At 72.7% G+C, this 115,343-nt stretch carries 91 protein-coding genes and 5 pseudogenes (2 of these 96 running past the window's edge); 48 read left to right on the top strand and 48 right to left on the bottom strand.

The features are described from left to right. The 4 genes from V2W30_RS31645 to V2W30_RS31630 all read left to right on the top strand — a co-directional run. A protein-coding gene (locus V2W30_RS31645) for a ferredoxin reductase (RefSeq protein WP_338701915.1) crosses the window boundary here: on the top strand, positions 1-592 show its 3' portion. Its footprint begins 146 nt before the window's first position; only the last 592 of its 738 coding nucleotides appear in the window; its start codon lies beyond the left edge, outside the window; the stop codon is at positions 590-592. 54 nt (positions 593-646) lie between these two features. Then, positions 647-934 carry a DUF6510 family protein gene (locus tag V2W30_RS31640; protein WP_338701914.1) on the top strand — a complete coding sequence of 96 codons (288 nt, stop codon included), beginning with the start codon at positions 647-649 and terminating at the stop codon, positions 932-934. A 136-nt stretch (positions 935-1,070) separates the two neighbouring features. Continuing rightward, positions 1,071-1,472 (top strand): BlaI/MecI/CopY family transcriptional regulator, encoded by a 402-nt coding sequence (locus V2W30_RS31635; RefSeq protein WP_338701912.1) that lies wholly within the window; start codon positions 1,071-1,073, stop codon positions 1,470-1,472. 4 nt (positions 1,473-1,476) lie between these two features. Next, positions 1,477-2,415 (top strand): M56 family metallopeptidase, encoded by a 939-nt coding sequence (locus tag V2W30_RS31630; protein WP_338701910.1) that lies wholly within the window; start codon positions 1,477-1,479, stop codon positions 2,413-2,415. Positions 2,416-2,467: 52 nt separating this feature from the next. Here V2W30_RS31630 and V2W30_RS31625 read toward each other — a convergent pair whose 3' ends face one another. Next, positions 2,468-2,923: a tellurite resistance TerB family protein gene (locus tag V2W30_RS31625; protein ID WP_338701908.1), complete on the bottom strand. Its 456-nt coding sequence runs from the start codon at positions 2,921-2,923 to the stop codon at positions 2,468-2,470. A 360-nt stretch (positions 2,924-3,283) separates the two neighbouring features. Between V2W30_RS31625 and V2W30_RS31620 the strand changes: the two genes are divergently transcribed. Further along, positions 3,284-4,273 carry a sporulation protein gene (locus tag V2W30_RS31620; protein WP_338701906.1) on the top strand — a complete coding sequence of 330 codons (990 nt, stop codon included), beginning with the start codon at positions 3,284-3,286 and terminating at the stop codon, positions 4,271-4,273. A 1-nt stretch (position 4,274) separates the two neighbouring features. Then, the gene (locus V2W30_RS31615) at positions 4,275-4,511 is read left to right on the top strand and encodes a twin-arginine translocase TatA/TatE family subunit (RefSeq protein ID WP_338701904.1); all 237 of its coding nucleotides are present in this window, start codon (positions 4,275-4,277) and stop codon (positions 4,509-4,511) included. Positions 4,512-4,813: 302 nt separating this feature from the next. Here V2W30_RS31615 and V2W30_RS31610 read toward each other — a convergent pair whose 3' ends face one another. The 4 genes from V2W30_RS31610 to V2W30_RS31595 all read right to left on the bottom strand — a co-directional run bounded on the left by V2W30_RS31610 (position 4,814) and on the right by V2W30_RS31595 (position 7,921). Continuing rightward, positions 4,814-5,464, bottom strand: a complete 651-nt coding sequence (locus V2W30_RS31610; protein WP_338701902.1) for a class I SAM-dependent methyltransferase — start codon at positions 5,462-5,464, stop codon at positions 4,814-4,816. A 194-nt stretch (positions 5,465-5,658) separates the two neighbouring features. Beyond that, entirely contained in the window at positions 5,659-5,850 is a 192-nt protein-coding gene (locus V2W30_RS31605; RefSeq protein ID WP_338701900.1) for a hypothetical protein, read from the bottom strand. 65 nt (positions 5,851-5,915) lie between these two features. Further along, complete coding sequence (locus V2W30_RS31600; RefSeq protein WP_338701898.1) at positions 5,916-6,968, bottom strand: glycosyltransferase family 2 protein; 1,053 nt, start codon at positions 6,966-6,968, stop codon at positions 5,916-5,918. A 197-nt stretch (positions 6,969-7,165) separates the two neighbouring features. Then, positions 7,166-7,921, bottom strand: coding sequence for a response regulator transcription factor (locus V2W30_RS31595; protein ID WP_338701896.1), 756 nt, complete (start codon positions 7,919-7,921; stop codon positions 7,166-7,168). A gap of 234 nt (positions 7,922-8,155) precedes the next feature. Between V2W30_RS31595 and V2W30_RS31590 the strand changes: the two genes are divergently transcribed. Both V2W30_RS31590 and V2W30_RS31585 read left to right on the top strand, forming a co-directional pair. Then, positions 8,156-8,596: a DUF6325 family protein gene (locus V2W30_RS31590; RefSeq protein WP_338701894.1), complete on the top strand. Its 441-nt coding sequence runs from the start codon at positions 8,156-8,158 to the stop codon at positions 8,594-8,596. Between the two features lie 92 nt (positions 8,597-8,688). After that, complete coding sequence (locus V2W30_RS31585; protein WP_338701892.1) at positions 8,689-9,030, top strand: SHOCT domain-containing protein; 342 nt, start codon at positions 8,689-8,691, stop codon at positions 9,028-9,030. 20 nt (positions 9,031-9,050) lie between these two features. Here V2W30_RS31585 and V2W30_RS31580 read toward each other — a convergent pair whose 3' ends face one another. From V2W30_RS31580 to V2W30_RS31560, 5 genes are all read right to left on the bottom strand, one after another. Beyond that, positions 9,051-10,766, bottom strand: a complete 1,716-nt coding sequence (locus V2W30_RS31580) for an aldehyde dehydrogenase family protein (RefSeq protein ID WP_338701890.1) — start codon at positions 10,764-10,766, stop codon at positions 9,051-9,053. Positions 10,767-10,834: 68 nt separating this feature from the next. After that, entirely contained in the window at positions 10,835-12,133 is a 1,299-nt protein-coding gene (locus tag V2W30_RS31575) for an MFS transporter (protein ID WP_338701887.1), read from the bottom strand. Then, positions 12,130-13,062: a TauD/TfdA dioxygenase family protein gene (locus tag V2W30_RS31570; protein WP_338701885.1), complete on the bottom strand. Its 933-nt coding sequence runs from the start codon at positions 13,060-13,062 to the stop codon at positions 12,130-12,132. Before V2W30_RS31570 ends, V2W30_RS31575 begins: the two co-directional genes overlap by 4 nt. Positions 13,063-13,261: 199 nt before the next feature. Continuing rightward, positions 13,262-13,804 carry a TetR/AcrR family transcriptional regulator gene (locus V2W30_RS31565; RefSeq protein ID WP_338701883.1) on the bottom strand — a complete coding sequence of 181 codons (543 nt, stop codon included), beginning with the start codon at positions 13,802-13,804 and terminating at the stop codon, positions 13,262-13,264. 103 nt (positions 13,805-13,907) lie between these two features. Beyond that, on the bottom strand, positions 13,908-15,434 hold the full coding sequence (locus V2W30_RS31560) for a class I adenylate-forming enzyme family protein (RefSeq protein WP_338701881.1): 1,527 nt from the start codon (positions 15,432-15,434) through the stop codon (positions 13,908-13,910). Positions 15,435-15,509: 75 nt separating this feature from the next. Between V2W30_RS31560 and V2W30_RS31555 the strand changes: the two genes are divergently transcribed. Together V2W30_RS31555 and V2W30_RS31550 are read left to right on the top strand one after the other, a co-directional pair. Continuing rightward, positions 15,510-16,118 carry a TetR/AcrR family transcriptional regulator gene (locus V2W30_RS31555; RefSeq protein ID WP_338701879.1) on the top strand — a complete coding sequence of 203 codons (609 nt, stop codon included), beginning with the start codon at positions 15,510-15,512 and terminating at the stop codon, positions 16,116-16,118. A 17-nt stretch (positions 16,119-16,135) separates the two neighbouring features. Continuing rightward, positions 16,136-17,773 carry an acyl-CoA dehydrogenase family protein gene (locus V2W30_RS31550; RefSeq protein ID WP_338701878.1) on the top strand — a complete coding sequence of 546 codons (1,638 nt, stop codon included), beginning with the start codon at positions 16,136-16,138 and terminating at the stop codon, positions 17,771-17,773. A gap of 18 nt (positions 17,774-17,791) precedes the next feature. Here V2W30_RS31550 and V2W30_RS31545 read toward each other — a convergent pair whose 3' ends face one another. Together V2W30_RS31545 and V2W30_RS31540 are read right to left on the bottom strand one after the other, a co-directional pair. Next, positions 17,792-18,811: a DUF389 domain-containing protein gene (locus V2W30_RS31545; RefSeq protein WP_338701876.1), complete on the bottom strand. Its 1,020-nt coding sequence runs from the start codon at positions 18,809-18,811 to the stop codon at positions 17,792-17,794. A 43-nt stretch (positions 18,812-18,854) separates the two neighbouring features. After that, positions 18,855-20,756, bottom strand: coding sequence for an alkyl/aryl-sulfatase (locus V2W30_RS31540; protein WP_338701874.1), 1,902 nt, complete (start codon positions 20,754-20,756; stop codon positions 18,855-18,857). A 177-nt stretch (positions 20,757-20,933) separates the two neighbouring features. Here V2W30_RS31540 and V2W30_RS31535 point away from each other — a divergent pair, with 177 nt between their 5' ends. The 4 genes and pseudogenes from V2W30_RS31535 to V2W30_RS31520 all read left to right on the top strand — a co-directional run bounded on the left by V2W30_RS31535 (position 20,934) and on the right by V2W30_RS31520 (position 24,154). Then, positions 20,934-21,338 (top strand): SHOCT domain-containing protein, encoded by a 405-nt coding sequence (locus V2W30_RS31535; RefSeq protein ID WP_338701872.1) that lies wholly within the window; start codon positions 20,934-20,936, stop codon positions 21,336-21,338. 128 nt (positions 21,339-21,466) lie between these two features. Next, positions 21,467-21,979, top strand: coding sequence for a DUF6069 family protein (locus tag V2W30_RS31530; RefSeq protein WP_338701871.1), 513 nt, complete (start codon positions 21,467-21,469; stop codon positions 21,977-21,979). Further along, positions 21,960-22,850, top strand: coding sequence for a YhjD/YihY/BrkB family envelope integrity protein (locus V2W30_RS31525; protein ID WP_338701869.1), 891 nt, complete (start codon positions 21,960-21,962; stop codon positions 22,848-22,850). Before V2W30_RS31530 ends, V2W30_RS31525 begins: the two co-directional genes overlap by 20 nt. Before the next feature lie 216 nt (positions 22,851-23,066). Continuing rightward, positions 23,067-24,154, top strand: a pseudogene (locus tag V2W30_RS31520) (hypothetical protein). A gap of 48 nt (positions 24,155-24,202) precedes the next feature. Here the strand turns inward: V2W30_RS31520 and V2W30_RS31515 are convergent. Further along, entirely contained in the window at positions 24,203-25,057 is an 855-nt protein-coding gene (locus V2W30_RS31515; protein WP_338703838.1) for an EamA family transporter, read from the bottom strand. Between the two features lie 74 nt (positions 25,058-25,131). On the opposite strand from V2W30_RS31515, the gene V2W30_RS31510 reads away from it, so the two are divergent. After that, positions 25,132-26,025: a LysR family transcriptional regulator gene (locus tag V2W30_RS31510; RefSeq protein ID WP_338701866.1), complete on the top strand. Its 894-nt coding sequence runs from the start codon at positions 25,132-25,134 to the stop codon at positions 26,023-26,025. A gap of 11 nt (positions 26,026-26,036) precedes the next feature. Here the strand turns inward: V2W30_RS31510 and V2W30_RS31505 are convergent, their stop codons facing one another. The 4 genes from V2W30_RS31505 to crcB (V2W30_RS31490) are packed head-to-tail and all read right to left on the bottom strand — an operon-like array spanning position 26,037 to position 27,594. Continuing rightward, positions 26,037-26,324, bottom strand: a complete 288-nt coding sequence (locus V2W30_RS31505) for a DUF190 domain-containing protein (RefSeq protein WP_338701864.1) — start codon at positions 26,322-26,324, stop codon at positions 26,037-26,039. 45 nt (positions 26,325-26,369) lie between these two features. Further along, positions 26,370-26,744, bottom strand: a complete 375-nt coding sequence (crcB, locus tag V2W30_RS31500; protein ID WP_338701862.1) for a fluoride efflux transporter CrcB — start codon at positions 26,742-26,744, stop codon at positions 26,370-26,372. Next, on the bottom strand, positions 26,741-27,115 hold the full coding sequence (locus V2W30_RS31495; protein ID WP_338701860.1) for a DUF190 domain-containing protein: 375 nt from the start codon (positions 27,113-27,115) through the stop codon (positions 26,741-26,743). Before V2W30_RS31495 ends, crcB (V2W30_RS31500) begins: the two co-directional genes overlap by 4 nt. After that, complete coding sequence (crcB, locus tag V2W30_RS31490) at positions 27,112-27,594, bottom strand: fluoride efflux transporter CrcB (RefSeq protein ID WP_338703837.1); 483 nt, start codon at positions 27,592-27,594, stop codon at positions 27,112-27,114. Before crcB (V2W30_RS31490) ends, V2W30_RS31495 begins: the two co-directional genes overlap by 4 nt. 197 nt (positions 27,595-27,791) lie before the next feature. Here crcB (V2W30_RS31490) and V2W30_RS31485 point away from each other — a divergent pair, with 197 nt between their 5' ends. After that, the gene (locus tag V2W30_RS31485; RefSeq protein ID WP_338701858.1) at positions 27,792-29,090 is read left to right on the top strand and encodes an ArsB/NhaD family transporter; all 1,299 of its coding nucleotides are present in this window, start codon (positions 27,792-27,794) and stop codon (positions 29,088-29,090) included. Positions 29,091-29,209: 119 nt separating this feature from the next. Next, positions 29,210-29,677 carry a CBS domain-containing protein gene (locus V2W30_RS31480; RefSeq protein WP_338701856.1) on the top strand — a complete coding sequence of 156 codons (468 nt, stop codon included), beginning with the start codon at positions 29,210-29,212 and terminating at the stop codon, positions 29,675-29,677. Between the two features lie 19 nt (positions 29,678-29,696). Here V2W30_RS31480 and V2W30_RS31475 read toward each other — a convergent pair whose 3' ends face one another. Continuing rightward, positions 29,697-31,247: a hypothetical protein gene (locus V2W30_RS31475; RefSeq protein WP_338701855.1), complete on the bottom strand. Its 1,551-nt coding sequence runs from the start codon at positions 31,245-31,247 to the stop codon at positions 29,697-29,699. 478 nt (positions 31,248-31,725) lie between these two features. Here V2W30_RS31475 and V2W30_RS31470 point away from each other — a divergent pair, with 478 nt between their 5' ends. From V2W30_RS31470 to V2W30_RS31455, 4 genes are all read left to right on the top strand, one after another. Then, on the top strand, positions 31,726-34,779 hold the full coding sequence (locus V2W30_RS31470; protein WP_338701854.1) for a glycoside hydrolase family 3 protein: 3,054 nt from the start codon (positions 31,726-31,728) through the stop codon (positions 34,777-34,779). A 109-nt stretch (positions 34,780-34,888) separates the two neighbouring features. After that, complete coding sequence (locus V2W30_RS31465; protein WP_338703836.1) at positions 34,889-35,680, top strand: polysaccharide deacetylase family protein; 792 nt, start codon at positions 34,889-34,891, stop codon at positions 35,678-35,680. A gap of 83 nt (positions 35,681-35,763) precedes the next feature. Then, positions 35,764-36,198, top strand: coding sequence for an SRPBCC family protein (locus V2W30_RS31460; RefSeq protein ID WP_338701853.1), 435 nt, complete (start codon positions 35,764-35,766; stop codon positions 36,196-36,198). A 141-nt stretch (positions 36,199-36,339) separates the two neighbouring features. After that, complete coding sequence (locus tag V2W30_RS31455) at positions 36,340-37,368, top strand: saccharopine dehydrogenase NADP-binding domain-containing protein (protein ID WP_338701851.1); 1,029 nt, start codon at positions 36,340-36,342, stop codon at positions 37,366-37,368. Here the strand turns inward: V2W30_RS31455 and V2W30_RS31450 are convergent. The 6 genes from V2W30_RS31450 to V2W30_RS31425 all read right to left on the bottom strand — a co-directional run bounded on the left by V2W30_RS31450 (position 37,332) and on the right by V2W30_RS31425 (position 45,562). Continuing rightward, entirely contained in the window at positions 37,332-38,339 is a 1,008-nt protein-coding gene (locus tag V2W30_RS31450; RefSeq protein ID WP_338701849.1) for a glycoside hydrolase family 6 protein, read from the bottom strand. The two genes, V2W30_RS31455 and V2W30_RS31450, sit on opposite strands and share 37 nt — an antisense overlap. Positions 38,340-38,866: 527 nt before the next feature. After that, entirely contained in the window at positions 38,867-40,015 is a 1,149-nt protein-coding gene (locus V2W30_RS31445; RefSeq protein WP_338701847.1) for an XdhC/CoxI family protein, read from the bottom strand. Between the two features lie 43 nt (positions 40,016-40,058). Next, positions 40,059-41,516, bottom strand: coding sequence for an NCS2 family permease (locus V2W30_RS31440; protein WP_338701845.1), 1,458 nt, complete (start codon positions 41,514-41,516; stop codon positions 40,059-40,061). A 146-nt stretch (positions 41,517-41,662) separates the two neighbouring features. Beyond that, a complete protein-coding gene (locus tag V2W30_RS31435) occupies positions 41,663-44,062 on the bottom strand; it encodes a xanthine dehydrogenase family protein molybdopterin-binding subunit (RefSeq protein ID WP_338701843.1) in 2,400 nt (799 codons plus the stop codon). A 4-nt stretch (positions 44,063-44,066) separates the two neighbouring features. Further along, the gene (locus V2W30_RS31430) at positions 44,067-44,663 is read right to left on the bottom strand and encodes a (2Fe-2S)-binding protein (RefSeq protein ID WP_338701841.1); all 597 of its coding nucleotides are present in this window, start codon (positions 44,661-44,663) and stop codon (positions 44,067-44,069) included. After that, positions 44,663-45,562 carry a xanthine dehydrogenase family protein subunit M gene (locus V2W30_RS31425; protein ID WP_338701839.1) on the bottom strand — a complete coding sequence of 300 codons (900 nt, stop codon included), beginning with the start codon at positions 45,560-45,562 and terminating at the stop codon, positions 44,663-44,665. The genes V2W30_RS31430 and V2W30_RS31425 overlap by 1 nt, the downstream gene beginning before the upstream one ends. A gap of 307 nt (positions 45,563-45,869) precedes the next feature. Between V2W30_RS31425 and V2W30_RS31420 the strand changes: the two are divergent. Together V2W30_RS31420 and V2W30_RS31415 are read left to right on the top strand one after the other, a co-directional pair. Then, a pseudogene (locus V2W30_RS31420) lies at positions 45,870-47,545 on the top strand (PucR family transcriptional regulator). A gap of 153 nt (positions 47,546-47,698) precedes the next feature. Then, the gene (locus tag V2W30_RS31415) at positions 47,699-48,460 is read left to right on the top strand and encodes a hypothetical protein (RefSeq protein WP_338701837.1); all 762 of its coding nucleotides are present in this window, start codon (positions 47,699-47,701) and stop codon (positions 48,458-48,460) included. A 97-nt stretch (positions 48,461-48,557) separates the two neighbouring features. On the opposite strand, the gene V2W30_RS31410 is transcribed toward V2W30_RS31415, so the two are convergent. Further along, the gene (locus V2W30_RS31410; RefSeq protein WP_425244618.1) at positions 48,558-49,130 is read right to left on the bottom strand and encodes a GntR family transcriptional regulator; all 573 of its coding nucleotides are present in this window, start codon (positions 49,128-49,130) and stop codon (positions 48,558-48,560) included. Between the two features lie 323 nt (positions 49,131-49,453). Here V2W30_RS31410 and V2W30_RS31405 point away from each other — a divergent pair, with 323 nt between their 5' ends. Together V2W30_RS31405 and V2W30_RS31400 are read left to right on the top strand one after the other, a co-directional pair. Then, positions 49,454-50,308 carry a (2Fe-2S)-binding protein gene (locus V2W30_RS31405; RefSeq protein WP_338701835.1) on the top strand — a complete coding sequence of 285 codons (855 nt, stop codon included), beginning with the start codon at positions 49,454-49,456 and terminating at the stop codon, positions 50,306-50,308. Positions 50,309-50,548: 240 nt separating this feature from the next. Beyond that, positions 50,549-51,622 (top strand): DUF2637 domain-containing protein, encoded by a 1,074-nt coding sequence (locus tag V2W30_RS31400; protein ID WP_338701833.1) that lies wholly within the window; start codon positions 50,549-50,551, stop codon positions 51,620-51,622. A 47-nt stretch (positions 51,623-51,669) separates the two neighbouring features. Here the strand turns inward: V2W30_RS31400 and V2W30_RS31395 are convergent, their stop codons facing one another. Further along, positions 51,670-52,176 carry an ATP-binding protein gene (locus V2W30_RS31395; protein WP_338701831.1) on the bottom strand — a complete coding sequence of 169 codons (507 nt, stop codon included), beginning with the start codon at positions 52,174-52,176 and terminating at the stop codon, positions 51,670-51,672. A gap of 175 nt (positions 52,177-52,351) precedes the next feature. Between V2W30_RS31395 and V2W30_RS31390 the strand changes: the two genes are divergently transcribed. Beyond that, complete coding sequence (locus V2W30_RS31390) at positions 52,352-55,465, top strand: alpha-mannosidase (RefSeq protein WP_338701829.1); 3,114 nt, start codon at positions 52,352-52,354, stop codon at positions 55,463-55,465. Between the two features lie 20 nt (positions 55,466-55,485). On the opposite strand, the gene V2W30_RS31385 is transcribed toward V2W30_RS31390, so the two are convergent. The 4 genes from V2W30_RS31385 to V2W30_RS31375 form a co-directional block, all read right to left on the bottom strand. Next, positions 55,486-57,231 (bottom strand): pyruvate dehydrogenase, encoded by a 1,746-nt coding sequence (locus V2W30_RS31385; RefSeq protein WP_338701827.1) that lies wholly within the window; start codon positions 57,229-57,231, stop codon positions 55,486-55,488. Positions 57,232-57,367: 136 nt separating this feature from the next. After that, a complete protein-coding gene (locus tag V2W30_RS41700; protein WP_425244711.1) occupies positions 57,368-58,132 on the bottom strand; it encodes a protein phosphatase 2C domain-containing protein in 765 nt (254 codons plus the stop codon). Then, on the bottom strand, positions 58,129-58,443 hold the full coding sequence (locus V2W30_RS41695; RefSeq protein WP_425244617.1) for a hypothetical protein: 315 nt from the start codon (positions 58,441-58,443) through the stop codon (positions 58,129-58,131). Before V2W30_RS41695 ends, V2W30_RS41700 begins: the two co-directional genes overlap by 4 nt. 347 nt (positions 58,444-58,790) lie before the next feature. Beyond that, positions 58,791-62,588 carry a S8 family peptidase gene (locus V2W30_RS31375; RefSeq protein WP_338701826.1) on the bottom strand — a complete coding sequence of 1,266 codons (3,798 nt, stop codon included), beginning with the start codon at positions 62,586-62,588 and terminating at the stop codon, positions 58,791-58,793. A 206-nt stretch (positions 62,589-62,794) separates the two neighbouring features. Between V2W30_RS31375 and V2W30_RS31370 the strand changes: the two genes are divergently transcribed. The 5 genes from V2W30_RS31370 to V2W30_RS31350 all read left to right on the top strand — a co-directional run bounded on the left by V2W30_RS31370 (position 62,795) and on the right by V2W30_RS31350 (position 66,957). After that, positions 62,795-63,775 carry a helix-turn-helix domain-containing protein gene (locus V2W30_RS31370; protein ID WP_338701825.1) on the top strand — a complete coding sequence of 327 codons (981 nt, stop codon included), beginning with the start codon at positions 62,795-62,797 and terminating at the stop codon, positions 63,773-63,775. A 59-nt stretch (positions 63,776-63,834) separates the two neighbouring features. Further along, positions 63,835-64,317 carry a DUF456 domain-containing protein gene (locus V2W30_RS31365; RefSeq protein WP_338701823.1) on the top strand — a complete coding sequence of 161 codons (483 nt, stop codon included), beginning with the start codon at positions 63,835-63,837 and terminating at the stop codon, positions 64,315-64,317. A gap of 170 nt (positions 64,318-64,487) precedes the next feature. Next, complete coding sequence (locus tag V2W30_RS31360) at positions 64,488-65,171, top strand: DedA family protein (protein WP_338701821.1); 684 nt, start codon at positions 64,488-64,490, stop codon at positions 65,169-65,171. A 47-nt stretch (positions 65,172-65,218) separates the two neighbouring features. Next, on the top strand, positions 65,219-66,322 hold the full coding sequence (locus tag V2W30_RS31355; RefSeq protein WP_338701819.1) for a sensor histidine kinase: 1,104 nt from the start codon (positions 65,219-65,221) through the stop codon (positions 66,320-66,322). Then, a complete protein-coding gene (locus V2W30_RS31350; protein WP_338701817.1) occupies positions 66,313-66,957 on the top strand; it encodes a response regulator transcription factor in 645 nt (214 codons plus the stop codon). The genes V2W30_RS31355 and V2W30_RS31350 overlap by 10 nt, the downstream gene beginning before the upstream one ends. 168 nt (positions 66,958-67,125) lie before the next feature. Here the strand turns inward: V2W30_RS31350 and V2W30_RS31345 are convergent, their stop codons facing one another. The 7 genes and pseudogenes from V2W30_RS31345 to V2W30_RS31315 form a co-directional block, all read right to left on the bottom strand. Continuing rightward, positions 67,126-67,623: a methylated-DNA--[protein]-cysteine S-methyltransferase gene (locus V2W30_RS31345; RefSeq protein ID WP_338701815.1), complete on the bottom strand. Its 498-nt coding sequence runs from the start codon at positions 67,621-67,623 to the stop codon at positions 67,126-67,128. Beyond that, positions 67,613-69,023, bottom strand: a pseudogene (locus V2W30_RS31340) (DNA-3-methyladenine glycosylase 2 family protein). The gene V2W30_RS31345 and the pseudogene V2W30_RS31340 overlap by 11 nt, the downstream one beginning before the upstream one ends. A gap of 217 nt (positions 69,024-69,240) precedes the next feature. Then, a complete protein-coding gene (gene rsgA, locus V2W30_RS31335; RefSeq protein WP_338701813.1) occupies positions 69,241-70,359 on the bottom strand; it encodes a ribosome small subunit-dependent GTPase A in 1,119 nt (372 codons plus the stop codon). A gap of 232 nt (positions 70,360-70,591) precedes the next feature. Further along, positions 70,592-71,416, bottom strand: a complete 825-nt coding sequence (locus tag V2W30_RS31330; protein ID WP_338701811.1) for an alpha/beta hydrolase — start codon at positions 71,414-71,416, stop codon at positions 70,592-70,594. A gap of 74 nt (positions 71,417-71,490) precedes the next feature. Beyond that, positions 71,491-72,557 (bottom strand): annotated as a pseudogene (locus tag V2W30_RS31325) (PucR family transcriptional regulator). Between the two features lie 136 nt (positions 72,558-72,693). Further along, positions 72,694-77,486, bottom strand: a pseudogene (locus V2W30_RS31320) (DNA repair ATPase). Positions 77,487-77,615: 129 nt separating this feature from the next. Continuing rightward, positions 77,616-79,664 (bottom strand): flotillin family protein, encoded by a 2,049-nt coding sequence (locus V2W30_RS31315; RefSeq protein WP_338701809.1) that lies wholly within the window; start codon positions 79,662-79,664, stop codon positions 77,616-77,618. Positions 79,665-80,254: 590 nt separating this feature from the next. On the opposite strand from V2W30_RS31315, the gene V2W30_RS31310 reads away from it, so the two are divergent. Then, positions 80,255-81,433: an alanine--tRNA ligase-related protein gene (locus V2W30_RS31310; RefSeq protein ID WP_338701808.1), complete on the top strand. Its 1,179-nt coding sequence runs from the start codon at positions 80,255-80,257 to the stop codon at positions 81,431-81,433. A gap of 20 nt (positions 81,434-81,453) precedes the next feature. On the opposite strand, the gene V2W30_RS31305 is transcribed toward V2W30_RS31310, so the two are convergent. Next, complete coding sequence (locus V2W30_RS31305; protein WP_338701807.1) at positions 81,454-81,903, bottom strand: Lrp/AsnC family transcriptional regulator; 450 nt, start codon at positions 81,901-81,903, stop codon at positions 81,454-81,456. 160 nt (positions 81,904-82,063) lie between these two features. Here V2W30_RS31305 and V2W30_RS31300 point away from each other — a divergent pair, with 160 nt between their 5' ends. Beyond that, entirely contained in the window at positions 82,064-83,122 is a 1,059-nt protein-coding gene (locus V2W30_RS31300) for an asparaginase (RefSeq protein WP_338701805.1), read from the top strand. A gap of 2 nt (positions 83,123-83,124) precedes the next feature. Here V2W30_RS31300 and V2W30_RS31295 read toward each other — a convergent pair whose 3' ends face one another. From V2W30_RS31295 to V2W30_RS31270, 6 genes are all read right to left on the bottom strand, one after another. Then, the gene (locus tag V2W30_RS31295) at positions 83,125-84,456 is read right to left on the bottom strand and encodes a radical SAM protein (protein WP_338701803.1); all 1,332 of its coding nucleotides are present in this window, start codon (positions 84,454-84,456) and stop codon (positions 83,125-83,127) included. A 61-nt stretch (positions 84,457-84,517) separates the two neighbouring features. Then, positions 84,518-85,210, bottom strand: a complete 693-nt coding sequence (locus V2W30_RS31290; RefSeq protein ID WP_338701801.1) for a pyridoxamine 5'-phosphate oxidase family protein — start codon at positions 85,208-85,210, stop codon at positions 84,518-84,520. Positions 85,211-85,353: 143 nt separating this feature from the next. Then, the gene (locus V2W30_RS31285) at positions 85,354-87,357 is read right to left on the bottom strand and encodes a beta-galactosidase (protein ID WP_338701799.1); all 2,004 of its coding nucleotides are present in this window, start codon (positions 87,355-87,357) and stop codon (positions 85,354-85,356) included. Between the two features lie 181 nt (positions 87,358-87,538). Then, on the bottom strand, positions 87,539-88,666 hold the full coding sequence (locus V2W30_RS31280; RefSeq protein ID WP_338701797.1) for a glycoside hydrolase family 53 protein: 1,128 nt from the start codon (positions 88,664-88,666) through the stop codon (positions 87,539-87,541). 132 nt (positions 88,667-88,798) lie between these two features. Continuing rightward, complete coding sequence (locus tag V2W30_RS31275) at positions 88,799-89,962, bottom strand: arabinogalactan endo-1,4-beta-galactosidase (RefSeq protein ID WP_338701795.1); 1,164 nt, start codon at positions 89,960-89,962, stop codon at positions 88,799-88,801. A gap of 86 nt (positions 89,963-90,048) precedes the next feature. After that, positions 90,049-92,052 carry a beta-galactosidase gene (locus tag V2W30_RS31270; RefSeq protein ID WP_338701793.1) on the bottom strand — a complete coding sequence of 668 codons (2,004 nt, stop codon included), beginning with the start codon at positions 92,050-92,052 and terminating at the stop codon, positions 90,049-90,051. Between the two features lie 286 nt (positions 92,053-92,338). On the opposite strand from V2W30_RS31270, the gene V2W30_RS31265 reads away from it, so the two are divergent. The 9 genes from V2W30_RS31265 (at position 92,339) to V2W30_RS31225 (ending at position 105,189) form a co-directional block, all read left to right on the top strand. Further along, on the top strand, positions 92,339-93,673 hold the full coding sequence (locus V2W30_RS31265) for an ABC transporter substrate-binding protein (RefSeq protein WP_338701791.1): 1,335 nt from the start codon (positions 92,339-92,341) through the stop codon (positions 93,671-93,673). Beyond that, the gene (locus tag V2W30_RS31260) at positions 93,670-94,668 is read left to right on the top strand and encodes a sugar ABC transporter permease (RefSeq protein WP_338701789.1); all 999 of its coding nucleotides are present in this window, start codon (positions 93,670-93,672) and stop codon (positions 94,666-94,668) included. The genes V2W30_RS31265 and V2W30_RS31260 overlap by 4 nt, the downstream gene beginning before the upstream one ends. Further along, positions 94,665-95,531 carry a carbohydrate ABC transporter permease gene (locus V2W30_RS31255; RefSeq protein WP_338701787.1) on the top strand — a complete coding sequence of 289 codons (867 nt, stop codon included), beginning with the start codon at positions 94,665-94,667 and terminating at the stop codon, positions 95,529-95,531. Before V2W30_RS31260 ends, V2W30_RS31255 begins: the two co-directional genes overlap by 4 nt. A 108-nt stretch (positions 95,532-95,639) precedes the next feature. Then, complete coding sequence (locus tag V2W30_RS31250) at positions 95,640-96,677, top strand: LacI family DNA-binding transcriptional regulator (protein ID WP_338701786.1); 1,038 nt, start codon at positions 95,640-95,642, stop codon at positions 96,675-96,677. Positions 96,678-96,849: 172 nt separating this feature from the next. After that, positions 96,850-98,100, top strand: a complete 1,251-nt coding sequence (locus V2W30_RS31245; RefSeq protein WP_338701784.1) for a D-arabinono-1,4-lactone oxidase — start codon at positions 96,850-96,852, stop codon at positions 98,098-98,100. Positions 98,101-98,423: 323 nt separating this feature from the next. Further along, entirely contained in the window at positions 98,424-99,623 is a 1,200-nt protein-coding gene (locus tag V2W30_RS31240) for an ROK family transcriptional regulator (protein WP_338701783.1), read from the top strand. Positions 99,624-99,692: 69 nt separating this feature from the next. Further along, positions 99,693-102,551 carry a glycoside hydrolase family 2 TIM barrel-domain containing protein gene (locus V2W30_RS31235; protein WP_338701781.1) on the top strand — a complete coding sequence of 953 codons (2,859 nt, stop codon included), beginning with the start codon at positions 99,693-99,695 and terminating at the stop codon, positions 102,549-102,551. A gap of 122 nt (positions 102,552-102,673) precedes the next feature. Beyond that, complete coding sequence (locus V2W30_RS31230; protein WP_338701779.1) at positions 102,674-103,045, top strand: VOC family protein; 372 nt, start codon at positions 102,674-102,676, stop codon at positions 103,043-103,045. 89 nt (positions 103,046-103,134) lie between these two features. Beyond that, positions 103,135-105,189, top strand: a complete 2,055-nt coding sequence (locus tag V2W30_RS31225; protein WP_338703835.1) for an NAD(+) synthase — start codon at positions 103,135-103,137, stop codon at positions 105,187-105,189. A 22-nt stretch (positions 105,190-105,211) separates the two neighbouring features. Here V2W30_RS31225 and V2W30_RS31220 read toward each other — a convergent pair whose 3' ends face one another. Continuing rightward, positions 105,212-106,195 (bottom strand): GlxA family transcriptional regulator, encoded by a 984-nt coding sequence (locus V2W30_RS31220; protein WP_338701777.1) that lies wholly within the window; start codon positions 106,193-106,195, stop codon positions 105,212-105,214. A gap of 69 nt (positions 106,196-106,264) precedes the next feature. Between V2W30_RS31220 and V2W30_RS31215 the strand changes: the two genes are divergently transcribed. From V2W30_RS31215 to V2W30_RS31205, 3 genes are all read left to right on the top strand, one after another. After that, entirely contained in the window at positions 106,265-107,227 is a 963-nt protein-coding gene (locus tag V2W30_RS31215; protein ID WP_338701776.1) for an NADP-dependent oxidoreductase, read from the top strand. Positions 107,228-107,374: 147 nt separating this feature from the next. Then, the gene (locus V2W30_RS31210) at positions 107,375-108,751 is read left to right on the top strand and encodes a hypothetical protein (RefSeq protein WP_338701775.1); all 1,377 of its coding nucleotides are present in this window, start codon (positions 107,375-107,377) and stop codon (positions 108,749-108,751) included. A gap of 27 nt (positions 108,752-108,778) precedes the next feature. Further along, a complete protein-coding gene (locus tag V2W30_RS31205) occupies positions 108,779-109,516 on the top strand; it encodes a hypothetical protein (RefSeq protein ID WP_338701773.1) in 738 nt (245 codons plus the stop codon). A gap of 43 nt (positions 109,517-109,559) precedes the next feature. Here the strand turns inward: V2W30_RS31205 and V2W30_RS31200 are convergent, their stop codons facing one another. Continuing rightward, positions 109,560-109,979: an NUDIX hydrolase gene (locus V2W30_RS31200; protein ID WP_425244710.1), complete on the bottom strand. Its 420-nt coding sequence runs from the start codon at positions 109,977-109,979 to the stop codon at positions 109,560-109,562. A 186-nt stretch (positions 109,980-110,165) separates the two neighbouring features. Here V2W30_RS31200 and V2W30_RS31195 point away from each other — a divergent pair, with 186 nt between their 5' ends. Next, positions 110,166-111,080 (top strand): SAM-dependent methyltransferase, encoded by a 915-nt coding sequence (locus tag V2W30_RS31195; protein WP_338701769.1) that lies wholly within the window; start codon positions 110,166-110,168, stop codon positions 111,078-111,080. A gap of 66 nt (positions 111,081-111,146) precedes the next feature. Here V2W30_RS31195 and V2W30_RS31190 read toward each other — a convergent pair whose 3' ends face one another. Then, positions 111,147-111,869 (bottom strand): LUD domain-containing protein, encoded by a 723-nt coding sequence (locus V2W30_RS31190; RefSeq protein ID WP_338701767.1) that lies wholly within the window; start codon positions 111,867-111,869, stop codon positions 111,147-111,149. Positions 111,870-112,031: 162 nt separating this feature from the next. On the opposite strand from V2W30_RS31190, the gene sigJ reads away from it, so the two are divergent. Beyond that, on the top strand, positions 112,032-113,006 hold the full coding sequence (gene sigJ / locus V2W30_RS31185; protein WP_338701765.1) for an RNA polymerase sigma factor SigJ: 975 nt from the start codon (positions 112,032-112,034) through the stop codon (positions 113,004-113,006). Between the two features lie 20 nt (positions 113,007-113,026). Here the strand turns inward: sigJ and V2W30_RS31180 are convergent, their stop codons facing one another. Beyond that, positions 113,027-114,088 carry a rhamnogalacturonan acetylesterase gene (locus tag V2W30_RS31180; protein ID WP_338701763.1) on the bottom strand — a complete coding sequence of 354 codons (1,062 nt, stop codon included), beginning with the start codon at positions 114,086-114,088 and terminating at the stop codon, positions 113,027-113,029. A gap of 254 nt (positions 114,089-114,342) precedes the next feature. Between V2W30_RS31180 and V2W30_RS31175 the strand changes: the two genes are divergently transcribed. Beyond that, positions 114,343-115,343 carry the 5' portion of a rhamnogalacturonan lyase B N-terminal domain-containing protein gene (locus tag V2W30_RS31175; protein ID WP_338701762.1) on the top strand. It continues 664 nt past the right edge of the window, so only the first 1,001 of its 1,665 coding nucleotides appear in the window; the start codon lies at positions 114,343-114,345; the stop codon falls past the right edge of the window.

Below are 115,343 nucleotides of genomic sequence, written 5' to 3'. Positions count from 1 at the left end.
CGACGTGCGGCTGACCGCCGACGACGGCTACCAGGCCGTCCGCAGCTACTCCCTGGCGGCGCCCGCCGACGGCGACACCGTCGAACTGGGCGTCCAGAGCGCGCCCGACGGCGAGGTGTCCCCTTATCTGAACGACGTCCTGCCCCTCGATGCCGAGGTCGAGGTCAAGGGGCCGCTGGGCGGATGGTTCGTGTGGACGCCTCAGGACCGGGGTCCGCTGCTTCTCGTCGCCGGCGGTTGCGGCATCGTCCCTCTCATGGCGATGCTCCGCGCGCGGCGCGCGGCCGGTCCCGACGGCGACCCGTGCGCGCTGCTCTGTTCCGTCCGTGGCCCGGACAACCTCTGGTACGCGAAGGAGCTCGCCGACCCGGTCGGCGGTGAGGACATCCGCGTCCTCTACACGCGCCGGGCACCCGCAGGTGCGGGCCGTCCGGCGCACCGCATCACACCGGACGACCTCAACGGTCTGCCCGCGTCACCGGACACTCGCTGCTACGTCTGCGGCCCGACCGGCTTCGTCGAGCGCGCCGCCGACCTCCTCCAGTCCCTCGGGCACCCGCCGGACACCATCCGGACCGAACGGTTCGGCTGACCCTGACCAGCCGTGCGGCCTCCCCTCTCCACCCGCGACACGAGGGAAACCACCATGAACCAGCGACCTCCACTCCACCTCGACGGCAACTGCCTGGCGGGGCCGCTCTCCCAGGTCTTCGCGCTCGACCCCACCACGGCGCGCTGGTGGTGCCCGGAGTGCCGCACCCCGTCCTCGGTCGGTGAACTGCACGTCTACGGCCCCGAACCCGGCCTCACCGGCCGCTGCCCCGGCTGCGCGCAGCTCGCCCTCCGCGTCGTCACCCAGCCCGGCCACCTCTGGCTCCAACTCGGCACCGGCCAGGGCGCCTTCAGGTTCGTACTGCCCCCGTCCTCGTCGTAGCGGCGCAGTTCCACTCGCGTTCCCGGAACGGGAACCCGCCCGTCCTCCGCACGAGCCGATAGGGGCCCGGCACCGGTGTACGCGTGACCTCCTGGGCCCGAGCGGCGATGATGGCAGACCCACTACCGCACCGAGCATGAGGAGCACCGTGCCGGATCCACGCCATCGATCCCATCGACGCGCCCAGGGCGAGCTGGAGGCACAGGTCCTGGCCGTGCTGCGGACCGCGGACGCCCCGCGGACCGCCGGCTGGGTGCGTGACCGGCTCGGCGGCGATCTCGCCCACACCACGGTGCTCACGATCCTGGGCCGGCTGCACTCCAAGGACGCGGTCTCCCGCGGCCGGGAGGGTCGCTCGTTCGTGTGGACAGCCATCTCCGACGAAGCCGGTCTCGCCGCTCTGAAGATGCGCAGGGTGCTGGACGCCGAGCCGGACCGGGAGGCCGTGCTGGCCAGTTTCGTCACGTCCTTGTCCGTGGGTGACGAGCAGGTGATGCGCGACCTGCTGCGCCGTGCCGACGAGGAAGCGGCCGACTGACACCGTGGGGATCTTCGTCTTTCTGCCGCTGGTCCTGCCGCTCACGGCCTGGCCGGTGGCACGGCTCGCCGCCCACCGCCTCCCTCCGCGTACCGCGACCCGGCTCCTGACGGCGGTCGCCGCCGTGATGGCCACGTGCAGCACGGTGTGCCTGGCGTTGCTGATGGTGGTCGGCACCGCCCAACTCCCGGGCAATCCACTCCCCGACAGCTGGTCGGACCCCGAGGTGCGGGCCGCCGTGCCGCAGGACGAGATCGCGGGCGCGGTGGCCATCCCCGCCCTGCTGTCCGTCGTGGTCGCCTGCGCGCGCACGCTGTGGCGGCACGCCGCACTGCGGCGGCGCGCCCACCGGGCGCTCGCCGGCCTGCCGGGCACCGAGGCCGTGGTCCTGCCGGATGCGCGGCCGTACGCGTACGCCCTGCCGGCCTCGCGCACCGGGCGCGGCCGGATCGTCGTCAGTACGGCGCTGCTCGGGCACCTGCGGCCCGCCGAGCGGCGGGCCGTGTTCGCCCATGAGCGGGCCCATCTGGCGGCCCGGCACCACCGTCATCTGCTGACCGTCCGACTCGCGGCCCGCGCCAACCCCTTTCTGCGGCCGCTGAGTTCAGCCGTGGCGTACACCGCCGAACGGTGGGCCGACGAGGAGGCCGCCGAACGCGTCGGTGACCGCACGGTGGTCGCACGGGCCATCGGCAAGGTGGCGTTGTCCGGTGGCTCGGTGCGCGAGCCGGTGTTCGCCGCGCTGGCCGCGCCGGGTCCCGTGCCCCGCAGGGTCGCGGCCCTGCTCGCCCCGCCTCTTCGGGCGCCCGGCCGGTCCATGGCGTTCACCGGGGTGGGGCTCGCCGCGTGGACCGCCGCGGCCGGTGCGGTGACCTCCGCCGCCGCCTCCGCGAACTCGGCGCTGACGCTGGCGGCCGTGCTCCACGCGGCGACGCCGGTGTGACGCGGAAGGGGCCGGGCGGGCGCGGGCCCGCCCGGTCCTCGCACGGCGGCGTCTACAGGTCGAACTCGTGCGGCGGCAGGCCGAGCATCTGGCACGCCTCCCGTACGACGCCCCGCTCGGTCGCGTCGAAGTCGCCGTCGGCGCCGCCGATGACGATGCCGATCTGGACGACGGCGCGCGCCTCGGCTTCCTTCTTCTTCGCCTTGGCGATCTCCTGCAACACGCTGACCTTGCCGAAGTCGAAGTCGGCGACCAGCTTGTCCAGGTTGTCGTCGAAGCGGCGCTGAAGGTCGTCCGCGGGGAAGTTCTGCAACACCTCGTTGGAGGCGATCAGCTGGGCGACGCGGCGCCGCTCGGACGGGTCGATGGTGCCGTCGGCGGCGGCGACCAGGGCGCACATCGCCATGGAGGCGTCCCGGAAGGCGCCGGACTTGAGGTCGTTCTTCTTCGCCACGAGCTGCGTCTGCATCGTCGACGCGGATTCCTTGATGCGGTCCCACAGGGCCACGAGTGTTCCTCCGGTTGAGGGTGTGGTGCCGGGCTTCTTTTGTTCTACAGCAGTGTAGAAACTGGCGGGGGCGGGGAAAAGTTCCGCCCTTCCTGGGAGCGCGGGGCGGTACGGGCGTCGTCGAGCCGGGCGTCGGTCCGCACCCGGGTCGCGGCCGGTGGCCCCGAGGGTGTCCGCCTGGACGCTTCGGACGACGCCTTTCGGACTTTCCCGCCGTGCGACACCGTTCCGGCGTCGCGGCGGCGCGACCGCGGCCTATGCTCTACGCGGCTGTAGAACGCGGGCGCCTCCCCTGGGCGTTCCCCGGTGCCCGCACAGCTTTCCTCACCCTCGTACGCACATAAGGGAGTGAACGCCTCGATGGTGTTCAAACGACTGCTCGGCTCACTCGGCGTGGGCGGGCCCACCGTCGACACCGTCCTCGCCCCGGGGGCCACCGCCCCCGGCTCCACCCTCTCCGGCCAGGTCCATCTCAAGGGCGGCAGCGGCGACTTCGACATCGACCACATCACCCTGGAGCTCGTCGCCCGCGTCGAGGCCGAGCACGAGAGCGGGGAGAGCCAGGGGGTCGTGACCTTCGAACGGTTCGTCGTCGGCGGCGGCTTCCGGCTCGTCGCCGGCGCGGAGCACAGCGTGCCGTTCGCGGTCACGCTGCCCTGGGAGACCCCGATCACCGAGCTGTACGGGCAGGGCCTCGGCATCGTCCTCGGTGTGCGCACCGAACTCGCGGTCGCCGGGGCCAAGGACAAGGGCGATCTGGACCCGCTCGCCGTCGGCCCGCTGCCCGTCCAGGAGGCGATCCTCGAAGCCTTCGGACAGCTCGGCTTCGGCTTCGGGTCCGCCGACCTGGAGTACGGCCGCATCGGCGGCACCGGACAGCGGCTCCCCTTCTACCAGGAGATCGAGCTGACCCCGTCCCCGCGGTACGCCCACGCGGTCAACGAGATCGAGCTGACCTTCCTCGCCACCCCGGGCGACATGGAAGTGGTCCTGGAGGCCGACAAGCGCGGCGGTCTCTTCTCCGGCGGGCACGACGCGCTCACCCGCTTCGCCGTCGGCCACGACGCCGTCCAGCACCAGGACTGGAACACGCTGGTCGACGGCTGGGTGCGCCAACTGGTCGAGCACCGCTCGTCGTACGTCGGCCACTCCTCGTACGAAGCAGGCCACGGTGGCCACCCTCACCACGACGGCGGGCACCACCGCTCCGGCCCCGGTGTGGGCACGGCCGTCGCGGTCGGTGCGGCCGGGCTCGCCGTCGGTGTCGTCGGCGGCATGGTCGCCGCCGAAGTCGTCGACGAGGTGGGCGACTTCTTCGAGGGCGACGAGGACGAGGGCGGCGAGGACTGACATGTTCGGCATCAGTGAGATAGGCGTCGTCCTCCTCGTCATCGCCCTGCTTCTCTGCGCGAAGAAGCTGCCGGGACTGGTCCGCGGCGCGGGCAAGTCGGCACGCATCCTCAAGGCCGAGGCGAGGGCTCTCAAGGACGAGGACCACCGGGGCGGCGAGGCCGCCGGTCCGCCCCGGGTCATCCCCGGCGAGACCGTCCCTCCGCGCGACACCGGGCAGGGGGCGCGTCCCTCGTAAGGCGGACCGTCCCCGGGGCGGGACGCCGCCCCGGTCATGCCCCGGCGGGCCGGGCCCGTTCCGAGGAGGGGACCGTGGTGCGCACCGCCGGCGGTGACGTCGTACGGCTCCGGGCCGTGCCGCCCGCCGTCTCCGCCGGTGTGCGCCGCGTCGGGGCCTACGACAGCGCGGGGCACCAGGTCGCCGAACCAGGCGCGGGCCGCTGTGCCCCCACGTCGCGAACCGGCTCGACCGCGCTCGGCATCGCCTGCGCTCGGTCACAGCCGTGCGCCGCGGACACTCGCGCGTCCCGCCGTCGGGTCCTAGGCAGACCGCCGGGCCAGCAGGAGGGAGTCCTCGGCCTCGACCGGGCCGGTCTCGCGGTGCAGGGTGCGGGTGCGCTGCTCGACCACGACGGGCTCGAAGTCGTCCGGCAGGCCCGGGAGGAGTTCCGCGGCGAGGAACATCGCCTTGCGGTGGCTCTCGGCGAGCTGGGTGAACTCGTGGGACGGCGCGTGGCCGACGACCAGGAGCAGGCCGCCGGGGGCGACGGCTCCGGCGAGGCGGCGGGTCACCTCGACCATGCCGCCGTCGGGGGCGTGCAGGTAGTGGCTGGTGACCAGGTCGTACGCGCGGTCGCCCGCGTCGAAGGTCCGGGCGTCGACCCGCCACCAGTCGACGCGGTCGGCGAGGCCGGCCTGCTCGGCGTGGCGGGCGGCGCGGGCCAGGCCCTCGGCCGAGAAGTCGGCTCCGGTGACGCGCCAGCCCTGCCGGGCCAGCCAGACGACGTCGCCGCCCTCGCCGCAGCCGACGTCGAGCGCGCTGCCGGGGGTGAGGTCACCGGCGGCGGCGACGAGCTGCGGGTTGGGCTCGCCGCTCCAGAAGCGCTCCTGACCCGCGTACCGCTCGTCCCAGCCCGCCGGCTCGAACATCGCGGCGGCGGCCTGCTCGTCGTGGTCGTGGTGTCCTGACACCGAATGCCTCCCGTTGCTCGTACAGATACACGGCTGCGCGGATATCCAGCGCATGTGCAGCGGATACACCGACGCACGGATACGTGGGCCTGTGGATACGCGTGCGGCTCCCCGGCGCTGTGACGGGGTGCTCCGTCGATACTGCGCCGGTCCGCGGCCATCGGCACAAAAAGTTGCCGTAACGGCAAAGGGCGTCAGCGCGGGCCGGGGCCCCTGTCCTTCCCCTGCACCACCGGGACGAGGCTGCGTACCGCGAGGCCCGCGGCGATCAGGGTGAGGCAGCCGACGACGAGGCCGAGGATCGCGAGGGGGTTCGCTCCGGTGGCCGCGAGGACGCCGGTTCCGCCGCCGCCGAGTATCGCGGCGTCCGTGGGCTTTCCGTACATGGGGATCAACTCCTGTGGGTGAGGGGTGAGGGGTGATGGGTGTGGGGTGGAGGTGGTCGGGGGCGTCAGGTCGCCACCCAGTGGGCCTCTCGGCGCAGCAGCAGGTCGATGAGGGAGCGGACGAAGACGGCCTGCCGGAACGCGTCGTAGAGGAGTTCCGGGAGCAGGGGCAGCGCGAGGAGTGCGGCGCGCCAGCCGAGGCGGCGCACGGTCAGGGTGCGTTCGACGACGAAGAGCAGGGTGATCGCGGTCCAGAACAGGGACAGGCCGCCCCAGCCGACGATGGCCAGGTTCAGGACGGCGAACGTCGCGAACAGGGCGAGGGCGAGCGTGCCCGCGCCGAGCAGCAGCTGCTGGCGGAAGTAGGGGGCCGTGACCGGGGTCCAGCCGTAGTCGCGCAGGTTCTCCAGGGCGCCGCGCTGCCAGCGCAGGCGCTGGTGCCAGAGCTTGCGCACGGAGGGCATGACCTCGGTGGTCAGCCAGCAGCCGTCCGGGGAGACCGTGCGGTGGCCGAGCGTCTTGACGGCCTTGGTCATCTCGTCGTCCTCGGTGAGGGAGGCCAGCGAGTAGTGGCCCTCACCGCCGCCGATGGTGCCGGCGAGCCGTGCCTCGCGGACCTCGCGCAGGACGGAGGCGCGGAAGAGGGTGCCGGTGCCGGTGAGCACGACGGCCTCGTTCTTCTTGCGGCGTATCTCCAGGGCGTAGCGCTGGTACTCCATGCGCTGGAGCATCCCGAGCAGGCCGCCGCCCTTCTCGCCGTAGAAGATGCCGCCGACGGCGCCGACCGTCTCGTCCTCCAGGGCTTCGACGGCGCAGCGCACGAAGTCGGGGTTGAGGACGGTGTCGGCGTCCTGCACGAGGACCTGGGCGTCGTCGTCGAGCTCGGCGAGGAGCGGTACGAGCGCCTGGTTGAGGGCGCCGGCCTTCTTGTCCTCGTTGTCGACGGGCAGGAAGACCTCGGCGCCGCAGTACTGGGCGATGCGGGCGGTCCGGTCGTGGCAGTTGTCGGCCACGACGATGATGCGGTCGGGGCGCACGGTCTGGCGGTACAGGCCGGCGAGGGTGGCGACGATGCGGTCTTGTTCGTCGTGTGCGGGGATGAGCGCTACGAGTGTCATGGACGAGCTGTCCCTTGCTCTGTCGCTGTCGTGTGGCTGCCGCGGCCGGTGCCCGGTGCGACATCCATGACTCTGGGACGGCTCGGTGGCCCGATCGTCGTGCCCGGGTTGCGCGACGGTTGCCGGGCGGGGCGACGGGCGGGAGGGGACCTTCGGCCCGGGTCCTGGGGCACGGGCCCGGCACGGGGCGCCGGGCCCTACGACCTGGCGGCGCCCGGCGGCCGGTAGCGGTAGCCGATGCCGCGTACGGTCTCGATCGGGGCCTCGGCGCCGGTGGCCTGCTCGATGTGGCGGCGCAGTCGCAGCACCGTGTACTTGACCTTGGAGGGGCTGCCCTCGGGCCGGGTCCGCCAGGCCATGCGCAGCAGCTGGTCGCTGCCGAGCACCTGGCCCGCGTTGTAGGCGAGCGCGAACAGCAGGTCGAATTCCAGCGAGGACAGGGGCAGGAACGCGCTGTCCACGGAGGCCTCGCGGGCCGCCACGTCGAGCCGCAGGTAGCCGTCCTCCAGGAGCCGGTCGACCGGTTCGACGGGCCGGGCCCGGCGCAGCCGCGCGGTGATCAGCTCCCGGGCAAGGGGCATGGGCATGTCCAGCCAGAGCAGGTCGTCGGCGCCGGCCCGCAGGGCCCGCAGCGCCTCCTTCTCCCGGTACGCGCGGTCGACGGCCATGACCCGAAGGTCCTCGCTGATCTCCCGGACGCGTTGCAGCACCTCCCACGGTCCGGGATCGGTGATGCGCAGACCGAGCAGCATCAGGTCGGGCCGGTAGTGGTACAGGTCCCGCAGCGCGTCCCGTCCGCTGTGCACGAGGTGGAACGTGAACCGGGTGTCCTGGAGCTCTCGCACCATGGCCACGGGCGCGTCCGGTGGTGTCGCGACGAGCAGCAGCGGCAGCGCCCGCGACGGGGCGGTGCCGGGTCCGGTGCGCAGGGGCGTGTGGGGAGAGGTCCGCAACGGTGCTCCAGGTTGTTTCGCGTCGACCGGTGGTGCGGCGGTCCGCCGCCCGCACAGCCTGCGAAGACGAGCGGGGGCAACTCCCTCACCCGCCCCCGACACGCGGCGGGGCCACACATCTGCCGTAACGGGACCGTGAGGGCCCCGTTCGCCGGAGCGGGAAAAGGAACCTATGCTCCGGTTTATCCGAACTTGTACATCTTGCGCTTGTGCACCCTGGGAGGTGGCCGCTCCATGGCCAGTGGGCTGAATGCCGACACCGTCGGACCGGTGGACGTCGCCGTGGTCGCCTTCGACGGCAACCACTTCAACGGCGAGATCGTGCCCGCGCTGCGGGCGCTGCAACAGGACGGCACGGTCCGCATCCTCGACCTGACCTTCGTCAGGAAGTCGGCCGAGGGCTCGGTCGACGTCGTCGAGATCGCCGACGCCGAAGTGGCCGAGGAGTTCGGTCAGTTCGCCGACTCCCGGTTCGACCTGCTCAGCGACGAGGACCTCCAGAACGTCGCCGAGGGCCTCACGCCCGAGTCGTCGGCCGTGGTCCTGGTCTGGGAGAACACCTGGGCCGCCCGGCTCGGCGCCGCCGTGCGGGACTCGAAGGGCGAGATCCTGCTGCTCGAACGCATCCCGAGGGACGTCGTCGTCGAGGCCGTCGGCGCGCTCGACGCCGACTGAGACGACCCCGAGGTCCCGCCCCACGAGCGGCGGCACACCCGAAGAGCAGAGAACGTGAAGCACGTACGGACACACACGTAAGGAGAAGGCCAGTGTTGCCACGACGTATGGGACGGCCCGGTCTGCTGGGCACGATGGCGCGCACCGCCGTGATCACCGGCACCGCGACCGCGGTCTCCGGCCGCGTGCAGCGCCGCGGCGCGCAGCGCGAGATGGAGCGGGAGGCGAACGCCCAGGCCCAGCAGCAGGCGCTGGTGGACCAGGCGGCCGCCCAGGCCGCGGCGCAGAACGCCTACGCGCAGCAGCCGCCGCCCTCGGCCCCGGCCGCCACGGACCGGGTCGCGCAGCTGACGGCGCTCGCCGACCTCAAGGCGCAGGGCCTTTTGTCGGACGCGGAGTTCGCCACGGAGAAGGCCCGCATCCTCAACTCATGAGCGACAGCGGCCGCTCCCGTTCAGCCGCGCAGTGCCGACGCGAAGATGCCCGGCAGCCTCGTCACCCTCGGGTCCGTCGTGTAGGCGGTCAGGCGCCGCATCGTCGTCAGGCCCGTACGGTTGGTGACGTAGTACGGCGGGCGCGGTGACAGGGACGGCGAACCGGTGAGCAGGCCGCGCGGCGCGGGGGCGAACGGCGCGCGCAGCACCGTCTTCTCCACGTCCTCCAGCATGAAAGCGTTGTGCACGAAGCCGACGCCGCTGCCGATGTCCTGGCGGGTGTGGCCGGGGAACGCGCCCCACGGCGTGTAGCCGAGCAGGAAGCCGAACGCGGACCAGCAGTTGACGCCCAGCGTGCCGTAGCGCAGTTCGGCGACGGCCTCGTCGACGGCGGCGCGGTGGGCGCGCTCGGTGCGCGGGTGGACGAGCAGCGTGGCGCCGAGCGTGCCGGGGAGCCGGTCGTTGGCGAACTCCGTCGCCGTACGCAGGAATTGAGGGGCGTCCGCACCCGGCAGGCGGACGACGCCGAGGGCGCTGGCGAACACCTCGTCGGTGAGCATGACGTCGTCGAGGCCCTCGATGTCGGGGACCAGGACCCGGCAGGAGTCGTCGGCGCCGAGCGCTTCGGCCGCGGGGTGGGCGGCGGTGACCTTGCCGACGCGGTCGGCGGCGCCCGGGTAGTAGTCGGCGCGCGGCGGCAGTTCGCGCAGCACGCGGCGGATCTCGGCGAGCAGGCGCTCGGTGCCGTCCCAGTCCGCCGGCACCAACAGGACCTGTGTGGCGACGCAGTTGTGGCCGGAGTTGTTGAGCTTGCTGGTGACGATGTGCTCGGCCTGGAAGCGGAAGTCGGCGGCGCTCCACGGGCCCGGCGTCACGATGCACGGGCTGACGCCGCCCAGTTCGCTGGTGAACGGCTTCTCGTTGACGGGGGTGTTGGCCCGTCGGCGTTCCTCGGCGCGCTCGCCGGTGCCCCAGACGATCGCGTCGTGGGTGCGGTCGCTGCCGGTGACGTGGATGGTGTCGACGCCGTCGTGGGTGGTGAGGTACGCGCCCTCGGGGGCGCCGCCGTCGACGAAGCGGACCCAGCCGCGCTCCACGAACTCGGCGAAGACCTTCTCGAAGTGCGGGCGCAGATAAGCGTTGACGGGGTTCATCTTGGCGAGGACGACCTCGCCGTCCACGTACAGCTTGTGCACGATGTCGAGCGGGGTGATCGCGGCGACGTTGCCCGCGCCGAGCACCAGGGCGACGGACGGGTCGCCGGGGCGGCCGCGGTACTCCCCCGCCGCGCGGGCGAGGACCTGCTCGCGGGTGGTGCCGGGCAGCGTCCACACCTGCGCCGTGAAGCCGTTGAGCAGCAGCCGGTCGGAGGCGGTGGCGGGGAAGACGTCGACGACGGTGCGGCCCTCGCGGGAGCGGACGGCCCCGGCGTCCAGCGGATCGCGCCCGGCCGCGATGCGGCGCAGTACGTGCAGGTAGGCGCCGATGGTCTGGGCGAGCGCCCAGGGTGCGGTGATCCAGTCCTCGGCGGCCCACTGCGAGGTCTCCGGGTAGCCCTTGGCGGTGGCCGCGTCGGCGACCATCGCGGGGGCGCCCTCCGCGATCCGGGGCATCATCCGTTCCAGGAGGGCGATCCGCTCGGGCAGGGCTGTCCCGCTCCACGCCTCGGCGTGCTCGCGCAGCTCGTGGACGGCCTGGTCGAGCGGGGCGGTGTCGAGTACTGCTGGGGCGCTCACGGGTCAACTCCTAGAGGACATACAGGTGGTGGGGGGCGGCGGGGCGGCAGGGTCAGTGTGACACCCTGTCAGTTCGCTGGTGCGAGGAGGGCCTTGTCGCGGTCCGGGTCGATCAGCGCGAAGGCGGTGACGGCGCCGATCGCGATGAGGACACCCGAGACCAGCACCGCGTGCCGGTAGCCGGCGTCGCCCTGCGCGTCGACGAGCGCGCCGACCACGGCGGGCGCGAGCAGCCCGGCGGCCGTGACGATGGCGTTCATCAGGCCGAGGGAGCCGCCGCTGCGGGACGGCGGGGCGATCTCGGCGACCGTGGTCGCGGCGATCGTGGCGTACGAGCCGCCGAAGCCGAAGCCGAGCGCGATCAGGACGGTCTGCGCGACGGTGGAGTCGGCGAGCGGGACCGCCAGGCAGCAGACGGCGCCGATCGTGAGCGTCCACGCCCCGACCCGGCCGCGCGCCCGCTTGCTGCTGACGCCACGCCGCATCAGCCGTCCGGTGAGCCCGGCCTGTCCGAACAGGACGGCCGCGCCGACCGCCCAGGGCGCGACGACGACGGTGCCCGCGGTCGCGGCCGAGTAGTCCAGGGCGTTGCGCAGGTAGGACGGGAGCCAGACCAGCATCAGGGCCACGGTCCAGTAGCTGGTGAAGTAGGCGATCGTGGTGCCGATCCAGGTGCGGCTGGCGAAGATCCGGCGGTACGGGACCGTCGGCGCCTCGTCGCCCTCGGCCGCCGCGGCGCCGGTCACCGCCTTGCCGCGCGGGCTGTCGGCGCCGTACAGCGCCCAGAAGCCGGCCCATACGGCACCGATGGCGGCGACCACCCACAGGGCCGCGCGCCAGCCGTGGTGCTGGATCACCCAGGTCAGGCCCGGCGAGGAGATGATCACGCCGAGGGTGATGCCGACCGTGATCAGCGCGCCCGGCAGGTTGCGCCGGTCGTTCGGGAACCAGGACAGGGTGGCCTGCTGGGCGACGGGGAAGGCGGGTCCCTCCGCCGCGCCCAGGAACACGCGGGACGCGACGAGCACCGCGAGCCCGCCGCCGATCGCCGCGGGGACCTGCGCCACGGACCACAGGACGGCCATGACCAGGATCAGGAGCTTGGGCGAGACCCGGTCGGCCAGCATGCCGACGACGATCGCGGCGACGGAGAACAGCAGGAAGAACGCGCTGTTGGCGAGCCCGAACTCGGTCGCGCTCAGATGCAGGTCGGCGCGGATCTCGTCCGCCGCGAGCCCGAGCACGGACTTGTCGGCGAAGTTGATCATCATGAAGACCACGAGCAGCAGGGTCACCGTCCAGGCCCGGCGGTCGCCGCCGCCGGGGACGCCGACTCTGCCCGGCGCCAACGCCGGTGAGGCGGTCACAGCCGGACCCCGGCGATGGCGATGCGCTCCATGACCCGGCGGGCCGGGAAGTAGTCGTTGACCGCGTAGTGCTGGACGGCGATGTTGTCCCAGATGGCGATCGAGTCCGGCTCCCAGCGGAAGCGGATCTGGAACTCGGGGATGCGCGCCTGGAGCACGAGGATGTCGAGCAGTTCGCGGCTCTCCTCGTCGGACAGGCCCTTGATGAAGCGGGTGAAGGGCTCGTTGACGTAGAGCGTCCTGCGGCCGCTGCGCGGGTGGCGGACGACGACGGGGTGCTCGACCTGCGGCCACAGCGCGCGGAAGGCGGCCTTCTGCTCGTCGTTCATGAGCGCGCCCCAGCTGGCCTCCCAGTCGTGGACCGCGCTGAGGTGCTCGATCCGCTCCTTGAGGTCCTCGGGGAGGTTGTCGTACGCGGCGCCCATGTCGGCCCACATCGTGTCGCCGCCCGCGGCCGGGACCTCGACGGCGCGCAGGACGGCGCCGAGCGACGGGTTGGCCATGAAGGAGTGGTCGCTGTGCCAGATGTTCTTGTTGCCGGCGGCCTTGGCGTCCTTGGCCAGGCGCGAGAGTCCGACGGTCTCCGTCTTCGGGAAGAACGGGTTCGGCTCGGGCGGGCCCCAGACCGCCGAGAGGGCGAGGTGGTGCTCGGCACCGAAGCCGTGCTGCCCGCGGAAGAAGATCACCTTCCACTCCAGGAGCGCCTGGCGCAGCTCCTCGGCGAGCTCGTCGGTGATCGGCCGCGTGAGGTCGATGCCGCCGAGGACGGCGCCGAAGTGCGGGGTCAGCGGTGAGACCTCGAACTGCCGGTACGTGACCTGCTGGGCACCCGGCGCGAGACGTTCGAGGACGCGGCTCCCGTAGTGCATCAGGGGCTTGTCCAGAATCGGCTTCGGGTTCTCGACGGGATGGGTCGCGACGTCGTGCATGGGCGGTCCTCCAGGCTGCGAACGCTTATTACGTAACCGCGAGTATCGATATTGGACGGCGCCGGGGCAAGGGGTTCGGGCCGGTGGATTTCAGGAGTGTTTCCGGACCTTCGGCATGCTCGCGCGCGGGCATGCCGAAGCGGCGCACGGGCTCAAATGACCTCGTGCGCAAGGGATGTGACAGTCTGTCAGCGAGGCGTCACGGGGTGGCGGCGACCGCCCGCCCGATCAGCTCCACGACCGAGTCGACCAGCGCCGCGTCGGGCGCCTGCTGCTCGCCCACCATCCGGAAGACGAGCGAGGCGGCCACGAGCGTCGCGGCGGCCGGCACGTCCACGTCGGCCCGGACGTCGCCGCGCGCGATCCCGCGCTCGAGCAGGTGCCGGGTCTCGCTCATCACCCGTGCCGTGTACGCGCGGTACGCGCCGGGCTCCGCGCCCGCCTCGGCGGCGGAGCCGATCACCCCGGCGAGCAGCCGGTCGACGCCGGGCTGCCGGTACGCCTCCATGCGCGCGGTGAGGACCGCCCGCAGTTCGGCCCGGAAGTCGCCCATGTCGGGCACGGTCAGCGGGCCGATCCGGGACTCGGCGGCGGCGAGGACGAGGTCTTGTTTGGTGGGCCAGCGCCGGTACATGGCCGGCTTGCTGACCCCCGCGCGGGCGGCGACGGCGTCCATCGTGAGGGCGCTCATGCCGCTCTCGGCGACCAGTTCCACGACGGCGTCGAGCACGGCCCGGGTCACGTGCTCCTGCCGCGGCCGCCCCGGCCCCTGCGCTCCCGCTGCTGCTCCCCGACCATGCGGCCGACCCTACGCGGGCGCCGGCCCGCCCCGGCCACCGGCCCGCTCACCCACCGGCCAGCTCGTCCCGCAGCACATGCTTGGTGATCTTTCCGGAGGGCGTACGGGGCAACTCCCGCCGCAGCACCAGTTCGCGCGGGATCTTGTAGCGGGCGATCCGCGTCTCCAGCCACGCGCGCACCCCGGCGAGGTCCGGCTCGACGCCCTGGCGCGGCACGACGAAGGCCACGACGGTCTCGCCCCACTGCGGGTGCGGGCGGCCGACGACCGCGACGTCGAGGACGTCCGGGTGTGCGCGCAGGGCGCCCTCGACCTCCTGCGACGCGACGTTCTCGCCACCGGTGATGATCACGTCCTTCATCCGGTCCACCAGGGTGACGAAGCCGTCCTCGTCGACCCGGCCCAGGTCGCCGCTGCGGTACCAGTCCCCCGCGAACACCTCGGCGGTGGCTGCCTCGTCGTCGAGGTAGCCGACCATCCGGGTGTCCGAGCGCAGCCAGATCTCGCCGGTCTCCCCCGGTGCCGCGTCGCCGCCGTCCGGCCGGACGACCCGCAGGTCGACGCCCGGCATGCCGCCGCGCCCGATCGCCCCGGCCTTCTCGACCTGCTCGGCGGGCGAGAGCGTCGCGCCGACCGGGCCCGTCTCGCTCATCCCGTACACCTGGTGGAAGTCGTCCGAGCCGTAGGCCTTCATCAGGCGGCGGGCGGTGTCGGCGTCTAGGGGCCCGGCCCCGTAGATCCAGGAGCGTACGGACGACAGGTCGAAGTCGGCGAAGTCCGGCACCGCCTGGACGGGGGCGATGAGGGCGACGGGCGCGCCGAACACGGCGGTGACGCGCTCCCGCTGAACGGTCTCCAGCATCCGCCGCGGCTCGTACTCGCGCTGGAGGACGACCGTGCCGCCGAGCAGCAGGGTGCCGAGCGTCCAGTTGTTGAGCGGGGAGGCGTGCCAGATCGGCATGCAGATCAGGAAGCGTTCGTCGCGGCGCAGCGGCACCGCGGTCGCGGTGTAGGTGGCGGTGAGCGCGATCCCGCGATGGGTGTGCACGCAGCCCTTGGGCCGGCCGGAGGTGCCCGAGGTGTAGAGGATCTGCGCGATGCCGGTGTCGTCCGGGCTCTCCGGCGCGATCGCCGGGTCCGCGGCCGCCACCAGGGACTCGAAGGAGTCGGCGGGCCGGGTCGCCGGATCGGCGTCGGGGTGGCTGACCAGCCAGCGCGTGTCCGTGCCCGCGGCTGTCGCCCGCGCGCCGATCTCCGCGTCGACGAGCGCCAGCCGGGCTCCGCAGTGCCGCAGTTGGTGCTCCACCTCGGCGGTGGCCAGCTTGTGGTTGACCGGCACCAGGGTGGCGCCCGTGTACCAGGCGCCGAACGCCGCGAGCAGGAACGCCGGGGTGTTGTACGTCATCACGGCGAGCCGGTCGCCGGGTCCCAGGCCCGCCTCCCCGAGCACGGTCGCGGCGCGCCGGGCCGCCGCGGCGAACTCCGCGTAGGTCCAGCGCTGTTCACCGTAGACCACGGCTTCCTTGGGACCGGCCGAGCGAACCGCGTTGTCCAGCAGGGCACTGAGGTGCATCACGTTCTCCTGACGAGCCGGGCCGGGTGTGCGCCGACCGTGGCGGGAAACTCTGAATGATGGTTCACTTCTTTCATGGCCTACCGCAAGACCCCCGCCGAAATTCGTCGGCTCGAAGCCGCCCGGGACCACCTCGTGGCGTGCGCCACCGCCGTCGTCGCCGAAGTGGGCTGGTCCCAGGCGTCCGTGACCGCCGTGGCGGACGCGGCGGGGATGGCGGCCGGTTCGGTGTACCAGCACTTCCCGTCCAAGGCCGCGCTCGCCGTCGAGGTGTTCCGGCGGGCCGCGGGCCGCGAGGTGGAGGTGCTCGGCGAGGTGCTGCACGGCCCGGGAGAACCGGTCGACCGGCTGGCGCGCGGCGTCGAGGTGTTCGCCCGCCGCGCCCTGGAGAACCGGGGCCTCGCCTACGCGCTGCTCGCCGCCCCCGCCGACCCCCGGGTCGGCGCCGAGCGGCTCGACTTCCGGCGCCGCTACCACGCCCTGTTCGCCGAGGTGGTGCACGAGGGCATCGCGGCGGGCCTGCTGCCGAAGCAGAACGGTGAGATCACCGCGGCCGCGCTCACCGGCGCGATCGGCGAGGTGCTCGTCGACCCGCTCGGCACGCACGACGAGGCAGCCACCGGCGAGCTCCTCGCCGAACTCACCGCCATGGCCCTGCGCTGCGCGGGCGCACCGGCCGCATGACTACTGACGGAGGCACCATGTACGCGAACCCCTCGGTGACCCACGAAGTGACCAACCAGGCACCGCCGTTGACGGGTCACGACGTCGCGGACGACGCCGTGCTCCTGGAGGGCGTGCGCCGTGAGGGCGCCGACTGGCACCTGGACGAGCTGCACCGCTTCGGCAGGTACGCCGGCAGCGAGGAGGCCCGCGCGTGGGCCGACCAGGCCAACCGCCACGAGCCCGAACTGCGCACGCACGACCGGTACGGCAACCGCGTCGACGAGGTCGACTTCCACCCCGCGTACCACTCGCTGATGAGCGCCACGGTGGCCGCGGGCGCCGCCGGTTCCGCGTGGGCCGACGACCGGCCGGGTGCCCACGTGGCCCGCGCCGCCACGTTCATGGTGGCCACCATGGTCGAGCAGGGGCACATGTGCCCGGTCTCCATGACGTACGCCGTCGTGCCCGCACTGCGCCGCGCGCCCGAGCTCGCGAAGACGTACGAGCCGCTCCTGACCAGTCGCGTCTACGAGCCCGGCCTGCGCACCCCGACCACGAAGGGCGGGCTGCTCGCGGGGATGGGCATGACGGAGAAGCAGGGCGGCACCGACGTACGCGCCAACACCACCTCGGCCGTCGAACAGACCGACGGCACCTGGCGGTTGCGCGGCCACAAGTGGTTCACCAGCGCCCCGATGAACGACCTGTTCCTGGTCCTCGCGCAGGCCCCCGGCGGACTCTCCTGCTTCCTGGTGCCGCGTGTCCTGCCCGACGGGACGCGCAACACGTTCCGTATCCAGCGCCTCAAGGACAAGCTCGGCAACCGCTCGAACGCCTCCAGCGAGCCCGAGTTCGACGACACCGTCGCCTGGCTCGTGGGCGACGAGGGCAAGGGCGTCCGCACCATCATCGACATGGTGACCATGACCCGGCTCGACTGCGTGCTCGGGTCGGCCGCGCACGTGCGCGAGTCGCTGGCCCAGGCGGCCCACCACACCCGCCACCGGGCGGTGTTCGGCGCCAAGTTGATCGACCAGCCGCTGATGCGCAACGTCCTGGCCGACCTCGCCCTGGAGTCGGAGGCCGCGACGACCCTCGCGCTGCGGCTCGCCGGTGCCGCGGACCGGGCCCACCGCGGCGACGACGGGGAGCGCGCCTTCCTGCGCCTCGCCACCGCCGTCGGCAAGTACTGGGTGTGCAAGCGGCAACCCGCGGCCGTCGCCGAAGCGCTGGAATGCCTCGGCGGCAACGGATATGACGAGGCGTCAGGCATGCCGCGGCTCTACCGCGAGGCCCCGCTGAACGGCATCTGGGAGGGCTCGGGAAACGTCAACGCCCTCGACATGCTGCGCGCGCTGGCCCGCGAACCCGAGTCGCTCCACGCCTTCCGTACGGAGATCGAGGCGGCGGCGGGGGCCGACGCGCGGCTCGACACCGCCTGGCGCGAACTCCAGGGCGAGCTCGTGCTCACCGAGGACGCGCCGCTGCGCGCCCGCCGCGTCATCGAGCGCGCGGCCCTCGTGCTCCAGGGCTCGCTCCTCGTACGGCACGCGCCCGCGGCCGTCGCCGACGCGTTCTGCGCGTCGCGGCTCGCCGGTGACCAGGGGCTCGCCTTCGGGACGCTGCCGCCCGGCACCGACTTCGCGGCGCTGCTCGGGCGGCTGCCCGCCTGAGGGCCCGCCCCCGGCGGGTCAGCTGACCGACGACTTCTTCACCGTGCAGGTGTCCGTGTCCGCGGGGCACCAGTGCGTACGGCCGCCGACGAGGTGGAGTTCGAGGTCGGCGTCGCTCATGCCGGCCCGGTCGAGGGCGGCGCGCAGCGCGGTCGGGGCGGGCTGGGGCGGCAGGCCGAGGACGCCGATGACGACGACGCCGTTGCGGGCCTCGACCGAGGCGATCTGCCACTTGCCGGTCGACGCCCACTTCTCGGCGACGGGACGGGCGTCGGCGGCGAGCGTCCGGTCGCGGGCGACGGTCATGGTGCCGGCGGTGAGCGGGACGGCGATGAGCAGCACGACCGCCGCCACGGCGACGAGCGTGCGCCCGTGGAACCGCCCCACCGCGTAACCGGACTCCTCGGCCGCGCCCCGGACCCCGTAGAACAGGAAGACGATGGTTCCGGTGGCGACGATGGCGGCCACGTTCGTCGCGAAGAGCAGCGCCGACTCGCTCGCGTCGTGGTAGCGGCCGACGGTGAGCAGCAGTCCCGTGACCGCGAGCGGCGGCACCAGCGAGATGGCGATCGCGACGCCGGGCAGCGTGTCGGAGATGTCGGCGCGGACCAGGGCGAACGCGCCGACCGTCCCCGTGGCCAGCGCGGCGAGCAGGTCGATGAGGCGCGGGCTGATCCGGGACGACACCTGGCTGTTGGAGGCGAAGGCGTCCGGCGGGGCGAGCAGCCAGCCGAGCAGCATGCCGATCGCCACCACCGCGAGCGCGCCTCCGAGGACGAGCAGCACGCAGCGCACGACCTGCGAACGGTCCGCGAGGACCAGGGCGAGCGCGCTGCCGAGGATCGGCGTCATGAGCGGCGCGACGATCATCGCGCCGATCACGGTCGCGGTCGAGTCGCCGATCACGCCGGCGCCCGCGATCACCGCGGCCAGCACGAGCAGCACCCAGAACCGGGTGGAGCTGGGGCTGCGCGGCGCGCGCTCGATGAAGAGCGTGTCCGTCATCCGGCGGACGGCGACCGCGTCGACCGTGGGCATCCGGTTCCCCTCTCTCCGGTCTCTCAGCTCTCTCAGCTCTCTCTCAGGGCGTGACGATGGCGAAGTCGGGGTCGGGCGCGTCGAGGTGGCCGAGGAGTTCGATGAGTCTGCCCAGGTCGCCCGTGACGGTGGCGGCCCCGCGCGAGGGCAGGTCGGCCGGGGCCATGGTGCCGAGGAGCACGGCGCGCAGCACCCGTTCGTCGAGGGTGATCTCCACGTCGGGCGCGACACCGGCCGAGCCGCGTCCGGCGACATGGGTCAGGACGCCGTTGCGCAGCCACATCGTGACGGCGTCGCCGGAGGTCAGGTTCCAGCGCACGGTGATGTCCGCGTCCCAGCTCGCCGGGCCGTCGACCCGGACCGCCAGGGAGTCGAGGAGCTGGTCGAGGGTGAGCGCGCCGATGACGTCGCGCGACGCGGCGTTCGTCGGCGTACCGACGTTGCCGTGGCGCAGTTCGAGGGCGCCCATCAGGAAGAAGTTGCGCCAGGTGCCGTTCTCGCTGCCGTAGCCGAGCTGTTCCAGGGCGTCGGCCTGGAGGGCGCGGGCGTCGGCGTTGTCCGGGTCGGCGAACACGACGTGGTTGACGACCGTCGCCACCCAGCGGAAGTCGCCCTCGTCGTACGAGGTGCGGGCGCGGCGCAGCACCTCGTCGGCACCGCCCATGAAGGCGACGTAGCGCCGGGCTGCCTCGACCGGCGGGTGTTCCCACAGATGGGCGGGGTTGCCGTCGAACCAGCCGAGGTAGCGCTGGTAGACCGCCTTGGTGTTGTGGCTGACCGAGCCGTAGTAGCCGTGCGTGTGCCAGGCCCGCCGCAGGGCCGGCGGCAGCTCCACCTGCTCGGCGATCTCCAGCATGGTCAGGCCCTGGTTCATCAGGCGCAGCGTCTGGTCGTGCACGTACGCGTACAGGTCGCGCTGCTCGGACAGGAAGGTCTCGACGCGGGCGCGGCCCCACTGCGGCCAGTGGTGCGAGGCGAAGGCGACCTCGGTGTCGTCGATGAACAGGTCGATGGCCTGGGTGAGATAGCGGGACCACTCGTGCGGGTCACGCACCTCGGCGCCGCGCAGGGTCAGCAGGTTGTGCAGCGTGTGGGTGGCGTTCTCGGCCATGCACAGGGCGCGGTGGTCGGGGAAGTGGATGTTCAGCTCGGCCGGCGCCTCGGTGCCCGGGGTCAGCTGGAACACCATGCGGATGCCGTCGACGGTGGCTTCCTGGCTGGTGTGGCCGATCTCCACGGTCGGCGCGATCAGGCTGACCTCGCCGGTCGACAGGGTCTGGCCGAGGCCCGCGCCGATCTGCCCGCGTTCTCCCCGGGGCAGCGCGGCGCCGTACATGTAGGCGGCCCGTCGGCTCATGGCCGTACCCGCGAGGACGTTCTCGCTGACGGCGTGCTCCAGGAAGCCGCGCGGCGCGTAGACGGGGAGGCCCCCGTCGACCTCCTCCTGGGTCACCACGCCCTTGACGCCGCCGAAGTGGTCGGCGTGGGAGTGGGTGTAGAGGACGCCCGTGACGGCGCGGTCGCCGCGGTGGCGGCGGTAGAGGGCGAGCGCGGCGGCCGCGTTCTCCACGCCGAGCAGCGGGTCGATGACGAAGACGCCGGTGTCGCCCTCGACGAACGTCACGTTCGACAGGTCGAAGCCGCGGACCTGGTAGATGCCCTCGACCACCTCGAACAGGCCGTGCTCGGCGCAGAGCCTGCTCTGCCGCCACAGGCTGGGGTTGGCGGTGTCCGGGCAGCCCTTGTCGAGGAAGCCGTACGCGCCGAGGTCCCAGACCACCCGGCCCTCGGCGTCGCGGATCCGCGGGTCGTCGGCGGTGCCGAGGAAGCCGCGCCGGGCGTCGTCCATGTCCCGGGTGTCGTCGAACGGGTACTGCCGCAGCACCGCCTCGTTCGCCGCGACGATGCGTGAGCCGGCCGGATTCGACTGGATGTCCTCTGTCATGGAACTCCCCTTACGGCGATAGGCGTTGACGCCGGACACAGCGTCACCCCCGCCTGGAGAGGCCGCCATTCGACTGGGCCAGAAGAACCAATTCCCCGAAATGCGGGATCGGATGAGGGGGGAGATACTGCTCAGCATCCGACGGAAACTCCGCGAAACCCGGAAAGAGGAATCACCATGGACGACTATCCCCTTCTCGACCTCTTTCTGACCATGCTGTTCTTCTTCCTCTGGATCATGTGGTTCTTCCTCCTCTTCAGGGTCATCATGGACATCTTCCGTGACGACGACCTCAGCGGATGGGGCAAGGCCGGCTGGATGATCTTCTGCCTCGTCCTCCCCTTCATCGGCGTGCTCGTCTATGTCATCGCCCGCGGGAAGGGAATGGGGCAGCGCGACATCCAGCGTTCCCAGCAGGCCGAGGCGGCCTTCCAGGAATACGTGAGGAAGGCGGCGGCACAGAACCCGTCCGGTACCGGCGGCACGGACGAGTTGGCGCGGCTCGCCGAACTCCACAAGTCGGGCTCGCTCACCGACGAGGAATTCGCGCAGGCCAAGGCGAAGTTCCTCGCCTCCACCTGAGAGCTCTGTCTGAGAGCTCTGTCTGAGAGCTCGGCCGGAGAGATCCGCCTGAGAGATCCGCCTGAGAGTCCGACGCCCGATCGTCCGGTACCTGACCGTACGGAATCCGACACCGGAGGAAAGCTCCCGTGGAATCACCGAACACGCCGTACGGCAGGTCGGGTACTCCCTACAGCCCGCCGCCGCCACGGGCCCCGGAGTACCCGCCCGAGCCGCCCGCGGAACCCCGCGTCGACGCCGGAAGGCTGTGGGCGGGCGGCGTGATGACGGCGGTGGTCGCGGCGCTGACCGCGGTCGTCGCCCTCCTCCTGGTCCGCGGGGTGCTCGGCATCCCGGTGTTCGCGCCGGAGGGCGACGGCGTGATGGGCGACGCGACCACGGGCACCCTGGCGGTGGGGTCCGCGGTCGCCGCGCTCGCCGCGACGGGCCTGCTGCATCTGCTGATCGTGGCGACGCCGCGGCCCGAGCGGTTCTTCTCGTGGATCGTCGGCCTCGCCACGGCGATCCTGGTGCTGCTCCCCTTCACCACGGGAGCCTCCCTGGCCGCGAAGTTCGGCACGGCGGCCGTGTACCTGCTCATCGGCGTCGCGATCGGTTCGCTGCTCTCGTCGGTCGCGCGCAGTGCGGTCCGGCGCGGCTGACCGCGTCGCGGCGTGGCGGCTGCGGCTGCTGCGTATGCGGGTCGTCGCCGAGCGGCGCTTCCCCGTCATCACCGAGCTGATCGAGCGGCTGATCTCCGGTCGGCTGCTCGACTCGGCGACGCGTCTGGCCGCGCAGGCGTTCCTCGCGTCGATCCCGCTGCTCTTCGCCGTGGCCGCGTTCGCACCGCAGAGCGTGCGCCTCCAGCTCCAGGACTCACTGCGGGTGATGTTCGGCCTCACCGGCCGGACCCGCGGCGAGTTCCAGCAGGTCCTCGATCCGTCCGGCGACGGATCCCTGCGCGAGACGACCGGTGTCATCGGCCTGCTGGTGGCGCTGGGCTCCGCGACGAGTTTCAGCCGGGCGATGGCGCGTGTCTGCGAGGCGGCGTGGAAGCTGCCGAAGGCGGGGACCCGGATCGCCGCCTGGCGCTGGGTGATCTGGCTCATCGCCCTGGTCCTCGTGGTCTTCCTCCAGGCCCCCATCCGCGACGGCTTCGGCGCGGGCGCCTTCCTGGGCATGCCTCTCTACTTCCTGCTGAGCACCGGCGTCTGGCTGTGGACCCAGCGCCTGCTCCTCGCGGGCCGGATCGCCTGGCTCCCGCTGCTGCCCGGCGCGGTCCTCGCGGGGGCCGCGACGACCGTCCTCGCGATCGCGTCCGGGATCTACCTGCCCCTCGCGTTCAACCGGGCGCTGAGCGAGTACGGCTCGCTGGGCCTGGTCCTGGCCATGCTGTCCTGGCTGATCCTGCTCTGCGCGGCGATCACCTTCGCGGTGACGATCGGCGCGGTCCTCGCGCAGGAGCCGCCGCTCGACCGGTACCTGAGCCGGAAGCCCCCCGAGCAGGACCGCGTGCCGGTCGGCTCCGCCTGAGGACCCGCCGAGGACCCACCGAGGACCCGCGGAGGACCCGCTGGAGACCCACCCCTGACGCCCGTACGGACCCCAGGCGGAACCGTACGGGTATGCGATCATGCGCCGGTGGTGGCGGCCGCCCTGGGGAGGGGCGAACGCCGTCGCGGCGCAGAACAGCACAGGACGGCACGGCAGGACAGCACACGCGCGCAGCGGGAACAGGGGAAGTCGATCGTGAACTCGGGTGGGGACCAGGGTGGTTCGTCCGTCTCGGACGAGGAGTGGGAGCGATTCGTCCGGGAGTCGGAGGAAGGCGTGCGGGACGCGCCCAAGGAGCCGTCGGCGCGCGCCCGCATGGTGACGCGGCGGCTGCGGGAGGAGGACGCGGCGCCGGAGCCGTGGCGTGCCCACCGGCCGCCGCGCGAGCGGCACACGGTCCGGTACGCGGTCGGTGTCCTCGCCGCGCTCGCCCTCGTGTTCGTCGCGCTCGACCCGGGCCGGGTGACCGGCTGGTTCGGGGGCGGCGACGGAGCGGACGCGCCGCCCCTCGCCGCGGAGACGGTACGCCCGAGCGGGGCGCCGCCCACGGGGACGCCCCACAGCCCACCCTGGACGAGCCGTTCCGCGGTTCGCCCGCCGCGCGCTGGGCCGACGGCACCGCCGGGATCACCGTGCCCGCCGCGCGGGCCACGGGCTGGATGACGCGGGCGCAGGTCGCGCGGGCGCTGGAGCGCAGCCGGGACTTCCTCGCCGCGTCCAGCCTCGACCGGGCGGTGCTGAGCGGCGAGCGGCCCACCGAGGCCATCGCGTACCTCAACCCGCGCCAGCCGGACCTGCGCAGGTTCCTGTCGGCGTCGCTCAGCGCGCCGAACAGGACCGACAACCCGCTGATGCTGTTCAGCCGCTTCGACGGGGACAAGGTCAGGCTCGTCGGCGACGTGATCAAGACCCGCGGCCGGATCACGTACGGCGAGGGCAAGAACGGCGCGCTGAAGGTGACGACCGACGTGACGTACGTGTACCCGGTCACGCCCGCGTCGGGCGGCGACGAGGTCGTGCGCGTCATCGTGCGGCGCGAGGTGGTCCTGAGCTGGGACGACCCGGCGAAGATCGAGACCCGGCGGGGCACGGCCTCGCTCCGGTCGTACAAGGTCGACTCCGCCAACGGCGGCTGCGGCACGTCCACCGGCTTCTTCACCCCGGAGTTCACCCCACAGAATGCGCCGGGCGACGGGCCGACCGTCGACCCGTACGACCGCAGTACGTCGATGGACGAGCGGATGACCGACGGCGCGAAGTGCGGTACGGCGACGCGCTCCTGAAGCACCGTCATCCGTCATCCGTCATCCGTCACCCGTCACCGCAGGACGTCATGATCCGCGTACGGCGACGGCGTTGGCGCTGACGATCACCGCGACGGCCGCCCAGGACGCGGTGTCGAGGCGCTGGCCGAGGACGAGCATGCCGATCACGGCGGCGCAGACCGGGTTGACGCTCATGAAGACGCCGAAGAACCGCGCGGGCACCCGGCGCAGCGCCAGCAGGTCCGCCAGGAACGGCACCGCGGACGACAGCACCCCCGCGGTCAGCGCGCACAGCACGGCGGCGGCGGTCGGCCGGTGCACGGCCAGGACCGCGACACCGACGGGCAGGTAGAGCAGCCCCGAGACGCCGGCCGCCGTGGCGGACCCTTCGAGGCCCGGCAGGCGCGCGCCGACCGTGCGGTTGAGCAGGATGTACGCGGCCCAGCAGCAGGCGGCGACCACGGCGAGGCCGATGCCCGTGTAGTCCGTGCTGGGCCGCGGCCTGGTCAGCACCACGACGGCGCTCGCGGCCGCGAGGGCGCAGACCAGGTCGGCGCGGCGCCGCGACCCGGCGAGGGCGACGGCGAGCGGGCCGAGGAACTCCAGGGTGACCGCGAGGCCGAGGCCGATCCGGTCGATGGCCGTGTAGAGGGTCAGGTTCATCGTGGCGAACACGGTGGCCAGGGCGAGCACGAGACGCCACTGCGCCGCGGTGAAGGCACGCAGTCGTGGCCGCCCGACGCTCAACAGGACGGCGGCCGCGACCCATTGGCGGACCGCGACCACGCCCACGGGCCCGAGCACCGGGAAGGCGAGAGCGGCCACGGACGCGCCCGTCTGGGTGGAGAGCCCGCTCCCCAGCATCAGCGCGACCCCCGTGGTCGTGTCGGTCCGTCCGCGCGCCTGTATCCGTATCCCCATCGCCATGGGGCGACCTTCGGCCCACGCGACGGATACGCAAAATGCATGGGCCGCTCCCTCTATACGCTGGACGCATGCGACGATCCACGGAGCCCGAGCTGGAGCTGCGGCAGTTGCGCTGCCTCGTCACGATCGTCGACTCGGGGAGCTTCACCGACGCCGCGATCGACCTCGGCATCTCGCAGGCCGCGGTCTCACGCACCCTGCTCGGGCTCGAACGGGTCCTCGGGGTGCGGCTGTTGCACCGTACGAGCCGGTCCGTCTCCCCCACCACGGCGGGCGTGCAGGTCATCCAGCGGGCCCGGCATCTGCTCGCCGAGGCCGACGCGCTCGTCCGTGCGGCGACGACCGGGCACACGCGGCTGCGGATCGGGCACGCCTGGGGTTCGCTGGGCCGCCACACGGCGGAGTTCCAGCGCGTGTGGCGCGAGCGGTACCCGGGGGTCGAGCTGCTCCTCGTGCGCCACAACAGCCCAACCGCGGGCCTCGCGGAGGGCATCTGCGACCTGGCCGTCGTGCGCACGTCGGCGGTGGATCCGCGCCGCTACGGCCATGCCGTCGTGGGCCGGGAGCGGCGTTACGTGGCGCTGGCCGCCGACGACCCGTGGGCGCGGCGGCGCAGTGTGCCGCTCGCCGAGATCCGCGAGCGCGTCCTCGCCGTGGACCGCCGCACCGGCACGACGACGGTCGACCTGTGGCCGTCCGGGGAGCGGCCCGCGGTGGAGTACACGGCCGACGTCGACGACTGGCTGGACGCGATCGGCACGGGCCGCTGCGTCGGGGTCACCCCGCACGCCACGGTCACCCAGTACCGCCGCCAGGGCATCGTCTACCGCCCTGTCCGCGACGCGGCGCCGGTGCGGGTCCAGGCGCTGTGGAACCACCACGATCCGCATCCGCGGACGCACGCGGCGGTGGCGCTGCTCGGCGAGGTGTACGGGGTGACGGACCCGCCCGAGGGCACCTGAGGCCGTCGGGCTCAGGGCCCCCGGGTGCGGTCGACGACCTCGACCCGGTCCAGGACCGCGTACCCCGCCGCCGCCGTGAGGACGTCGTCGAGCCCCGCGAGGAAGGACCGTACGCGGCTGTCCTCGTCGACGACGGTCACCGCGCACGCCGAGGAGCGCAGGGCGTGCAGGACCGTGGCGCCGGCGAGGCCCGTGCGGTGGGCGCGGTGCACGATCTCCGCGTACGCCGGCCGGTGGTGCCACAGGGCCGCGGCCGGGAGGTGGACGGTGAGGCGGGTGGCGGCGCGGGAGGGGCGCATGCCCGTTGTCGTAGTCCTCTCGCGGGCCGGCGGCAAGCCCCGCCGTCAGGCCCAGAACGCCTCGGCGAGCGTCGCGCCGAGGAAGGCCGCGCCGAGGCCCGCGGCGATGCTGCCCAGGACGTTGGCCGCCGCGTAGAAGCGAGCCCCGTCCTCGGTCAGCCGCAGCGTCTCGTACGAGAACGTGGAGTACGTCGTCAGGGCCCCGCACAGGCCCGTGCCGAGAAGCAGTTGGACGTGCGACGACGCGGCGCCCGCGGCCACCGCGCCGGTGACCAGGCCGAGGATCAAGGAGCCCGCGACGTTCACGGCGAACGTGCCCCAGGGGAACACCGTGTCGTGCCGCGACTGGACGGTGCGGTCGGTGAGGTAGCGCAGCGGCGCGCCGACCATGGCGCCCGCGATCACCAGGAGCCAGTTCACGCCGGGTCCTCTCCGTCGGCCGGGTCGGCGTCGCGGCCCACGTACCGGATGACCTCGCACTCGTCGAGGATGACGAGGCCCTCGGCGACGAGTTCGTCGAGCTGCGGCAGGAACGCGCGGACCCGGTCCTCGGTGTCGACGACGACGATCGCCACCGGCAGGTCCTCGCTGAGCGAGAGGAGCCTGCTGGTGTGGACGAGGGAGGAGGCGCCGAAGCCCTCGATGCCGCGGAAGACGGACGCCCCGGCGAGCCCCGCCGCGTGCGCGCGGCGCACGATCTCGGCGTACAGGGGCTTGTGGTGCCAGGTGTCGTTCTCCCCGATGAAGACCGTGACGCGCAGGGCGGATCCGGTCAGCCGTCGACTCGTCATCGCTGCCTCCGTGAGATGACGCGGCGGGTGAGACGCGCCGCGGTCCATACCGCCACCAGGGCGGCGCACGCGGTCAGGGCGAGATAGCCGAGCGCGGTGCGCGGGTGGCCGCCGTCGACGAGCTGCCGGATGTCGACGGCGTACGTGGAGAAGGTGGTGAAGCCGCCGAGGACGCCGGTGCCGAAGAACGGGCGGACGAGGCGGTGGGCCGCCCACACGTCGGTGATGACGACCATGAAGACACCGATGACCGCGCAGCCGACCGCGTTCACGGCGAGCGTCGTCCAGGGGAAGGCGCCGGCCGCGGTGGGCCACAGGAGCGACGCCCCGTACCGGGCGGCCGCGCCGGTCCCGCCGCCGAGCGCGACCACCGCGACGACCGGGCCCTGGCCGCGCCACTGCTCCCGGCGCCGCGCGCGCGGTGCGGCGGAGCGCTCGATGCCGGTGTCGGCGTCCGGTTCGACGGGGTCCTCGATCATGGGCTGACGGGCCTTTTCCACGGGTACGTTCTCCTGCTCAGCGCGCCGGGAAGCCTATCCCGGCCCGGTCCGCCCTACCCGCCGAGCCTCGCGTCAAGGACGTGTAAGGTTCCCGGCGGTGTGCCGGGAAGTCTGGTCGGCGAGTGATGACGGGTGGGCGAAACCGCCGCTCGTGGCCGACCCTCGATCGGAGCACCGTGAGCGACTGGCACAGCTGGGCGGCGGTCGCCGTCTTCGTCGGCGCGTACGCCCTCATCATCAGCGAGAAGGTCCACCGGGTGGCCGCCGCGCTCGGCGGCGCGGGCCTGATGCTCGCCCTCGGCGCCACGGACGACAAGGCCGCTTTCTACTCGACCGGCTCCGGCATCGACTGGAACGTCGTCTTCCTGCTCATGGGCATGATGATGATCGTCGGCGTGCTCAAGAAGACCGGCATGTTCGAGTACCTCGCGATCTGGGCCGTGAAGCGGGCCCGCGCACGGCCGTTCCGCGTGATGGTGATGCTCGTCGTCCTCACCGCCGTGGCCTCGGCGCTGCTCGACAACGTCACCACCGTGCTGCTCGTCGCCCCCGTCACGCTCCTGGTCTGCGAGCGGCTCGCGCTGCCCGCCGCGCCGTTCCTGATCGCCGAGGTCTTCGCCGCCAACATCGGTGGCATCGCCACCCTCGTCGGCGATCCCCCGAACATCATCATCGCCAGCCGCGCGGGCCTGACCTTCAACGACTTCCTGGTGCATCTCGCGCCGCTGGCCGTGGTCCTGACGGTCGTCCTCGTGCTGCTGTGCCGGGTCATGTTCCGCGCGTCGTTCGTGTACGACGAGGAGCGCGCCGCCGAGGTGATGGCCCTGGAGGAGCGCGAGGCCATCAAGGATCCGCGCCTCCTCGTACAGGGCCTGGTCGTGCTCGTCCTGGTGGTGGCCGGTTTCGTGCTGCACCCGGTGCTGCACTACGAGCCCAGCGTCGTGGCGCTGCTGGGCTCCGGTCTCCTGGTGGCCGTGTCGAGCGTGGAGACGGGCGAGGTGCTCGGCGAGGTCGAGTGGCCCACGCTCGCGTTCTTCGCCGGCCTCTTCGTGATGATCGGCGGCCTCATCGAGACCGGGGTCGTCGCCGAGGTCTCGCAGGGCCTCGCGCAGTTGATCGGCGGCAGCGAACTCGGCGGTTCCATGGTCCTGTTGGGCGGCAGCGCCGTGCTGTCCGGCATCGTCGACAACATCCCGTACGTGGCGACGATGGCCCCGATCACCGCCGACCTCGTCCAGGACATGGGCGGTTCGGCCGACCGCGTGCTGTGGTGGGCGCTCGCGCTCGGCGCCGACCTCGGCGGCAACGCCACGGCGATCGGCGCGAGCGCCAACGTCGTCGTCCTCGGCATCGCCGAGCGGGGCCGGCAGCCCATCTCCTTCTGGCAGTTCACCAAGTACGGACTCGTGGTCACCGCCGTGACGGTCGCGGTGTCGGCGGCGTACGTGTGGCTGCGGTACTTCGCGCTCGCCTGACCCGCGCCCCGCGCCGAGGGCCGCGTACAGGGAGCGTCAAGGTCCGGCGCGCCGCTGGTCATCGGCCACCGTCCGTACGACGCTGGCGCACACAGGCACCACGGATCCGAGGAGTTGAAGTGCGCGCACGTGACCTCGCGGTCGAGTACGAGACGGTGGGTGTCGCCGACGACGCCACCGACGCCGCCCGGCTGATGGCCGAGCGCCGCCTTCCGGGGCTGCTCGTCCTGGGCGCGGACGGCACCCCCGCGGCGGTCCTGCCCGCGTCGCAGCTGGTGAAGGTGATCGTTCCGGCGTACGTCCTGGAGGATCCGACGCTCGCCGCGGTCGTCGACGAGAAGCACGCCGACCGGCTGTGCCAGGCCCTCAAGGGGCGCACGGTCGGCGACTGCCTCCCGTCGAAACCGGCGCCCCCGCCGGTGGCCGCGCCCGACGACACCGCCCTGGAGGTGGCCGCGCTGATGGCGCAGGTGCGCAGCCCGCTCGTCGCGGTGACCGAGCGCGGCCGGGACGGCGGCCGGCTGCTCGGGGTGATCACCGCGTCGCACCTGCTCCAGGAGCTGCTCGGCGTCGGGGACGCGCCCTGAGCACGTCCGCGCCGACGGGTCAGAGAGTGCCGAGTCCGCCGCTCACCACGTAACTGCACTGCGTGTACGAGTATCCGGGCTGGATGCTGCCGCCCGCGGCCCTGCTGCGGGCCGTGGCCGCCGAACCGCCCGGCTTGTGCAGGAAGTGGTACGTGCCCGCGGGCAGCCGCAGCGTCTTCTTCGGGTAGGACGTGCCGCTCGCCTGGCACGCCTTGCTGCGGCCCGCCGCCTCGCTCCCGTACGTCCGGCACGAGGCGCAGCCGCCGATGGTGATCCGGCCGGTGACGGGTCCGGTGTAGAGGACCTCGACGGGGTCGGGCCCGTCGTTGCTGATGACCAGCCGCATCCGGGAGCCGCCGGGCGACCCCTTGGGCGGCAAGTGCGCGCCCGCGGCGGGGCGTTGCTCGGCGATCTCGGCGGCGATGGCGACCTGCCGGGCGCGGGCGCGGCGGCTGTCGCTCTTGTACGTGCTCGCGAAGTCGGCCAGGGTCTTGCGGGCCTCGGCGAACTTCTTGTCGTCGAACTGGTCCATCCCGCAGGCGTAGGCGCCGTTCTCGACGGCTCCGGCGACGTCGTCGCGCAGATGGCCCGGCGCGGGGTCGGGCAGGGCCTTCGCGGTGTCGCCGATGCTGCGCAACTCGTCGGTGGCGCGGCAGGGTTCGGCGCCCTTGAGGTCGGCGGCGCGGGCGTCGACGGCGGCGCGCACGGCGGGCTCCACCTTCGCGGCCTGCGCCGACTTCGGGAACGTCCGCAGGAGTCGGCCGAGTTCGCCGCCCTCGCCGTCGCCCTGCGCGGTGCCGAGCCTGCCGGTGCCGCAGGTGAGGAGGGACTCGGCCAGGGGCTTGTCGGGCCAGGTCCGCAGGGTGCCGAGGACGTCCGGGTCGATGCTCCTGGGGACGTCGCGCAGGTACTCCAGGGGGGCGACGGCGGCGCAGTGGTCGTCCTCGCGGTACGGGGCGGCGACCGCCTTGTAGTACGCGTCGAGGCTGTCGTGCACGCGGTGCGCGGCCTTCGAGTCCGGGTGGTCCTCGGTGAGCGCCCGGTAGCGGGCCAGGGCCTTGCGGTAGGTGGGGCGGGCCTGGGCGAAGTCCTGGCCGTCGGCCTTCTTCACCAGGTCGTCGGTGGCGGCGAGCCGGTCGAGGAGCATCTCCTCCACGGCGTCGTCGCGCAGCCGGTCGTACCCGACCGCTCCCCCGACCGGCACGACGAGCAGGGCCAGCGCGGCCACGACGGCGACAACGGGCTTGACCGTCACGGCGGTCGCGGGGGCGCGCAGCCCGCGCCGGGCGCCGTCGAGGGCCGCGACGAGCAGCAGGGCGAGGTAGCCGAGGACGGCCCATCCGGGGACGCCGTCGGGGTCGGCGGGCAGGGCCACGACGATCAGGACGACCGTCGCGGCGACGCAGAGCGCGGCGAGCACCCACCGGCGCAGGAACAGGTACCCCAGGCCCAGGCCGCTGAGGTTGAGCAGCCCGGCCGCGACGGCGCGGGCCGGCTCCGCGGGGCCGGGCGGCGGTGCGGCGGGCGCGGGCGGGCCGTACGCGGGGCCCGGCGGCGGGCCGGGAGGCATGGGCGGGACGTGGCCGCCGCCGGGCGGTGGACCGTAGGGCTGCCCCGGCCCGTACGCGGGACCCGGGGCCGGACCGGACGGCGGCATCGGCGGTGGGCCTGCTGGAGGCGTCGAGGGGCGACCTGGCATCGGCGGCCGGTCGGACGGCGGCATCGGCGGTGGCGGGCCGAAGCCGCCGCCTCCTGTCTCGCCCCCTGCCCCACTCCCGTCACCGCGACTGTCGGACGCGTCCCCCGGCCACCTCATAGCGGTCCCCCAACCGTCAGGTGTCACACCCAGGTTGACACGATCCGGGTCGATGCGGGCTGCTGTCAATCGGTCACACCGCGCCAACTCCCTTTACGTTCCGAAGCCTTGACGCCCTCCCCGCACCCCCTTTAACTCAACACTTGAATTAAGACACACCGCGCACACCGCACACACCGCAACGATCACGGCGCACCACCAACACCCGTATCGGGACCATCGGGAGGGAATCTTGCGTCACTCCACACGCACGCCGGGATCGGGCCGAAGACGACGGGCCGCCCTGCTCGCCGTCTCCGCGCTCGCCGCCGGTCTGCTGCCCCTGACCACCGCGGGTCCGGCCGCGGCCGCCGACCCGGCACCCGTCGCCGTCGACCGGTTCGAGGGCGAGGTGCCGTTCGCCTCGCAGCCCGCCGAGGGCCTGTTCACCTGGGGCAGCGACGCCGACGACCCGCCGAAGCTGGAGCTGAGGGAACGCGCGGACGCGCCGGAGGGCGCCAAGGTCCTCGAAGGCGCGTACGACATCAGCGGCTACGGCGGTTTCACGCACGACTACGCCGCCGATCAGCCGGCCCACGACTGGTCGGCGCACCGGGGCATCCGCTTCTGGTGGGACGGCGACGGCTCCGGCCGGAAGATCGCCTTCGAGCTCAAGGACGGCGGCGCGCACGGCGAGGCGTCCGAACTGTGGACCACCTCGTTCACGGACGACTTCACCGGCTGGAAGCAGGTCGAACTGCCGTTCACGCAGTTCGCGTACCGCACCGACTACCAGCCGGTCGGCGGCATCGACCATGTCCTCGGCCTCGACCGGATGTGGGGCTACGCGCTCACGCTGCCCGTCGGCACGAAGAGCCGATTCGCCCTGGACCACGTCGAGTTGTACGGCAAGGCGGACCAGTCGCTGCGCGCACAGGTGGCGACGGACGCGGCCGTGTACCCGGTGAAGGAGGGCGGCTCCGCGCGGGTGAGGCTGTCCGTGACGACCACGGGCAACGTGCCGATCGCCGACGACGTCACCGTCGAGTACGCCACCGAAGGCGGCACGGCGACGAGCGGCAAGGACTACACCCCCGTCACCGGCGAGGTGACCTTCCCGGCGGGCACCGCGTCCGGCGCGGCGAAGTCGGTCACCGTCACGACCTCCCGGGACGGCGACCAGGCGGAGAACGCCGAGACGATCCCGCTGAAGCTCACCGTGACCGGCGCCAAGGCTCCCGCCGAGACCCCGCAGGTCGTCATCGACGCGCACGGGCTGCCGTACCTCGACAAGAAGCTCCCGGTGCGCAAGCGCGTCGCCGACCTGGTCTCCCGCATGTCGCTCGCCGAGAAGGCCGGGCAGATGACGCAGGCCGAGCGGGGTGCCGTCGGCACCGGGGGCGACGTCGCCGCGTACGACCTGGGTTCGCTGCTCTCCGGCGGCGGTTCGACGCCGACGCCCAACACCGCCGAGGCCTGGGCCGCGATGGTCAACGGCTTCCAACTGCGGACGCGGGCGACCCGGTTCCAGATCCCGCTGATCTACGGCGTGGACGCGGTGCACGGCCACAACAACCTGGCCGGCGCGACGGTCATGCCGCACAACATCGGCATCGGCGCGACCCGTGACCCCCGGCTCGCCGAGAAGACCGGCGCCGTCACGGCGTCCGAGGTGCGCGCCACCGGCGTCCCGTGGGACTTCGCCCCCTGCCTGTGCGTGACGCGCGACGAGCGCTGGGGCCGGTCGTACGAGTCGTTCGGCGAGGACCCGGCACTCGTCGAGTCCATGGAGACCATGATCCAGGGCTTCCAGGGCCGCGCGGACGGCGGTGACCTCGACCGCGGCGACAAGGTGCTCGCCACCGCCAAGCACTACGTCGGCGACGGCGGCACCACCTACGGCTCCTCCACCACCGGCACGTACACCATCGACCAGGGCGTCACGACGGTCACCCGGCAGGAGCTCGACGCGGTGCACCTCGCGCCGTTCGGCGAGGCGGTGCGGCGCGGTGTGGGCACGGTCATGCCGTCGTACTCCTCGCTCGACATCGTCGGCGACGACCAGGGCCCCGTGAAGATGCACGCCAACGGAGCCATGATCAATGGGGAGTTGAAGGGAAAGCTCGGCTTCGACGGATTCGTGATCAGCGACTGGGACGGCATCAACCAGATCCCGGGCGACTACGCGAGCGATGTCCGTACGTCCGTCACCGCGGGTGTCGACATGGTCATGGCCCCGTACGCGTACAAGGAGTTCCGCGACGATCTGGTCGCCGAGGTGACGGCGGGACGGGTCACACAGCGGCGCGTCGACGACGCGGTCTCCCGCATCCTCACCCAGAAGTTCCGGCTGGGGCTCTTCGAAAAGCCGTACGCCGACACGTCGAGGATCGACGACATCGGCGGGGCCGCGCACCGCGCGGTGGCCCGGCAGGCGGCGGCCGAGTCGCAGGTGCTGCTCAAGAACGACGGCGGCGTACTGCCCCTGAAGACGTCGCAGAAGGTGTACGTCGCCGGGTCGAACGCCGACGACCTCGGCAACCAGACGGGCGGCTGGACCATCACCTGGCAGGGCCAGTCCGGCACGCACACCGACGGCACGACGATTCTCCAGGCCATGAAGAAGGCGGCCCCGGACGCGACCGTCGCGTACTCGAAGGACGCCTCGGCGCCGACGGCCGGGTACGACGTGGGCGTGGTCGTCGTCGGCGAGACCCCGTACGCGGAGGGCATCGGCGACGTCGGCAACGGCAACGACCTGGAGCTGACGGCCGCCGACCAGGCCGCCGTGGACCGGGTCTGCGGCGCGATGAAGTGCGTGGTCCTCATGGTCTCCGGCCGGCCGCAGCTGATCGGCGACCGGCTCGGGGCCATCGACGGCCTCGTCGCCTCCTGGCTGCCCGGCACCGAGGGCGACGGCGTCGCCGACGTGCTGTACGGGAAGCGGCCGTTCACCGGTCAACTCCCCGTCACCTGGCCGAAGTCGCAGGCCCAGTTGCCGATCAACGTGGGCGACGCGGCGTACGACCCGCAGTTCCCGTACGGCTACGGGCTCACCACGCTGACGAAGACGCCGGGCGGCGGCGCGCACACGCTCACGGCACTCGCGGCGGCGGCGCGCCACGCGCACGACGCCACGGCGGGACGCGCGCTGGTCGGCACGGCGCGGCTGATCGTCCAGGAGAAGGCGGGCGGCACGGTGACCCCGGGGTGGGCGAAGCCGTTCGCGACCGCCGACCACCTCGCCCTGACCGGGGACTACGCGGGGGCGATCGCGCAGCTGATCACGGCCTACAAGGAGGCATGACGCAGCACGCTTGGAAGCGTGCCTGACAGAGAAATAGCAGTTCAGACGGCTATACACCCCGCGTATACGCCGTATGTATAGTGACGGCATGCCTGTCACGCCTGTGAAGATGACGAAAATACGGAGAGGGTTCCGCGCGGTCGCCGTTCTCGCGACCGCCGGAGCCCTCTCCCTCGGCCTGAGCGCCTGTACGCAGTACGACACGACGAAGCCGAGCAGGGCCCGCAAGGTCTCCGCCGCCGACGCCACGTCCGGTGGCGGTGCCCGCACGGCGAGCGCGTTCGGCACGGTCGACTGCCGCAGGGCCAAGTGCGTCGCGCTCACCTTCGACGCGGGCCCGAGCGAGAACAGCCCCCGGCTGCTCGACATCCTGAAGGACAAGAAGGTCCCCGCGACGTTCTTCCTGCTCGGCAAGAACCACATCGCCAAGCACCCGGACCTGGTGAAGCGGATGGCGCGCGAGGGGCACGAGCTCGCCAGTCACACCTGGGACCACAAGATCCTGACCGACGTCGACGACGACACGATCCGGGCCGAGTTCAAGCGCACCGACGACGCGGTGGAGCGGCTGACGGGCAAGCGCCCGACGCTGATGCGTCCGCCGCAGGGCCGCACGAACGACCATGTGAGCGCACTCGCCAAGGAGGAGGGGCTCGCGCAGATCCTGTGGGACGTGACCTGCAAGGACTACGAGACCACGGACTCGGCCCTGATCCAGAAGCGGGCCGTGACGCAGACCCGGCGGGACAGCATCATCCTGCTGCACGACATCTACCGCGGCACGGTCCCGGCCGTCCCCGGCATCATCGACGCCCTCAAGCAGAAGGGCTACGTGTTCGTGACGGTGCCGCAGCTGCTCGCGCCGGGCACGGCGGAGCCGGGCAAGGTCTACAAGCCCTGAGGTCACCGCACCGGCCCCGACAGGTGGGCCCGCGGGCCGTGGCTCCGACGCACGGTTCGAGATCCGGCTCCTAGAATCGCGCCATGACCGCCCACATCCGGATCATCCGTGACACACCGCTTTCCGCGGCCGAGGCCTGGCAACGGCTCACCGAGTGGGAGCGGCACGGCGACGTCGTCCCGCTCACCCGTGTCACCGTGCCCACGCCGCCGCCGACCGCCGTGGGCACGAGGTTCGTGGCCCGCACCGGGATCGGCCGCCGCCTGGGCTTCGACGACACGATGGAGGTCGTGGAGTGGCAGCCGCCGCACCGCTGCCGGATGGAGAAGCGGGGCACCTTCGTCACGGGCTGGGCCGAGTTCGAGGTGCGGGAGCGCGAGGGCGGCGGAGCGCGCGTGGAGTGGCGGGAGGACATCGGGGTGCGCGGGGTGCCCAAGGCCGCCGATCCGCTGCTCGCGGCCGCGGGGCGCCGGATGTTCGGCCGGGCGATGAACGGGCTGCTGCGCCACGGCGGTTGACCCACGGCCCACCACCGACACACAGGGCACGCTTGCGAACAGTCCGCCTGCTGCCGATGTGCCGGACAACTCCCCATCCGCACGCCCGAGTTGTAACTTGTCCCCTTCCGGTCACCCTCCTCGCACGGAAGTGAGCCGCTCATGGCCATAGCCGTCTACGGCGCCACGGGGCACACGGGGCGCCTCGTCACCGCCGAACTCCTCGCCCGGGGCCAGGACGTGATCCTCGCCGGCCGCGACGAACGGGGGCTGCGCGCGCTGGCCGCCGAACTCGCCGCCCCCGACCGGGTCCACGTCCACGTGGCACCCCTCGACGACAGCGAGGCGCTCCGCCGGCTCGCCCGCGGGGCCGACGCGCTGAACCACTGCGCGGGCCCCTTCACGACCACGGGACCGCCGGTCGCCGCCGCGGCCGCCGAGGCCGGGATCCCGTACGTCGACCACGCCATCGAGCCGCACCCCGTCAAGCACCTCTTCGACGCGTTCCAGGGCACGGCCGAGCGGACCGGCGCCGTCCTGATCCCGCAGATGAGCTTCTACGGGGGCTTCGGCGACCTGCTCGCCGCGGCGGCGGCCGCGGGGCTGCCGGACGTGGAGAAGGTGACCGTCGGCTACGCCGTCACCGGCTGGCGGATGACGCGGGGCGCCGTGAGCACCGCCAACCTGCTCATCGGGGAGATCGACCGGATCTCGTACGCGGACGGGGCCCAGCGGATCGGGCCGGTCGAGGTGCGCAACTCCGTCTTCCCGTTCCCGCCGCCGGTCGGGCCGCGCACCACGATCGTGCCGTTCCCGTCCGGCGAGGTCGTCACCGTGCCCCGGCACGTGCCGACCCGCGCCGTCGAAGTGCAGCTCACCGCCTCGACGTTCGAGGAGGAGCAGATCTTCAGCAGTGTCGACGCGAGCCCGCAGGAGCGGGCCCGCACCGAGTTCACCGTGGCGGTGCAGGTCGTACGGGCCGGGGGCGGCGGCCGCAACGCGCACGTGCGCGGGCGGGACATCTGGCGGGCCGCGGCGGTCGCCTCGGTGGAGGCCGTGCTGCGGCTCACCGGCGGTGAAGGGCCGTGCAAGGCCGGGGTGTTCAGCCCGGCCGAGGCGTTCGAGGCGGCGGGATTCCTGCGGACCCTGGCGGATCAGGGCGTGTTCGAGGCGGCACTCCCCGAGCCCTGATCACCCGGGAGGAGCGGCGGTTCGGCGTACCGCACGAGTTCCAGGGCCTGTTGCGGGAACCAGTCCCCGGCCTTCGGGTCGACCGTGCCCCGCTCCGGGTCCTCGGGGCCCGCCGTCCCGCGCAGGCACAGGCCGTCCGACTCCCCCGGCGTCTTGATCCACAGGCGCGCGTCCTGCAAGGGGTCGCCGGTGCGCAGGGTCGGGCGGGCGCCGAGGCCGCGGTCCGGCGGGTTGCACCAGTCCTGCGGGTCGCTGTACTTGCCGGCCGGCGGGACCCACGGGCCGCGGCCGTTGCGGCTGGAGTCCGTGACGAAGTGCGTCATCCGGGAGGCGGGGACGTGGACGTGGGCGTCGATCCATGCCTGCGTCTCGGCGCGCGGCGCGGACTGGTGCGGGCAGTCGGCGGCGTCGCCGCCCGCGTCGACGTGGGCGATGCACGACGAGATCAGCTTGCCGTACCAGGAGTTGGCGTCGTCTGCGTTGTAGTTCGAGGCGTTGGTGTAGAAGCCGGAGGCCCGCTCGACGCCGCCCTTGATCAGGCGCGGCACGATCGAGCCGACGGCGTGCCAGCCGGGGTGGCCGGTGTCGAGGTAGACGCGGGTGCCGGGCAGCGGCTCCAACCGGTCGACGGCGTAGTTGACCTCGGCGTAGCGGGCGGCGGTCTTCGTGCCCGCGGCGTCGTCCTGCCCGCAGTCGGCGGGCAGCAGGGCCAGCGAGTCGGGTTCGAGGATCACCATCGCGTCGCCGCGCCCGATGCCCCGGGCGACGGCGTCGATCCACGCCTGGTACTCGGCGGTGTTCGCGGCGCCGCCCGCCGAGTAGTTGGCGCAGTCGCGGCCGGGCACATTGTAGAGCGCGAACACGGGGACGGCGTCGTCGCGGCCCGCGTCGCGGACGACGTCCCGGGCCAGCTTCTCGACCTCCGCCGGGCTCTGGTCGCCGAACCACACGGCCTGCGGGGTGGCGACCATGGCGGTGATCCCGGCGGCGTCCCGGTACTGCCCGGCCTTGACGAGGCCGACGACCTGGCGCAGAGCGTCCGGGTTGGGGTCGGGGTGTAGAGGCGGGGCCCGCGGGCGCTCGCGGCCGGGGCGTCGTCGGCGACGGCGGCCGGGGCCCCGCCGAACGACACCGCCAGGGCGACGGCCAGCGCCGCTATGCCGGTGGACGCCCGCCGGGCCGTACGGATGCGGGCGCGTGCACGGGTACGCGTACGGGCACGTCTGAGAGGTCCTCGCACAGTTCACTCCTCGGTCCTTGCGGTCACGGGGACTTGCGGAAGACTTGCGGGAGCGCTCCCACGCCGGACGGGAGCGCTCCCACACGAGAGTCGTGCGCGGGACGCCCCGCGTCAAGGGCGGTGCAGGGGGCGGGTGTTGTGGGGTGGGAGGAGGCGGCGGGGCGCGGCGCGGGATGCGCGAGTACGAAAAGGGGGTGAACTGCCGTTCCGAGCCGGCGTGTCGGGCCGGTCAGCCACCCCCGTGCCCCGCGGGAACTCTCAGGCCACCGACCCGATGCGGCGTGCGGCACCCGGCTCGTGGTGGATCGGGGTGTGGGCGCCGGTGAGGGAGACTCCGGTGCCGCCGCGACGGTTCGCCACGATCTCGGAGGCGATGGACAGGGCCACCTCCTCCGGTGTGCGGGCGCCGAGGTCGAGACCGATCGGGGAGCGCAGACGGGCCAGTTCCAGGTCGGTGACGCCGACGTCGCGGAGCCGGTCGTTGCGGTCGAGGTGGGTGCGGCGGGAACCCATGGCTCCCACGTAGGCGACCGGGAGGCGCAGGGCGTGCTGGAGGAGCGGGACGTCGAACTTGGCGTCGTGGGTGAGGACGCAGAGCACCGTGCGGCCGTCGACCTCCGTGCGCTCCAGGTACCTGTGCGGCCATTCGACGACGATGTCGTCGGCCTCGGGGAAGCGGGCCGGCGTCGCGAAGACCGGGCGGGCGTCGCAGACGGTGACGTGGTACCCGAGGAACTTGCCCATGCGGACGAGCGCGGAGGCGAAGTCGATCGCCCCGAACACGATCATCCGGGGCGCGGGTACGGAGGACTCGATCAGGAGCGTGACCGGCGCTCCGCAGCGTGCGCCCTCCTCCCCCGTCTCCAGGGTGGCGGTGCGTCCCGCGTCGAGATACGCCGCCGCTTCCCGCACCACGGTGCGGTCCAGTTCGGGGTGGGCGCCGAACCCGCCCTCGTACGAACCGTCGGCGCGGACGAGGAGCGCGCGGCCGAGGAGTTCGCGGGGCCCGGACACGACGCGGGCGAGGGCCGCCGCCTCCCCCGAGGAGGCGGCGGACAGCGCCGCGGCGAGCACGTCCCGTACGGCCGGGTCGTCGGCGCGTACCGGGGTGACGAGGATGTCGATGACGCCGCCGCAGGTGAGGCCCACGGCGAAGGCGTCGTCGTCGCTGTACCCGAAGCGCTCGAGGACCGGCTGCCCGTCCTCCAGGGCCTGTCGGCACAGTTCGTAGACCGCGCCCTCCACGCAGCCGCCGGAGACCGAGCCGATCGCGGTGCCCTCGCTGTCGACGGCGAGGGCCGCGCCCGGTTGCCGGGGCGCGCTGCCGCCGACGGCCACCACGGTGGCCACGGCGAAGTCGCGTCCCTGCCCGACCCACCGGTGCAGCTCTTCGGCGATGTCCAGCATGTCTCGGTCTCCTTAGCGGTTGCGTACGGGAGGCGGTGCGGCGTCAGTGGACGCCGAGCCAGCCCTCGATCGGGTTGAGGGCGAAGTACACGAGGAAGATCACCGTCAGGCCCCACATGAAGGCCCCGATCTCCCGGGCGCGGCCCTGGGCGATCTTGATGGCGACCCAGGAGATGACGCCCGCGGCGACACCGGTGGTGATCGTGTACGTGAAGGGCATCAGGACCACGGTCAGGAAGACCGGGATCGCGGTGCCCCGGTCCGCCCAGTCGACGTGCCGGGCGTTCATCATCATCATCGCGCCGATGACGACGAGCGCGGCGGACGCGACCTCCTGCGGGACGATCGCGGTGACCGGCGTGAAGAACAGGCAGGCCGCGAAGAACAGGCCGGTGACGGCGGAGGCGAGGCCCGTGCGGGCGCCCTCCCCGACGCCGGTGGCCGACTCGACGAAGACGGTCTGGCCCGAGCCGCCGGCGACGCCGCCGATCGCGCCGCCCGCGCCGTCGATGAACAGCGCCTTGGACAGGCCCGGCATGCGGCCCTTGTCGTCGGCGAGCTTCGCCTCGGTGCCGACGCCGATGATGGTGGCCATCGCGTCGAAGAAGCCGGCGAGCACCAGAGTGAAGACGATCATGCCGACGGTCATCGCGCCGACCTCGCCCCAGCCGCCGAACTCGACGTCGCCGAAGAGCGAGAAGTCGGGGGACGAGACCGCGCTGCCGTGCAGCTCGGGGGCGCCGTTGGCCCACTGCTTCGGGTCGATGACGTCGAGCGCGTTGAGGATCATCGCGACGATCGTGCCGGTGACGATGCCGATCAGGATCGCGCCGGGGGTGTTGCGCGCCTGGAGCATGAAGATCAGGAGGAGCGTGCCCGCGAAGAGCAGGACGGGCCAGCCGGAGAGTTCGCCGGTGGCGCCGAGGGTGAGCGGGGTGGCCTTGCCGACCTGGACGAAGCCGGACTTGTACAGGCCGATCAGGGCGATGAACAGGCCGATGCCCATGGTGATGCCGTGCTTGAGCGCCAGCGGAATCGCGTTCATGATCATCTCGCGCAGCCCGGTGACGACGAGCAGCATGATCACGACGCCGTACATCACGCACATGCCCATGGCCTGCGGCCAGGTCATCTCGGGGGCGACCTGCGAGGAGATCACTCCGGAGACCGAGAGGCCGGCGGCGAGCGCGAGCGGCACCTTGCCGACGAAGCCCATCAGGAGCGTGGTGAGCGCGGCGGCGAAGGCGGTCGCGGTGATCAGGGCCTTCTGGCCCATGGTGTCGCCCGCGGCGTCCTTGCCGGACAGGATCAGGGGGTTGAGCAGGAGGATGTACGCCATGGCCATGAAGGTCGTGACGCCGCCGCGCACCTCGCGCGCGACGGTGGATCCCCGGTCGGATATGTGGAAGTAGCGGTCGAGCCAGGACCTGCCGGCGGGGACACGCGAGCCGGAGCCCGCGTCCTCGGCGGTGGTCTTCGGCTCCACGGACTGCTGGGTCATGGTGCCTCGTTTCCCAAGGTTCACAGGGACACCCGCCAAATGCCTGACGGCATGCGGGATTTGGGATGGCTGCACGACCCGGGGGACGGCCCGAGGCGTAGAGAGGGTCCGGGGTGCCGGCACGGTGTCCGGCACCCCGTGAGGGGCTAGGCGGAAGCCGTGCCCGTCAGGTGCTCGGGCCGGACCGGAGTCCGGTTGAGCTCGAGACCCGTCGCGTTCCTGATCGCCGCGAGGACGGCCGGGGTGGACGACAGGGTCGGGGCCTCGCCGATGCCGCGCAGCCCGTACGGGGCGTGCTCGTCGGCGAGTTCGAGCACGTCGACCGGGATGGTCGGTGTGTCGAGGATCGTGGGGAGCAGGTAGTCCGTGAAGGAGGGGTTCCTGACCTTCGCCGTCTTCGGGTCGACGACGATCTCCTCCATCACCGCGATGCCCATGCCCTGGAGCGTGCCGCCCTGGATCTGGCCGATCACGGAGAGCGGGTTGAGCGCCTTGCCGACGTCCTGGGCGCAGGCCAGTTCGATGACCTTGACCAGGCCGAGCTCGGTGTCGACCTCGACGACGGCGCGGTGCGCGGCGAACGAGTACTGCACGTGGCCGTTGCCCTGGCCGGTGACCAGGTCGAAGGGGACGGTGGGCCGGTGGCGCCACTCCTCCTCGATCTCGACCGCCTCGTCCTCCAGTACGTCGACGAGGTCGGCGAGGACCTCGCCGCCGTCGGTGACGACCTTGCCGCCCTCCAGGAGGAGTTCGGCGGTGGCCCAGGCCGGGTGGTAGGTGCCCAGCTTGCGGCGCCCGATCTCCAGGACCCGCTCGCGGACCAGCTCGCAGGCGTTCTTGACGGCGCCGCCGGTGACGTACGTCTGACGTGACGCGGACGTCGAACCGGCCGAGCCGACCCGGGTGTCGGCGGGGTGGATGGTCACCTGCGCGACGCCCAGCTCGGTGCGGGCGATCTGCGCGTGGACGGTGATGCCGCCCTGGCCGACCTCCGCCATGGCGGTGTGCACGGTGGCGACGGCCTCGCCGTTGATGACCTCCATGCGCACCTTGGCGGTGGAGTAGTCGTCGAAGCCCTCGGAGAAGCCGACGTTCTTGATGCCGACCGCGTAGCCGACGCCGCGGACGACGCCTTCGCCGTGCGTGGTGTTGGACAGGCCGCCGGGCAGGGCGCGGACGTCGGAGCCCTCGCTGGACTCCCACTGGCGCTCGGGCGGCAGCGGCATCGCCTTGACGCGGCGCAGCAGTTCGGCGACCGGGGCCGGCGAGTCGACCGGCTGCCCGGTCGGCATGATCGTGCCCTGCTCCATGGCGTTGAGCTGACGGAACGCGACCCGGTCCATGCCCACCGCGTCGGCGAGCTTGTCCATCTGGGCCTCGTAGGCGAAGCACGCCTGGACCGCGCCGAAGCCGCGCATGGCGCCGCAGGGCGGGTTGTTCGAGTAGAGCGCGATGGCCTCGATGTCGACGTCGTCGATCACGTACGGGCCGACGCTCAGCGACGAGGCGTTGCCGACGACCGCCGGGGACGCCGACGCGTAGGCACCGCCGTCGAGCACGATCCGGCACTTCATGTGCGTGATCTTGCCGTCCTTGGTCGCCCCGTGCTCGTAGTACAGCTTGGCGGGGTGGCGGTGGACGTGGCCGAAGAAGGACTCGAACCGGTTGTAGACGATCTTGACGGGCTTGCCGGTGCGGAGCGCGAGCAGGCAGGCGTGGATCTGCATCGACAGGTCCTCGCGGCCGCCGAACGCGCCGCCGACGCCGGCCAGCGTCATGCGCACCTTGTCCTCGGGCAGGCCGAGGACCGGGGCGATCTGCTTGAGGTCGGAGTGCAGCCACTGGGTGGCGACGTACAGGTCGACGCCGCCGTCCTCGGACGGCACGGCGAGCCCGGACTCGGGGCCGAGGAAGGCCTGGTCCTGCATGCCGAAGGTGTACTCGCCCTTGACGACGAAGTCGGCGCGCCTGGCCGCCGCGTCGGCGTCGCCGCGCACGATGGGCTGGCGGTGCACGATGTTCGGGTGCGGGACGTGGCCGATGTGGTGGTCGTCGCGGTTCTCGTGGACGAGGATCGCGTCCGGCGCGGTGGCGGAGGCCTCGTCGGTGATGACGGGCAGCTCGCGGTACTCGACCTTGATCTTGGCGGCGGCGCGGCGCGCGGTCTCCGGGTGGTCGGCGGCGACCAGCGCGACGGGCTCGCCGTGGTGGCGGACCTTGCCGGTCGCGAGGACGGGGGTGTCCTGGATCTCCAGACCGTAGTTCTTCACGTCGGTCGGCAGGTCGTCGTGGGTGAGGACCGCGTAGACGCCGGGCGTGGCGAGCGCCTCGCCCGTGTCGATGGAGAGGATCTCGGCGTGCGCGACGGGCGAGCGCAGGATCTGGCCCCACAGCATGTCCTCGTGCCACATGTCGGAGGAGTACGCGAACTCGCCGGTGACCTTGAGGGTGCCGTCGGGGCGGAGCGTGGACTCGCCGATGCCGCCCTTGGTCTGCGACCCCTGGGTGACGTTGGCGGGGATACCCGTGGTGCGTGTGTCGGCCATGACGTCAGGCCCCTTCCGGCGCGGACTGGCGGGCCGCGGCCAGCCGTACCGCGTCCATGATCTTCTCGTAGCCGGTGCAGCGGCACAGGTTGCCCGAGAGCGCCTCGCGGATGTCCGCGTCGGACGGGTTCGGGGTGCGCTCCAGCATCTCGTCGGCGGCGACGAGCAGGCCCGGGGTGCAGAAGCCGCACTGGACGGCGCCCGCGTCGATGAACGCCTGCTGGATGGGGGCGAGTTCGGCGCCCTCGCCGGTCTGCGAGTCGGTGCCCTTGGCGGACCAGCCCTGGGCCTCCTGGAGCGATGTGCCGCTCTCTCCGGCCGTGCCGCACGAACCGGCCGCGCAGGACCGCTTGTTGGCGAAGTCGGCGAGGCCCTCGACGGTGACGACCTCGCGGCCCTCGACCTGACCGGCGGCGACCAGACACGAACACACCGGTACGCCGTCGAGGCGGACGGTGCACGAGCCGCACTCGCCCTGCTCGCACGCGTTCTTCGAGCCGGGCAGGCCCATCCGCTCGCGCAGCACGTACAGCAGGGACTCGCCCTCCCACACGTCGTCGGCTTCCTGCTTGCGGCCGTTGACCGTGAAATTGACGCGCATTACGCGACACTCCCCTTCTCGATGGTCTCGCCGCTTCCGCCGCGGTACGACTCCCAGGCCCAGGTGAGCGTGCGGCGGGCCATGATGCCGACCGCGTGACGCCGGTACGAGGCGGTGCCGCGTACGTCGTCGATCGGGTTGCAGGCGGCGGCGCACAGGTCCGCGAACTGCTTGGCGACCGACGGGGTGATGATCTTGCCGTTGTCCCAGAACCCGCCCTCTTCGAGCGCGGCGTTGAGGAACTGCTCGGCCTCCTTGGCGCGGATCGGCGTGGGCGCGGCGGACCCGATGCCGGTGCGCACGGTCCGCGTCCGCGGGTGCACCGCGAGCCCGAAGGCGCACACGGCGATCACCATGGCGTTGCGGGTACCGACCTTCGAGTACTGCTGCGGTCCGTCGGCCTTGTCGATGTGCACGGCGCGGATCAGCTCGTCGGGGGCGAGCGCGTTGCGCTTCACACCGGTGTAGAACGCGTCGATCGGGATGCGCCGCGAGCCGCGTACGGACTCGACCTCGACCTCGCAGTCGGCGGCGAGCAGCGCGGGGTGGGCGTCTCCGGCCGGCGAGGCGGTGCCGAGGTTGCCCCCGACGCCGCCGCGGTTGCGGATCTGCGGCGAGGCCACGGTGTGCGAGGCGAGCGCGAGGCCCGGCAGCTCGGTCCGCAGATTCTCCATGATCGTGGCGTACGGGACGGAGGCGCCGAGCCGGACGGTCTCCTCGCCCACCTCCCACTCGCTCAGCTCGCTGATGCGGTTGAGGTCCAGGAGGTACTCGGGTCGCCGGTGGTCGAAGTTGATCTCGACCATGACGTCGGTGCCACCCGCGATCGGCACAGCGGTGGGGTGCTCGGCCTTGGCGGCGAGCGCCTCCTCCCAGCTGGCGGGACGAAGGAAGTCCATGAGCGGATCTCTTCTCCGTAGATTCGTGGTTCGTGGTTCGTTCGAAGCGATCGAGCCACGCAATGTGCGGATCACGGGGGCTCGTTCATGTGGTGTTCACGTGGAGTGGGGCCAGTACACCGCTCTGTGCTCCACCTGTGTCAGTCACGGAAACCATGAAGGAGTTGGCTGGCCCAGGGGGGTGTCTTGTAGATTCGTATGAACGGAAGGCATCAGAAACCTCACCGTTTTCCCCTGGAAACCGGAGCCACAGGTCTCTGGCCACGTACGACGCACACTTTCGAGACAGATCGGCGGCGACCACGACATGCGGCTGCGCGCATTGCTGGACACGGACGCGCTGGGCCTCAGGCTCCTCGGCGGCGAGGACGAGCTGGACCGCACGGTCCGTGGCGTGATGACGACGGACCTGCGCGATCCGAGCCGCTACATGTCGGGCGGCGAGCTCGTGCTCACCGGTCTGGCCTGGCGGCGGGACGCCTCCGACTCCGAGCCGTTCGTACGGATCCTCTCGACGGCCGGGGCCACCGCGCTCGCGGCCGGTGAGGCGGAGCTGGGCGCCATCCCCGAGGACCTGGTGCAGGCCTGCGCACGGCACCGCCTGCCGCTGTTCGCGGTGAGCGAGTCGGTCGCGTTCGCGACGATCACCGAGCACGTCGTACGCCAGGTCTCGGGCGAGCGGGCCGGTGACCTGGCGGCCGTCGTGGACCGGCACCGGCGCCTGATGACGTCGGGTCCGGCGGGGGGCGGCCCCGAGGTCGTCCTCGATCTGCTCGGCAGCGACCTGGACCTGCGGGCCTGGGTGCTGTCCCCGGCGGGGCGCGCCATCGCGGGTTCGCGCTCGACGGCCGCGGCGCTGCCCGCCGAGGTGTGCGCCCGGCTGGCGGCGGAGCATCTGTCCGCGACCCGTTCGGGCCGCCGCGCGCCGCACCGCGTGACGGTCGAGGGCATCACGTACTCGCTGTTCCCGATCCGCTCCGGCGGCCGGGGCGCGGCCCCCGCGGCCCGTGACGTGCGCGAGACGGTCCTCGCCGACTGGCTGCTCGCGGTCGAGGCGGACGCGGGCGACTGGCCCGAGGAGCGGCTCGACCTGCTCCAGGGCGTGACCCAGCTGATCTCGGTCGAGCGTGACCGGCGCGACGCGGCCCGCACGGTACGGCGCAGGCTCGCCCAGGAGGTCCTGGAGCTGGTCCAGACGGGCGCGGCCCCCGCGGAGATCGCCGCGCGCCTGCGGGTGGCGGCCCCGGTGCTGCTCCCGGGCCTCGGCGCGGCCCCGCACTGGCAGGTCGTCGTGGCCCGCGTCGAGTGGGAGGGCGGGCAGATCGAGGGCGGCCCGGTGGCCCAGTCGCTCCTGGAGGAGATCCTGGTCGACCCCCTCTCGTCGGGGCCCGAGCCGTCCGACCGCATCGCGGTGGCGCACACCGGCGACGAGGCGATCGCCCTCGTCCCGCTCCCGGCGGTCTCGTCCGAGCACGACGGTTCGGAGCAGGGCCTGATCGCGGACACGCTCCTCGGGACCGTGCGGGACCCGCTGTCGGCGGGGCTCGCGGACGACGGGCGGCTGACCATCGGCGTGAGCGCGGCCGTGCACTCGGCGGAGGGCTGCGCGGCGCGCTGGAGGAGGCCCGGCACGCCCGTCGCGTCGCGGCCGCCCGCACCGGTCTGGTCTGCGCGGCCGGCCACCAGGAGCTGGCGTCCCACGTCCTGCTGCTGCCGTTCGTGCCGGACGACGTGCGCCGCGCGTTCACGGCCCGTCTGCTCGACCCGCTGCGCGACTACGACCGCAAGCACCGCGCGGAGCTGATCCCGACCCTGGAGGCGTTCCTCGACTGCGACGGCTCGTGGACCCGCTGCGCCTCCCGTCTCCACCTGCACGTCAACACGCTGCGCTATCGCGTGGGCCGGATCGAACAGCTGACGAACCGTGATCTCTCGCGGCTGGAGGACAAGTTGGACTTCTTCCTGGCCCTGCGCATGAGCTGACCCGTTACCCGCTCCGGGCGCCGCCCGGAACCCCCTCCCTTTGTGAAATCTTTCACCCACCCCCTTGGCCGGGCCCGGTGATCCGTGCTGAGATGCCCCACGGAAACTCGGCTCGATGGCGTGCTCGGGGAGGGCAACGTGGCGCATACCGCCATGTCTGGTACCGGAACGAACGCAGGGGACGATCCACTCCAGACCGCGGTATGGCGGCTGCGCTCACGCGGCTGCTGGGTCGACGCGGCAGCGCTCCTCGACCACCACGCGGCGACGGATCCGCACGCCGCGCTCCAGCGGGCGGCGCTGCTCGTCGAGCGGTGCCTCTACACGGAGCAGGGCTGGCCCGAGGCGGAGGACGCGCTGCGCGCCGCCGAGGCGCTCGCGCACACCGACGACGAACGCGGCGCCGCGGCCTGCGAGCGGGGTCAACTCGCCTACGCCGCCACGCTGTTGAAGGTGCGGGACCGGGTCGACGAGGCCCGCTCGGCGTTCGGCAGGGCGGCGGCCCTGATCGCGCCGGGCGCCGCGGGCCGGGCGATCCTGGACTTCCGGCGGGGTCTGATGGCGGAGAACCTCGCGGACTCGCCCCAGGCGGCCCGCGCCGCGTACCGCAGGGCCCACGCGGGCGCCACGGCCCACGGCGACATCCTGCTGCTCTCCTTCACCTGGCGACACCTGGCCGGACTGGCCCTGCGCGAGGGCGAGTTGGTGGAGGCGCGGCACGGTTTCGCGGAGTCGCTGCGGCTGCGGGAGGAGCTGGGCTACCTGGTGGGCACGGCCCCGGCCCTCGTCTCCCTGGCGGAGGCGGAACCCGAACCGGAGACGAAGGCCCGGCTGCGGGCGGAGGCGGGCCGCCTGTTCCGCCTCCTGGGCGGCGTCCCGACCTGGCTGGCAGGAGCGCTCCCCGCGGCAGCCTGAGGGGCCTGGGCCGGGTCCGTGCGCGGCACGGCCGCACGCGGCCCCCGGCCCGGACAGACCGGCTTACGGCGGACGCCACACCGGGACCGGCGCACGCTCAGCCGCCGAAGTGCTCCCGCACCAGCACGCCGACCGCGGCCGTGTCCTCCCGCTCCAACGCGTCGAGCAGGGCGACGTGCTGGGCGGCGTCCCGTGCCAGATCGCACGCCGCCCACACCACGCGCCGCCTCAAGTCGTCGGCCACCCGCACCAGTTGGTCGTTTCCGCCGAGCGACAGCACGGCCCGGTGGAAGGCCCGGTCCGCTTCGGCGTAGCGGGCGAGGTCGCCGGAGGACGCCGCCGCGACGGTCTCCAGGGCGGCGGGCCGCACCTCGTTCCAGCGCGCGGCCGCGACCGTACGGGCGAGTCGCAGCACGACCGGCACCTCGATGAGCGCCCGGACCTCCGCCAGCTCCGCGCGCTCGCGGGCCGTACGCTCGGTGACGCGGAAGCCGCGGTTCGGGACGACCTCGACGGCGCCCTCCCTGGCCAGCTCCTGCATCGCCTCGCGCACGGGCGTGGCCGAGACGCCGAGCCGCTCGCCGAGCGCGGGCGCCGAATAGACCTCGCCGGGCGCCAGATCGCCGGAGACGAGCGCGGCCCGCAGCGCGTCGAGCACCTGCCCGCGCACCGACGTCCGCTCGACCGTCCCGCGGACGGCGACGCCGGGCGCGGGGGCTCGCTGTGGGTGTGGTCGCCCCGGCTGCGCTCGACGGCCGGCGGCGCCGCGGCCCATGTCGTGGCGGACCGCTGCTCGGGCACCCCGAAAGCCGCCGTGCGCGGTCTGGCCTGCTCCACCCCGGTCATCCCCTTCGCCGCCGTTCCTAGCCGTTCCTCGCCGTTTGTCCGAAGCTCAACGAAGAACGATAGGCCGCTCGGGCCGCAGTTCAAACCCCGAATCCTTCGGGTAAGGTAAGGCTTACCTGCAAACGATCGTGATTCGGTGGTCCCTGCATGACCCTCGTCACCCCGGCGCCCGCCGCGACGCACAGCGCGGTCACGGCCGCGTACGCCCGCCTCACCGAGGTGTTCCCGAGTCTGCGCATCGGCGAGCTCGCGCCCGGCGAGCGGCTGCCGGAGGGGGCGGGCTGGGTCGGCACCCGGCAGCTCGCCGAGGGCGGCGCCGCACTCGACGCGTTCCTGGCGTGGGACGACGCACAGGTCCTCAAGGACTACGGGCAGCAGGCCCGCCCCGACGTGGTCGCCAGCTTCGGTCTGCACCGCTACGCCTGGCCCGCCTGCCTCCTCATCACGGTCCCCTGGTTCCTGCACCGCCGCGTGCCCCGCTTCCCCGCGGCACACGTCTCCTTCCAGCGCGCGCTCGGCCGGATGGCCGTACGCGTCACGGATTTCGCCTGCCTGCCCGACGACCCGGCGGCGGCCCTGCCCGGCGCGCACGTCGTCCCGGACGAGGAGGCGCTGCGCGCCGAGGTCAGGGCGGCCGTGGCCGAGCACCTCCAGCCCGTCCTCAGCGGCTTCGGACCGCGGATGCGGCGCGGGCCGCGCGCCCTGTGGGGCATGGCGACGGACGAGATCGTCGAGGGCCTCTGGTACGTCGGCCATCTGCTCGGCGAGGAGCGGCGCGCGATGACCGAGCTGGAGGAGCTGCTGCCGGGCACGACGAAGCCGTACGTCGGCAAGGCGGCCTTCCGTGAACTCACGGGCCCGAACGGGGAGTCGCTGCCGACCCGTGACCGCGCGAGCTGCTGCCTCTTCTACACGCTGCGCCCCGAGGACACCTGCGTGACCTGCCCGCGGACCTGCGACGCGGACCGCGTCACGAAGCTCACCGCGACCGCCGCAGCCTGAACCACCCTTACGGGTGACGCAATTCGAACTCAACTTCCCTTTGTCCGGCGGGAGTTCGAGCGTACGACCGCTTTGCACGCCCCCTCGCACTCCAATGGCGTTCTCTTGTCCCGAAACGCCCTGCGGGCTCGGACGGCTGCGCCAATATGGCGCCCGTTCCACCCACCCGTCACCCACCACCACCCTTCCGACGAAGCGCTTCGCGCTGTACCAACTTTTTCGCGATGCAAGGGACCCCAGATGAGACTGACCGACATATCGCTGGACTGGCTGCTTCCGGGCGCCGTGCTGCTCCTGGGCGGCCTTGCGGCGGTTGCGGTGCTCGCGCGCGGCAAGCGTGCCGGGGAGAAGACCGCGGCATCGTCGTCCGACGACTCGTGGGAGCGCACCGAGGAGCGCCGCAGGCGCAAGGAGGCCGTCTACGGCACCGCTTCTTATGTCCTGCTGTTCTGCTGCGCGGCCGTCGCGGCCGCCCTCTCCTTCCACGGCCTGGTCGGCTTCGGCCGGCAGAACCTGAGCCTGTCCGGGGGCTGGGAGTACCTCGTCCCGTTCGGGCTCGACGGCGCGGCGATGTTCTGCTCCGTGCTCGCCGTGCGCGAGGCCAGCCACGGTGACGCCGCCCTCGGCTCCCGGATACTCGTGTGGACGTTCGCCGGGGCCGCCGCCTGGTTCAACTGGGTGCACGCGCCACGGGGGTTGGACCACGCGGGCGCCCCGCACTTCTTCGCGGGGATGTCGCTGTCGGCGGCGGTGCTCTTCGACCGCGCCCTGAAGCAGACGCGCCGCGCGGCGCTGCGCGAACAGGGCCTGGTGCCGCGGCCGTTGCCGCAGATCCGCATCGTGCGGTGGCTGCGCGCCCCCCGGGAGACGTACAGCGCCTGGTCGCTGATGCTCCTGGAAGGCGTACGCACGCTGGACGAGGCGGTGGACGAGGTGCGCGAGGACAAGCGGCAGAAGGTGCAGAACCGGATGCGGCAGCGCGAGCACCAGAAGCTGGAGCGCGCGCAGCTGCGGGCGCTCAGCCGGGGGCACCGCTCGTTCACGGGACGCGGCGGACGCCAGGTGGAGGTGCCGGCCGTGGCCCCGGCAGCGGGGTCCGCGCAGGTCGCGGACCCCGCCATATCGCCGGGAACCCAGCCCTCACAGGACGAGCTACCGCTGCGCGCGCGGCCCTCTCTCCAGGCCGTGAGGAGCGGCGCTGAGCAGCCGTCCTCCGTCACCGTCGATCTGACGGCGGAGGACGACACGCAGGCGCTGCCGCGTCTGGACACGCTGGAGCGGAAGCTCAAGGACCTTGAGCAGCAGTTCGGCTGACGCCCCGTCAGGGCGTCAGGGCCACCGGACACGGCGGCGTCGTGGACTCACACGGCGTCGCCGTTCAGCTCGAACCACACCACCTTCCCCGCGCTCGCCCCGCCGGGCGCCAGGACGCCCCAGGCGTCGGCCAGGGACTGCACCAGGATCAGACCGCGCCCGCTCGTGCCGTGCGTACCGTCGTCGGCGTTCGGTACCCGCAGCTCGGGGCGGTGTCCCGCGTAGTCCCTCACCTCCACCCGTAGCCCGCGCGGACCCACGGTCGCCGTGAGCTCCGCCTCGCGGTCGGTGTGCACCAGCGCGTTGGTGACGAGCTCGCTCGTGAGCAGCTCGGCTATCTCCGATCTTCCCGGCCTGCCCCAGTGGTGGAGCAGTTCGCGCAGCGCGCACCGGGTCTCGGGCACGGCCCTCAGGTCCGCCCTGCCCAGCTTGCGCGTGAGATGTCGCGGCGCCCCGTCCCCCGGTTCCGCGCCGTCGGCCGTCGCTTCCTGCGTACTCGTAGTCGGAGGGCCCCCGATACTGATCGGGCCGCCCCCTCGTGCCTGCCGTTTCATGACCCCCGCCCACACAGCGATCCCGATGCCCTTCTCACTACCGATGTGTGCTGCTCGGACTGCTCTCTCGAACGCGTACACGGGGATGCATGCCCCGTGCGCATGTCGGCACTCTTGTTGATTCGTCCACCACCCGGGGAAGGAGGGGTGGGGACACGCATCGGAAGGAGCCGCCGTGCACGACGACCGACACCTCGTGGAGGGACGACTGGAGCGCGCGATGCGCCAGTTCGTGCGGCCCGCGCAATACGCGGCGCGGGTACCGCTGACCCTGAGCGCCTGGCACGCGCCCGACCGCTCCGGCGAGGAAGCCGCCCCCGCCGGAGCGGAGGCGACGGCGTGGCCGACCGTGCCCGTCGCGCAGGCGCTCGCCGCCGAGTACGCGCCCTTCGAACCGGGCACCGCCTGGGGAAAGCCCTGGTCGACCACCTGGTTCCGGATCGAGGGGCGGGTGCCCGAGGAGTGGGCGGGGCGGCACGTGGAGGCGGTCCTCGACCCCGGGTTCAGCGGACAGGGCCCCGGGTTCCAGGCGGAGGGGCTGCTGTACGACGCGTCCGGCGTCCCGCTGAAGGGCATCCATCCGCGCAACCGGCATCTGACGATCGCCGCCCCGGCGGTCGGGGGCGAACCGGTGCGTCTGCTGCTGGAGGCGGCCGCCAATCCGACGGTCCTGCGGGACTTCGAACCCACCTATGTGGGTGACGTCCTGACGGCCGGGGATCGGCCCATCTACCGATTCCGCGCTGCCGACTTGGCCGTACTCGACGAGGCCGTCTGGCATCTTGCGCTCGACGTCGAGGTGCTGTCCGAGCTGATGCACGAGCTGGACGCGGACCGCGGCCGCCGCCACGACATCCTGCGGGCCCTGGAGCGGATGCTGGACGCGCTCGATCTGCACGACGTGTCGGGCACGGCTGAGGCGGCGCGCGCGGAGCTGGCCGAGGTCCTCGCCCGGCCCGCGCACGCGAGCGCGCACCGCGTCTCGGCGGCCGGGCACGCGCACATCGACTCGGCGTGGCTGTGGCCGCTGCGCGAGACGGTCCGCAAGGCGTCCCGCACCTTCGCGAACGTCACGGCGCTGGCCCAGGACTACCCGGAGCTGGTCTTCGCGTGCTCGCAGGCGCAGCAGTACGCATGGGTGAAGGAGCACCAGCCGCACATCTGGGAGCGCATCAAGAAGGCGGTCGCGGACGGCAACTGGGCGCCGGTCGGCTCGATGTGGGTGGAGTCGGACGCGAACATGCCGGGCGGTGAGGCGCTGGCCCGGCAGATCGTGCACGGCAAGCGGTTCTTCCTCGACGAGCTGGGGGTCGAGACGGAGGAGATCTGGCTGCCGGACTCCTTCGGGTACACCGCCGCCTTCCCGCAGCTGGCGAAGCTGGCGGGCGCGAAGTGGTTCCTGACGCAGAAGCTGAGCTGGAACCAGACGAACAAGATGCCGCACCACACGTTCTGGTGGGAGGGCATCGACGGGACCCGCGTCTTCACGCACTTCCCGCCCGTGGACACGTACAACTCGCAGTTCCACGGCCATGAACTCGCCCACGCGGAGCGGAACTTCGCGGAGAAGGGCGGCGCGTCCCGCTCCCTGGTGCCGTTCGGCTGGGGGGACGGGGGCGGCGGCCCGACCCGCGAGATGATGGAGAAGGCGCGCCGCCTGAAGTCCCTGGAGGGGTCGCCGCGCGTCGAGATCGAGAAGCCGTCGGCGTTCTTCGAGGCGGCGCACGAGGAGTACGCGGCGAAGGCGCCGGTCTGGTCCGGCGAGCTCTACCTGGAGATGCACCGGGCCACGTACACGACACAGGCGAAGACGAAGCAGGGCAACCGCCGCTCCGAACACGCCCTGCGCGAAGCCGAGTTGTGGTGCACGGCGGCCGCGCTGCGCGACCCGTCGTACGCATACCCGTACGACGACCTGGACCGGATCTGGAAGACGGTGCTGCTGCACCAGTTCCACGACATCCTGCCGGGTTCGTCGATCGCGTGGGTGCACCGGGAGGCCCGCGACACGTACGCCCGCGTCCTCGCCGAGCTGGACGAGATCACGGCCGAGGCCGTGCGGCGGCTGGGGCCCGGCGTTCCCGCGGCGCTGAACTCCTCCCCGTACCGGCGCAGCGAAGTCGTCGCGCACGACGGCCGGTTGGTGCAGGTGGATGTCGCCGGGCTCGGTGCCCGTGACCTCACCGAGGCCGCCGCGCACCCCCACGGGCCGGGAGCGCACGCCGCGGCGACCGTCGACGCCGACGCGATCGTGCTGGCGAACGAGCATCTGAGCGTGACCGTCGACAGCGACGGACTCCTCACCTCCGTACGGGACGTGCGGGGTGGCGGCCGTGAGGTGATCGCCCCGGGGGCGCGCGGGAACCTCCTCCAGCTGCACCCCGACCACCCCACCCAGTACGACGCCTGGGACCTGGACCCGCACTACCGGCACACCGGCACGGACCTCACCCGGGCGGAGTCGGTGCAGTTGGTGGAGGACGGGCCGCTGCGGGTCACGGTGCGTGTCATCCGCTCGTTCGGGAAGTCCCGGATCACCCAGGAGTACCGGCTCGCGGCCGGCAGCCGCCGCCTGGACATCGTCACGGACATCGACTGGCAGGAGTCGGAGAAGGTCCTCAAGGCGGCGTTCCCCCTGGACGTGCACGCGCAGCACTCGGCGGCCGAGATCCAGTTCGGGCACGTGCGGCGCCCCACGCACGCCAACACCGGCTGGGACGCGGCGCGTTACGAGATCTGCGCGCACCGCTGGCTGCGGGTGGCGGAGGACGCGTACGGGGTCGCGCTCGTCAACGACTCGACGTACGGCCACGACGTGACCCGCACCCGGCACGAGGGTGACGTCCTCGGCACGACGGTCCGGCTGACGCTGCTGCGGGCGCCGCACTCCCCCGACCCGGAGACCGACCTCGGCACGCACCGGTTCACGTACGCGCTGGCGCCGGGGGCGACGACCGGTGACGCGGTGGCCGAGGGGCTCGCGCTCAATCTGCCGCTGCGGATCGCGTCGGCGCCCGAGATCGCGCCGCTCGTCTCGGTCGACCATCCTGCGGTGACGGTCGAGTCGGTGAAGCTCGCCGAGGACCGCAGCGGCGATGTGGTGGTGCGGCTGTACGAGTCGCGGGGCGGGCGCGCGGCGGCGACGCTGACGGCGGGGTTCCCGGTCGCGGGTGCCGACGAGACGGACCTCCTGGAGCGTCCGCTGCGGGCCGCGGCCACGTCGGCCGCGGGGCTCACCCTCGCCCTGCGCCCGTTCCAGATCCTGACCCTGCGACTGCGCCCGGCGTGAGGGCGTGCCGCGCCCTCGCGTCAGGGGCGCGGCACGTTGCGCAGATTCGAGCGGGCCATCTGCACCATGCGGCCCACGCCGCCGTCGAGCACGATCTTCGACGCGGACAGGGCGAAGCCGGTGACCATCTCGGCGCTGATCTTCGGCGGGATGGACAGGGCGTTCGGGTCGGTGACGATGTCCACGAGCGCCGGGCCCTTGTGCCGGAAGGCGTCCTTCAGCGCGCCCGCGAGCTGCTTCGGCTTCTCCACGCGGACGCCGTACGCGCCCGCGGCCCGCGCGACGGCGGCGAAGTCGGGGTTCTTGTTGGTGGTCCCGTACGAGGGGAGCCCGGCGACGAGCATCTCCAACTCCACCATGCCCAGGGAGGAGTTGTTGAACAGGACGACCTTCACGGGCAGGTCGTACTGGACCAGCGTCAGGAAGTCGCCCATCAGCATCGAGAAGCCGCCGTCGCCCGACATGGAGATGACCTGCCGCTCCCGGTCGGTGAACTGGGCGCCGATCGCCATCGGCAGCGCGTTCGCCATCGAGCCGTGCGAGAACGAACCGATGACGCGGCGCCGCCCGTTGGGCGAGATGTAGCGCGCCGCCCAGACGTTGCACATTCCGGTGTCGACCGTGAACACGGCGTCCTCGGAGGCGAGTTCGTCGAGGACGGAGGCGACGTACTCGGGGTGGATCGGGGTGTGCTTCTCGACCTTGCGCGTGTACGCCTTCACGACCCCTTCGAGCTGGTCGGCGTGCTTCTTCAGCATCTTGTCGAGGAAGCGGCGGTTGGACTTCGGCCGGACGCGCGGAGTGAGGCAGCGCAGCGTCTCGCGGACGTCGCCCCACACGGCGAGGTCCAGCTTGGAGCGCCGCCCCAGGTTCTCGGGCCGGACGTCGACCTGGACGATCTTGACGTCCTTCTGCGGCAGGAACGCGTTGTACGGGAAGTCGGTGCCGAGCAGGATCAGCAGGTCGCACTCGTGGGTGGCCTCGTAGGCGGCGCCGTAGCCGAGCAGCCCGCTCATGCCGACGTCGTACGGGTTGTCGTACTGGATCCACTCCTTGCCGCGCAGGGCGTGGCCGACCGGGGACTTGACCTTCTCGGCGAACTCCATGACCTCGGCGTGCGCGCCCGCGGTGCCGCTGCCGCAGAACAGCGTGACCTTGTCGGCCGCGTCGATCATCTCGACGAGCTTGTCGATCTCGGCGTCGCCGGGGCGGATGGTCGGCCGTGACGTGACGATGGCGGTCTCGACGGACTTCTCCGGAGCCGCCTGGTCGGCGACGTCACCGGGCAGCGTCACGACGCTCACACCACTGCGGCCGACGGCGTGCTGGATGGCGGTCTGGAGCACCCGGGGCATCTGCTGCGGGCTGGAGATCATCTCGCTGTAGTGCGAGCACTCGGCGAACAGCCGGTCGGGGTGGGTCTCCTGGAAGTAGCCGAGGCCGATCTCGCTGGACGGGATGTGGGAGGCGAGCGCGAGCACCGGGGCCATGGAGCGGTGGGCGTCGTAGAGGCCGTTGATGAGGTGCAGGTTGCCGGGTCCGCAGGAGCCCGCGCAGGCGGTCATCCTGCCGGTGATCTGGGCTTCCGCGCCCGCGGCGAACGCGGCGGTCTCCTCGTGGCGTACGTGGATCCAGTCGATGGCGCTGTCGCGGCGGATGGCGTCGACGACGGGGTTCAGGCTGTCTCCGACGACGCCGTACATGCGCTTGACGCCCGCGCGGACCAGGATGTCCACGAACTGCTCGGCGACGTTCTGCTTGGCCATGACTTCACTCGCCCCTTCGGCGTCCCGCGCGTAGGTGTCGTTCCCTCCATGTAGTCACACGCGGGGCGGTCCCGCCTCTGGGGTGGCGCTGTCGGGGCGTCGGGATCGTCGACGGCCGCGCGGTTCCCCGCGCCCGTCATGTCTCCCAGACGGCGGCCGCCGTGCGGTCGTCCGCGTACCCCTTGACCCGCACCTGGGTGTCGGCGAGGAACGCGGCGAGTCCCGGCGGGTCCGCGGGCGCCCACCGCGCGGCGAGGTGGGACGACAGCTCCGGCTCGCCGCGGAGCGGTTCCGCGAGGCCTGCCGTGCACAGCAGCAGCGTGTCCCCCGGACGGGCGACGGACGCCCGGAAGCGGAACGGGTCCCGGGGCGGCCGCGGAGCGGGCTCGTACGGGCTGGGCGGCGTCGTGATCCCGAGGTCCATCGTGAGCCGGTCGCCCTCGGGGGTCTCCGCCGCGGGCAGCGAGCCGTACCCCATGACCGGGGCGCCGCTCTGCTCGGCGGTGCTGGGCTCGATGTCCTGCCACTCGCCGTCCCTGAGCCGGAACAGACCCCCTCCGCCGACCCCAAAGAACACGCGGGTGCGGCATTTCGGGTCGGCCGGCACCAGAAGGCAGCGCAGCGTGGCGGCGTACTCCTCCGGGTCGAGGCCCTGCTCGGTGGCGCCCGCCCGCAGTTTGCCCAGGCTGCGGTCGGTGAGCCGGTGCAGCCCCGACTTGAGGTCGCCGCGCCGCCCGGCCCTGATGTCCTCGGCGAGCCGCGCGTGGCTGAGTCCCACGGCGCGGCCGATCCAGGCGCACGCCTCGGCGGCGGCCCGGTGGGCGCCCGGCGTCGCGCGGGCGCCGGTGGCCATGGCGACGAGCACGAGCGCGTCGGAGCCGCTGCCGAACCGCGCGGTCAGCAGGCTGTCGCGCCGGGGCTCCCCGCGGTAGCGCGCGGAGTCCCCGCGGACGGAGACGGCGCGCAGGACGGAGCTGCCGTACCGCGCGCCGTCGAGGACGGTGTCGGCGACCAGGTCGTCCAGGTCCTCCGGGTCGGCGGGGGCAGCGCGGTGGGCTCGGCGTCGTAGGTGGGCGGGCCGTCACCGACGTAGGGGACGGTGACCGGGGGGACGGCGACGGCGGTGTCCGTGGCGGAGGGCTCCGGAGGCACCGGCTCGGCGGCGGGGGCCTCGTCGGTGCGCACCTCCGGCGGGGCGGGGGCTGGGCCCACAGCCAGTCCCCGTGGTCGGGCTCGGCGCGCGGTGCCGGGACGCCCGGCGGGCCCGGTGGAGCGGCCACCGCGCCGGCCGAGGCGAAGCGGTCGTCCAAGGTGTCCGGCGCCCTGGCGGGTCCGGTGTCGGCCGCGGCCGCTTCGTCCTCGTACAACTGCCCCCACCAGTCGTCCTCTTGGGCACGGCGACCGGCGGGCCTCTCCCCCTGATGACTCATGTCCTTATTGTCCACCGATGAGGGCGTTCGGAAACGGCGCTTGCACGAAAAGGTCCGCCGGGCGGTCCCACCCCCGAGGGGGACCGCCCGGCGGACCGGTCTCACCGCGCGCCGCTCAGTGCGCCTCGCTCAGCGCACGTCGTAGGCGCGAGTCACCGTCTGCGTGACGGAGGCGCCCTTGGCGTCGGTGAGCGTGGTGCGCAGGGTGACCTGCTTGCCGGAGGCTGCCGCGTGGTTCACGGTCGCCGTCCAACGCCCGTCGGCGCGGCGCGTCTTCGCCTCGGTCCAGGTGGTTCCGCCGTCGTAGGAGTACGCCACCTCGGCCGCGGTGAGGTCGGCGGGCGTGTAGCCCTGGTGACCGGTCGCGGAGAGCGAGATCGTCTGGCCGTCCCTGGCCGCGAGGGTCTTCATGCCGTCCTCGGGGATCCCGTACTTGGGGAAGAGCAGCGGCAGGCCCTGGGAGTAGACGTCCGGCTTCTCCTGCGAGGTGAACGTGAAGACCGTCCGCACCGGCGACGAGCGCTGGAAGAAGCGGGCGGGCGAGCCGCCCTTCTGCGTGGTCAGCGTCAGCTCGTACGTGCTCTTCCCGGCCGGGATCTCGAAGACGCCGGCGGTCCAGGGCGACGAGCCGACGAGTTCGCCGTCGCGGGAGAGGCTGACGCCGCCGAAGTCGCCGAACGAGCCGGGGGCTCCGTAGTGGCTGCCGTCGCGCCAGTACGCGCCGTTGAAGTTGACGCCGATCAGGTTGCCCTGGCGTTCGCCGACGAGGATCTCGTCACCGGCGGCGTCCTGCGCGGCCGTCGGCACCAGGACGCCGTCGTACCAACGCTCCTTCAGGCGGGCGCCCTTGGCGTAGCTCTTGGCGCCGCCGATCATCGTCTCGCCGAACGGGAAGGACGAGCCGAGGATCCGCTCGAAGGTGACGTCGTCGCCGGCCGTGTAGTACTCGGCCCGGCCGCCGGGCGCGCGCACCGTGGCGAAGCTGTCGGGGACGGCGCTCACGCCGCCGGCCGTGGTGACCACCGTCGTGTCGGAGAAGTCGGCGGCGACACCGGCCGCCGTGTACGTCGAGTCGACGCGGGCCAGGGCGCGGTCGTGCGCGGCGTAGGTGCGCGGCGCGGTGAGTTCGCCGTCCTCGGTGTGCACGAGGTTGTACATGTACGGGCTGGACGCCGTGGCCTTCCACGTGACCTTCGTCGGGGCGGCGGCCAGGGCCTTCGCCTCGTCGGCGGGCAGCGACAGGATCGGCACGTCCGGGGCGACGAAGCCGGACGCGGGCGTCCAGCGGGTGGCGCTGTCGTGGTAGCCGATGACGGCGACGGCGCCCGCCGTCTTCGCGGCGGCGGCGATGGAGAACAGGCTCGTCGCGTCGTCCGCGAGCTTCACCAGTGCGATCTTGCCCTTGACGCCGGCGGCGGCCAGGTCGGCCGCGGTGCCCGCGCCGGCGGCGACGACCTCGGCGGAGCCGGTGCCGTCGAGGTTGACGGCGGTCGTCGTGGCGGCCCAGGGGTGCAGGCGTGTGCCGTCGGCGGTCCTGAACTCGCTGATCAGCGGGGCCGCGTTGCGCCACATGCTGGTGAACGCGTAGTCGCCGTCGGTGGCTTCGCCGCGGACGTCCGCGTAGTAGCCGCGGATCGAGCGCCCGCCGCTGATGGTGTCGGTGAAGAGCCAGACGTCGTCCCAGGTGCGCGACGAGCCGAGGACGGCGCCGCGAGTCTCGGACGTGCGGTCCTTCGTGACGGCCTTGAGGCGGCTCGCCTCACGGGCGTCGAGGACGAGCGTGGTGTCCTTGGTGAGGTTCAGCTGCGGGCGGCCCATGTAGGTGAGCGAGTCGTACAGCTTGGGGCTGTCGCCCGCGTCCGGGGTGCCGATGAAGGCCTGCACCTCGTAGGCGCCCGCCCGCAGTTCGAGGGTCTGCTGCTCGGCGCCGTCGTTGGAGAGCATGCTGCCCGTGGCGTCGTCGGTGCCGATCACGTCGAGGGAGGAGACCCCGGCCGCCGGGTCGCCGTTGCGGTCGACGACCTTGACGGTGAGCCGGACCGTCTTCGGCTGCACGTAGAGCGAGAACGGTGTGGAGACGTGCACGCCGCCGGGGCCGGTGGCCAGGACGCGGCCGGTGATGTCGCCGTACTGCGCCGCCTTGAGGCCGGCCGCCGGGTCGAGGGCGAGGGGCACCTCGACGGTCGCGCCCGCCGGGACGGTGACGGTCCTGCGGCCGAGGGAGGCGATCCGGGAGCGCACGGTGGTGCCGTCGTTGCCGGTGACGTGCGAGACGGCCAGGTCGAGCGTGACCGGCTTGTCGCCGGTGTTGGTGTACGGGACGTCGACGGAGGTCCGGTCGCCCGCGGACTGCGGCCAGTCGAACGTGCCGCCCTGCACGGAGCCCGCGCCGAGCACGGTCTGCTTCAGCGCCTGGTCGACGCGGAGCGAACCGCCGCCGGTCTCGCGCACGTCACCGGAGAGGTCGCTCTTGGCGGAGGAGACGAGGGCCTGCTTGACGCGCTGTCCGCTCCAGTCGGGGTGCTTCTGCTTGAGCAGCGCGGCGGAACCGGCGACGTGCGGCGTCGCCATCGACGTGCCCGACATGGAGGTGTACGCGTACACGCCCCGGCCGTTCGCCGCCGCGGCCTTGATGGCGACACCGGGCGCGGCGATCTCCGGCTTGAGGGTGTGGGTGCCCGCGACGGGGCCGCGGCTGGAGAAGTACGCGGTGTCGTCGGCGCTGTCGACGGCGCCGACGGTCAGCACGTCGGGGGCGCAACCGGGCGAGGAGACCGTGTTGTTGTTCCGGCCCAGGTTGCCCGCGGCGATCACGAACAGCGCGTCGCTCTTGCTCGCGAGGGCCTGCGCGGCCGTGCTCATCGGGTCGTCGCACGTCGGCATCGGCGCGGACGAGCCGAGGCTCATGGAGACGACGTCGGCGCCGGAGTCCACGGCCCACTGCATGCCGGCGATGATGCCGGAGGCGGAGCCGGAGCCGTCGTTGCCGAGGACCTTGCCGACGAGCAGGTCGGTGCCCGGGGCGACGCCCTGTTCCTTGCCGTCGCTCGCGGCGCCGGTGCCGGCGACGGTGGACGCGACGTGCGAGCCGTGGCCCACGACGTCGGCGGTGCCGTTGTCGGAGCCGGTGAAGTCCTTCGACTGCGTCACCTGCCCCTTGAGGTCGGGGTGTTCGGCGTCGACGCCGGTGTCGAGGACGGCGACCTTGGTGCCCTTGCCGGTGTAGCCGGCGGCCCAGGCCGTGTCGGCGCCGATCTGCCGCGTCGAATCGGCCATCGTGGACCGCGCCTTGGCGTCCAGCCACACCTTCTCGACGGGCTTGCCGGAGCGGGTGCGCGGGCTGGTGACGTCGGCCCAGAAGTCGGCCGTCTTCTTCTTGTCGGTCCGGTACGACACCGCGTCGATGACGTCGAGGCGGTGGGTGCGCTCGGCGGCGCGCGGCTCGGCCGGCAGCGAGCGGGCGATGTCGGCGGACTCGTCGTAGCCGACGATGACGGGGAGTGTCTTGGTGTGGGCGTCGTCGTAGCCCTGGGCGACGAGCCCCGTGACGTTGAACAGCTGGGCGTCGACGAGACCTTGGTCGATCTTCTGCTGCACACCGTCCGGGTAGACGTAGAGGTCGTCGCCGACCCGGTGGGTCCGGTAGACGGGTTCGGAGCCGTCCTCGCCGGGCAGCAGCGCCGCGGTCGGGGTGCCCTTCGCGTCCCGGGTGACGCGGACCCGGTCGCCGGTGACCAGGGTGACGACGGCGTTGCCGCTCGCGTCGGTCTTCGTCTTCGCCTGGGCCGTCTCGCTGCCGACCAGGGGTCTGTCGCCGGAGGAACCGGAGGCGCCCGGGGTGGCGTCGGCCACCGTAGGTCCTCCGGCGGTGACGGCGAGGACGGCGGCCATCGCCGCGCCCAGGCCGGTCCGCGATATCGCGCGCATCGGTGCTCCCCATCCCAAAGATCCGGAAACGTTCAGGTTCCGGTGGCGTTCACGTGGTGCTGCGGTGGCCTCACATTGGCAGAGGGGCAGGTGTTGCAGGGATGATGAGCGCGGCGGGTATATGCCATGGCCGGATACCGCCACGAGGGATGGAACGAGAGGTTCCGTCGGGGCGTCCGGCCGGTCGCAGGGGAGGGCGGCGATTCATGCTGGGTGCGATAGGTCTGGACGGCACGGACGAGGCGGCTTACCGGATGCTGGTGTCCGCGGGCGCGGCGGACGTGCCGGATCTCGCCCGCGCCCTCGCCGTCCCCGATCACGAGACCGAGCGCGCGCTGCGTGTCCTCGAACGGCAGGGGCTCGCCGCCCGGTCGCCGGGCCGGCCCGAGCGCTGGGTGGCCGCGCCGCCCGGCATCGCGCTCGGCGCGCTCCTCATCCAGCGGCGGCACGAGCTGGAGAAGGCGGAGCTTGCGGCGGCCCGGCTCGCCGAGGAGTTCCGGGCCCGCGCCGTCGAACCGGCCGCGCACGACCTGGTCGAGGTGGTGACCGGGGCGGACGCCGTGGCCCGGCGTTTCCTCCAGATCCAGCTCGGCGCGGCGACGGAGGTGTGCGCGCTGGTGACGGGCGCCCCGGCCGTCGTGCCCGCGGGCGACAACGACGCCGAGCTGAACGCGGTGGGCCGGGGCGTCTCCTACCGGGTGGTGATCGAGCGCGAGGTGCTCTCGCTGCCCGAGGGGCTGACCGATCTGTCGGCGGCGATCGGGCGGGACGAGCAGGTCAGGGTCGTGGACCGGGTGCCGACGAAGCTGGTCATCGCCGACGGCGCGCTCGCGCTGGTGCCGCTCACCTCCCGCGCCGCCGAGCCCGCGGCGCTCGTGGTGCACGCGAGCGGCCTGCTGGAGTCGCTCTCCGGGCTCTTCGCGGCGGTGTGGCGACAAGCGCTCCCGCTGCGGCTCGGCGAGAGCGGGCGGGTGGACGCGGTCGGCCCCGACGGACCGGACGCCACGGACCTGGAGATCCTCTCCCTGCTGCTCGCCGGGCTGACCGACGCGAGCGTGGCCAAGCAGCTGGACCTCGGGATGCGCACGGTGCAGCGGCGGGTGAAGCGGCTGATGGAACTGGCGGGCGTGGCCACGCGGCTCCAGCTCGGATGGCACGCGTACGAGCGGGGCTGGGTGGCTCGCTGAGCCCGCGCCCGCCTCCCGCTGGCCGCGCCGCCGGGCCCTGACCGTGGCACGCTTCCTTCATGGGAGCGTGGGAACTCCTGCTGGTCGGAGCCGTGATGGCGCTCGGCGTGTGCGGAGTCTTGGTGCCGGGAGTGCCCGGCTCGTGGCTGGTCTGGGCCGCGGTCGCCGTGTGGGCGCTGCGGAACCCCAACGGCCTGGCGTGGGGTGTCCTCGTCGGCGCCACCGCCGTCCTGCTCGCCTCCCAGGTCCTGCGCTGGCAGCTCCCCCCGCGCCGGCTGCGGCAGGCGGGAGCGACCCGCAAGCTCGGCCTGTGGATGGGCCTCGGCGCGCTCGTCGGGTTCTGCGTGATCCCGGTGATCGGTGCGATCCCCGGCTTCATCGGCGGTATCTACGTGTCGGAGCGGCTGCGCCTCGGCGGGCACGGGGACGCGGTGGCGTCGACGCGGACGGCGATGCGGGCGGGCGGCTCCAGCGTCCTCGCCGAGCTGTTCGCGTGCCTGCTCATCGTGGGGGCGTGGCTCGGGGCCGTGATCTGGGGCTGAGCCCTCGTGCGGCGCCGGGGACCCTGCGGAAAACCGCGGGGCGGGCGGCGCGGATCACCGCACTTTGCCGAACGGTTACCCTCGTAACGGTGCTGAGCTGCGGTTTCTAGCCTGGGTGGAGTCCGGGGCGCCGCCTCGGACGGACCGGATCGCCCACGCCTGGAGACCTCGTGACGCACCTTGTGACACCGGCCGCGGCCGCCGCGGAACCCACCGGCGGCATCGCGGGCTGGGCCGCCCGCCTGGTCGACGTGCTCGGCGGTCCGGGCGCCGGACTGGCGATCGCCCTGGAGAACCTGTTCCCGCCGCTGCCCAGCGAGGTCATCCTGCCGCTGACCGGCTTCGCGGCCGGGCAGGGCGTGATCTCGCTCGCCTCGGCCCTGTTCTGGACGACGCTCGGCTCCGTCGTCGGCGCGGCCGCGCTGTACGGGATCGGCCGGCTCATCGGCCGTGAGCGCATGTACGCGGTGTGGGCGCGGATCCCGCTGGTGAAGATCTCCGATCTGGAGCGCACGGAGGCCTGGTTCCAGCGGCACGGCACCAAGGCGGTGCTGCTCGGCCGGATGGTCCCGGTCTTCCGCAGCCTGATCTCGGTCCCGGCGGGCGTGGAGCGGATGCGGCTGCCGGTCTTCCTCGCCCTGACAGCGGTCGGCTCGCTCCTCTGGAACTCCGTCCTGGTGCTCGCCGGCTACTGGCTGGGCGACCGGTGGGACCTGGTCGAGACCTACGTCGGCGTCGTCTCGAAGGTGGTGCTCGGGGCGGCGGTCGTCGCCGTCACCGCGTACCTCGTCGTCCGGCTGCGGGGGCGCGGGAAGCACCGGGAGGCACGGCCGCGCGCACGGCAGGACCGCTAGGCTCGACGTCCGTGCGGGTGACGAGGGTGGGACGCAGAGGGGCCGGCGTGCTCCTCGGATGTGCGAGCGCGCTCGCCGGGTTGCTGTACCTCGCCGTCGCGGGCGCGGTCCTCGGGCCGTGCCTCCTGTGGCCGCGCACCCGTCCGCGGGCCGGGGCCGCGCTGAGCGCGGGCGCCCGCCGGATCGCCGCGGTCGACCGGCGCCGCCGCACCGCCCTCTTCGACGACCGCTTCCCGCTGCACCACACGCCGCAGGACGCTCAGGTGGTGCGGTACGTCGCCCAGCGGGCGTACTCGGGGACGGTCACGGCGGTCACGCTCGCCCTGCTCGCGTTCGGGGTCGTCCTGGCCGGGGTGTTCGCGGCCGCCGTCGTGACCGGCCGGGTCGGCGCCGTCGAACTCCTGTGGCAGTTCCTGCTCGGCGGTGCCCTGCTCTTCCTCGGCGTCCAGGGGCTGCGCTCGCTGTACGCCCTCGACGCCCGTCTGGCCCGCGACACCTTCGGCCCGTCGGAGCGGGAACTCCTGCGCCGCCGCATCGACGAACTCGCCACCAGCCGCGCCGCGGTCGTGCACGCCGTCGACGCGGAGCGCCGCCGCATCGAGCGCGATCTGCACGACGGCCTCCAGCAGCGCCTGGTCGCGCTCGCGATGCTGCTCGGCCGGGCCCGCCGCCCCGGCCGCACCCCGGAGCAGGCCGATGCGCTCCTGCGTCAGGCCCACGAGGAGTCCCTGGCCGTCCTCACCGAGCTGCGCGAAGTGGCCTGGCGGGTCTATCCGTCGGCCCTCGACGGGCTCGGGCTGCGGGAGGCGCTCGGCGGGGTCGCGGAGCGCAGCCCGGTGCCGTTGCGGCTGTCGTACGCGGTGCCGCACACGCTGCCGGGCCCGGTCGAGACCGCCGCGTACTTCGTGGTGTCCGAGGCCGTCACGAACGCCGCCAAACACGCGGCCGCCACCACCGTCACCGTCGAACTGTCCGTCAGGGCAGGCGTGTTGGGCGTGTCCGTACGGGACGACGGCAGCGGCGGCGCCGATCCGGCGGGCACCGGACTGAGCGGACTGCGCGGCCGCGTCGAGGCGCTCGACGGCCGGCTGCGCGTCGACAGCCCCGCAGGGGGACCCACCACCGTCACCGCGGAGCTGCCGTGCGCGTGATCATCGCCGAGGACTCGACCCTGCTGCGCGAGGGCCTGGTGCGGCTGCTCGCCGAGGAGGGGCACGAGGTCGTCGCCGCGTTCGGCGACGCCGACGGGCTGCCCGAGGCCGTGGACCGCCATGGACCGGACGCCGTGGTCGTCGACATCCGGATGCCGCCGACGCACACGGACGAGGGGCTGCGGGCGGCGCTGGCCATCCGCGAACGGCGCCCGGAGACCGGCGTGCTGGTCCTGTCCCAGCACGTCGAGCGCACGTACGCGGCGCAGTTGCTGGCGGGCGGCGCCGAGGGCATCGGCTATCTGCTCAAGGACCGGGTGGCGCAGGTCGAGGAGTTCCTGGACGCGCTGGAGCGGATCCGGGCGGGCCACGCGGTCATCGACCCCGAAGTCGTGCGGCAGTTGATGGGCCGCACCACCCGCACCGATCCCCTGACCCGGCTCACGCCGCGCGAACGGGACGTCCTGGAGGTGCTCGCGCAGGGCCACACCAACGCGGGGATCTCGGAGCGCCTCCACCTCTCGCTCAGCGCCGTGGAGAAGCATCTGAACGCCGTCTTCGACAAGCTGGACCTGCCCCGCACCACCGGGCACAACCGGCGGATCCTGGCGGTCCTGCGCTACCTGGAGGCGTAAAGGGCGTGCTCCCTGGGGGAGTTGGAGCCGTCGGGGGCGGTCAGGCTGTGGCTCGCGAGGACGGACGGCCCGGCGACGGGCGCCGGGGCCGGTGTCCTCGACGCGGACGGGCTGCGGCGCGTCGGGCGGCGCTCGCCCTGGGCCCCGGCGGGAGCCGGCCGCCGCCCGTCAGAGGGAGCCCTCCAGGGTCAGCAGCGTGACCTTGCGCTCCAGGCCGCCCGCGTATCCGGTGAGGGCGCCGTCGGATCCGATCACCCGGTGACAGGGGCGCACGATCAGCAGCGGGTTGGCGCCGACCGCCCCGCCGACCGCCCGTACGGCGGCGCGGGAGGCGCCGATCCGGGCGGCGACGGCCCCGTACGTGGTGGTGGCGCCGTACGGGACGTCGTCGAGCGCGTCCCACACGCGCCGCCGGAACGCGGTCCCCTCCGGCCGCAACTCCAGGTGGAACTCCTTGAGCCGGCCGGCGAAGTAGGCGTCGAGCTGCCGCGCGGCCTCGGCGAACGGGGCGGGTTCGCGCACCCATCCCTCCCGGACGGTGCGGCCGCCCTTCTGCCCGGGGACGGACAGCGAGGTCAGGGCGCCGGTGGCGTCGCAGGTGAGCAGCAGCTCACCGAGCGGGCTGGCGATGGTGTCGAAGCGGATCGTCTCTGGGTCAGTGTTCACGACTGTCCTTCTGCTGTCGGTCCACGATGAGGTGATGGCGGGCGTACGAGCGCCAGGGGCGCCACGCGTCGGCGGCGGGCACGTCGTCGCCGGGGACGGCCACGTCCGGGTCGCCGAGGGCGCGCAGCCGGATCAGGGCGGCGGTCCGCGCGTCCATACCGGGCAGCGCGCGCAGCGCCGCCTCGGCGTCGTCGCGGTCGGCGCCCGGGTCGAGGCGCAGTCGCCCGTCGGCGAGCGCGCGGGCGAGGGCGCCCAGCGTGCCGGGTTCGTCGACGAGGGCGTCGGGCGGGGAAGACCCGGCCGAGGCCCCCGCAGGGTGCGTCGAGCCGCTTGCCGTAGCGGTCGACGAGTCGCGCGGACTCGGCGGGCCCGACGAGCATCCTGACGGCGGCCTCGTCGGGGTCGGCGGCGCCGGGCGAGCGCAGTCCGGGCCGGGCGGCGACCAGGGGGCCGAGCCACGGGTCGGCACCGAGCCGCTCGTCGACGGCGTACGGGTCGGAGTCCAGGTCGAACAGGCGTCGCAGCCGCCCGACGGCGGTGGTCAGGTCCCGCAGGTCGGTCAGGTGGATCCGGGCGTCGAGCCAGCCGCCGCGGTGCTCGGCCTGCGCGCCGGGCTGCTCGTGCCCGGCCTCGTCGACGGAGACGATGCCGGTGCCGTACGGGAGTCGCAGCGTGCGCCGGAAGACGCGGGAGCCGACGGCGCCGCTCAACTCCTCGATGCCTGCTACGCGTTCACGCCCCAGGAGATCGAAGACGGGCGTCGACCGATAGGCGCCGCGATGGGCCAGCCGGAGCGGGATGCCCGCGGCGGAGGCGACGGCGCGGCGGTCGGCGGCGCGCCCCGGGGCGTCGGCACGGAGCTGTGTGGGGGTGCGGGCGTACACCTCGCGGACGGTGTCGTTGAACTGGCGGACGCTGGCGAACCCGGCCGCGAAGGCGATCTCCGTGACGGGGAGCGGGGTGGTCTGGAGCAGGACGCGGGCGGTGTGGGCGCGCTGGGCGCGGGCGAGCGCGACGGGGCCCGCGCCCACCTCGGCGGTGAGCTGGCGCTGGACCTGGCGTGCGCTGTAGCCGAGGCGGGTGGCGAGCCCGCCGACGCCCTCCCGGTCGACGACGCCGTCGCCGATGAGCCGCATCGCCCGTCCGACGACGTCGGCCCGTACGTTCCACGCGGCGGACCCCGGTACGGCGTCCGGGCGACACCGCCGGCAGGCCCGGTACCCGGAGCCCTGCGCGGCGGCGGCCGTCGCGTAGTACCGCACGTTCTGACGCTTCGGGGTGACCGCGGGGCAGCTCGGGCGGCAGTAGATCCCGGTGGTCTCGACAGCGAAGAAGAACTCCCCGTCGAACCGGGCGTCGCGGCTGCGGACGGCCTGGTAGCGCGTGTCTTCATCGATCATCACGCACCCAGTGTCGCGCGCCGCGGTGCGCTCGGCTGGCGGGAATCGGACATGGCGGTGCGTTCGGGGGTGTCGTCGCCGGGTGCGGGCCGGTGGGGGCTGAGCGCGCGGTTCCCCGCGCCCCTGGAGCATGCGGCTGCGCCGCGACTCCCCGCGCCCAGCCCTCCACCGGCCCGCGGACGCCACGCAACCGCCCCCGGCAGTTGGATCCGCGCCCCTAGATCAACCGCCCCCGCTTCGCCTCCATCGCGTCCCGCCCCTGCTTCCCGCGCTGCTTCCAGACCCGCCGCATCTCGTCCCGGACCCGCGCGTCCGTCCGGGCGGCAAGCCGCCGGTTCTCGCGCAGCAGCTTCCGGTAGCTGTCGAGACGCCGCTGATGCAGCCTCCCGTCCGCCAGGGCGGCGATCACCGCACAGCCGGGTTCCACCGTGTGCGCGCAGTCGTGGAACCGGCAGTCCTCCGCCAGCGCGGCGATCTCGGCGAAGACCTGCTCGACGCCCGACTCGGCGTCGTACAGACCGACGCCGCGCAGCCCCGGCGTATCGATGAGGACGCCGCCCTCGGGCAGCACGAACAGGTTCCGGGTGGTCGTGGTGTGGCGGCCCTTGCCGTCCATGTCGCGGACGGCCTGGACGTCCATGACGTCGGCGCCGAGCAGCGCGTTCGCCAGGGTGGACTTGCCCGCGCCGGACTGTCCGAGCAGTACGGACGTGCCGCCGGAGACGACGGACCGCAGCACGTCGGTGCCGGCCCCGTCGAGCGCGCTGACGGGCAGCACGCGCACGCCGGGCGCGCTGGTCTCGACGTCGGAGACGAGGTACGACAGGCCGACCGGGTCGGGCACGAGGTCGGCCTTGGTGAGGACGACCAGGGGCTGCGCCCCTGACTCCCAGGCCAGCGCCAGGAACCGTTCGACGCGGCCGAGGTCGAGCTCGGCGGCCAGGGACACCGCGATGATCGCGTGGTCCACGTTCGCGGCGAGGATCTGCCCCTCGGACCGCTTGGACGAGGTGGACCGCACGAACGCGGTCCGGCGCGGCAGGAACGCCTGGACGTAGCGGGGGTCGCCGCCGTCGGGGTCGACGGCGGCCCAGTCGCCGGTGCAGATGACCTTCATGGGGTCGCGGGGCACGACGAACTCGGTGTCGGCGCGCACGACGCCTTCGGAGGTGAGGAGGTCGCACTGCCCGCGGTCGACGCGCAGGACACGGCCGGGCACGAGCCCGCGCTCGGCGTACGGGGCGAACGCGGCGGCCCACTGGTCGTCCCAGCCGTACGGGAGGAGGGAGTCGGTGGTGCCGCTGTGCGCGGAGTGGTGCGAAGTGCTGTGAGACAAGGGGTGACCCTTCAGAGGGTGGCCCCGGCGCTGAAGAAGGAGTCGCTCAGCCGGCGGCCAGGGAGGAGGACGAGATGAACTTCCGGATGCGGGCAACGCCCGTGGCAGCGACAGCCATCGGTCGACACCTCCCATGTCTCACAGAGTCAGCGGCGGCAGGAGCCGCGGGAACGGGCACGACGATAGCCGTCTCCCCCGGCGCCCTCCACCTGTTTATCGGCCTTGGCCGCCGTCACCGGGCCGGCGTCGTCCGCAGGAAGTCGCGGACCGCGTCCGCGAAGCCGACGGGGTCGCCGGCGTACACGAAGTGGTCCGTCTCCAGTTCGACCAGGCGCGTGTGCGGGCGCCGGGCGATCATCTGCCGCGCCTGGTCGGCGGGGAGTACGCCGCCCTTGCTGCCGCGCACCAGGAGGGCGGGGCAGGCGGAGGCGGTCCAGTCGGCCCAGTGGTCGCCGTGCACCCGGTCCTCGGAGTCGTGGATGTCCCGGGGGTGGAAGGGCAGGCCCCAGGTGCCGTCCGGGAGCTGGTGGACGAGGGGCTCGAAGTGCGCGGCGAACGGTCCGAGCCCGGCGACGAACTCCTCCTTGGAGGGGGCGGGCCGCTCGGGGAAGTTCAGGACGAAGGCGAGGGGGTTGGCGCCGTCCAGGCCGAGTGCGGCGCAGCCCTCGGCGTTGATCAGGGCGGTGACGCGGTCGGGCCTGCGGGCGGCGAACTGGTAGGCGTTGATCGCGCCGAGCGAGTGGCCGAGCAGCGCGACCCGGTCCAGACCCAGGTGGTCCAGGAGCGCCTCCACGTCCTCGAGGTACCCCTCGCGGCTGTAGTCGGCGGCCCGGTCCGAGGCGCCGTGGCCGCGCTGGTCGGGCGCGATGACCCGCCACTCGGGGGCGAGGCGGGCGGCGAGGTCGGCGTACGACATGCCCTCCGACATGTGCCCGTGCAGGGCGAGCAGCGGACGCCCCGGGCCGCCGAAGTCGACGTAGGAGAGGGTGCGGCCCGCGATCGTCAGCGCGGAGCGCCGGGCGGTGGTGCTGGTCTCGATGTCCTTGTCGATGTCCATGGCTCGACCGTAGCCCAGATCTATACGGTTGTTCAATACGCTCGTCTAATACGTCTGTATAAATTCTTGGCGCGTCAGAGCTGACGGGCCGGCCAGTCGAGGAGCCGGGCGCCGATCACCGCGGTCTGGAGCGCGTACCGGTGGACGGGGTCCGCCGGATCGGCGCCGGTCAGCTGGTGGATGCGGGCCAGCCGGTACGTGAACGCGCGCACGCTCAGCGACAGGCGACGGGCCGCCTCGGCGGCGACACAGCCCGCGTCGAAGTAGGCGGCGAGGGTGTCGAGCAGGGGCTGCGCGCCGCCGCGCGCGTGCCGCAGCGGGCCGAGGACGCTGCCGACCAGCTCGGCCATGGCCTGCCGGTCCCGGGTGAGGACCGGATAGACGAGCAGGTCGGCCGAGCGCAGGACGGGTTCGTCGAGGTCGAGGCGGGCGGCGAGGTCGAGGGCGCTCAGTGCCTCCTCGTAGGACTGCACGACGCCGCCCGGACCCGAGTGCGGGCGGCCGATCGCGACCTTCCCGCCGTCGGTGGCGACGTAGGCCTGCTTGGCGAAGAAGGCGAGGATCTCGTCCTGGTCGCCGGGCGCGACACAGACAAGGCGCCCGTCCTTGGTGGTCAGCAGGATGCTGCGGTCGCCGAAGCGGGCGATGAGGGAGCGCTCGACCGAGCGGAGCACCGGGTCGCCCTCGCCGTGCGCGGACTCACCCTCGGCCACCGCGACCGCGTGCGCGGCGGAGAGGCGGAGCCCGAACCGCTCGGCGCGCTCGGCGAGTTGGCCGAGGTCGCTGCGGCCGTAGAGAAGGTCGTCGATGAACTCGCGGCGGGCCGCCTCCTCCTGACGCATCGTGTGGCGCTGGGCCCGCTCGTACCCCTCGATGAGCGCGTCGACGGCCTGCGCGCTCGCCGCGAGGACGGCTTCGGTGGTGGTGGAGCCGCCGAGTTCGAGCGAGTGGGACGCCGTCGTGAGGTGGGCGGCGATCAGCGCGCGCAGGGCGAGTCCGGCCTCGGCGGCCCGCTCCCCAGCGCGCGGCGCGACTCCAGTTCGTCGCGCGTCAGCCGGCGGCCGGTCGCCGCCGCGCGGCCGACGATGTCGGCATAGCCCGCCAGGTACTCGTCGGGTATGTCCTGTGCCGTCGTCGCCATGGCCGCCCCTGCCGTCCCGATGCCCCGCTGACGCATTCTTAGCGCACGTGGCGGCGGTTCGGGCCGGTGGGGTGCGCGCGGCGGCCAGGAGGCGAGGGGTGGCCGGTGCCACTGGTTCGCGCTCAAGGACCGGGGCTCAGCGGTCTCGGCCGGTGATCGCGGCCTCCACGGCCGCCAGGCGGTCGGCGAGCAGTCCGAGGGCGGCGACGGCCCGGACGCCCGGGTCGTCGGCGGGGCCGCCGAGGGTACGGGCGCGGACGTGGCCGGCCTTCACCTCGGCCCAGCGCGCGGCTTGACGGTCCGTCAACCGGCCGCGCAGCTCGGCGAGTTTGAGAAGACTGGCCTCGGCGCCGGTGGTGAGAGTGTGGGCCTCGCTCGTGTAGTGGTCGTCGATGAGAGCGGCCAGCTCGTCGTCGTTCATGGCCGGGTCGATCCGGGCGGCGATCTTGTTCATGTCGCGGTAGGAGCCCTGGAGCCGAAAGGGCGGCTCGGTACGGGTCGCGGGGTCCTGGGCGGCGGACGCGATGTAGGCCGCGTTGACCGCGAGGACCGTGGCGCGGGCCGCGACGAGGTGGCGCAGGACGGTGACGACGCGGTCGCGTTCGGCGGGCGCGTACGGGTGGACGAGGTGGTCGGCGCGTGCGGCGGGATCGCCCTCGGCGATCCGGAGCAGCAGGTCGAGGTCGGCGCGCTCGCGGGCGGCGAGCGGCGCGAGATGAGGGTTCGCGGTGAGCGCGTTCTCCACGAAGGACGCGGCGAAGGCGTCCGCCCGGCCGGTGAGGACGTCGCCGAGGTTCCATACGTCGGCGCGGTTGGCGAGCATGTCGGGGACGCGGAAGCGGGCTCCTGACTCGGTGTACGGGTTGCCCGCCATGCAGACGGCGAACCGCTTGCCGCGCAGGTCGTACGTGCGCGGGGTGCCGTTCCACACGCCGTCCATGCGGCGCTGCGCGTCGCACAGCGCGATGAACTTCTGGAGGAGTTCGGGCGAGGTGTGCTGGATGTCGTCGAGGTACAGGAGGACGTTGTTGCCCGTCTCCAGCGCGAAGTTGACCTTGTCGATCTCCTGCCGGGCGGTCGCGTGCGGAGCGTCGGCGGGGTCGAGGGAGGTGACGGTGTGGCCGAGGGCCGGCCCGTCGACCTTGACGAGGATCATGCCGAGCCGGTCGGCGACGTACTCCATGAGGGTCGTCTTGCCGTAGCCCGGCGGCGAGATGAGCAGCAACAGGCCGCCGGCCGTGCCGAGTTGCTTGCTGAGGCTGTCGCCGATGAGCGGCAGGTACACCTCGTCGACGAGACGGCTGCGTACGAACGTCGACAGGACGCGGGGGCGGTGGTCGTCGAGGCGCAGCCGGGCGCGTTCGGCGGTGGCGAGGCGGGTGCGCAGCCGCTGGTACGCGCGGAACCCGGGCACGGTGCGCGTCCGGAACTCCGCTGTGCGGGCGAGCAGTTCGTCGATCCGGAAGGTGAGGCGGCGGCCCGCGATCCGCGGGTGGGTGCCGAGCAGGCCCTCGACGGTGGCGGTGAGGTCGGCGGTGTTCTCGTACCGCTCCAGGTCCGGGCAGAGTTCCACGGCCACGGCCTCGGGCAGGTCGGCGAGGCGCTCACCGGCGGCCGTGGCGTACGCCGACAGCCATGCCTCCACCAGCTGGCGGCGGGCGGTGAGGTCGGGCACCGCCGCGATGTCGTCCTCGTAGGCCGGACCGTCCACCGTGCGGCGGAACTTGTCGAGGAACTCGCGGGTCCGGGACGCCACGACGAAGCCGGTGGGGGCGCCGCTCAGCTCGTCGACGAGGTACGCGGCGGCGTCCGGGTCGCCGTCCATGCGCGCGGCGAGTTCCGCGCGGAAGTCGTCGAGGGCGGGGGCGAGGCCGAAGGTGTCGCGGGCGCGGGCCAGCGAGGCGGCCCGACGGATCAGCAACCGCCGCTCTTCGTCGGGTACTTGGTGCGCCCAGAAGAGCTGGGCGGCGGCGCGGGCCCGCGGGGTGTGGCGCAGCAGGCCGGCGCTGGAGTGCAGGCGCAGCAGGGCGGTGAGGATCAGGGTGGTGTCGTGGTCGTGCACACCGCGCTCGTAGCCCTCGTCGTACGCGTCCTCGGCGGCGGCCCGGACGCGTCGCGGCAGGTCGTCGGCGGCAAGCAGCGCGTCGGCGCCGTGGTCGGCGAGGAGCCGGGCGGCGAGGTGTTCGGCGCGGTAGACGGCGGGGTTCTCGGAGGCGAGGTGCTGGTCCCAGTGGGGGCGGGTGGCGGCGAAGTCGGGATCGGTGACGGGGGCGCGGTAGTCGGTGCCGGTGAGCGCGAAGGCCATGCCGTCGCCGTGCGGGACGAGGGTCAGGTCGAGCGGCTGGGTGTTGACGGCGAAGCGGTGGCGGCCCAGGCGCAGGGTGTCGCCGCCGTCCGCGTACAGGTCGGTGCGGTCGCGCAGGGTGCGGGCGGCTTCCCTGCGGGCGGCGTCGACGCGGCCGGCGAGTTCGTCCGCCCGCACCTGGTCGCCGAGGTCGCGCAGGTCGGCGATGGTGCGGGCGACCTTGGCGACCAGCGGGTCGGAGGCGAAGTAGGTGTGGATGTCCTCGTCGGAGGCGAGGGTCGCGGCGCGGCGGGCGATCGAGGCGAGGACGCGTCCGGCGGAGTGGGCGAGGCGGTCGGTGCGGCGGGCCCGTTCGTCGGTCAGGGCCTGCTTGCGGGCGGCGAAGGCCTCGTGGATCTCGGTGCGGCGGGTGTCGAGGTCGTCGAGGAAGGCGTCGGACTCGGCGAACCTGCCCTGGAGTTCCTCCAGCCGCAGCAGGAGCCGGGCCAGCTGGTCGTCGCAGGCGTGCGGGGTGTCGGCCGCGGCGAGGGCGCCGGTGACGGCCTGCCCGAGCAGGGCGAACTCGGCGGCGAACTCGGCGCGCCCTCTCGCTCGGCGAGTTCGCGGCGGCGCGCGTCGAGGGTGGCGCGGGCCCGGTTGACGGCGGCCAGGGCCTCGGCGAGGTGTTCCAGGACGGTCGCGCGGACCGTCGCGTCGGCGACCTCCAGCCCGGCGACGACGTCCGCGGCCGTGCGCAACTGGTCGCCGAGCGCCTGGAGTTCACGGTACGGCTCGGTGAACTCGGCGACGGTCGCGAGCGTGTCGGCGAGCTCGGCCAGTCCGTCGAGGTGCCGGTGCTGGGCGGCGAAGGCGTCGGGCCGCGCGAGGAACGCGACGGCGCGCTGCCCGGCCGCGTCGATGTCGGCCGCGAGGCCGGTGGCGAGGGTGTCGATCTGCTCGGTGTCGGCGTGGCGGAGTTCCTTGAGGGACAACAACCGGCCCTGCGCGCGGCGGAGTTCGGTGATCCGCTCGACCCATTCGGGGGCGGTGCGGGGCACCTCGCCGCGGATGCGCCGGACGAGGCCCGCGCTGCGGGCGGCCGCGTCGGCGACCGCTTCGGCCGCCTGCCGGGTCAGGCCGCGCACCGTCTCGAACTCGGTGAGCACCTGCTCGGCCGTGGCGCGTACGGCGTCCAATGGGCCGCGCAGGTCGCCGAGTTCGGGGTCGCCGAGCCAGTGGTGACGGTCGGCGGCGCGGACGCAGCGCGCGACCAGTTCCTGGTAGGCGGCGGTCGTCGGCGTCCCGGCCGTGCCGGTGACGGTGCGGGCCACGGCGAGGCAGTCGGAGATGCCGCCCACCAGGTCGGCGTTGCCGACACGGGCCAGTGGCCCCGCGCCGGCGGGTCGGGCCGCGGCGTGGGCGTCGGACACGTACGGGGAGTCCCACGTCTGGAGCGGGTGCACGCGGGCGGGCTCGCCGTCGGTGGCGCGCAGGACGAGCAGGGAGCCGTCGTCGAACAGCGCGTACCCCTCGCAGGCGATCGGGGTGGCGAACTCCTTGCGCAGGACGTTGTAGGCGAGCAGCAGGGTGCGGCACGCGCCTGTTCCGTGGAAGACGAAGAGGACGTCCTCGCCGCTCGGCGAGCGCACGGTCCGCTCGTAGGCGAGGCCGGTCGTGTCGAGGGCGTCGAACGCCTTGGACTCCCCCGTGGCCAGGACGTATCCGCCGGGGAAGACGATGCCCTGCTCCTCGGGGAGCGTGCGGCAGGCCTGCCCGATGCCGTCGAGCCGCACGGTGTGCCCGGTGAGCGTGTCGAAGACGAGGTACCGGTCGGCGCTCTCCTTGTAGGGGCGCACGCGCAGCAGGATGAGCGGGCCGACGCGGGCGTGCGCGACGTCGGCGTCGGCGAGCGACTGGAGCGGTTCGTCGACCGGTTCGCTGTAACGGCCCTCGGCGGTCTCGGTGTCGTTCTCGGTCTTGAGGGTGAGGGTGCCGCCGAGCGTGTCGACGTAGACCTCGCCGCCGGGCACGGCGATGTGCGGGTGGCGGCCGGGGACGTGGTCGTCGCGGGTGGCCGTGGTCCAGGTGAGGTCGTGGGCGGGCGGCAGGACGTGGTCGCGGTCGCCGCGCGCGTCGAGGAAGACGGCCCGGCCGTCCACGCCGAGGGTCCAGCGCAGGACGCGGATGTCGGCGGCCGTCTCGCCGGTGCGGAACACGGCGAGCAGTGTGCCGCCGACGAGCCGGAGGCGGATCAGCGCGGCCGCGCGGTAGTAGCGGTGCAGCGCCGCGAACTCCCGGACGAACGCGGGGTCGTCGAGCAGGCCGGGCGCCGCCGTGTCGGGGAGCGCCTCCAGGGTGCGGCGGTCGTGCAGGGTGAAGACGTCCGCGACGGTCGTCCCGTCGTCGGCGCCGAGCGGTGTCGTACGCCCGGACAGCAGGACGTCACCGACGGCGATGACGTCACGGGCCACGCCGGGCCGAGCGGTGCGCAGGTGGCGCGTGTCGGCGAGGACGAGTCCGGTGGCGCCGAAGGCGGCCACCCGGCGCTCGTTCAACTCCTCCGCTCGCGCGGCGAGTTGCCGGGCCTGTCCGGCGAGCCGGTCACGCAGGACGTCGTAGGTGCTCGCGTCCGGACCCGTGTCCATGGGCGGGTTTCCCTCTCGTACGGGCGGTCGCGCCTACGGGCGGTCTCGCGTACCGGTGGAACGTGCTGATGCCGTACGGCCGGGGTCGCCGACCCCCGTGCGGCGGCCCCGGCCGGTCCCGCGGGCGGGTCAGTGGTGCGCGGCGGAGCCGTTCAGCCGCGCCAGCGGAAGGTCGGCGAGACCCAACTGCCCCGCCTTGTCCAGGAGTTCTCGGAGCTGTCCGGCCTGTTCGCCGACGCCGCCGTTCATGAGCTTCATCAGGAGCGCGGAGACGGTGAGGTTCTGGACGTCGCCGGTCGACACGGAGCCGAGGATCTTCGTCAGGTCCTCGGGGAAGACGGCCGTGCCGTCCAGCCAGGGGCCCGCGAGGGCCTGGGCGGTCCGCGAGTTCTCGACGAAGCCGTCGAGGCCCTTGCCGAACGCGATGGAGTTCACGAGCCGGTCGAAGAAGACGGAGTCACCGCCGACGATGTCGATGTCCGCGTTCTCCAGGCCGGTGGCGAGGACGGTGGCCTGCGCCTCGGCGACCTGCCGCTGCGCGTCGAGCCCGGCGAGCCGGATCTCCTTCTCGGCCTGGAGCCGCAGCCGGTACTCCTCGTGGCCGCGCGACGCGTCGTCCAGGGCCGCCATGGCGAGGGCCTTCTGGTTGATGCCCTCGGCCTCCGCCTTGAGCTTCTCGCCGATCGCGGTCGCCTCGGCGAGCGCCTTGGCGCGGGCGCCCTCCGCCTCGGCGCGCAGCCGCGCCTCGGTGGCCTCGGCCTCGGCGCGCCCCGACTTCTCGATGACGTCGGCTTCCTTGTCGCGGACCTGGACGTCGGCGAGGCCCGGCGCGGCCTGCTCGGCCTGGATACCGGCGGCGAGCTTCAGTTTGGCCTGCGCGTGCAGGTCGGCGGACTTCAACTCGGCCTCGGCCAGCGTCAGTTGTTCGGCGGCACGGTGGGTGGCCGCCTGTTCGGCGGCCTCCGCGGCCTTGATGTCCTTGACCAGCTTCTGCTGCGCCTCGGCCTCCGCCGCGATGATGACGGACTGCCGCCCGCGCTCCGCCTCCTCGACGGCGCGCAGCTTCTTGATGGACTCCTCCTGCTCGGCGACCGTCCGGTCGACGGCGACCCGCTCCCGTACGACTTCGGCGATCTCCCGCTTCTGCCCCTCGACCTCCTTGTCGGCGGCGATCTTCGTCAGCTGGGTCTCCCGCTCCCGCGCGATGACCTCCAGGAGGCGGTCCTTCTCGATGCGCTCGTTCTCGACGGCGATGACCCGCTCGCGGTTCTTCTGCGCGACGGCGACCTCGCGCTGCTGGTTCTCGCGCTGCACGCCGAGCTTCTCCTCGGTGGTGAGGAACGCGCCCTGCGAGCGCAGCCGCTCCTCCTCCACCACTCGCGCCGTCTCGGCCGCCTCGCGGGCCCGTACGGTGTCGATCTCCCGCTGCTGCTTGATCTCGGCGTCGGCCTGGCGGCGCTCCAGCTCCAGGATGGTCTCGCGGGCGTCGACGTTCTGCCGCGTGATCTCCTTCTCCTCCGTGCGCTGGAACTCGTTCGTCCGCACGTGTTCGATCGTCGTCAACTCGGTGATCTTCCGGATGCCTTGGGCGTCCAGGACGTTGTGCGGGTCGAGCTGGGAGAGCGGCGTCTGCTCCAGGTAGTCGATCGCCGCGTCCTCCAGGTGGTAGCCGCTCAGGTCGACGCCGATGACCTCGATGATCCGGTACCGCAGTTCCTCGCGCTTGGTGTAGAGATCGGTGAAGTCGAGCTGCTTGCCGACGGTCTTGAGCGCCTCGGAGAACTTGGCGTGGAACAGTTCCTGGAGCGTCTTCTGGTCGCTGGCGCGCTGGGTACCCACGGCCTGGGCGACCTTGATGACGTCGTCGACGGTCTTGTTGACCTTCACGAAGAACGAGATGCGGATGTCCGCGCGGATGTTGTCCTTGCAGATCAGCCCGTCCCGGCCGGTCCGGGTGATCTCGATGGCCTTCACCGAGATGTCCATGACCTCGGCCTTGTGCAGCACGGGCAGGACGACCTGCCCGGTGAACGTCACATCGACCCTGCGCATCCGGGAGACGATCAGCGCCTTGCCCTGCTCCACCTTGCGGAACAGCCGGGTGAAGGCGAACAGCAGCGCTATGACGAACAGGACAGCGGCGACGGACACGCCGATGCCCACGGTGGTGGCATCCATGTGAAGTCCTCGGTGACGGCGATGGGACGTGTGCGAAGCGGTGGCAACGGAGCCCTCACGACACCGGTCCCGGTGCCGGACGCGCGGACGGCATACGCCGACTGCCGGTGTCCGGCACCGGGATCATCCTCAGTGCTCCCCCGCGCTCCATCCTGACGTCGCGATCGCCCCCGCGCATTGCCGGAACCCCGCAATGTTGGCGGGCTCCTGCATGCCGGTCCCCGTCAAGGACCCGTCAGCACACCGTCAACGAGCCGTCAGCACACCGGCCCGCCGAGTGCCGTGGCCCGCGCGGTCCGAGCCGTGCCGTACGAGCCGTGCCGCACTCCCCGTCATCGAGCCCGCCACGCAAATCGGGTGGGCTTTCGCCGGGCCGGCGCGTTACCGTCGGTGCCATGAACGTCATCGGCCGGACCAGCACCACCGCGACCGCGCGAGCGACCAGCTCGCCGGTTGCCGCCGACTGACGTCCCACGTCACCACCCCTTCCCACCGGCGACCGGAAACGGCCGCCGGTGTTCCGTGTGCTGCGAGGACGTTCCCCGTGCCGGCCGCTTCCGGTGCCTCCTGATCCGTAGAGGAGTCACCTCATGCGTACCGACGACGTCGTCCGCACCTTCACCGAGTTCTACGAGGAGCGCGGGCACCGCCCGCTCACCGGCTCGACCCTGCTGCCGCCGCCCGGCGATCCGGTCCTGTTCACCACGTCCGGCATGCATCCGCTCACCCCGTACCTGGAGGGGCGCCCGCATCCGCTGGGCCGGCGGCTGGTCAACGTACAGCGGTGTCTGCGGACCACGGATCTGGACGAGGTCGGCGATCCGACCCATCTGACGGTGTTCGAGATGCTCGGCACATGGTCGCTCGGCGACTACGAGGGGCCGCGGAGTCTGGAGTGGGGGTACGAGCTGCTCACCGACGGATTCGGGGTCGATCCGCGCCTGTTGCACTCGACGGTGTTCGGCGGTGACGACCGGACCGGGCCCGACACGCCCTCTCTTGAGCTGTGGCAGCGGCTCGGGGTGCCGGTGGAGTTCACCGTCGAGGACAACTGGTGGTCCAACGGGCCGACCGGACCGTGCGGTCCCGACTCGGAGATCTTCCTGTGGACCGGCGACACACCTCCCGAGTCGTCGCCGAGCCGCGACGGGCGCTGGGTCGAGATGTGGAACCACGTGACGATGCGCTACCGGCGCCTCGACGACGGTTCGCTGGTGCCGCTGCCGCAGCGCAACGTCGACACCGGCCTCGGTCTCGAACGCCTCTCGTCGCGGTTGCAGGGCCGTTCGTCGGTGTTCGAGTGCGATGTCTTCGAGCCGTGGCGGCGGCTGCTGCCCGGCCTGTGGCCGTCGCTCGACGAGCCGTCGCTCCGGCTGGTCTCGGACCATCTGCGCTCGTCGTTCGTGGTCGTCGGCGACGGGGTGCGGCCGTCGAACACGGGACGCGGATACGTGCTGCGCCGACTGATCCGGCGGCTGCTCACCGTGCTGCGCCACGAGGACGGCGGCGACCCGACGCGCGGCCTCGGCGACCTGCCCGAGGAACTGATCCGGCACACCCTGGACCGCTTCCGCCAGGACGAGGACCCGCGGCGGGTGCGGCACGTGCTGCTCGACGAGGAGCGGCGCTTCGACCGGCTCCTCGACCGCGGCCGCAAGGTCCTCGACCGGCCGCGCTTCCGGGGGCCGCTCGACGAGGACGACCTGCGATATCTGCACGACACGCACGGGCTGCCGCGGGAACTGGTGCGCGGCCTGCGGCCGAAGTGAGCGCCGCCGACGCGGTCTCGCTAGACCGGCAGCCCCTTCGGCTCCTTCACACGCTTCATGATGATCTGGGAGTTGACCTCGGTGACGCCGTCGAGCGTCGTGAGACGCTCGATCCACAGGCGTTCGTACGCCGCCAGGTCCGCGACCGCGATGCGCAGGAGGCAGCCGGGGCTGCCGAAGAGGCGGTAGGCCTCGACGACGTCGGGGATGTCCTGGAGCGCGTGCTCGAACGCCTCGACGGACTCGCGGTCGCGGCGCACCTCGATGGAGACGAGGACCTCGAAGCCGCGGCCGACGGCCTCCGGATCGACGATCGCGCGGTAGCCCTGGATGACCCCGTCCTGTTCGAGCTGGCGTACGCGGCGCATACAGGGCGACGGGCTGAGACCGACGCGGTGGGCGAGCTCCTGGTTGCTGAGCCGACCGTCGGCCTGGAGCTCACGCAAGATATGCAGATCAATACGGTCCATGGCGCAATCATGCGCTACGGAACCGGCGATCATCGGCCAGAATTCGCAATCCGATTGCGCACTCTCCGATTTATCCTTGCGGAAGATCGAACGCGCGTCCGTCCACCGCACGCGTGACACCGACACCACCAGGCCGACCCGACCCGCGAGGCACGCACCCATGGAACGCATCCGGACCGAAGCGCCCCGGCGCATCACCCTCATCAGCACCGGCGGCACCATCGCCAGCCGCTGGCAGGGCACCGGTTACGCCGCCGACGCCGGCGGGGACACCGTGCTGGCCAGCGCCGCCACGCCGGACGGCCTGACCGTCGACGTCGTCGACCTCTTCAACGTCAACAGCTCGCGGATGACCAGCGCACTGCAACTGACCCTGCTGCGCACCGTCCGCGAGGTCCTCGCGGACCCGGACGTGGACGGCATCGTCGTCACGCACGGCACGGACACCCTGGAGGAGTCCGCGTTCCTGCTCGACCTGTTCCACGACGACCCGCGCCCGGTGGTGTTCACGGGCGCCCAGAAGCCGCTCGGCGCGACCGACGGCGACGGTCCGGGCAACATGTACGACGCGCTCCAGGTCGCCGCGACCGTACGGGGCCTGGGTGTGCTGGTCGTCTTCGACGGCACGGTGCACGCCGCGCGCGGCACGGTGAAGACGCAGACGCTCGCGGCGAACGCGTTCGCCGACCCGTCCGCCGCCGCCCCGCTCGGCCGCCTCGGCTTCGGCCGCGTCGACATCCGGCACGAGCCGGAGCGTCCGGAGCCGCTGCCGGTGCCGAAGGCCGACGCGGCGATACCGCGCGTCGACGTCGTCATGCACCACAGCGACGCCGACGCCACCCTCTTCGAGGCCGCGCTCGCCGCGGGCGCGCAGGGCATCGTGCTCGTCGCCACCGGCGCGGGCAACGCGACGCCCGAGCTGGTCGACGCCGTGGCCGCGGCCGTGCGGCGCGGGGTCCTGGTCGCCGTCTCGACGCGGGTCCCCGCCGGGCCGCTCGCCGAGCTGTACACCGGCGGCGGCGCCGTGGACCTGGTCGCGGCGGGCGCCGTGCTCACCGGCACGCTCCGCGCGGGCCAGGCCAGGATCGCCGTCCTGGCCGCGCTCCTGTCGGACGCCGCCCCCGCCGCCCGCGCCGACGTCCTGCGCCGGCTGATCGCGGCGCCGGCCGGCACGGCCGTCGGGACGGCCGGCACGGGCGAGGAGAAGACCGCCGCCTGACCTCAGGCCTGCGGGGTCTCCACGGCCTCGGAGTTCGGGGCCAGGCTGTCCATGAACGAGCTGACCGAGAAGACGGCCCGCCCGGCACCGGCGGGCCCGTATCCGGGCGGCGACGACAGACCGAACTCGTCCATCGTCGAGCGGTACGCGTCCAGCAGACGGATGTGGTACTCCAGCGGCGCCCCGGCGGGGTTCGCCTTGCCGAGGGGCGTCGTCGGCTCGGGGCACCAGGTCGTGAAGCGCGGGGTGATGCCCTGCGACATGAAGAAGCGCAGGCCCTCCGTCGTCGACGCGATGGCCTCGTCGACCGTCTTGAAGCCGAACGGCTCGGCCATCTCCACGCCCGCGACGAAGTTCGGGATCACGTTGCGCGCGCCGAAGACCTCGGTCGAGTCGAGGATGCGCTTGTGCCACTCGTCGCGGCCGACGTAGCGCTCCTTGCCGGGGCAGTACATCTTGAACAGGTACTCGTCCCACACCTCGTAATTGGGGTGGTAGATCTGGACGCCGTAGTCCTTGAAGCGCTGGACGTCGTCCTTGGGCAGCGCCTGGGCGACGACCTTGCCGATCCAGCGGCCCGGGAAGTGCTCCTCGATGGCCTTGGCGTAGCGCCCGTAGAAGTCGGCCTCGTCCAGGCCCTGCACCTTCGAGGTGATCGCGCCGCCGGTGAGCGTGTACGCGGTGGACGCCTTCGCGGTGTCGTACTGGTCGATGATCGACAGCGCTTCGAGGACCTCGTCGACGTCCTTCACGCCCGTGTACGGGCGCCCGGCCGCCTTGTGCTGGCGCCAGTTGTGGTTGATGTCGCAGTACTGGCACTCCTCCTTGGCGCCGAAGTACTGGCAGACGCGGAAGGCGGTCAGGTAGATCAGGTAGCCCCACTGGATCGTCGGGGCCACCTCCATGACCGACTTCCCGTTGGAGAGCTTGTGCCGGTAGTACTCCGGCATCGGCGGCACGCCCACGTCGGAGATGCGCTTGCCGTCGAGGTAGAGGCCGAGCATCCCGTCCTCGTTGGCCGCGACCCGGTACGGGGACGACGGGTTCACCCGGACCGAGACGACGGTGCGCCGCAGGTCGTAGGGGCCGCCGGTGAGGACGATCTCCTCCGGCGGGCGGCGCAGCGCGGCCTCGCCCAGCTCGGGGAGCGTGCCGTGGTCGAAGGAGAAGATGAAGTACGACTTCGGCTTGACGTCGCCGCCCTCGTTGTCGCTCAGCGCGGAGGGGTCGAACGCGACGCCGCCCCGGAGCAGGTCCTCCTTGAAGACCGCTTCCTTCGGAACGTGCGGGAAGCGCTCCATCAGGTCCTCGACGAGTGCCGTGCGGCTCTGCATCCCGTTACTCCTTGTTTCTACGACGGTCCTACGGCTCTCACGTTATGCCCCCGGTTGTCCCTCAACCCTGCCGGGTCCCCGCTCGGGCGACGATGTGGGCCGGCGCGGTGATCCCCGAGGGGAGGGCCGGGTCGGCGGTGGGGGCGCCCCAGCGCGAGGTCAGGGGCAGGGTTCCGGCCCACAGGCCGAGCGCGGCGTCCGGCGAGTCGCCGTCGTCCGGGGCGCCGGTACGGATCTTCACCGACGCCTCTTCGAGGGACAGGGCGAAGACCGTGGTGGCGGCGAGCTCCTTGCGGGTGGGGCGGCGCGCGTAGTCCCACTGCCCCGGGGTGGCGTGCTCGGTGAGGATGCGCAGGCCCTCGGTCTTCTCGGCGTCGTCGACGAGGCGGCGCGGGGTGCCGTAGATCATCGCGCAGCGGTAGTTCACGCCGTGCTCGAAGACCGAGCGGGCGAGGACGAGCCCGTCGACGTGGGTGACGGTCACGCATATCGTCGCGTCGACGTCGTCGCCCTCGGCGTTCACCAGGCTGCGGCTGGCCACGGATCCGTGCACGTACAGGTTCCGCTCGTCGCGCCCGTAGACCGTCGGTACGACCATGGGGTCGCCGTCGACGATCACTCCCAGGTGGCAGACGAAGCCCGCGTCGAGGATCGCTTCGAGGTCGGAGCGCTCGAAGCTCGCCTTCTCCTTCATGCGGCGCAGGCGGGTGCGCTCGGTCGGCGCCAGGGTGCGTGGGAGTTCCGTGTGCGTCATGCGCCGGAACAGTACTCCCGGGTGATCACCGGGGACGCGGGCAGGGGGACGGCGCCGCACCGAAGGCCTGGTGCGGCGCCGTCGCGGTCCGGCCGGACTTCCCCCACGGACCCCGGCCGGATTCTGTGCCCGGTGACCGGCCCTCAGGCCTCCAGGCGCACCACGCGCACCGCGCCGGCGGGCACGGGCAGGACGCCCGTCGCGGGTCGCCCGGTGAGGAGTTCGGTGCCGGGGGCGGGCAGCGGCACCTTGGCCTCGTCGCCGGTGTGGTTGATCGCGAAGAGGTACGTGCCCGTCTCCCCCGTACGCGTCACCAGCTCGACGTCGCGCGGGAGTTCGGGGCGCGGCGCGATCCGGGCGTCGGCCGCCGCGGCCGCGAGGACCGGGTCGAGACCGGCCGCGGAGAGCCGCGTCGAGACGTACCAGGCGGTGCCCTCGCCGTACGTGTGGCGGGTGATCGCGGGGCGGCCCGCGGCGAGTCCGTCCTCGTAGGTCCAGACCGGTTCGGCGCCGCGCGGGACGACGAACTCCGTCCACACGTCGCCGGTGAGCTCGGAGCCGTCGGGCGCGCCGAGCCGCACCGACTCGCCGGCCGGCAGCGGGCTGAACTCCTCGACGGTCAGGCCGAGTACGTCGCGGAAGGCGCCCGGGTAGGGGCCTTCGTGGACGGCGTCGTGCTCGTCGACGATGCCGGAGAAGTACGAGACGACGAGGGTGCCGCCGTTCGCCACGTACTCGCGGACGTTGAGCGCGGCGGCCTCGGTCGCCAGGTACAGGGCGGGGACGACGACCAGGGGGTAGGCCGACAGGTCGGCTTCCGGGTGGGCGAAGTCGACGGTCAGGTGGCGGTCGTAGAGCGCCTCGTAGAAGGTGTCGGCGCGCTCGCGGGCGTCGTGGTCCTCGCTCGGCCGCCACGGCAGGTTCTGCGCCCACCAGGAGTGCCAGTCCCACAGCACGGCGGCGTCGGCGACGGTACGGGTGTCCTTGACGGGCGCCAGATCGACCAGGGCGGCGCCGAGTTCGCAGACCTCGCGCCACACCTTGGTGTCCGTGCCGCCGTGCGGAACCATCGACGAGTGGAACTTCTCGGCGCCGCGCCGCGACTGGCGCCACTGGAAGAACATGGCGCCCTCGGAGCCGCGCGCCACGTGCGAGAGCGAGTTGCGGGCCATCTGGCCGGGGGCCTTCGCCGGATTGCGGGGCTGCCAGTTGACGCCGGACGTGGAGTGCTCCAGGAGGAGCCACGGCGCGCCGCCGGCGACCGAACGCGTGAGGTCGGCGGCCATCGCCAGGTTCACGTGGGTGCGGCGGCCGTCGGTGATCAGGTAGTGGTCGTTGGTGACGAGGTCGACCTCGCGGCCCCAGGCCCAGTAGTCGATGGAGTCGCACTGGCTGAGGGCCGTCATGAAGTTGGTGGTGACGGGGATGCCGGGGGCGAGGCGGTGCAGGATGTCGCGCTCGCGCAGGAAGTTCTCGCGCAGGGTGGCGTCGGCGAAGCGCTTGTAGTCGAGCTGCTGCGCGGGGTTGCCGACGGTCGGGGTGGTGCGCGGCGGGTCGATCTCCTCGAAGGAGGCGTAGCGCTGGCCCCAGAAGGCGGTGCCCCAGGCGTGGTTGACGTGGTCGACGGTCTCGTACGTGGCCGTGAGCCAGCGCCGGAAGTGGGCGGCGCAGCTCTCGCAGTAGCAGGCGCTGACCGGGACGCCGTACTCGTTGTGGACGTGCCACAGCGCGACGGCCTCGTGCGTGCCGTAGCGGCGGGCGAGCTGCTCGGTGATGCGGGCGGCGGCGGCGCGGTAGGCCTGGTTGCTGTGGCAGATGGCGCCGCGCGAGCCGAAGTGCAGACGGTTGCCGTCGGCGGTGACCGGCAGGGCGTCGGGGTGCGCCGTGTAGAACCACTTGGGCGGGGCGACGGTGGGCGTGCCGAGGTCGACCGCGATGCCGTTCTCGTGCAGCAGGTCGATGACGCGGTCGAGCCAGCCGAAGTCGTAGGTGCCGGGCGCCGGTTCGAGCAGCGCCCAGGAGAAGATCCCGACGCTGACCATGGTGACGCCGGCCTCACGCATCAGCCGGACGTCCTCGTGCCAGACGTCCTCCGGCCACTGTTCGGGGTTGTAGTCGCCGCCGAAGGCGAGCCGGTGGTGCGTCATGCGGGGTCTCTCCTGGGTCCGAAGCTTCGGTGCACGCTCCCGGAAGCCATCTTTGGATTCTGGGAGCGTGCACACACGCGATCGCGCGGCGATGCGCCTAGGTAAGCGCATGCGGTTGATCATTGGCAAGTACAGTGACCGATTCGTGCTGTAACCGGTCACAGAGTGGACGGCATGCGGCTCAGGCCCGGTACGAGCCGATGGTGTAGAGCGCAGGGAGGGCCACGTCGTTGTGGTCGAACAGCGCCTGGTTCTCCCAGTTGTTGCCGGACGCCGCGTTGGTCGGGTCCCAGCCGTTGCCGGTGGTGGCCGTCCAGAAGCCCTCCCAGTAGCAGTAGCCGAGGCCCTTGCCGCCGGGGGTGGCGGCGACGGTGTCCGCGACGGCCTTGACCCAGGCGTTCTGGCCGGTGGAGCTGGCCGGGTAGCCGGAGGTGAGCTGGTCGGCGGAGTTGACGAGGTTGGCGGTGCCGTCCTGGTCGGCGAGCGTCCACGGGTAGGCGGTCTCGGCGACGAACGCCGGGGTGCCGTAACGGTTCGTGACGTACGAGAGGTTGGCCGCGAGGTCGCCGAGCGTGCCGTGCCAGTACGGGTAGAACGACATGCCGATGACGTCCCAGTTGACGCCGCGCGCCTTCATGGCGTCGAAGAACCACTGGTAGAGGCTCTGCGTGCCGCCGTTGGCGAGGTGCAGGACCGTGCGGACGCCCGGGGTGGTGGCGCGGGCCGCGTTGATGCCGGAGGTCAGGAACGCGGCGAGGTTGTCGAGGTTGTTCCAGTTGCCGGTGTCCCAGAGCATGCCGCCGTTGATCTCGTTGCCGATCTGCACGAGGTCGGCGGGGGTGCCCTGTGCGGTGAGGGCGCCCAGGACGTCGGCGGTGTGGGTCGAGACGGCGGTGCTGAGCTGGGAGACCGAGAAGGAGGACCAGGCGGCGGGCTTGGTCTGGTTGCCGGGGTCGGCCCAGGTGTCCGAGTAGTGGAAGTCGATGATCGTCTTGATGCCCCAGCGGTTGAGGCGCACGGCCATCGGCAGGATGCGGGCCTTGTTGTTGTAACCGTCGGCCGGGTTGACCCAGACCTTCAGACGGGCGTGGGTGATGCCGGCGCGGGAGAGCAGCTGGACCGGGTTGATCTGGGTGCCGTCGGACTGGCGCCAGACGGCTCCGAGGGCCTCCGCCTTCGGCACGGAGGAGAAGTCGATGCCGCGGATGGAGAGGGAGCTCGCGGCGGAGGCGGGGGTACCGGTGGCGGTGAGGAGGGCGGGGGCGGTGACGCCTGCCGCCGCGGCCTTGAGCAAGGTGCGTCTTTGCATCTCGGGGGTCCTCCGGGGGCCTGGGGTGGAGTGTGCGGGGGTGTGCTTGCGGGCGCGTCTGCCGGGATCGGGTCGGTGCCCGTTGCTCACGCGGTTCCCCGCGCCCCGGAAAGGGCGTGGGGAACCGCGCGTCTACGCGCGGTAGCCGCCCAGGGTCCTCAGCGCCGGGAGGGCCCGGTCGTCGAAGTCGAAGAGGGCCAGGTTCTCCCAGGCGTTGCCGGACGCCGGGTCCGCCGGGTCCCAGCCGTCGCCCTCCCGGTACGTCCACACTCCCTCCCAGTAGCAGTAGCCGAGCCCCTTGCCGTCGGGCACGTTCGCCTGCAGGTCGGCGACCGCGCGGAGCCAGGCGGCCTGGCCGGCCGGGGTCGCCGGGAAGCCCTCGGTCAGCTGGGACTCGCTGTACAGGATGTCGTTGGTGGCGTCCTCGCTCTCCAGCGTGAACGGGTACGCCGTCTCGGCGATCACCACGGGCTTGCCGTAACGGGCCGACAGGTCCGCGAAGTTGGCGGCCGCCGTCGCCAGGTCGCCGTGCCAGAACGGGTAGTACGACTGGGCGATGATGTCGAAGTCGAGGCCGTGGGCGACGGCCTCGTCGAACCACCAGCGGGACGTCGCGTTGTCGCCGCCGGAGGCGATGTGCAGCATCGTGCGGACGCGGGGCGTCGTGTCACGCGCCGCCTGGAGACCTGCCTTGAGGAACGCCGCCGTGGTGTCCCAGCCGCCCGATCCCTCGCCCCAGTTCTTGCCCTCGGGCCACAGCAGACCGCCGTTGATCTCGTTGCCGACCTGCACCAGGTCGGCCGGGGTGCCCTGCCGCACCAGGGCGCCCAGGACGTCGGACGTGTGGTCGTGGACCGCGCGGGTCAGGCCCGCGACGTCGAGGCCCTCCCAGGCGGCGGGCTTGAACTGCTTCGACGGGTCGGCCCACGTGTCCGAGTAGTGGAAGTCGACCCAGATGCCGATGCCGGCCTTCTTCAGTCGCTTGGCCAGCGGCAGGATCCGCTTCTTGGTGTTGTAGCCGTCGGCCGGGTCCACCCAGACCTTCAGCCGGGCGTGGGTGACGCCGTGGTCGGCGAGGATGCGGACGGCGTCGGCGCGCCGCCCGTTCGGGTAGCGGTAGACCGCGCCGAAGTCCTCGTCCTTGGGCAGCGAGGAGATGTCGCAGCCCCGGATCTCCAGGCCGCGGCGGGCGGCGGCGGAGGGCGGCGACGCGCTGTTCGCCGACGCGGGGGTCGCGCCCAGGACGGGAGCGGCCAGCGCGGTGGCCGCTGCGGTCAGGACCGTACGTCTGCGCATAACGGGGTGGGTTCCCTTCACGAAGGAGCAACGGAATTACCGGGGGGGGTGGAGTAGGGGGCCGGTGACGGCGTGGCGGGTGGAGGTCAGCGCGGTGTGCGCCAGACCTCCACCGCGCCCGGCGCGACGGCGCGGCGGCTGCCGTCGGACAGGGACACCTTCGCCTCGGCGTCGGTGTGGTTGACGGCGAAGTGGAAGTCCTCCGACGCGCCCTCGCGGACGACGAGTTCGACGTCGCGGGGCAGGTCGGCCGGGGTGATCCCGGCGTCCGTGAGCACCTGGTCGACGACGGCGGCGAGGGCGTCGCCGGTGAGCCGGGTCGCCAGGTACCAGGCGGCGCCGTCGCCGAGGCCGTGCCGGGTGAGCGCCGGGCCGCCGGCCGTGCGGCCGTCGGCGAAGGTGGCCAGGGTGTCGCAGCCGGCCGGGACGACGACCTCCGACCAGAGGGTCGCTTCGTACGTCTCGCCCCGCCCGGTGCGGACGGTGACCCGCTCGTCCGGCAGCAGCGGGCTGAACTCCTCGACGGTCAGGCCGAGTACGTCCCGCAGGGCACCGGGGTGCGCGCCGGGGTGGAACGTGTCGTTCTCGTCGACGATGCCGGAGAAGTACGAGACGAGGAGCGTGCCGCCGCGGCGGACGTACCGGTCGAGGTCGGCGGCGAGGGCGGCCGGGGCCAGGTAGAGCTGGGGGACGACCAGCAGCGGGTGGCGTGCGGGGTCCAGGTCGGCGAGGCCCGTCGGCGGCAGGAAGTCGACGGTGAGATGGCGGTCGTAGAGGGCCTCGTAGAAGGCGTCGAGGCGTTCGCGGGCGTCGAGGTCGCTGCTGGGGCGCCACTCCAGGGACTGCGCCCACCAGGACTCCCAGGACCAGATCATGGCGACGTCGCCGCGGGTGCGCGTACCGCGCAGGTCCGTCAGGTCCGCCACGCGGGAGCCGAGTTCGGTGATCTCGCGCCAGACCCGGGTCCCGGTGCCGCCCTGCGGGAGCATCGCCGAGTGGAACTTCTCCGCGCCGCTCGCCGACTGCCGCCACTGGAAGAACAGGGCGCCCTCGGAGCCGCGGGCGACGTGGCCGAGGGAGTTGCGGGCCATCTCGCCGGGGCGCTTGGCGGGGTTGTGCGGCTGCCAGTTGACGCCGGAGGGGGCGTGTTCCAGGAGCAGCCAGGGGCCGCCGCCGGCCACCGAGCGGGTCAGGTCGGCGGCGAGGGCCAGGTTCACGTGCGTTCGGCGGCCGTCGGTCATCAGGTAGTGGTCGTTGGTGACGAGGTCGACCTCGGCGGCCCAGGCCCAGTAGTCCAGTTTGTCGCCCTGGCTGGGGGCCGTGGTGAAGTTCGTGGTGACGGGGACGCCGGGTGAGAGGCGGTGCAGGATGTCGCGTTCGGCGGTGAAGCAGGCGCGGGCCTGCGCGTCGGCGAAGCGGCGGTAGTCGAGCTGCTGGGCCGGGTTGCCCGCGGAGGCGGTCACGCGGGGCGGGGTGATCTCCTCCCAGTCGCCGTAGCCCTGGCCCCAGAAGGCCGTTCCCCAGGCCGCGTTGAGCGCGCCGAGGGTGCCGTGGCGTGCGCGCAGCCAGTCCCGGAACGCGGCGGCGCACAGGTCGCAGTAGCAGATCAGGGACGGTCCGTCGTACTCGTTGAAGACGTGCCAGAGGACGACGGCGGGGTGGCTGCCGTAGCGCTCGGCGAGCCGGGTGGTGATCGAGGCCGCGGCCTCGCGGTACGCGGGGTGCGTGTGGCAGATCGCGGCGCGTGAGCCGAAGGCGAGGCGGACGCCGTCGCGGCGCACCGGCAGGGCGTCGGGGTGGGCGCGGTAGAACCAGGCGGGCGGCGCGGCGGTCGGGGTGCCGAGGGCGATCCGGATACCCCAGGCGTGCAGCAGGTCGACGGCCTCGTCGAGCCATTCCCAGTCGTACTCCCCCGGGCGCGGTTCGAGTCTCGCCCAGGCGAAGACGCCGAGGCTGACCAGGTTCACGCCGGCCTCCCGCATCAGGGCGACGTCCTCGCGCCACACCTCGCGCGGCCACTGCTCGGGGTTGTAGTCGCCGCCGAACGACAGCGCCGGGCCGGTGCCGGTGTGCGGGGTGGTGCGGGTCATCGCTGGACTCCCAAGGGCGGGGAACGGCCGTACCGGAACGCCACGTTCGGACTGTAACCGGGCACAGGATTCAGAGGGCGCTTCATCTGTTGGCAACAAGTAAGTAACCCTCAACCCCATGCATTGACAAGGGGGCGAAACAATTCTCTACTGTGCACGATCACAGAACAGCACGGACCAACGTGCTCAGCCGCCCGGTTTCCTGCCCCTTCGTGCCCCCGTCGCGATCGACGGGGAGCCCCCCACGTGGGACACCCGGTCCGGCCCGCCTTCCAGGGGAGAGAACATGTCGATCCACCGTCGCGAAATCCGCAGGCGCTCCGTTCTGGCCGGAGCCCTCGCCACCGGCCTCGCCGGTTCCCTCGCCGCCTGCGGCGGCTCCGACGACAGCGACTCCGGCAAGAGCTCCGGTCCGGTCGAGCTGACCTACTGGTCGTGGGCGCCGAACATGGAGAAGGTTGCCGCGATCTGGAACAAGAAGAACCCGGACATCACGGTGACGGTGTCCAAGCAGGCCAGTGGCGGCGAGATGATCACCAAGGTCATCACCGCGAAGAAGGCGGGCAACGCCCCGGACCTGATCCAGGTCGAGTACCAGTCGCTGCCGACGCTCGTCTCGAACGACGTCCTCGCGGACCTGGCCAAGTACGCCAAGGACACCAAGTCCAAGTTCGCCGACGGCACGTGGGGCATGGTCACGCTGGGCACGGACGCCCTCTACGCGATCCCGCAGGACTCCGGGCCGCTGATGTTCTACTACCGCGAGGACCTGTTCAAGAAGCACAAGCTGTCCGTGCCGAAGACCTGGGACGAGTTCGCGCAGGTGGCCCGCGCCGCCCGCAAGGCCGACCTGGACGCCTACCTGACCACGTTCTCCTCCAACGACTCGGGCCTCTTCGCGGGCCTGTCGCAGCAGGCCGGCGCCAAGTGGTGGAGCGTCGACGGCAGCGGCAAGTGGACGGTCGCCGTCGAGGACGACGCCACGAAGAAGGTCGCCGACTTCTGGGGCGGTCTGGTCGAGGAAGGTGTCATCGACAACCGGCCGATGTACACCCCGGCCTGGAACACCGCCATGAGCAAGGGCACCCACATGGCCTGGGTCTCCGCCGTGTGGGCCCCGGGCACACTGGTCTCCACCGCCCCCGACACCAAGGGCAAGTGGCGGATGGCGCCGCTGCCGCAGTGGAGCGCGGGCGACAACAGGACCGGCAGCTGGGGCGGTTCGTCCACCGGCGTCTCCACGGACTCCAAGAACGTGGAGGCCGCCACCACGTTCGTGAAGTGGCTGAACACCGACCCGGAGGCGCTGGCCGCCCTGGTCAAGTACACCGGCATCTACCCGGCCGCCACCGCGGCCCAGGAGTCGGACGACATCCTCACCACCCCCGCGTTCTTCCCGAACCAGAAGGACTTCTACGGGACGGCCGCCGAGGTCTCCGCGACGACGGTCGCCTCGGCCTGGGGCCCGAACGTCCAGACCTGCTACGACGCCTTCACCGACGGCTTCGGCAAGGCCGCCAAGGCGAAGAAGAGGTCCCAGTTCGTCAGCGCCGTCGGTGAGATGCAGGACAAGACGTTCGCCGACATGAAGAAGCAGGGCTTCAAGGTGGTCGCGGGATGACCACCACTCCGCTCGAGGGCTCCGTCCGCACGTCGGACGGGCCCTCGGCGGGCGGCACCACCGAGGCCGCCCGCTCCCCCCGCACCAGAGGTGTCCGGCGCGGCGGCCGCTTCGCCCCGTACTGGTTCCTGCTGCCGACACTCGCGCTGTTCGCGGCGTTCACTGCGGTCCCGCTCGGCTACTCGGTGTGGATCAGCCTGCACAAGGTCGAGGTCCAGGGCGCGGGCCTCGGCTCGCACGCCCGCGAGGAGGTGTGGAGCGGCCTCGGCAACTACACCGCCGTCTTCAGCGACTCCCTCTTCGGCACGAGCGTCGTGCGCGCCCTCGGCTACGGCGTCATCGTCATCCCGACGATGCTCGGCCTCGCCCTGCTCTTCGCGCTGATGCTCGACACCCCGAAGGTGCGCAGCGGCCCCTTCGCCCGTCTCGCGATCTTCCTTCCGTACGCGGTGCCCGGCATCCTCGCCGCCGTCATGTGGGGCTTCCTCTACGTTCCCGACGTCAGCCCCTTCTACTTCGTCCTGGACAAGCTCGATCTGCCCGAGCCCAACCTGTTCGACGGCACGAACCTGTACCTGTCCCTCGCCAACATCGCGGTCTGGGGCGGCACCGGCTTCAACATGATCGTGATCTACACGGCGCTGCGCGCGATCCCGCAGGAGATCTACGAGGCGGCCCGCATCGACGGCGCCTCCGACCTGAAGATCGCCCTCCGCATCAAGATCCCGATCGTGGCGCCGTCGCTGGTGCTCACCTTCTTCTTCTCGGTGATCGCCACCCTCCAGGTGTTCACCGAGCCCAAGGCGCTCCAGGCCATCGAGAACGGCATCCCGAAGGACTGGAGCCCCCTGCTCACCATCTACAACAGCGCCTTCGGCCGGGCCGACATCTACGGAGCGTCGGCCACCGCGGTGGTGCTCGCCGCGGCCACCTTCCTGCTCTCCTTCACCCTGCTCCGTATCTCCAACCGGTTCACCCGAGAGGACCAGGCATGACGTCCCTCACCCTGGCCGCAGGCCCCGCCCGCCGACGGCGCACCGCCTGGGTCCCCACCCTCGTCCTGGTCCTGGGTGCGCTGTACTGCCTGATCCCCGTCGTCTGGGTGGTGATGGCCGCGACGAAGAGCCGGGCCGAGCTCTTCTCGACGTTCACGCTGGCGCCCGGGACCGGGTTCCTCGACAACGTCCACGACCTGTCCCGGTACCGGGACGGCATCTACTGGCAGTGGATGGCGAACTCGGCCCTCTACGCCGGCGTCGGCGCCCTGCTGTCGACGATGGTCTCGGCGGCCGGCGGCTACGCGCTCGGCCGGTTCGCCTTCCGGGGGCGGGAGTTCGTCTTCAAGCTGATGCTGGCCGGTGTTCTCGTGCCCGGCATCATCCTGTCCGTGCCGCAGTACCTGATGCTGTCGAAGATGGGCCTCGCGGACACGTACTGGTCGATGCTGCTGCCGTCGATCCTGTCGCCGTACGGCGTGTACCTGATGCGGATCTACGCCAACGCGGCGGTGCCCGGGGAGCTCCTGGAGGCCGCCCGGATGGACGGCGCCGGCGAGTGGCGGATCTTCTCCCGGATCGCCGTGCCGATGATGGTGCCGGGCCTGATCACGGTGTTCCTCTTCCAGTTCGTCGGCATCTGGAACAACTTCCTGCTGCCGTACGTGATGCTGGCCGACGACACCAAGTTCCCGCTCACGCTGGGGCTTTACACGCTGCTCGCCCAGGGCGCGTCGCAGCCCGCGCTCTACACTCTGGTCATCACGGGCTGTCTGCTGGCGATCCTGCCGCTGATCGGGCTGTTCCTCGTGATCCAGAGGTTCTGGTCTCTCGACCTGTTGAGTGGTTCCATCAAGGCGTGACACACAGGTCCGGACCTGTCCCGGGGCGGGACGCGTCCGGACCGGCACGATGGCAGCACCGTGCGTACCCACCGCCCCTGCCCGCACCACCCTTGACCATCGAGGACCATGACGACCAGCCCGAATGAACGCCGCAAACCGCCCACCATCCACGACGTGGCACGGGTGGCGGGGGTGTCGCGCGGCACCGTCTCCCGCTACCTGAACGGCGGGCACTACGTCTCACCGGCGGCCCGGCAGTCGGTGGAGGTGGCCATCAAGAAGACGGGGTACGTCGTCAACCGGCACGCCCGCAGCCTCAGCACGGGCCGCTCGGACTCGGTGGCGTTCCTCCTCACGGAACCGCAGGAGAAGTTCTTCGAGGACCCGAACTTCAACGTGCTGCTGCGGGCCTGCACCAAGGCGCTCGCCGAGCGCGACATCACGCTGCTGCTGATGATCGCGGGCACGCCGGACGAGCGGCGGCGCAACCTGCGGTACATCACCTCGGGGCACGTCGACGGCGTGCTGCTCGTCTCCTCGCACTCCGGTGACCCGGTCGCGGCCGAACTGCGCGACGCGGGCGTGCCGTTGGTGGCGTGCGGGCGGCCGATGGGGATCGGCGCGCCGGGCGCGAAGGTGAGCTACGTCGCGGCCGACGACCGGGACGGCGCGCGGGACATGGTGCGCCACCTGCTCTCGCTCGGGCGGCGCCGGATCGCCACGGTCACCGGTCCGCTGGACACCCCGGGCGGTGTGGACCGGCTCGCCGGGTACCGCGAGGTGCTCGCCGAGGCGGGGATCGAGGCGGACGAGCGGCTGATCGTCACCGGTGACTACAGCCGGGCGAGCGGCGAGGCCGCGGTCGCCCGACTGCTCGCGGACGGCGTGGAGTTCGACGCCATGTTCGTCGCCTCGGACCTGATGGCGCAGGGCGTGATGAGCGCCCTGGCCCAGGCCGGCCTCCGGGTCCCCGACGACGTGGCGATCGGCGGGTTCGACGACTCCCCCGCCGCCCTCGCGACGCAGCCCGCGCTGACCACGATCCGCCATCCGCTGGACCGGATCAGCTCCGAGATGGTGCGGGTGCTGCTCGCGCAGATCAGCGGCGAGGCCCCGGCCACGGTGATACTGCCGACCGAGCTGGTGCGGCGGGGCTCCGCCTGAGGCCCGGGGCGCGCTCAGCCCTGCCGCTGGGCGCCGCCGCCACCCGGGCCCCTCTCATCGAATCCTCCTGAGCGTGGGCGGTGCCGAGCTGTGTGCTACCTGGGGGTAAGCGCGTTCCGGGCCGTCGGTGCGTGATCAAATCGGCACAGGACCTCATGGAAAGGCCGTCCGCATGCCCGAGACCCGACCCACGAACTGGGCCCGCAACATCACCTTCTCCGCCCCGGAGGTACACCGCCCCACCTCGCCCGACGCGCTGCGCGCCCTCGTGGCGAAGAGCCCGCACATACGGGTGCTCGGCAGCGGGCACTCCTTCAACCGGATCGCCGACGTGGACGCGGACCGCGACGGGGTCCTCGTCTCGCTCGGCGGCCTCCCGGCCACGATCGACATCGACCCGGCCGCGGGCACCGTCCGGGTCGGCGGCGGTGTGCGGTACGCGGAGCTGGCCGCCGCGCTGCACGCCCGGGGTCTCGCGCTGCACAACATGGCCTCCCTGCCGCACATCTCCGTCGCCGGTTCGGTGGCCACCGGCACGCACGGCTCGGGCAACGCGAACAGGTCGCTCGCCGAGGCCGTCCGCGCGGTGGAGATCCTCACCGGCGGCGGGGAGACGGTCACCCTGGCGCGGGGCGACGAGGGTTTCGAGGGCGCCGTCGTCTCGCTGGGCGCGCTCGGCGTCGTGCTCTCGCTGACGCTGGACGTGGAGCCGGACTACGAGGTCAGCCAGCGCGTCTTGCGCGAACTCCCCTTCCAGGGACTCGACTTCGCGGCCGTCACGTCGTCCGCGTACAGCGTGAGCCTGTTCACCACGTGGCAGGGGCCGCACTTCGACCAGGTCTGGGTCAAGCAGCGGCATCCGCTGCCCGTCGACTTCCCGTGGGCCGAGCCCGCCACGGACAAGCAGCACCCCGTCCCCGGCATGCCCGCCGTCAACTGCACCGAGCAGTTCGGGGTGCCGGGCCCCTGGCACGAGCGACTGCCTCATTTCCGGGCGGAGTTCACGCCGAGCAGCGGCGACGAGCTGCAGTCGGAGTACCTGCTGCCGCGCGAGCACGCGCAGGACGCGCTCGCCGCCCTCGACGCCGTGCGGGACGAGATCGCGGCCGTGCTCCAGGTGTGCGAGGTGCGGACGGTGGCCGCCGACACGCAGTGGCTGAGCCCTTCGTACGGGCGGGACACGGTCGCCTTCCACTTCACGTGGGTGGCGGACACCGCGCGTGTGCTGCCCGTGGTGTCGCTGGTCGAGGACCGGCTGCGCGCCTTCGGGCCGCGGCCGCACTGGGGGAAGGTCTTCACGGCGGCCCCCGACCAGGTCGTCGCGCGCTATCCGCGGGCCGCCGAGTTCGCCGCTCTCGCGAGGCGTCTCGACCCGGAGGGCAAGTTCGCCAACACGTTCGTGCGGGCCCTGCTCGACCGCTGAATCCGCCTCCGGGGACTGGACTTTCGTCGTCGGAGTTGGAGGGGTGTGCAGGACTTTCGCGAAACCTCTTGGACTTACGTCAGGGCTTCGTCCAACCCCTTGGTGAAGTCCCGGCGGGCGTCCTAGCGTGAGTCGGGCGGGACGGTTCGAGCCCTGGAAGGCGGCCGTCCCGCGACCCACCTCTCCCTCATGGAATCCCGGGGTCCCGCCATGCCCGAAGCCGCCCTGACCGGGGCCGTCGCCGCGCCGCCCGCGCCGCGTCTGTTCACCCGCCCGGCGACGGTGTGGCTCAAGCGGGCCACCGGCTCCGGGGAGGCGGCGGCGTGAGGCGCACCTCCCGGGACATCCGCACCGCGAACCGGTACGAGGTCCTGCGGCACATCATCGCCGATTCCCCGCTGTCACGGCGGGAGTTGGCGCAGCTGACGGGGCTGAGCCAGGCGACGGTCGCCACGCTCGTCACGGAGCTCCTCGACCTGGGACTGCTCACCGATGTCGGCTTCGAGGACTCCGAGGGCGGGCGGCCGCGCGGTCTGCTCGCCGTGGCCGCCGGGCGCGGGGCGCTGGTCGGCGTGGACGTGGCCGAGACGTATGTGCACGCCGAGCTGTTCGACCTGTCGCTGAAGGTCGTGGCCCGCGCGGACCGCGAGGTGCGCCCCGGCGAGAACCGGCCGGAGCAGGTCGTCGCCCTGATCGCGGACGCCGTCGACGAGGTGCTCGCGGGGCACGCGGGGCGCGTCCTGGGGGTCGGCGTCGCGCTGCCCGGTCAGGTGGACCGGGAGGGCGGCGTCTCCGTCTACGCGCCGAACTGGGACTGGCACGACGTCCCGCTGCGCGCGCTGCTCGCCGAGCGCGTCGATCCGCCGCTGCACCTGGACAATCCGCTGCACGCCGGCACCGTCGCCGAGCTGTGGTCCGGGGCGGCCCGCGGCCGCGAGGACGCCGTCGTGGTGAACCTCGGCACGGGCGTCGGCGCGGGCCTCGCGCTCGGCGGCGGCCTGTACCGGGGCATCGGCAACAGCGCGGGCGAGTGGGGCCACACCACGCTCGTCCTGGACGGCCGGCTCTGCCACTGCGGCAACCGCGGCTGCGTGGAGACGTACGTCGGGGCGCCCGGCATCATGCTCAACCTCCGCGAGCTGAGCCCGAGTTCACCGCTGCTGCATCCCGACGACCAGACGGCCACCGTGCGCGCCCTCGCCGCGGCCGCCGCCGCGGGAGAGCCGGTCGCCGTGCAGGCGGTGCGGGACACCGCGCGCTATCTCGGGGCGGGCATCGCCGATCTGGTGAATCTGCTCAACCCCGAGGTCATCGTGCTGAGCAGCTGGGTCACCACGTATCTCGGTGAGCTGCTCCTCGGCGAGGTGCGTACCGCGGTCGCCCGGCACGCGCTGCGCCACTCACTGGCCCGCGCCGAGATCGTGCTCTCCCCCATCCCCACGGACCCGGTGTGCCTGGGCGCGGCGACGTTCGCGCTCGAACGCGCCCTGGCCCCGACGCCCACCATGCGCCGCACCCCCTGACACCACCCACCACCACCGACCCTGCCCCCACCCACTCACTCACTCACTCACTCACTCACCGGGAGATCCATGTCCAACCGTCATGTCGATTACGTCGATGACGTCCTGCCCGGCCACGGGGCCCTGCCCCCGCGCACCTGGTACGCCGCGTCGTCCGCCGCCTCCCTCTCCCTGAACGGCTCCTGGCGCTTGCGCCTGTCGCCGACCGCCGACGCCGAGGACGAGTCCTTCGCCGCCGAGGGGTTCGACGCCGGCGACTGGCCCGAGGTACGGGTGCCGGGCCACTGGGTCCTCCAGGGCGACGGCGCGTTCGGCGCGCCGGTCTACACGAACCACCTCTACCCGTTCCCGGTCGACCCGCCGTACGTGCCGACCGAGAACCCGACCGGCGACCATCTGCGCACCTTCGACCTGCCGGACGACTGGCCGGGCGAGGCCGCGGGCGGCGGCGCCGTGCTGCGCTTCGACGGGGTCGAGTCGTGCGCCCGGGTCTGGCTGAACGGCACGGACCTCGGCGAGTTCAAGGGCAGCCGCCTGCCGCACGAGTTCGCGGTCGGCTCGCTCCTGAAGCCCACGGGGAACGTCCTCGCGGTCCGGGTCCACCAGTGGTCGTCGGGCTCGTACCTGGAGGACCAGGACCAGTGGTGGCTGCCCGGCATCTTCCGTGACGTGACGCTGCTGCACCGCCCCGCGGGCTGCGTCCTCGACTTCTTCACGCACGCCTCGTACGACCACACGACCGGCCTCGGCACGCTGCGCGTCGACAGCGACGTGGACGGCCGCGTCATCGTCCCGGAGCTGGGCGTCGACGCGGCGACGGGCGAGCCGGTCACCGTCCCGGTCGAGCCGTGGACGGCGGAGACACCCCGGCTGTACGCCGGTGAGCTGGTGACCGAGGGCGAGCGCGTGCCGCTGCGGATCGGGTTCCGCACGGTGGTGCTGGAGGACGGCCTCATCAAGGTCAACGGCGTGCCCGTCCTGTTCAAGGGCGTCAACCGGCACGAGTGGCATCCGGAGCACGGCCGTACGCTCGATCTCGACACGATGCGCCGTGACGTCGCGTTGATGAAGTCCCACCACGTCAACGCGGTCCGCACCTCCCACTATCCGCCGCACCCGGCCTTCCTCGACCTGTGCGACGAGTACGGGCTGTGGGTCATCGACGAGTGCGACCTGGAGACGCACGGCTTCGTCGAGCAGGACTGGCGCGACAATCCGGTGGACGACGACCGCTGGACCCCGGCCCTGCTCGACCGGGCGGCGCGCATGGTGGAGCGCGACAAGAACCATCCGTCGGTCGTGATGTGGTCGCTCGGCAACGAGGCGGGCACCGGCCGCGGTCTCACGGCGATGGCGGAGTGGATCCGCGGCCGCGACCCGGAGCGCCTCGTGCACTACGAGGGCGACATCAACTGCCGTGACACGGACGTGTATTCACGGATGTACGCCTCGCACGCCGAGGTCGAGAAGATCGGCAAGGGGCTCGACGGGGGAACCGACCGGCGCCGCGGGCTGCCCTTCATCCTGTGCGAGTACGCGCACGCGATGGGCAACGGCCCGGGTGGACTGGCCGACTACCAGCGGCTCTTCGAGACGTACGACCGGCTCCAGGGCGCCTTCGTCTGGGAGTGGATCGACCACGGGATCGCGGACGAGCGGTACGGGTACGCGTACGGCGGCGACTTCGGCGAGGAGCTGCACGACGGCAACTTCGTCTGCGACGGGCTGCTGTTCCCCGACCGCACGCCGACGCCCGGTCTGCTGGAGTTCAAGAAGGTGATCGAGCCGGTCCGCATCGAGGTGGACGGCCCGGCCGGCACGGTCCGCGTCGGCAACCGTCACGACTTCCGCGACCTGTCGCACCTGGTCTTCGCATGGTCGTACCAGGTCGACGGCGAGACGGTGGAGACGGGCTCGCTGTCCGTTCCGCCGCTGGCCGCAGGCGAGTCCACGGAGGTGAAGCTGCCCGCACCGCCGGTCGACGCGCCCGGTACGGAGAGCCAGTGGACGGTGCGGGCGCTCGACGCCGACGAGCGCGAAGTGGCCTGGGGACAGGGTGTGTCGACGCCGCGCCCGGTGCCGAGGCCGGCGACGGGCGCGCGGCCGGTGCACGGTGCGGGGCTGATCACGCTCGGCCCGGCCACGTTCGACCCGCGCACGGGTGAGCTGCGTACCGTCGGCCGGATCGCGGTCACCGCGCCGCGCCTGGACGTGTGGCGGGCGCCGACGGACAACGACGCGGGGGCGAGCTGGCAGGACGACGTCCGGCTCGGCGAGCAGTGGCGCAAGCTGGGCCTGCACCGGATGCGCCACCGTCTGGACTCGGTGGAGGCGACCGACGACGCGCTGACGGTCCGCGGCCGGGTCGCGCCGGCGGGCCGCGACCTCGGCCTGCGCACGGTCTACCGCTGGACGTCCGACGGCACGGCGCTGCGGCTGACGGTGTCGGTGGCGCCGGAGGGCGAGTGGCCGGTGGCGCTGCCGCGGCTCGGCGTACGGTTCGGGCTGCCCGAGGGGGCGTCGCGGGTGCGCTGGTTCGGCGGCGGCCCCGGCGAGGCGTACCCGGACACCCGGCAGGCGTCCGCGCTCGGCCTGTGGCACGACGACGTGGACGCACTCCAGACCCCGTACGTCTTCCCGCAGGAGAACGGCGCGCGGGCCGACGTCCGCTGGGCGGAGATCGGCGGTCTGCGCATCGAGGGCGACCCGGAGTTCTGGTTCACGGCCCGCCGCTGGACCACGGAGCAACTGGACGCGGCCACCCACCGCACGGACCTCGTCCCCGGCGACACGGTGTGGGTGAACCTGGACCACGCACAACAGGGCATCGGCTCCCAGTCGTGCGGCCCCGGCCCGCTGCCGCGGTACCAACTCGTGGCGCGGGCCGCGGAGTTCGCGTTCACGTTCACGGAGGTGGGCGGGGACTAGCGGTATGCGCCGGTCGCCGTACCCGGGCTCGGGTACGGCGACCGGCGCATACCCGGTGGCCCTGGCGCGGGCGGTCGCTCTACCGTGGCGCTTTCCGCGCCCGCCACCCCTTGGAGACCGCCGTGCCCCTGCGGATGCGCCTCGCCGCGATCACTCTCGACTGCGCCGACCCGCTCGCCCTCGCCGCGTTCTACGAACGGGCCACCGGTCTCGTACCGCATCCGGACTCGGACGGCGAGTTCGCCGGGCTCACGCGCGGGGACGGGTTGTTCCTCGGGTTCCAGCGGGTCGACGGGTACCGGGCCCCGCGGTGGCCGGGGCAGGACGTGCCGCAGCAGGTGCATCTGGACTTCGCGGTGGCGGATCTGGACGCCGCCGAGGCGGAGCTGCTGCGGCTGGGGGCGGGGGCGCCCGCGTCGCAGCCCGACAAGGAGCGGTTCCGGGTGCTGACCGATCCGGCCGGGCATCCGTTCTGCCTGGTGGTCAGGGGCTGAGCGGCGCGCCCGGCCACCCGTACGGCCGACGCCCGCGAAGCGGCGGTTCGGACGGGGTGGGCGCGCGACCGTTCGAGCGGGTTGAGATGATGGGCCGCGTGAACTTCCGGTCGATCTACAGCCACGGTTTCGCGCGGGTCGCCGCCTGCACCGGCCACGCCGCCATCGCCGATCCGCCCGCGAACGCGGAGGCGGTCCTGCGTCAGGCCCGCCAGTGCGCGCGGGACGGGGTCGCGGTGGCCGTCTTTCCCGAGCTCTGTCTGACGGGGTACTCGATCGAGGACCTCCTGTTGCAGGACGCGGTGCTCGACGACGTCGAGCGGGCGCTGCGCACCGTCGTGGACGGCTCCGCCGAGCTGCTTCCCGTGCTGCTCGTGGGCGCCCCGCTGCGGCACCGCAACCGGATCTACAACTGCGCCGTCGTCGTCCACCGCGGGCGGATCCTCGGCGTCGCCCCCAAGTCGTACCTGCCGACGTACCGCGAGTTCTACGAGAAGCGCCAGATCGCCTCGGGCGACGACGAGCGCGGCGGCACCCTGCGGATCGGCGGCACGGACGTCCCGTTCGGCACGGATCTGCTGTTCGCCGCCGAGGACGTGCCGAACCTCGTGCTGCACGCCGAGATCTGCGAGGACATGTGGGTGCCGGTGCCGCCGAGCGCCGAGGCCGCCCTCGCCGGGGCGACGGTGCTCGCGAACCTGTCCGGCAGTCCGATCACCGTCGGCCGCGCCGAGGACCGCAAGCTGCTGTGCCGTTCGGCGTCCGCCCGCTGCCTGGCCGCGTACGTGTACTCGGCGGCCGGGCTCGGGGAGTCGACCACGGACCTGTCGTGGGACGGCCAGACGCTGATCTACGAGAACGGGTCGCTGCTCGCCGAGACCGAGCGGTTCGCGCAGGGCGACCAGTACGCGGTCGCCGACGTCGACCTCGATCTGCTCCAGCAGGAGCGGCAGCGGATGGGCACGTTCGACGACAACCGCCGCACGCACGCCGCCCGTACGGGCTCCTTCCGGCGGATCGGCTTCCACCTCGGGGCGCCGACCGCCGACTTCGGCCTGCGCCGCCGCGTCGAGCGCTTCCCGTTCGTGCCCGCGGACGCGGAGCGGCTCGCGCAGGACTGCTACGAGGCGTACAACATCCAGGTCGCGGGGTTGCAGCAGCGGCTCGGCGCGATCGGCGGCCCGAAGGTCGTCATCGGTGTCTCGGGCGGCCTCGACTCGACGCACGCGCTGATCGTCGCCGCCCGCGCGATGGACCGCGCGGGCCGTCCGCGCAGCGACATCCTGGCGTACACGATGCCGGGGTTCGCGACGAGCGACCACACCAAGAGCAACGCCCACAAGCTGATGGAGTCCCTCGGTGTCACGGCGGCCGAGCTGGACATCACGGCGACGGCCACGCTGATGCTCAAGGAGATGGGCCACCCGTTCTCGAACGGCGAGCCCCTCTACGACGTGACCTTCGAGAACGTGCAGGCCGGGCTGCGCACCGACTACCTGTTCCGGCTCGCCAACCAGCACGGCGGCATCGTGCTGGGCACCGGTGACCTGTCGGAGCTGGCGCTCGGCTGGTGCACGTACGGTGTCGGCGACCAGATGAGTCACTACAACGTGAACTCGGGTGTGCCGAAGACGCTGATCCAGCACCTGATCCGGTGGGTCGTCAGCACCGGCGAGTTCGGCGACGAGGCCGGCAAGACGCTGACCGCGATCCTCGACACGGAGATCAGCCCCGAACTGGTGCCGGGCGAGGAGATGCAGTCGACCGAGGACAAGATCGGCCCGTACGCGCTGCACGACTTCACCCTGTTCCACGTGCTGCGGTACGGCTTCCGGCCCTCCAAGATCGCGTTCCTGGCGTGGCACGCCTGGCGGGACACGGAGGCGGGCGCCTGGCCGCCCGGCTTCCCCGCGTCCGACCGCACGGCGTACGACCTCGCGGAGATCCACCACTGGCTGGAGTACTTCTGCCGCCGCTTCTTCGCGTTCGCCCAGTTCAAGCGGTCCGCGATGCCGAACGGGCCGAAGGTGTCGGCGGGCGGTTCACTGTCCCCGCGCGGCGACTGGCGCGCCCCGTCGGACGGCAACGCGCGGGCGTGGCTGCGGGACCTCGACCGCTTCGAGTGGCCGGACCGTACGCGGTAGCGGTGGGGCGGTCGCGGCGCGCTCAGCCCACCGGCGCGGGCGCGGCCCGGAACGTGCGGCGGTAGGCCTGCGGGGACACCCCGATCGCCGCGTGCAGATGCTGGCGCAGTGACGCCCCCGTGGCGAAGCCGACCTCCGCCGCGATCCGGTCGACGGGCAGATCGCTCGACTCCAGGAGATGGCGGGCCCGGTGCACCCGCTGCTGGATGAGCCAGCGGCCGGGGCTCGTGCCCGTCTCCTCCTGGAAGCGGCGGGCGAACGTGCGCGGGCTCATCCCCGCGTGCGCGGCCAACTCCCGCAGTGCCAGAGGTCGTTCGAGCCGCTCCAGAGCCCAGGCACGGGTGTCGGCGGTGCCGCTGGCGCCCTCGTCGGGAACGGGCTGCTCGATGTACTGGGCCTGGCCGCCCTCCCGCCAGGGCGGGACGACACAGAGCCGGGCGACCCGGTTGGCGACCGCGCTGCCGTGGTCGGAGCGGACCAGGTGCAGGCACACGTCGACCCCGGAGGCGGCGCCCGCCGAGGTCAGCACGTCACCGTCGTCGATGAACAGCACCTCGGGGTCGAGCGCCACCTGGGGGAACATCCGGCGGAACAGCCCCGCGAGCGCCCAGTGCGTCGTCGCCGGACGGCCGTCGAGCAGCCCGGCCGCGGCGAGCGTGAACGCGCCGGTGCAGATGGAGACGATCCGGGTGCCGGGGCGGATCCGGGCGAGGGCGGCGCGCACCGGCTCCGGCGGCTCCGCCGCGATCCTGGTCATGTCGTACGGCGGCAGGACCACGGTGTCCGCGGTCTCCAGCGCCTCGGGGCCGTGCCCGACGGTGATCGTGAAGTCGGCGCTGGTCGCCACCGTGCGGTCGTCGGTCGCCGCGCACGTCACCACCTCGTACGCCCCCTCGACCTCGGCGAAGACCCGGTTCGGGATGCCCAGCTCGAACGGGTACACGCCGTCGAGCGCGAGGACGACCACGCGGTGGGGTGGCCCGGAGCGGAATTCCATCGGCTGCATGGCACGATTCTATCGTTGACTGGCAATCTTGCCATTGCCCGGCCGAGAACCGTGGCGCAGGCTTGATCCATGACCCAGAACACGACACCCCCGCTCATGAAGGCCATCAGCCAGGACACCCTCGGCGACCCCGACGTGCTCAAGGAGGTCGAGGTCGAGCGCCCGCGGCCCGGCGTCGGGCAGATCCTCGTCGCCGTGCACGCGGCGGGCGTGAACCCGACGGACTGGAAGCACCGGCGCTTCGGCGCCTTCCTGGGCGAGCCGCCGTTCACGCTCGGCTGGGACGTGTCGGGCGTCGTCGAGGCGGTGGGCGTCGGCGTCTCCCTCCACCGCCCCGGCGACGAGGTCATCGGCATGCTCCCGTACCCGTACGGCTCCGGTTCGCACGCCGAGTACGTGACCGGGCCCACCCGCGCCTTCGTACCCAAGCCCGCGGAGCTGACCCACGTGGAGGCCGCCGCGCTGCCGCTGGTGTCCCTGACCGCCTGGCAGGCCCTCGTCGACAACGCCCAGGTGCGGCCGGGCCAGCGCGTGCTGATCCACGCGGCGGCCGGCGGTGTCGGCCATGTCGCGGTGCAGATCGCGAAGGCGCGCGGCGCATACGTCATCGGCACGGCCTCCGCCGCCAAGCACGACTTCGTACGGAGCCTCGGCGCCGACGAGGTCATCGACTACCGCACCGCCGACGTCGTCAAGGAGGCCCGCGACATCGACGTGGTCCTCGACCCGCTGGGCGGCGAGGAGCGGCTGCGCTCCCTCGAAGTGCTGAGCCCCGGCGGCATCCTGGTGTCGATCCTGCCGAACGGCATGGAGGACGTGCCGGGCCGCGCCGCCGAGCTGGGTGTGCGGGCCACGGCCATGCTGGTCGAGCACGACCAGGCGGGCATGCGGGCGGTCGCCGATCTCGTCGCGTCCGGCAAGCTGCGCGCGCACGTCTCCGGCACGTACCCGCTCGCCGAGGCGGCGAAGGCGCACGCGGAGGGCGAGACGGGCCGCGTCACGGGCAAGCTGGTGCTGACCGTACGGCCTTGAGGACCCCGCCGGTCGCCGCGCCGGCACGCACCGGCGGGCGGCGGCCCTGACCTCCCGCGACCTCCTGCGACCTCCCTCAACCGGCCGTAGACTGGGGGACTTGAGTTCTCCGTGACTCACGTGGAGCCCTGGGGGAGGGAGCCCACCGTGTCGCAGCAGCAGCTGAACCGGCGGCCGCCGCGCGCCGGGGTGCCGGTGCGGGCGCGCCGCGTGTCGCCGCCGCAGCGCCTGGTGGGCTGGCTCGGCGGATTCGGCGCGGTGGCCGCCGCGTACACCGTGTTCCAGGCGCTGTACGGGCTGCTGCCGGGCGGCCTGGCCGGGGACTCGGCGCGGTACGCGATCGCCGCGGCGGGCGGGCTCGGCACGGGGGTCGCGGTGTGGCTCGCGGCCGCCCTGGTCCGCTCCCGCCAGGCCGAACAGGCGGCGCGGGCACGGCAGTCGAGCCCGCCGGCGACGGATCCCGGCCGGCTCACCGCGCTGATCTCGGCGACGTACACGACCCTCACCGAGGAGCTGTGCACGGCGGTCGATCCGGTGACCGGGGCCCGGCTCACCGGCTGGACGCACTCGCTGGGCGAGCCGGGGCGGGTCAGGCCGACGGCGACGGGCACGGCGTACGGGCTGCACCTCGCGCTCGACCTGGGCGCGTCCGACGGCCGGCTCAGCACCGGCGAGCTGGTGCGGACGCTGTGGGCGCTGCGGCTGCCCGACGGCGGCTGGTCGGCCCGTTCGCAGGGCACGCAGGCGCGGCCCGAGGTGACGTCCCTGGTGCTCGGCGCGCTGGCCCGCGCGGGCGCCGACCCGGACCGGGTCGCGGCCGAGGCGGACCGCTGCGCGGCCGGCTTCACCCGTGAACTCGACCGGCAGGGCTACGAGTTGACGCACGTCGTGACCACGGTGCTGCGCGGCATGCTGCGCGCGGCGCCGGACGAGCGGGACCGGCTGCGCACCCTGCGCGACATCCTGGTGGCCGGTGCCGTGACCGACCCGCAGCGCGCCGACCACCCCCGCTGGGGCTACCGTCTCGCCGCCCCGCAGGGCCCGCCGTCCGCGCTGCACACGGCGCAGGCCGTGGTGGCGCTCGACCGCGCGGCCCGGGTGCTCGGCGAGGAGAGCGACGCGGCGCGCGCGGCGCGCGAGGGCGGGGTCCGCTGGCTGCTCGCCTGCCCGGACACGGCCCACGACGGCTGCCTCGACCTGGAGAACCTGCGCGAGGAGGTGCGCCGCCCGCGCGCCGACGACCCGGACCGCGTCGAGGTGCTGAACGTCCGCCACTTCACCGCGAGTTGGCTGATCAGGGCGCTGCTCACGCCGGGTGCGCGGGAGGTCGCGCGCGCAAGCGGCGCCGAACGACCGCGGCGCGATCAGCTCTCGGGCGCGGCCGCCGCGGTGTGGCGGGGGCAGACGGACGGGATCTGGACCTGGGTCAGGGACGACACGGGCGAGCTGCGGCGGCCGATATGGATGACCTATCAAGGTCTTTCGGCGCTGCGGGCCCATGCCCTATGGATGTATGAACCATGACTCGACAAGTCCCGGGAGGACCCGCACATGGGCGGTCGGCAGGTGGCTTCGGCGCGGCGGCTGCTCGCCGACGCCCTCGACGTGACGGCACCCGAGGCCGTTCTCGCGCGGGCCGCGCACGACGTCGTCGCCCGTCTCGGCACACCTGAACGGCTGTTGGGGCTCTTGCAGGACCTCGTCGCGGGCGGCGCCGACTCCGCGGACCGCGCGCGGCTCTCGTACCGGCACGTCCTCGGCTTCGACAAGCTGCTGCTCATCGACGGCGGCCCGCACCACATGCTGCGCGCGCACGTGTGGCATCCGGAGGCGCGCGGCCCCGAGGACATCCACAACCACCGCTCCCCGCTGGCCTCGCACGTCGTGCACGGGGCGCTGCGGATGGAGCTGTACGCGGACGACGCGCCGCAGGGGGCCGGTGAGGCGGCGGCCCGCTACCAGGAGTCCCTCTCCCCCGGGACCGCGGACTGGCTGCTCGAACCGGCGGGCGAGGCCCGGCTGCGGCTCGTCCAGGTCGCCGAGTACGCGGCGGGCAGCAGCTACGCGCTGTCGGCGCGGACCCTGCACCGGGCGTGGAGCACGGCCCCGTATCCGACGGTGACGCTGTTCCTGGAGACGGGGGCCGGGCGCCGGCGGCACACGGATGTGTTCCTCGGCGCGGAGGCGGCGCGGCACGCGCCGGCCGTGGCGAAGACGCCCCTGGGCGTGAAGGAGTACCTGGCCGAACTGGATTCGCTCATCGGCCTGTTGACCCCGCTCACGGCCTGACGGCGGGCGGCGGACGTCAAAGAGGCGGGCGATGCGGCGGATCTCAGAGGAACGGGAGCGCCTGGGCGACGATGTCCCGGTTGTACGCGTCGATCTCGACGGAGTCGAGGTCCGTCGGCGCCAGCCACGCGGCGGCCTGGTCCGGGTGCGGCAGCAGGATCGTGTGGGGTCGGTCGCCGACGGGCCGCACCAGGAAGTTGTCCTGCCGGTTCTTCACCTCGCGGCCTCGGTAGTCGCTGACGAAGGAGGACTCGCCGACCCGGCACTCGACGCGGCCGAGCAGACCGGTCTCCTCCTTCAGCTCCCGCAGCACGCCGTCCCCGGGACTCTCGCCCGGTTCGAGCTTTCCGCAGGGCACGCCCCACACGCCGGGCAGGAACCGCTCGGTCTCACTGCGCCTGACCAGCAGAACGCGCCCGCCGTGCACGACGACGGCAGCGGCCAGCCGGATCTCCGAGGACATGTCCACGTGTCCCACGGTAGCGCGTGGCGCGTGAGACGGCATCCGATCCCAACGTGCTTTCGGACACCGGGAGTTCGAGGCACAGGTCAAGGCGTTACCGTGAGCCTCGCACGACCCTCACGTGCCCCGCACACGTACAGCACACGCGCCCGACACTCGTGACCCGCCGACGCGACAGGATGCCCGATGGCCGACTCCGCCCCGTCCGCCCCCACCAGCACCGCCGCCGAGGACGCGGAGCGGCTGCGCGCCCGCATCGACACCTCGCGGCCGCACCCCGCCCGGGTCTACGACGCGCTGCTCGGCGGCAAGAACCACTACGCGATCGACCGGGACGCCGCCACGCACGCGCTCGGCCGCAACCCGCGCGGCTACCTGGACGTGCGGCACAACCGGGACTTCATGCGGCGGGCGGTGGCGCACCTGACCCGCGAGGCGGGCCTGCGCCAGTTCCTCGACATCGGCACCGGCCTGCCGACGCAGCCGAACGTCCACGAGATAGCCCAGGCCATCGCCCCCGCGACGCGCGTGGTGTACGTCGACCACGACCCGGTCGTCCTCGCGCACGCGCGGGCGCTGCTGTCCGGCGGGCCCGAGGGCAGCACCGACTATCTCGACGCCGATCTGCGCGACCCCGAGGCGATCCTGGCGGGCGCCCGCGCGACGCTGGACCTGGACCGTCCGGTGGGGCTCGGCCTGGCCGCGATCCTGCACTTCGTGGAGGCCCCGGCGGCGTACGAGATCGTGGCGACGCTGGTGGACGCGCTGCCGTCGGGGAGCGCCGTCTTCCTGAGCCACCTGACGGCCGACCTCAATCCGGAGAAGATCCTGCCGGGCCTGAAGGCGACGGGCCTGCCGTTCACCCTGCGCTCGCGCGACGAGTTCCTGCGCTTCTTCACCGACAACGGCCTGGAGCCCGTCGAGCCCGGCATCGTCCCGGTCCACGAGTGGCGCCCGGACGGCACCTGGGACCTGCCGGCCGTCGACCCGGACGCGGACCTGTCCGGCCTTGACCCCCTGGAGCAGGCGGCACGGCGCGGCATCGGCGACGTACGGGCCGAGGACATCAACATCTACGGGGCCGTCGCGCTGAAGCCGTGAGCGCGCGGGGCGCGCCTGACGGCCTGTGCGGGCGGCCGGTGACCGGCGGGGGCCACCGGCCGGCCCTCAGAACCCGATGGGCTCGCGCAGCAGCACAACGGTGCCGCGCCCGGGGACGTACTCCGCGTTGAGGACGAGCAGGCGGTTCACGGCGCTCGGCATCCCGTAGACCCGCTGGGCGCGCTCGTTCTCCAGCGGGAGGCAGTGGGCCTCGACCCGGCGCAGCGCGGTGTCGAGGTCGGGCACGATCTTCTGCGCCCCGACGACCCAGAGGGCGCGAGCGGCCCCGCCCGCGGCGCTGGGCAGTTGGCTTCCGCTGCCGGAGGCGATCACGAGGGAGCCGGTCTCGGTGACCGCGTGCGCGCTGGCCACGACGACGTCGGGCGTGGCGCTCAGCCGCCGTATCTCGTCGCCCTGGGTGGCCCGGTCCATGGCGAGGAGGCGCGGCTTGACGGCGTCGTACCGGCCGCCGGTGTTGATGTCGTCCTCGATGCCGGACAGGCGGAGCGTCTCGCTGGCCCCGGTGAACACCGAGGCGCCTGCCGGAATCAGCTCCGCGACACGGGCCCGCGCGGCGGCGACGTCGTCGACGATCTCCACGGTGAACCCGTGTGCGGTGAGCGCGGCGGCCGCCCGCTCCAGACGGTCGGCGGTCGCCGGGACGGCGAAGGCGGTGCCGGAGGCCGCGACGCGCGCGGGCGTGGCGACGGCGTCCGTGGCTGTGCCGGTGGGCGTGGGGGTGGCAGTGGGGGTGGGGGCGGGTGCGGGTGCGGGTGCGGGTGTGGTCATGGTGTCCCTCGGCTTCCTGTGCGCTGGACGACGCGTTCCTCGCGTCTCAGCACCTCGACAGGACAGCCCGCGAGAATGTCAGGCCGGGGTCCGCCTGACATTCGGGCGGCCTGTGCTGTCGGACGGGTGAAGGCGGACGCGACCGAAGGAGTTGTCGGCATCATGACCACCCGGGACGGGACAGGGGACGACCGGCCGGAGCCGGGCCTCGACGCGGTCATGAGCGAGCGCCGCCGGCTGATCAACATCGCCTACCGGCTCCTCGGCTCCCTGGCCGAGGCCGAGGACGCGGTGCAGGAGACGTACATCCGCTGGTACGCCCTGTCGCGCGAGCGGCGGGACGCCATCGAGTCCCCCGGCGCCTGGCTGACGACGGTCGTCAGCCGCGTCTGCCTGAACGTGCTCGGCTCCGCGCGGGCCCGCCGTGAGACGTACGTCGGTGAGTGGCTCCCCGAGCCGCTGCCCGACCGCGCGGAGTGGCTCGGCGGTCGGCCGGACGGTGCCGCGGCCGACCCGGCCGACCGGGTCACGCTGGACGAGTCGGTCGACCTGGCCCTGATGGTCGTGCTCGACGCGATGACCCCGGCCGAGCGCGTGGCGTTCATCCTGCACGACGTGTTCCGCTACTCCTTCGCCGAGGTGGCCGAGGTCGTGGGCCGCACCCCTGCGGCCTGTCGGCAGTCGGCCTCGTCGGCCCGGCGGCGGGTGCGGGAGGCGCGGCCCTCCGTGCCGCCCGTCCCGCACCACGCGGATGTCGTACGGGACTTCAAACGGGCGTGGGAGGCCAAGGACATCGAGGCGCTGATCGGCCTGCTCGATCCCGGGGCCAGGGCGGTCGCCGACGGCGGCGGCCGCGCCGTCACGTTCGCCGACCCCATCGAGGGCGGCGAACGGATCGCGCGCGCCTGGGCCGAGCTCGCCCGGCTGCGGCTCGGCACCATGACGCTGCTGGAGCGGACGGTCAACGGCCGGCCCGGTCTGGTGGCGCAGGAGAGCGGTGTCACCGTGACCGTGTTCGCGTTCGACGTCGCGGCCGACGGCCTGATCAGGCACATCTGGGTGGTCCGCAACCCCGAGAAGCTCCGTTCCTGGGGTGCGGGCCGAGGCCCGGACGCGCCTGACGGCGAGCTCGGGTGATCAGGTCCCGGACGGAGTGATCAGCTCCCTGAGGGGAGGGCGCCGCGCACCGACTCGGCGCGCACCAGGCCCTGTTCCTTCAGGGCGTCCCGCACGAACCGCGCGTACTCGGTGGCCCCGCGGACCGAGGTGTGCGTGTTGTCCCGCTTCTCGTTGTACAGGTACAGCGTCTTCGAGCCCTCGACGCCGAGTTCCTCCACGCGCGCCTTCGTCAGCGCGGTGAGGTCGATCAGCGGGACCGACTCCGTGGCGGCCAACTCCCGGATGACGGCGGGGTGATCGACGCCGAGTCCGTTCACCAGGAGGGCGGTGCCGTTGTTCAGGGTGCCGTCCGCGTTGAACCAGCGGCGCACGATGGGCGTGACGAGGACCGGGCGGCCGCCGCGCGCCCGCACCCGGTCGACGAGCGTCTTGAGGTTGGCCCGGTAGGTCGCGCCGTCGGTCGTCTTGTCGTTGTGGGCGAGCTGGATGAGGGCGAGGTCGCCGGGCCGGATCAGCGGTTCGACGGTCGCGAAGAGCGCCGGGTTGTCCAGGTACGTCACCGAACTCTCGCCGGAATCAGCGTAGTTGGCGACGGACACCCCGCGCTTGAGGAACTGCGGGAGTTCCTGCCCCCAGCCCGTGTACGGGTCGGCCGGCTGATCGCATACGGTCGAGTCGCCGATGAGGAAGATCTGCGGGGTGGTACGCCGCGCGGGCTTGACCTGAATCGATGCAAGCTCGGGTGCGGATCCGGCGAAGGTGAGGTCGAGCCCGTCCGTTCCGGCGGCGCCGGTCGGCTCGCCTTCCGGGGTGCGGACGTCGACGGTGAACGAGCGGTGGACGGTCTGTCCCGCCGCCGTCGCCGTCTCCGCAAGCAGTGCGCGCCGCGTCTCGCCGCTGACCGAGGTGCTGCCGGCCGCCTCGCCGCCCAACACGACGCGGACGTCGTAGTTTCCGGGAGCCACATCGAAGTGGCAGGTCACCGGGGCGGTTCCGGTGCAGTGGTCGAGTCCGCGGCCGGCGGATCCGGCGTGGGCGGGGGTGAGGACACCGGCGGTGACGGCTGCGGCGACGCAGGCGACAGCGAGGACACGTCTCACGATGGGGGCTCCTTCGGCGGGTGCGGTGCACAGGCGGCGCGACGCCGCAGCGGGCGACGGCCCAGGACCCTAGCCCAAGGGGCAAGCGCTTTCTAGCCCTCTTGCAACGATTCAAAGATTTCGATGAATTTCTCAAGTCCCTTTTGTTGCGGGGGCTTTCGCGAACGCCGTTCGACTGCCACGCTGCCGAATCACTCGCACCACGCACATCTCTCGTCCCCGCACCACTCACCCACCCCCAGGAGGGCACCCGCATGCCCGAAATCTCCCGCTCCGGCATCAAGCGACGCTCCCTGCTCGCCACCACCGCGGCCACCACCGCCGTGGCGGCGCTCGCGGGACCGCTGTCCTCGACCGCGTCGGCGGCGACGTTCGGCTACACCGACGACGGCTCGAACTACGTCGTCGACACCGGGGCGAGCCTCGTCTTCAAGGTCAGCAAGACCAACGGAGACCTGACCTCGCTCGTCTACAACGGCACCGAGTACCAGGGCTACGGCGGCAAGAACTCCCACATCGAGTCCGGCCTGGGCACCTCCACCGTCGGCATCCTCCAGTCCGGCACGACCATCCTGATCACCGTCGTGTACGGCACGCTGCGCCACTACTACGCGGCCCGCAGCGGCGAGAACCGGGTCTACATGTGGACCCAGATCACCGACGACTCCGTCGCCTCCTCGCGGTACATCCTGCGCGTCAAGGCCGGCCTCTTCCTCAACGACGAGCCGGACTCCTACACGTACGCCCCCACCACCGTCGAGGCGTCCGACGTCTTCGCCAAGGCCGACGGGCAGACCCGCTCCAAGCACTACTCCAGGCTGCGGGTCAAGGACTACAGCGCGATCGGCTGGACCACCGGGAGCGTCGGCCTGTACATGGTCCGCTCCAACCACGAGAAGGCCGCGGGCGGGCCCTTCTACCGCTCGCTCCTGCGGCACCAGAGCGCCGACGGCGGCGGGCTCTACGAGATCCTGCACTACGCCCAGAACCAGACCGAGGACCGCAGGTACGGACTCCAGGGCCCGTACGCCATCGAACTCACCGCCGGTGGCGCCCCGGGCGCCCTGCCAGACACCTCCTGGGCCGACTCCCTGCCCCTGTCCAACTACGTCGGCGCGTCCGGGCGCGGCAGGGTCGCGGGCGTGGGCATCACCGGCCGCGACACCGCGTACACGTACACCGTGGGCCTCGCCAACTCCGCCGCCCAGTACTGGACCACCGCCCGCGCCTCCGACGGCTACTTCTCGCTCACCGG

The organism is Streptomyces sp. Q6 (genome assembly GCF_036967205.1).
GTDB classification, from domain to species: Bacteria; Actinomycetota; Actinomycetes; order Streptomycetales; family Streptomycetaceae; genus Streptomyces; species Streptomyces citrinus.
Note: the sequence above shows the minus strand (reverse complement) of the source record. Positions and strands in the feature narration are given on the sequence as shown.

Coding starts and splice junctions, on each gene's coding strand:
- V2W30_RS31640 (WP_338701914.1), top strand. CDS start 647: ATGAACCAGCGACCTCCACTCCACCTCGACGGCAACTGCCTGGCGGGG.
- V2W30_RS31635 (WP_338701912.1), top strand. CDS start 1,071: ATGAGGAGCACCGTGCCGGATCCACGCCATCGATCCCATCGACGCGCC.
- V2W30_RS31620 (WP_338701906.1), top strand. CDS start 3,284: ATGGTGTTCAAACGACTGCTCGGCTCACTCGGCGTGGGCGGGCCCACC.
- V2W30_RS31615 (WP_338701904.1), top strand. CDS start 4,275: ATGTTCGGCATCAGTGAGATAGGCGTCGTCCTCCTCGTCATCGCCCTG.
- V2W30_RS31605 (WP_338701900.1), bottom strand. CDS start 5,850: ATGTACGGAAAGCCCACGGACGCCGCGATACTCGGCGGCGGCGGAACC.
- V2W30_RS31600 (WP_338701898.1), bottom strand. CDS start 6,968: ATGACACTCGTAGCGCTCATCCCCGCACACGACGAACAAGACCGCATC.
- V2W30_RS31590 (WP_338701894.1), top strand. CDS start 8,156: ATGGCCAGTGGGCTGAATGCCGACACCGTCGGACCGGTGGACGTCGCC.
- V2W30_RS31570 (WP_338701885.1), bottom strand. CDS start 13,062: ATGCACGACGTCGCGACCCATCCCGTCGAGAACCCGAAGCCGATTCTG.
- V2W30_RS31560 (WP_338701881.1), bottom strand. CDS start 15,434: ATGCACCTCAGTGCCCTGCTGGACAACGCGGTTCGCTCGGCCGGTCCC.
- V2W30_RS31555 (WP_338701879.1), top strand. CDS start 15,510: ATGGCCTACCGCAAGACCCCCGCCGAAATTCGTCGGCTCGAAGCCGCC.
- V2W30_RS31550 (WP_338701878.1), top strand. CDS start 16,136: ATGTACGCGAACCCCTCGGTGACCCACGAAGTGACCAACCAGGCACCG.
- V2W30_RS31545 (WP_338701876.1), bottom strand. CDS start 18,811: ATGCCCACGGTCGACGCGGTCGCCGTCCGCCGGATGACGGACACGCTC.
- V2W30_RS31540 (WP_338701874.1), bottom strand. CDS start 20,756: ATGACAGAGGACATCCAGTCGAATCCGGCCGGCTCACGCATCGTCGCG.
- V2W30_RS31535 (WP_338701872.1), top strand. CDS start 20,934: ATGGACGACTATCCCCTTCTCGACCTCTTTCTGACCATGCTGTTCTTC.
- V2W30_RS31515 (WP_338703838.1), bottom strand. CDS start 25,057: ATGGGGATACGGATACAGGCGCGCGGACGGACCGACACGACCACGGGG.
- V2W30_RS31510 (WP_338701866.1), top strand. CDS start 25,132: ATGCGACGATCCACGGAGCCCGAGCTGGAGCTGCGGCAGTTGCGCTGC.
- V2W30_RS31505 (WP_338701864.1), bottom strand. CDS start 26,324: ATGCGCCCCTCCCGCGCCGCCACCCGCCTCACCGTCCACCTCCCGGCC.
- V2W30_RS31495 (WP_338701860.1), bottom strand. CDS start 27,115: ATGACGAGTCGACGGCTGACCGGATCCGCCCTGCGCGTCACGGTCTTC.
- crcB (WP_338703837.1), bottom strand. CDS start 27,594: ATGATCGAGGACCCCGTCGAACCGGACGCCGACACCGGCATCGAGCGC.
- V2W30_RS31475 (WP_338701855.1), bottom strand. CDS start 31,247: ATGCCTCCCGGCCCGCCGCCGGGCCCCGCGTACGGCCCGCCCGCGCCC.
- V2W30_RS31465 (WP_338703836.1), top strand. CDS start 34,889: ATGACGAAAATACGGAGAGGGTTCCGCGCGGTCGCCGTTCTCGCGACC.
- V2W30_RS31460 (WP_338701853.1), top strand. CDS start 35,764: ATGACCGCCCACATCCGGATCATCCGTGACACACCGCTTTCCGCGGCC.
- V2W30_RS31455 (WP_338701851.1), top strand. CDS start 36,340: ATGGCCATAGCCGTCTACGGCGCCACGGGGCACACGGGGCGCCTCGTC.
- V2W30_RS31450 (WP_338701849.1), bottom strand. CDS start 38,339: ATGGTCGCCACCCCGCAGGCCGTGTGGTTCGGCGACCAGAGCCCGGCG.
- V2W30_RS31445 (WP_338701847.1), bottom strand. CDS start 40,015: ATGCTGGACATCGCCGAAGAGCTGCACCGGTGGGTCGGGCAGGGACGC.
- V2W30_RS31440 (WP_338701845.1), bottom strand. CDS start 41,516: ATGACCCAGCAGTCCGTGGAGCCGAAGACCACCGCCGAGGACGCGGGC.
- V2W30_RS31435 (WP_338701843.1), bottom strand. CDS start 44,062: ATGGCCGACACACGCACCACGGGTATCCCCGCCAACGTCACCCAGGGG.
- V2W30_RS31430 (WP_338701841.1), bottom strand. CDS start 44,663: ATGCGCGTCAATTTCACGGTCAACGGCCGCAAGCAGGAAGCCGACGAC.
- V2W30_RS31425 (WP_338701839.1), bottom strand. CDS start 45,562: ATGGACTTCCTTCGTCCCGCCAGCTGGGAGGAGGCGCTCGCCGCCAAG.
- V2W30_RS31415 (WP_338701837.1), top strand. CDS start 47,699: ATGTCTGGTACCGGAACGAACGCAGGGGACGATCCACTCCAGACCGCG.
- V2W30_RS31405 (WP_338701835.1), top strand. CDS start 49,454: ATGACCCTCGTCACCCCGGCGCCCGCCGCGACGCACAGCGCGGTCACG.
- V2W30_RS31400 (WP_338701833.1), top strand. CDS start 50,549: ATGAGACTGACCGACATATCGCTGGACTGGCTGCTTCCGGGCGCCGTG.
- V2W30_RS31395 (WP_338701831.1), bottom strand. CDS start 52,176: ATGAAACGGCAGGCACGAGGGGGCGGCCCGATCAGTATCGGGGGCCCT.
- V2W30_RS31385 (WP_338701827.1), bottom strand. CDS start 57,231: ATGGCCAAGCAGAACGTCGCCGAGCAGTTCGTGGACATCCTGGTCCGC.
- V2W30_RS31375 (WP_338701826.1), bottom strand. CDS start 62,588: ATGCGCGCGATATCGCGGACCGGCCTGGGCGCGGCGATGGCCGCCGTC.
- V2W30_RS31370 (WP_338701825.1), top strand. CDS start 62,795: ATGCTGGGTGCGATAGGTCTGGACGGCACGGACGAGGCGGCTTACCGG.
- V2W30_RS31365 (WP_338701823.1), top strand. CDS start 63,835: ATGGGAGCGTGGGAACTCCTGCTGGTCGGAGCCGTGATGGCGCTCGGC.
- V2W30_RS31330 (WP_338701811.1), bottom strand. CDS start 71,416: ATGGACATCGACAAGGACATCGAGACCAGCACCACCGCCCGGCGCTCC.
- V2W30_RS31315 (WP_338701809.1), bottom strand. CDS start 79,664: ATGGATGCCACCACCGTGGGCATCGGCGTGTCCGTCGCCGCTGTCCTG.
- V2W30_RS31310 (WP_338701808.1), top strand. CDS start 80,255: ATGCGTACCGACGACGTCGTCCGCACCTTCACCGAGTTCTACGAGGAG.
- V2W30_RS31305 (WP_338701807.1), bottom strand. CDS start 81,903: ATGGACCGTATTGATCTGCATATCTTGCGTGAGCTCCAGGCCGACGGT.
- V2W30_RS31300 (WP_338701805.1), top strand. CDS start 82,064: ATGGAACGCATCCGGACCGAAGCGCCCCGGCGCATCACCCTCATCAGC.
- V2W30_RS31295 (WP_338701803.1), bottom strand. CDS start 84,456: ATGCAGAGCCGCACGGCACTCGTCGAGGACCTGATGGAGCGCTTCCCG.
- V2W30_RS31290 (WP_338701801.1), bottom strand. CDS start 85,210: ATGACGCACACGGAACTCCCACGCACCCTGGCGCCGACCGAGCGCACC.
- V2W30_RS31285 (WP_338701799.1), bottom strand. CDS start 87,357: ATGACGCACCACCGGCTCGCCTTCGGCGGCGACTACAACCCCGAACAG.
- V2W30_RS31280 (WP_338701797.1), bottom strand. CDS start 88,666: ATGCAAAGACGCACCTTGCTCAAGGCCGCGGCGGCAGGCGTCACCGCC.
- V2W30_RS31275 (WP_338701795.1), bottom strand. CDS start 89,962: ATGCGCAGACGTACGGTCCTGACCGCAGCGGCCACCGCGCTGGCCGCT.
- V2W30_RS31270 (WP_338701793.1), bottom strand. CDS start 92,052: ATGACCCGCACCACCCCGCACACCGGCACCGGCCCGGCGCTGTCGTTC.
- V2W30_RS31265 (WP_338701791.1), top strand. CDS start 92,339: ATGTCGATCCACCGTCGCGAAATCCGCAGGCGCTCCGTTCTGGCCGGA.
- V2W30_RS31260 (WP_338701789.1), top strand. CDS start 93,670: ATGACCACCACTCCGCTCGAGGGCTCCGTCCGCACGTCGGACGGGCCC.
- V2W30_RS31255 (WP_338701787.1), top strand. CDS start 94,665: ATGACGTCCCTCACCCTGGCCGCAGGCCCCGCCCGCCGACGGCGCACC.
- V2W30_RS31250 (WP_338701786.1), top strand. CDS start 95,640: ATGACGACCAGCCCGAATGAACGCCGCAAACCGCCCACCATCCACGAC.
- V2W30_RS31245 (WP_338701784.1), top strand. CDS start 96,850: ATGCCCGAGACCCGACCCACGAACTGGGCCCGCAACATCACCTTCTCC.
- V2W30_RS31235 (WP_338701781.1), top strand. CDS start 99,693: ATGTCCAACCGTCATGTCGATTACGTCGATGACGTCCTGCCCGGCCAC.
- V2W30_RS31225 (WP_338703835.1), top strand. CDS start 103,135: ATGGGCCGCGTGAACTTCCGGTCGATCTACAGCCACGGTTTCGCGCGG.
- V2W30_RS31220 (WP_338701777.1), bottom strand. CDS start 106,195: ATGCAGCCGATGGAATTCCGCTCCGGGCCACCCCACCGCGTGGTCGTC.
- V2W30_RS31215 (WP_338701776.1), top strand. CDS start 106,265: ATGACCCAGAACACGACACCCCCGCTCATGAAGGCCATCAGCCAGGAC.
- V2W30_RS31205 (WP_338701773.1), top strand. CDS start 108,779: ATGGGCGGTCGGCAGGTGGCTTCGGCGCGGCGGCTGCTCGCCGACGCC.
- V2W30_RS31200 (WP_425244710.1), bottom strand. CDS start 109,979: ATGTCCTCGGAGATCCGGCTGGCCGCTGCCGTCGTCGTGCACGGCGGG.
- V2W30_RS31195 (WP_338701769.1), top strand. CDS start 110,166: ATGGCCGACTCCGCCCCGTCCGCCCCCACCAGCACCGCCGCCGAGGAC.
- V2W30_RS31190 (WP_338701767.1), bottom strand. CDS start 111,869: ATGACCACACCCGCACCCGCACCCGCACCCGCCCCCACCCCCACTGCC.
- sigJ (WP_338701765.1), top strand. CDS start 112,032: ATGACCACCCGGGACGGGACAGGGGACGACCGGCCGGAGCCGGGCCTC.